Origin of the sequence: Bifidobacterium sp. (assembly GCF_022647885.1) — a bacterium.
Taxonomy (GTDB): Bacteria; Actinomycetota; Actinomycetes; order Actinomycetales; family Bifidobacteriaceae; genus Bombiscardovia.
In genome coordinates this window covers 230687-346029 of sequence record NZ_JALCLM010000001.1, presented here as the reverse complement: position 1 = coordinate 346029, position 115343 = coordinate 230687, and the positions used below count along the sequence as shown (strand labels likewise).

Below are 115343 nucleotides of genomic sequence, written 5' to 3'. Positions count from 1 at the left end.
CAATATCCACGCCTGCTTTAATCGCAAGCTTTGCGGCATCACGCTCATCAGCAGCAACACCGTGCGCAATCATCTCCTTGACAGCTCCGAAATCAGATATAACGACTCCGTCGAAGCCCCATTCTCTGCGCAGAATATCGCGGAACAAATGACGATTCCCTGTCGCTGGCACGCCATCCACTGTGTTGAAGGATGTCATTACCAGTTTTGCGCCTGCGTCAATCGCTTCCTTGTACCCAGGCAGATACATATCTCGCAGCTGGCGTTCGGACATATCGACTGTGTTGTAATCGCGTCCTGCAATAGCAGCACCGTATGCCGCAAAATGCTTCACACATGCGCCAATATGTTCGGTTTCGTGACGCAAATCGTCACCCTGATAGCCATGGACCATCGCTGCAGCAAGTTTTCCGTTGAGATATGGATCTTCACCTGTTGCTTCCATAACGCGACCCCATCGCGGATCACGTACTAAGTCAACCATTGGAGAAAATGTGACGAACAGACCAGAAACAGCGGCCTCATGACCCGAAACCTGAGCCATCGTTTCAGCAGCCTTCTCATCCCACGACGAGGCCAGACCTAAGGGAATGGGGAAAATCGTGCGATAGCCATGAATGATGTCACCCATAAATAGCGTAGGGATATGTAGACGATTTCGTTTCATGTATGCAGTTTGAATCTTCAGGCATTCCTCAGCGCCGCTGACGCCCAATACAGTTCCTGCATTCGCTAAGTCATCGTCGCTCAGACCAAGCTGAGTCATTGGCCCAGTTCGTTCTTCGGCCTTATCTGAGTAAAAGTCGCCTGTAAGTTGAAGCAACTGCCCAACCTTTTCATCGACCGTCATCTGATCGAGCAGGTCTACCAACTGTGTTTGTTCCATGATTTCTCCCTATTGTGCGCAACCCCGCCCGAGAACGTTCTGAGGCAAGGTCACACTGCACTTTCAGATGCTTACTTCAGATCTTCGCTCGGTGAACACCAACACTAATATCAATCACATCAGCGCCTTCTAAGGTTTGAGCACTGACCACTAGCCCTCCTCGACGGTACGGGAGATCATAAGGATTGCCGCTCAACTGTTTACCTTCAACTGACACCACAACCGGTGCATCATCATCGCTGAGGTGATAGCGCAAGGTTCGCTTGGTGCCAAATAGATTAAGCTGTACACTCACACCGTCGTCTTCCAACTTCATAATTGGGTCAATTGACACACTATCGGTATGCAATTGCAAGCCAAATACGTGCTGAACCATCTGACGCAGATAAATTCCCGGGCCTGATGAGTACACACGCCAACCGCCCCGCACGCCGACCGGATCAGTTGCACCAGCCTTCAAACGATTCCACTGCTCCGCAGCTGTGTAACGGTCAGGGAAATCGGCATCTGACGATGCAAAATAGCAGTTCCGCTGTCGTATTTCGCTGGTACTCATCCGCTTAAATTGATTTACAGGACTGATACGCAGCAGCTCTTCAGCCACCGTATCTCTACCAAGCTGAGAAAGTGCTTCAGTGTAGCGAATATGCGCATGCGTATACATCAGACCTATTTCTCGCCCGATATTTGCTGCCTGCTCACCACGTTTGAAGTAGGTGGTAATGCCATCTTGATAGTGGGCCGGCTGATTCATCAGACGCACACCATCAGGGTAATGTAGATGTTCCTCAATCAGCTCTTCGTGGCTGTGTGCACCTTGTGGCGACAGTAAGCCAGCGATAATTGACCGAGTCATCGGAATTAGGCGATAGTTAAGTCCTGTACGCGTATCTTCGGGGTGAATTACTGGCATTGGACCGTCTGCTGTGAATACTACATAGCCCGCAAGCACATCGTCATAAATAAAGTTGCTAGCGAACTGCTGCTTAATGCCTTGAGCCTCAGCGTTGAATTCTTCAGCCAAATCAGCATAGCCAAGCTCACCGAGTAAACGATGCAATGCCGTGGTTGCTTGGAATAGCAAAGCAATAGTCCAGGTTGAAGCCATTTCTTTCTTCATTGACTGCTGTGCTGGTTGCAATGTATCGTCCCAATCACCCTCGCCGTAGCAGAAGAGTTCTGTCCCCGGCACACGATGAGTGCGAATATATTCAAGTGTTTGTTCAAGGTGATCAGCAACGGTGGGTGTGGCACCAGTGTGATTGGCATCATCCCAATAATCTACTGCTTCACTAAGTAGAGCTCGGTCACCACCTGCCTCAAGGTATTCATACACCGCCATAAGAGGCCAAACAGGAATGTCTCCATGAGAATCGTGCTGGAACATTTCTGCATATTCGTCGAACATGAACCACTGCGGCAAGGAGCCATCAGGATTCTGATGTCCGAAGACCTTGAGAATGATGTCATGCGCAATGTCGAAGTGACCAAAAGCTAAAGCCATTTCGAAGGGCCCTTGGCAGACGTCACGCGTGCCCCATGCAGCTCCCGAATACTGTTCAAGACCGTGCGGAGAAAGGAAGTGGACTAGTGCGTTCTGAACAAACCACGGAGCTCCCTCATTCCACTCGTTCAGCCTTCCACCATCATGAATGCTGAAATCGTCCATAAAGCCATTGATATATTCGAACTGTGCACTTAACTCATCAAGCAGCGATGTGTCATCCTGCAACACGGTGTTGGCGCATTCGACAGCTTCAGCGGATGAATCCATACTCGCTGCTACCACCAGTTTGAATTGGCTCGCCTGTTGCTTACTAAAGGTCAACACTGCTGAACCTTCAGATTGTGCAGAGTCCAAACCAAATAAGGGACCGTCACCACTGATTTGTGCATCTTGAGCTGCAAACACATAGCTCAGTTTCGGGCAATGACCTTCAATTGAGGTTCCAGCGGCAGGTGTTAGCTGGATTGCATCGATGTGTTCAGCATTATTGATACTCCGAGTAGTCCAATTCTCAGGGAATTCCACATCTGCGCTCACCATGATATCCAGTGGTTCACTCGACTCGAACTGCAACTTCAGAGCATCACGCTGAGCGCATGCTGTTGTGCTAACGGTTATAGTCTGCTCACCGAAGCGGTACACCCATCGTGATCCGCCTAATTCCATGATGAAGGCTGAGGGAACGCCCAGCATCTGCCACTGATCATTCTTGCGCACTAAGATGCGCATACCCTCAGAACGTAAGAGGTTCAAACTCGTGCGTTGCACAGAGATCAGACGATTCATGTTGGTGTTGCCAAACACGATATGAGAAGCGAAAACCCCTGGGGCATACGACGTTGAAGCGAGAACAGGACGGTCTGGTGTTTGAACACTACCCGCCAGCAAAATCTGCCCGTGTGAACGGCTGACTAGCAGCTCTTTCGCCTTGGAAACCACATGAGTAGCTCTGTCAGCGAAGTATGACAATACATGTCCACGTTCATCTGATTCCTGATCCGTGATTTCGCCGTTACCGAGAGCAAGAAAATCTTCGTCAGTGAGATCATCACCATCGAGTACAGGAGCAATGGCAAGCAGAGAAGGACCGTGTCCATCCTCCGTCCTGGCCTCCCCAGCAGGGGTCAGCTTGATATCTTGCACGTCAGCAATAGAATCCGTGAGGAAGACGTCAAGTCGTGCGAGTGCTCGTTGCGTATATTCTTTACATGCTTCTGGCATCTCACCGCGGAAGTCAGGATCGAAGGCAAAAACTTGCGTCCATTCCAACGACTGCTGCTGGTCCTGTTGCTCATCCTTACGAGGCTGAGAGAGCAAGGCAATCATGCCGAATTCGTATTGATTAGTAAAGCCGTCATTCCACGTTGGATCATCCAACACCTGTGGATGAGCGCCTAAACGAGCCTGCTTACCGAAGAAATCAAATCCGTCAGTGAGATGTGCACGAGCACCTTCTCTGATGGCGCTCACTAGCAATGGCATCTGGGGAGCGCAAGACATGGTTTGGCGAGCTGCCACAACACGTCCAAGTTCAGGAAGCTCAGCCGTTCTGTAAGCAATGTACTGAGAAATATACGGTTCACTGGTAAGCGCTTGGGCTTTGGGAGCTAGAGCTAGATCTTGCTCGGTGACAATATCCCACTCAGTGCCAGTAGACGATGACACAGATTCATTGTCAGGGGTAACGCTAACGTTCCAAGCCCACAGTGCAGACTGCGGATCGATAGACAGGGTAACCACCCATGAAGCGCCTAAATCGGAGCCCTTCCAGACAGCTGCACCCTGTGCTAATCCCCAAGCTGAGTGTGATCTGACACCAATCAGCGGAGCACTAACAATCCCTTCCTGATCATGACGACGCAACCACAAACCGGCGATGCCTGCGTCATGCATACTTGGAGAGTACTGTGAAATTTGAAGTTCACCTGAGCTGATGCTAGTAATGTCGCCGAATTCGGTGAACGCAATACGCACATCTCCGTTCGTGATGGTCAGATCAGATTCCTGCTTCTGCTTCCAATTCGCCCATGTTGGGGTTTGGTTATCAGGAATATTGGAATCCTGAGGGTCAACAGTCATGGTCATATCCTTCGTTATCAGTAATGATGGCGGTCGTCGTATCCCCGACCGCCGAATGTGCGGTGTATTGCCCTTGCCAGACAGCTTCAAACTGTGCTAAAGATGCTGATTCACTTATGGCCGATACCCAAGAGAGTCGCCACATTGATTGGTGTCGAGCAATATCACTTAGCATTTGGCTACGCAGCCACCTACAAGGGCTATTGCTCGTTATCAATCGCTCAGTGCTGTGACCAGAATTCGTCAAGCAGTGCCGCCGTCGGAACGGGGTTTTCACCGTTCGGGCAATGTGCCGCATCAGGGATGATTTCATATCTTGCGCCAATGAGCTTTGCCATGCGATGTTGCCATTCCTGTGGCCAAGCCCAGTTGTCATCTTCTCCATGGAACACCAGTACGGGGAGTTTGGTATCTTTCACCTCGAACGTTGTGTCATGCACGTTAGCGAGCTGGTCTATTGCGCCAAGGAGCTGTTCGGTACTTGTTCGCTCCGAACGCTCCCGTAGAAAGCGCTGTAGCACATCAAGTTTGCTATCCGGCCAATCAGCTTTGTCTGGATTATCCAAGCGCCAGAGATCTACGCCTTTACTGTCCAGAAGCCGTTCGCGCAGGTCAGCCTTTCTGCCTGGCCAACCATGAGGGCCTGAACTCATCAACGTCAGACTCCGGAATGGCTTCGGATTCTTTATTACGCTTGCTTGTGCAACAAGTCCGCCGAAACTGTGCCCCAACAAGTGAATACCATCACAACCTGAAGCCTCAGTAATGATGCCTGCGATTTCTAAAGCATCAGTAGCGGTTTGATCTCTTCCGTAAGCTTGGACTCCCTGCGGAGCCACAGAATCACCTTGACCACGCTGAGAGTATGCCCAAACATCCCAACCAAGCCCTGGTAGAAGAGCAAAGATATCATAAAAATCTTCTTTGCTTCCCGTAAAGCCCGGTATGAACAAAGCTGTGCCTTTGGCTGGAGTCCCTTCTGCAACAGGGGCATGAATAGCCGTTATCGGACCAACTGTGGCGTCAATAACTAGTGCTTGCACATTATCTGGTATTGGAAGGCAGCCAAAAGCTTGTCCTTCGTGAATTTTCGAGTGTTGAGAAGACATGATTTCCTACTTGGTCGTTCCCTCGACAATACGATTCTTATGCTCAGTACCAAGATTAGGAATCGCGTTGAGTAGTTTGATGGTGTATTCGTCCTTTGGATGCTGCAACACATATGCAGTATCGCCACGCTCAACTACCTGCCCTTTGTTGAGGACCATGATCTTGTCAGTAATCAAACGTGCACTCAGCAAGTCGTGCGTGATGTACAGCATGCTGACGTTCAAACGCACTCGAAGATCATCCAGCAAAGCCAGAATTCCGGAACGCAGAGTCATGTCGAGCATGGACACAGGTTCATCAGCCACAAGCACCTTGGGATCGCTAGCAAGCGCACGCGCAATAACCACTCGCTGACGCTGTCCACCAGAAAGCTGATGCGGCAACTTCGAGGTATAGAGCTCAGTAGGTACCAAACCTACTGTTTCGAGGAGCTCAAGCATTCTATTTCTCGCTGCTTTGCCACGAAGCTCTGTGTAGTTGAGAATTGGACGCATCAGGGTGTATTCGACGGTGTGCAGAGGATTTAAGGCCGCATATGGGTCTTGGAATACCATCTGGATATCCGAATGCAACTTGCGAAGATCCCGCTTACTTTTGATTTTATCGATTCGCGTTGAACCGAAGGTAATCTCACCAGTAGTAGGGCGCTCCACGCCGGTAATAGCCCTAGCAATGGTCGATTTGCCTGAACCAGATGCACCGACCAACGCCATTGCCTCACCCGGCTTAAGCGTGAAGGATACATCAGTAAAAGCCTTAACAGGCTTTTCACCGCGGCGTCGACCCTGATACACCTTGCTGGCATTAGAAACCGTAATAGTCAGGTCATTCTTCTGCTGCTCAGTAAGCTGCCCTTCGAATTGCTGCTCTCCACGCTTCTTAAGCCCTGGAACAGAGACTTCAACAGCTCTCGGGTCATCATAATGACTCAACAGCATCTTGGTGTAGTCGGCCTTAGGGTGTTTGAGGATCTCCTCACTGGTCGCATCTTCAACAATGATGCCATCGTGCATTACCATGACGCGCGACGTTGATTCCAACACGATACCAAGGTCATGGCTGATAAGGATTGCTGTGAATCCTTCGCTTTTCTGCAGTGAACGGATAGTTTCCATTACTTCGTGCTGCACTAATACATCTAATGCGGTGGTTGGCTCGTCAAAAACCATAAGTCTTGGCTCAAGAGATAAAGCCAAAGCAATTGACACACGCTGACGCATACCTCCGGAGAGTTCTCCTGGGAATCTATTCAGTGTCTCCTGTGGCAGGCCAACTTTCTGTATTAACTCCTGCGCTCGTGAAGTCCACCGACTCTTTTCCACGTGGTTATGTGCCTGGAAAATATCGTTGAAGTGCTTCTGTATAGTTCGCACCGGATTTAATGCGTTCATGCCAGACTGCAGCACCATCGCGAAACCACCGTGACGTTGTGCTCGCAGTTGTTCAGCACTCATCTCGGTGATATCCACACCATCAAAGAGCACTTTACCTTCACTGATGCGTGCCGGTGGCTTTGAAAGCCTAGTAAGAGCGAAGCCTAGAGTCGACTTTCCTGATCCTGATTCACCGACCAGTCCAACGAACTCTCCTTGTTCCAACTCAAATGAGGCATCCTTCACCGCTTTGAATGGCTCGCTGTCGGGCACATCATAATCGATAGACAGATGCTCAACATTCAGTAAGCTCATCATCAGTTCCCTTCACGAAGACGAGGATTGCTCAAGCGATCCACACCAAAATTAATGAATGCCATAGAGGCAGCAAGTAATGCAATCATCAGACCTGGAGCGAACAGCAGCACCCATTGCCCTGTAAGCAAGGCATTGTTATTTTGTGCCCAGTAGAGCATCGTGCCCCAGCTGACTGTGGTTGAATCACCAAGACCAAGGAATTCCAGACCTGCTTCTGCTAATGCTGAAGCAGTTGCTGATCCAAAGAATCCTGAAATGATCAGTGAGAGCATATTTGGAAATATCTCATGCAGTATCACTCGCATCGAACCTTCGCCACTGAACGTGGCAGCGGTAACGAAATCGCGCGAACGTAGTGACTGCGTCTGCGACCTCAGCACACGCGCTCCCCAAGCCCAACCAGTCAAGACCATAACCATGATGATGACTAGCAGACCGCCGTTCTGCAGATACGCTGCGATAACAATCATCAATGGCAGTGACGGAATAACCAGGAACATGTTGACGATAAATCCGATGAATTCGCCTGCGAATGAACGAATATATCCCCAGCACAGACCTACCAGCACCGCGATAACCGTTGAGAGAAAACCTGCCACCAGTGCAACGAACACTGAGATTCTCGCACCATACATCAGCTGTGACAACACGTCCTCACCAGTTGCTGTGGTACCGAGCCAGTGTTGAGCGTTAGGTTGTATACCTCGATCAAAAATGCTTGCTCGTGGATCGTACGGTGTAAGCATCGGGCCAAAGATTGCCAGAAGCACAAAGAAACAGAACACGATGATACCGAATCGTGCTTTCGGTACTTCCCATATGGTGAGGAAGCTGCGCTTAATTACTGTGAAAGGACTAGTATCCACATCGTCATTTTTTGCGTGAGAATGTTGTTTATTATGTTGTGCCATCATCGTGTCCTTGGATCAAGAATGCCGTAGAGAATGTCCACAATGAAGTTCGCCACGAGCACGCTAGCGGTGACCATGAGGAACAGTGACTGCATTAATGGATAATCCTGATTAGTAACTGCGCGATAGAGCAGCATGCCGATGCCTGGGTAGTTAAATACCGTTTCAACCAGCAACGAGCCACCAACAACGCCTCCGAGAACCAGACCGAAGGATGTGATATTCGGGAGGATAGCATTACGTGCAGCGTATTTGAGCATTACTGTGCGGTTACGTAGACCGTTCGCTTCTGCAAAGGTCACATAGTCTTCTCCTAATGTTCCAACCATGGTCATACGCATGCCGGAAATGTATCCGCCCATAGACGTTATGAGAATGGTGCACGCCGGCATAATGGCGTGATAAATGGCATCGGAGATGAAAGACCAATTGAATCCTGGAACCACTTCAGCTGAATATGCACCGGATGTTGGGAACCAGCCCAGCTGATAGCCGAGGAAGTACAGGAACAATAGTGAAATCCAGAAGTAAGGCAAAGCGGAGAGGAACTGGCTGCCGACAACAGCAACGGTATCTAAAGCTGAACCGCGCTTCCATGCTGCAGCTGCTCCGATAAAGGTTCCCAAGATGAAGGCCAGTATAGTAACCAAGCCGACCAAGGTCAGCGTATAAGGCAAAGCTGTACCAATCAGACTAGATACCGTCTGAGGGAAGTAACTGTATGAAACACCGAAATCAAAATGAATAACGTTGTTGAGATATTGCACGTACTGAGACCACACTGATCCCGATGGGACACCGAGCTGCGCTTCGATTGCAGTTCGCATTTCCGCGGTCACAGGGCCGTTCTGAGCGAGCTTGGCGATTGCGGCATCCGCCGGTGAACCCGGCATCAAACGAGGCAACATGAAGTTGACCGTTATTGCCGCCCACAGCGTCAACAGGAACAAGCCGATTTTTCCTAGGAAGTATCGCACGAAAACGACCTTTCACACTAATACGAATGGGGAGAGCAGGGAAAGAGGGCAGCTGTTATGCCGCCCTCCTTCCCGAGAAACTCGAGATACAGGCGATCACGCCTTCTTGAGATGGGTAAGGATCAACAATGAGCACTGCGCGTATGGAACAGGGAGGGAGTATGGATCGTCCTCACTTGGCCATCCGGTGAACTTGTCACTGTTGAACAGACCCCAGCTGCCGCCGTAGAACATTGCAAGAACAGGAACCTCGTTATACACAACCTTTTGCAGTTGGTTGATGATTTCCTTTTGATCGCTGGTGTTGGTTGTTGCCCTAAACTTCGTCAACAGAGTATCAACGTCGGCGTTCTTGTAGCGCTGGAAGTTGCTGGTGGTCGCCGTTCCTACTGGGAGCGCGTATTCGCTGTTCAGCAGGGTGTTATAAGCCTGGTACACGCTGCCATTGCCACCGAAGCCACCAACAGCTAAGTCGAAGTCACCGTTGTTGAGAGCTTGGTTGTATGCAGCAGGCTGAGGCTGGGTCAACTTCACGCTGATACCGATTGCGCTAAGTTGCTTTTGCACGGTTTGTACGCCGCGGAGCCAATCTGAATATCCGTTGGCGGTGGTGATAGTGAGCTCGACCTGCTTACCTGAAGAGTCGACCAGCTTTCCATCTTGTTGGGTATACCCAGCCTTCTTGAAGTACTCCAAAGCAGTTTTGGTGCTTTGGGTGATCTTGCCCTTGTTAGGAATGTCAGAGCTAACCCAATCATTCTGACCAGGAAGAATCAAACCGTTCTGGCCGGCAGAATCCATATAGCCTTCCTCAGCATTCTTAGCAATCGCATCGCGATCAAGAGCGTAGTTGAGGCCTTGGCGGAAGTTGACATCGTTAAATGGTGCCTTGGTGAGGTTTGGATACAGGGAGATCACGCCAGCTGCAGGGAACCAGTAAGCATTCTTGCTGTTCTTGGAGAGCCAGGTCTTCTTGACATCAGTCATGTAAGCGTAAGCCCAGTCATAACCTTTGCTCACGATATCCATCTGAGTGTTGGATGCTGGCAGCACTAGGGTGGCGGCTGCAACCTTATTGGCCTGCCAATAAGTGGTGCTCTTCGTCATCGTGTACTGGTTTGGATTGAACGTGCCAACCTTGTATGGGCCGGTACCGACTGGATCAGTGTTCGTCCACTTAACAGGATCTTTTACATCCTTCCAGATGTGCTCTGGAACGATGAGCTGCTGGCTGACGATGCTCACTGCAGGTACGTCATCCGTCTTGAACTTAATAGTAATAACATCACCGCTGGCACTGATATCTGACATACGCTGCCAAACACCCAAACTGTCGAGTGCTGCATACTTCTTCATCAAATTGAAGCTAAAGAGCACATCATCAGTGGTGAGAGCCTTGCCGTCCTGCCATTTCACACCGTCACGCAGCGTGTACTGCACTGTTTTGGAATCCACGACTTTGTAACTCTTGGCCAGGAATGGTGACATTTTGCCATCAACAGGGTTCATCACCATGAGTGGCTCATATATGTAGTTGGTTCCAACGCGCTTGTTGGTTGCGAATGGGTTGAAGTTCTTTACGAAGGTCGGAGTTCCGCTATCTCCCCCCAGGAGTAGCTCGGAACTCGAAGCTGATCCACTTGAGCTGTTTGCGGAGCTGTTCCCGCAGGCAGCCACGCCGAACAATGTCGCGGCAGCCACAAGCGCAGCGGAGATCCGCATTGCGATTCTCTTCTTCATCATTGTTGTTCTTTCTGTCCTCGTTGACAAGGATGTATATGCTGGTCCTTCCACATATACCGTCTAGTACTTGTCCCCGCGTACGATGCGTGAACAATCTACCTTGACTTGAAACAACTGTATGCGCTTACATTCAGTTCTGCAAGTTCTGCTTTTTACATTTTCTTACATGCCCAAAACCATTGTTATTTCAACGTTTATGTAGCCTAATTATCTCGACACGCCGAATGATAGCGCTCTCAGTAATTGTATTTTCGCGCTACAGTTAAGGGCATTCGTGAAAGAAATGTATGAAAACAGGTTTTGGAGGGCAACGTGGCCAAGAAACCGACAGTGTATGACGTAGCTGAGCATGCAGGGGTATCCATTGCCACTGTTTCTCGATCGCTACGGAAGCCAGAGAGCGTGCGACAATCAACGCGTGAATCTATAGAAGTGGCGATTCAACAATTAGGTTACGTGCCAAGCGGTAGCGCACGCAGCCTTGCAGCGCGTAGAACGGGAATTATCGGTCTGGTCCTACCAAATGTTGACGCACTTGAAACTTTAGGTGATTTTGAACTAACCAATCATGACACTGCTGAAATCTGTATAGATCGTCCGGTAGCAGGCAGAAGTCACCGTGATTCATTGTATTTCGACCATGTCTTGCGCGGATGCGAATTGGAATCTTGGAGCCAAGGCCTTTCGTTAATGGTCAGCATTGGATTAGGTAGAGGCGAATCTGATGTCAACCGCTTAGTTCATGACATGATCGGCAAGGTGGACGGCTTAATTATTCTCGCTCGTAGCGTGCCAGACCGATTAGTCGAATCCTTATATACTCGTATTCCCTTGGTTATGGTCGCCGATGCGCCCGTCGGCGGCGAAAATAAGTTAGACCTTGTTCGAGTAAGCAATCGTAAAGGGATGAAGACCTTGGTCGAGCACCTCGTCGACGCCCACCATGTCAGCCGATTCATTTATATGGCAGGTCCGGACGATTCGCCAGATAATCATAAGCGTTATGTTGGTTTCCAGGAGGGCCTGGCTGCAAGAGATATCAGCCCTGAGTCAGTCCCTATCTATCGCGGTAAGTTCTCTAGACCAACCGCCAAGAAAATAACCAACGATCTGATTGCACGCGGCGATTTACCGCAAGCATTAGTTTGTGCCAATGATCAGATGGCTCTTGGAGCGCTTGATGCTCTTGCACAAGCAGACTTGCATGTTCCTGAAGACGTTATCGTTACTGGTTTCGATGGCATTGAAGAGTCAGATACCTCGCATCCACGGCTTACTACAGTCAGACAGCCTATGGTCAACCTCGGAAGAGCGGCTGTCAGCACGGTGGTCAAGCGCATTGAGCATCCTGATGATCCGCCGTATTCCACGGAAATGCCTGTCACGGTTCTACTTCGCGAAAGCTGCGAAGGCCCCTTAGAGACAATATAGAGGCCCGTTATTGAACGGTAGTCCGTTTGTGTAGGGATTAATCAAGGAATCAGCAGTTCGCACCCGCCAGATTCCAACGTTTTCAACAAGTGATAGTGGCAGTTTCACCGATAATCCCTACACAAACGGTTATTAGCCATGTAGATAACGCTACTTTCACACAATCATGTGTGTATTTAGCTCTTTTCTCAGCATTTTCCACTCAGGAAGATACATATTCATGTGCCGTTGGAACTCTGGACCATGCCCATGTACGTGCAAATGTGTCAATTCGTGAACAAGCACATACTCCAAGAATTTAGGGTCCAATCTCGCCAGCTCAAGGTTCAAACGAATTCTGCGTGTCGCCGGCGTGCATGAACCCCAACGTGAAGTCATCAGTCTTAAGGAAATTGATGACGGTTCACGCCCAACTATCGGTACCCAATGCTGCAACAATAATGGGAGCTGTTGATTCATGATGCTTTTGGCATGAATAATCGATTCTTGATCCCAAGAGCTTTTACCTTGCGGCACTCCTGAGCTCAAGGCCGCGGAAAGACGGTTACGGCTTCTGTCGATCCACGGTTCACGCGATTCGATAAACTCAAGAATTATTTCATCTTTAACCTTCAACGGTGCAGTTACCTCAATATGACCATCTGGAGGTTTCACTCGCAGGTATAGGTTCTTAACTCTTCCGCGCTTAATATGGATTGTCTCATCGTGCCACTGCAGCAGTGACAACTTCACCTGACTCCGCCTCGTGGATCGAGGACCAGTGGGATGAGTAATGCGGGACATACCGATATTTTCGCGCAAGGACTGGATACCTGTTAGCTCTACAGACAATGACCTCATCAGCATGCGCGCTCTTATCCAACACACGGATTCGAGGCTGACGCACGACACAAATTGACAACTTTATAAAGTGCCACTATTGTGGGCAGTCGTGTGATTTTCAAGTCACGCGTAGTTGGGCCCGTAGCTCAGGTGGTTAGAGCGCATCCCTGATAAGGATGAGGTCGGAGGTTCAAGTCCTCCCGGGCCCACGCGATGTATTCGCAACAGTATTTTGGGGCTATGGCGCAGCTGGTAGCGCATCTGCTTTGCAAGCAGAGGGTCGCCGGTTCGAACCCGGCTAGCTCCACAAACAGGGTTTTCGGCGGTTCGCTGGAAGCCCTTTTCCATGCGGTTCTTCCAGTGTTTTCAACGGTCTATAGACTTTCTTCACAAGATTGCGTTGAGTCAACATCAGTCGGTTTCAGTGACAAATACGGGCATAAAGCGCTACGCTATTGGCATGGCTAGGACTGCTAATATTTGGGAACAATTCGCAAGAAAGCTACAAAACAAAGACCGAAGCAACGACGTTTTACTGCGACATACAGCACAACTTATCTTTTCGTGTTAGCTTAAGCTCGACCATTTTGTATTTATATAATTTTAGCAACTGACTGGAGGTAACCTGATTCGTCTGAAACAACTACTAACTACGAATTCAACAATCTAAACAGCAATCGCCCTTTTGCGGAATCTGTACTAATCTCCGCTTGATAGACAGGTATAGATAACTCTCTTGCACATGCCTCCAGCTGTTCTGTTCTGTCTTTTGGAGTGTTATAGCCAATGTAAAGTGCAGTTGCTGCAAGCGATGCATAGACTTGCTCTTCTTTAGGACAATCTGAACAAGCTATTCGCCACTCTTTTTCATAACTCCATTCTGGCGTTTTGTATGCGACGCTATTTATAAAAGTTAGTAATGCCATTTCGGTTTGGTAGGAATACCATTGTTCTGAACCACCAATAACACTTGAAAACTGTGATAAGTCATACCGTCCGGTGTAGATTACCGGCAGCAGAAAACAGAATGGGCTCCCACCGCAGAAAGCTTTGCTCGACCGATATATGCAGTCGAGTTCAAGATCTTGCGCTGAATATGCGGTCATAAACCCACGCCCATTATCGGCATAATTTGCCCACATTGGACCTAATGATTTCTCCTCAGTCAAGCACGAGCACCTATATGATTCTCGGATGTTTTCATACGATGCCTGAATCTCATTCAAAGTACGATCAATCTCCGCCTGTTTTCGCTTCGACAGATTGGCCATCAGCGTATTCATAGCCAACTCATATTGAGCTCTGTCATCCGGCAATATGTACCGCTTATGGAAATTAATCGTCGTTCTCAGGTCGTCTGGATTGATGGTTCTCCTAAGTCGCGATTGAATTTTATCCTTATCCCAGAAAGGTTGGCAATCAAATGGATCATTAAAGGCCTTAGGCGATGACATGTGCAAGCGCTTTTTTCTTAGATCCTCCAACCTTCTGTTAAAATTTCGGTCATCGTCAGTGCCGCTCATCTTAAAAAGTGTGTCAGGAATTTGAGAATTAGCCGATTCAAAAAGCAGCTGTCTGCATTCCGTCACAGAGACTCCAAGCTCTTTACACATTGAATCACGGTAGATAGCCCGATTCGTCAGCCGACGTAACTTGTCAGCAAATACTTCCGACTTTGACAAAAGTTAGACTCCTACTCGTCTCATAAAAAAATGACTAGAGAACACTATCGCTCCAAAAGTGGATAAGCAATGTCACGATAAGAATTATCGGATGCTTGTAAATTGATACTGTATATTCTCCAACTGTATTCATCGAACCCGGCTAGCTCCACAAACTAGCCCTTAGAAACATGAGTTTCTGGGGGTTTTCTTTTATCACCAACCTGTTCGATTTGACTCTGCAACGAGAACACCCACCCGTCTTACAATCAGCGCTCTGTGGCATTTACATACTTATGCTGTTTTCGTTTGTTATTTCGCTCCACGAGACCTCTTTGAACTCGGGTCACCTCAGCGCTCTGAGAGATCTGCCGCTGTGTGCCTCGGTCCGCTCTCCGCACTAGTATCTCGTACAAGGGGAAGTGGAAGTTTAGGAACACAATCTGGTGAATTATTGGTGGGGCAGAGCTATGGTCAGATAAGGCAATACACGCACTTAACCTAGTACTAATCGTTAGTACTGATAGCTTTTCAACACGGTAGTTCTCAGCCCACAGGATTGAACAAATCAATTGAGTGTGCCACTCGCAACCTGCAATCAACTGGATTACATATTGTGGATTAACAATAGTGAAGCTGTTGATATCAACCCCAGCGTTATTGCTAATCAATGCAATCGCTTGACAATAAGCGATCAGGATTCCCAGATCCATATTCCGTAGCCATTCCAGAGAACCCGTACTACTTACATTCGATGACATCAGTCAGAGAATAGTCCAATTCATATTAATCAACCTACTGACCCCATCGCCTCATGCCTACCGCCTTGTCACTAGCGGCCATGCAGCACTCTATTGCGTGACAGTAACAGTTCATAAAGGAAGGGAATCGCTTTGAGTAAACGTCATACTATTACCTCTAGTTTCATGACGCTGTTCATCTTGCTTCCAGTTATCGCCATATTTTTGTATGAAATCGAGGTGTATACCCCCTAAATATCAATCGCCTCGTTAATCTTAATCATTGCTGGTTTAGCTGCAGGTGCTCTACTCCCTGGCATATTGGCAACGTGGATCACCATCCTGCTCACCGTTATCGGGGGCGGAATCTTATTATTCGGTGAAGTTCCTATCTCGCTACCGTTGAAATTGATTCTGCTGGTTATTTTTCCTATCAGCGCTGGTCTTATGTCACTTGTTCGCTACACCTTAATGAGGCTGGGTTGGATCAGTTTCGATAAACGGGATATTGAAAAATATTCCAAGCACTATGATCAAACAACCAAATTACAAATACGCTACAACGCAGAAAAAATGTACCGAAAGATTGTTCATTTCATCAAGGATGATTATGACCAAACTCTGTGGTTTACCATAACTGCTGTCCACTGGGCACATAGTACCCAATATAAACAATTCCATGCCGCTAACTATGAGCAGACCCTCCGCGAAATTGCCAAAGTACTTAAAGATAATCGTTTGCCCTCTGAATCACTCTATTACCTAGATCACGGAACTTTTTTGATTATCTCCCATCAGCTATCCGAACAGACTGTTGAGCAACGAAACGAGTTCACCAAAACACATTTGGACGAGCTGAGATGCATGGACTCCACCCCACAATTTAAATGGGGAAGTCTCAGGATTGATCGCAGCAATGTAGATGGTCTGTTGACGTTAAAAGATGTAATCAGACATTTGCAGCGCGATATGGAAACCGATTTAGTAGTTGAATATCTGAAGGGTGACAACTCCTGATGGAAACAGTTTTTTGGTGGCTTGCAGTCAGCATTAGTACGTTATTTTTTATCGTCATGCTGATAATTTTCGCGTGTCAGTGGATCATATACTTTCGGGTTGAACGGACCACTTTGCAGCAGCAAATGATTACAGATAACCAGAAACATCAGGGATCGGAGTCACAAATATCATGATCTCAGAAGCTTTCATGATGTTTACCATCGTTACCATCTGGTTATCTCTGATTATGTCTCTGACGACACTAAGCGGGGCTATTCATTTTTGGTTGCGGCAAAGCACGGAGCTGGTTTACATCACGCCTCTACCGTCGTATCCAAAAGTAACTATTGTTGTACCTGCTCATAATGAAGAGATTGTTATTGCTCAAACAGTGCGAGCAATTTTAGATTTGAACTATCCGGCAGAACGTGTAGAGATTTTACTGTTCGCCGATAATTGCTCAGACCAAACAGCTAAAGAAATGCACAGGGTGGTTAAACTACCTCAATACACCAATCGAGATGTGAGAATAATTGAGAGGGTTGGAAGCGGCGGCAAAGCTGGTGTCTTGAATGATGCACTCGCCATCGCTCAAGGTGACTATATCGGTGTGTATGACGCTGATGCAATGCCAGAAAAGAATGCCCTGTATTTCTTAGCGAAAAAAGTGATTGAAAATCCCGAGCAGTATATGGCTGTGTTTGGCAGAAATAAAACTCGTAACGCTCAACAAAATTTCTTAACTAAGTGCATCAATCAAGAAATCGTTGTCACGCAGCGAATTCAACATTGTTCAATGTGGCATCTGTTCAAAATCGGACGTATCCCAGGCACTAATTTCATTATTAATTGTGATTTTGCTAAATCAATCGGTGGGTGGAGCAACGGCGCACTCACAGAAGATACTGATATCTCTTTCAAAATCATGCAAAGCGGGAAATTAATAGCCTTAGCCTATAATTCAGAAGCTTTTCAACAAGAACCCGAACATCTCCATGACTATTACTTTCAACGTTTACGCTGGGCAAAAGGAAATTATCAGGTAGTCATCCAAAACTTCAAATACCTTTTCCAGCCAAGCAACTGGCGTGTCAAACTCGAAGTGATGTATTACTCCGCCACATTTTTCTGGTTCAACGCAGCAATCGTGTTATCAAACATTATATTCCTCACGAATATGTGTTTCCTTATTGCCAGAGTTTTCAACCCTAACCTGCCTATCCCCTTTACCTTTGGCGAAAACAATAACTCGATCATGCAAGTGTTGTTAATGAACTGGTTGTTGATGATTATCTTGTACGTTTTACAGATTTCAGTTGCTATGTCTACGCAATTCGGTCAAGCTACCACCAATCAGATTTGGATAGCTTTGGCATCGTATTTTTCGTATTCGCAACTATTTATCGTGGTATCCATCCACGCGATGCTTTCTGTATGTCTTGATTCCTTGTTGCACCGCAAAGGGAGTGTATGGGTAAAAACGAAGCGTTTCAATAACTAGAGGGAGATGTTTGATGAAACGCGGAAAATACATGTGGGCGTTCACCGCCCTGATCATAATCCTGTATGTTGCTGCTTTACTGGTTATACGTGTTGGAAGTCCTGCTCGCGTTCAGCGAGACACCTACAATCAATGGCGTCAATCTTATGTAATTCAGGAAGACGAACAGCATGCTTTCGTTAATACCAGTAATAACAAGAGCAAAGCTGTAGCCCTTTCAGAGGGCCAGGGCTACGGGATGTATCTCACAGCTATCGCCGGTTCCAAAGGTTGGGCTCAACAGCAGGATTTCGATAATTTATTACGTTATTACCTGGAACATCGTGATTACCTTGGCGAACAACAGACCATTCCAACATATCTCATGCAATGGCGCCAATATAAGGAAGGCCAAACATGGGTAAGCCAAGACAGCAGTGCAACTGATGGCGATCTCTACATCGCTTTCAGTTTGTATCGAGCCAGTAAGGTTTGGCCGAAGCGCTCGTCTTACTACCTAGAGATTGAACGCCAATTAACGGCTGACATATTGTCATATGAATACAACAGCACCACGCATACCTTGACTGTCGGAAACTGGGCGAATCAAGACTCAACATATTATAATCTGATGCGAAGCTCAGATGTGATGCCAGATTTTTTTGAAGCATTTTATGAATCGACTCACGATAAACGTTGGCTGACAGTCAGCAATACCATGCTTGACCGATTAGTAGATTTAAGCAATGCCCATTCAACAGGGCTTATTCCGGATTTTGCTTGGATCACCGATGATGGTGCCAAAGCGGTACAAGGTAAAGCGGTTGCGTCTAAACATGACGGCGACTATTCGTCCAATGCTTGTCGCGTGCCCTTGATGTTGGCAACGAGTGACAATCCTCGTGCAAAGAAGGTAATGAAGAAACTACTACAGTTCTTTAATCAACAGGACTTCATTACTGCCGGTTATTCACTCTCTGGCAAACCGCTCAACGACTATCAATCAAACAGTTTTACCGCGCCGCTAGCTTTCGCCGCTGAGCAACAGCAGCAGCAACATGCTGATCGTCTCTTGAAAAATCGTCAGACAATTCTTACCGAAAAACTTGAAACAAATAACTATTATGATGCCACGCTAACCACCATGGCAGTGATGGGAGAAGTTGATTAAAGTGTTGAAAATTATGGCTATCTTTGGAACCCGACCTGAAGCAATCAAAATGGCTCCAGTTATCAAGGAAATCGAAGCTAATCCAGACACCACCCCTGTAATCGTGGTAACAGGCCAGCATCAGAAAATGCTTCAACAAGTATTAGATATCTTCAGTATTCATCCCGATTACGATATGCAAATAATGGAAAAACAACAAACACTTTCCACAATTACTAGCAAAGTTATTCTCGGTCTGGATGCGATTCTTGACAATGAACAACCAGACTTGGTTTTAGTTCATGGAGATACCACAACCACGATGGCTGCTAGTTTAGGCGCTTTCTATCACCAGATACCTGTAGGTCATGTTGAAGCGGGGCTTCGAACCTGGGATAAATATTCTCCATATCCCGAAGAAATGAACCGCATGTTGACGGATGATGTGGCTGATTTGTATTTTGCACCAACGCCGCTGAGCAAGAACAACTTATTACAAGAACATCATCCTGAATCTCAAATTTTCATCACAGGAAATACTGCAATCGACGCCTTGCGATATACCGTTCATGCTGATTATCACCATGATGTCTTAACACAAATACCACAGGATCATAAGTTCATCTTATTGACTATGCATCGCCGTGAGAATCAAGGACAGCCGATGCGAGACACCTTCGAAGCCATTAAAGATGTAGTCACGCATACACCTAAACTTGATGTCGTTTACCCTGTTCATTTAAGCCCAAACGTACAAACAGTGGCTCATGAAGTCTTCGATGGAGTCAGCGGGATTCACTTAATAGCTCCCTTAGATGTTACTGATTTTCATGGTCTAGCAGCACAAAGCTATTTTATTATGACCGATTCTGGTGGTGTACAAGAAGAGGCCCCCTCACTGAACAAGCCTGTATTAGTGTTGCGTGATTCAACCGAAAGACCTGAAGGTGTCACAGCTGGAACCCTCAAAGTCGTTGGAACGCATACAGATTCGGTGCAACAGGCGATGTTGAGCCTGTTGCATGACCAGAAAGAGTATCAAGCGATGGCCACAGCAGCCAATCCCTATGGTGACGGTCGCGCTGCTGAGCGCATCGTCACCATATGCAAAGACTACTGTTCTCACAAGAATCAGCGCTGAACTGTGGCGGCACTGCTTACTGAGATCATCAGTCTGAATAATCCAAATCGCCTAGTTGGCTGATAAGGCGCATATTCTCACGGTAATCAACAGGGCAAGCGATGATATCCACACCACTGCCGCTACACATGGCTCGTCTCAACACCGGATACAGTTCATCGGCACTAGTAATTTCATGCCCTTTAGCCCCGAAACTAGCAGCGAGCGCAACCACATCAGGATTGTTGAAATCGACATACTCATGTTTGCCTGCGTGAATATCCATCTTCCACTTAATCAAGCCATAAGATTCGTCTACCCACACAAGAACTACCATTCGGCAACCGCAACGTACCGCAGTTTCAATCTCCTGAATATTCATCATGAAACTGCCATCACCCATCACCGCTAATACTGGTTTGGAAGGCTCGGCGATTGAAACACCAACTGCACCAGGTAAGGTCCAGCCCATAGTTGACAAGGAATTATCAATCAGACAGGTATCGGTCTGATAGGTGGGGTACAAACGAGCCATCCACATTTTCAATGCGCCCGTATCAACTAGCGTGGTCCAATCTCTCCTTACAGCACGCCTAGTGTCGTACACCACTCGCTGCGGTTTCATCGGAAATGCTGGATCGTTGGCACATGAAATAGTTTCAGCATGTAGCAATTCTCGTATTTTCGGTTGCTTGGTGTCGAAACTTACCCCTTGCTCCCGTAGTTTGGCAGTCAGTGCACTTAATGTGGCTCCTATATCAGCCCTGATGTTCAACGCCGTGGAATAGTGAGCATCGGAATCCTCAACAAAAGTATTGATGTGAATAATCGTCTTATCGTTGTGAGGATTGATTTTCTTTGGGTCAAACTGCTGTATTGAAAAGCCCAGCGCCAAAATAAGATCAGCTGTATCAAAGGCGAAGTTCTCATAATCATGGTGCATAAAGCCCACTACGCCGAGCGCGTTGGGATGGTCATCTGGGAAAACGCCTTTGCCCTCGAACGTTGTGGCTACAGGCACATTGCACTGTTCAGCCAGCATCAGTAACTGCTTTTCCGCGTGGGAGCGCGAAATACCGTTTCCAGCAAGAATAATCGGGTGTTTGGCATGACGGATTAACTCCACAGCCTCTTCGATAATACTGTTTGTGGGAATGGTATGAAGAGGTCTCGGTAATGACAGTGGATGAGCATCAACATCCACAGCTTTCTCGGCAATATCTTCCGGCAAGATCAAACACGTTGCTCCTGGACGGGAGTGCTGTGCCATAGAAAAGGCCTTGCGAACCATTTCTGGTGAAGAATTCGGATCCATAATCATTGAGGTCCACTGAGTTATCGGCCTAAATAACGATTCCAAATCAACAATCTGATGCGATTCCTTATACAGACGATTCAGCGATCCCTGCGCACATATCGCCACTAAGGGTGTGGTGCTCGCGTTCGCCTGCGCTACTGGCAACATTAAATTGAGCGCTCCTGGCCCAAGTGTTGACAGGCACACCCCTGGCTTTCCTGTCAAATAGGCATACGTTGAGGCCATGAAACCTGCGCCTTGCTCATGCCGCGTGAGTACGAAACGTATACGCCCGTCACGTTCAATGGCTTCCATTAAGGTAATGTTTTCCTCACCTGGAATGCCAAAAATTACTTCCACGCCTTCATTAACGAGACATTCGACGATGAGATCAGCTGCATTCCTTCGACGCTGCGCGACCTCAGAAAGCGCAGGCTCAGCATTCACCTCTGCCCTGGCTTCTGCTGTTTCATCAAGTCCCTTGAGCGTTACTGCTTCCACTGTTCCTCCTGTGGGAATTCCCCTTGGCAACACATCGATTGTCGGTATACAAACTCCATCAACCATGCTGTTACCCATCAATACGTTAAGGCATTCCCCCGCCAAAGATTCACTACTTGACAGACCCCACGAATAACCATGATTAGTGATTGCAATCATTCATTATGTCTATTGCAGACTCGTTTCACAACAAGCATCTACACGATATGAACGTAAATCCTTGTGACTTCTCCCACACCAACAACTGTTGTAATGGTGCCAAACTCAATCACGGTATACATACTGAACGAGTACTTCACTCATTGGTTACAGAATTATCAGCAGCTTTCATGGATTTCTCATCTCTTCATTGAGACAAGACCCTCATACTGCTTTCAGGCCTCGGTTTCCCCTCTCTTTCTCTTCGCCGAGGCCTTCCCCCTTCTCAGGCATTGTTATCGTCAATACGATTTAACCAGTCACGAATGAGTGCCTCAACCAACAGTTGCCGTTCCAAGTGCACATTATGCCCTGCTGCATCAAGCACAGCAAAGCTTGCCCTCGGATAGTGTTCGAGTCGATTCCAAGCATCTTGATAACCGACAATCTGATCCTGTTTGCCAGTGATAAACAAGCTGGGTTGCGTAAAAGCTTCAGGATGCGCATCCTCCGGCTCCTGCTCAAGCGAATACTGTGACGATATGCGATGCAACGCATCTCGATCAGCAACTTCAAGACCTGGCTGTACATAACTCTCGAATGCTGCAGCATGCTTAGCTGTTTGCACCACAGCCATCTGCGCATAATCCTCGCCGTTTTCACCAAGTGAGGATATAAGTTCAGGATCTGAGTGAAGTACCGTCTTTGGCGGCAACGATCGTTTGTCGTGATCGTTTACAAAAACACCCGCCAAGGTTGCCAGCCCAAACACTTGCTCACGCATATCGTGGGCAATACAACGCGCCACCATTCCCCCAAATGAGTTGCCGATAACTGCGAATGACTCTTCCGCTATATGCGTGTGAATCCAAGATTCCACCGCATCAACAACATCCTGAGAACTACTCACATCACCTATCGGACTATGACCATGCCCTGGTAAATCAATGAATATTTGTTTCCACCCACCAAGCTCATCGAGCATCTGGCTCAAAGAAGCAAGAATGCGGTGATCTACACCAAAACCATGGATTAGCAACAATGGTTTGCCGTTGCCACGCTCTTCGACGTATATCATCGCACTCCTCGATTTTTCATTTCCTCAGCACCACTGGCGCGCTCACTTGGAATCCAGCCTATGGTACAGTCGAGATTTTTACAGGTCTAAAATCTCTTTGAGACCATCTTCTAGAGATGTCAGTGGATGACCAAGAACCTCTTCAAAGTCCTTTGATTCAACTACTAAATCGCCAGCCTTGATGAGATGCTGGATGCCAAGGATGCCATTCGCTGCACTTTCGGGTAAGCCTTGGCCCTTCACTGCCTCAATAAAGGCCTGATCGTCAAGGTCGCGAGCTGTTATAGCTTTACTGGAAGCTTGCGATAGCGCTTCTGCAAGTTGTGTATAGGTGTGTGGTTGGCCTGATAGTTCCACAATCGATGGGTTATCTTGCTGGCCTGACAACACACGGGCAGCTGCCTCTCCGTACTCTCTTTTCAAAGCCCATCCGACTGTGGCATCGCCGGCTGAAGAGTCAAGTTCACCACTGTGTAATGCTGCCTTGAGTAATGGAGTCTCATTTTCCAAATACCAGTTATTGCGCAGGAAGGTGTGGTCAATCCCTGAGCGCTCTATGAGTTGTTCGGTAAACTGGTGATCAGTTGAGAGCATATTGTCTACGTTGTTGGCATTGGCAAAGCTGGTGTAAGCAATAAAGGAAACCCCTGCTTCTTTAGCTTCGTTGACCACATTGCTATGCTCTGCCTGCCTGTTGCCTGGCGCACCAGATATAAACAGCAGACGGTCGACACCTGTAAATGCGGCTTTCAAAGATTCCGTGTCTCCGTAATCTCCTACTCGAACCGTGATGCCTTGTTCTTTAAGGGTTGCTGCTTTCTCCTCATTGCGCACTAAAGCGATGATTTCAGAGGTTGGCACTAATTTCTTCAGATATTCAAGTGCATATCCACCCAGGCCACCGGTTGCTCCTGTTACCAAATATGTCATAGTCTTTCCCTTCGTCGCGCGACCATAACCGAAACTCCGCCAACAAGACAAAGATCCGATTTTGCTGTATCTTTTTAATGTACAGCATGAGAATATATAATTCTTGCTGTTAAGTCAAGCTGTGGTGAACACGTGCTGAGATACCTTCAGCATCACGTAAATCATGCGGGCTTGTAGACAGGGCCATGTCAACTTCGTTATAAGGAGCACGGATATGAGATATTCCACGCAATTAAGCGACGCCGTACACATTCTCGCCTATATTGCTGTGTTCTCACAGAGTGATCCGATAACCAGCGATATTCTTGCGGCAAGCATAGAAACAAATCCCACCAACGTGCGCAAAATCATGGGAAAGCTACGTCAACATGGGCTGATTCATACGATTAACGGACAACCAAAGCCAACCCTGAATCGGCCTATTGACGAAATTACTCTATATGACGTATTCACCAGCGTGCAGGGGGACAGCAGACTTATCGAAGTTGATGATCACACCAATCCACGATGCATTATTGGTGCAAATATTCAGCAAGCGCTTGAAAAAGAATACACGCGACTACAGCTGGCAGCAGAAAACGAGATGAAGCATGTCACGCTCGCTGATATTCTGCGCAGCATTTCCACTTCAGCCGTCAAAACAGATCCTGAAAGCGCAGAAATCGTCGCTTCATTCCTCTGACTGGACCGTATCCGAGGATAACTGCAATAAAAGTGGAGCTTTTAACCGGAAATTCTCAGAAAAAACTGCACTTTTATTGCAGTTATCTCATTTGGGGCTGTTTGGCTCGCCGCCAAGAATGCATTGCACCATATCCTCCATGGATTCTTGAGCAGGGCGATAGCTCATACCAAGATCGTGTCTGCTTTTGCTAGCATCAGCACGAAGCACATGCCCTACGTTCCGTTGGACATATCCTCTGTCAAGTCCAATCAACGGTGCTATGGCATACACTAAAGCCTTCGGCAACCCTCTACTCGGCAATGGCAATTGGGCACCAAAACGAGGTCTAAGACTTGTCGCCAAAGACAAGGTATCGGTATCTTCAGATGCAAGTATGTGTCGTCCTGAAGCATTAGGCAGAAATGCTGCCGCGATATGAGCCCTAGCCACATCGCGTACATCGACCACGCTGACGCCGATTTTCGGCAAGCCAAATCTACCTGTGCCACTAATCATCTGTTTGACAATAGTGAAACTGTCACTGCTCGGATATGGATTCAATGCTGGGCCAATAACTAGCGCAGGATTAATGGTTACTAATCTCCACTGCTGCTGAGCTTGTGCGATGTGCCAAGCTTCTCGTTCAGCCAAAGTCTTGGAATAAGAATATGGTTCACGGGTCTTTGAAGAGGTGTCATTCCATTGTGCTTCGGTAATAATGCCATTAGGACGAGATTCCACATCGACTGCATCACTATAAATCGCTGCTACCGAGCTCGTTAGTACCACTCGTCTCACATCACTATGCTGACCTGCGCTGTTGAGCACATTCCTGGTACCTTCCAGAGCTGGTTTCACTAGGTCACGCATCGGATCAGATACATTGCGTATAAAAGGGGAAGCCATATGTAATACCACGGTGCATCCAGCCATGGCTTTCTCATATGAATGTGGGCTAAGCAAATCAGCTGCAAAAAGTTTTAACTGACCTGGCGCATTTTCAGCCAATTTCAATAGGTGCCCAACCTTATGGGCATCATCAGGTTTTCGAACCGCCGCGTGCACAGTAACGCCAGCATCTAATAGGCCTTTAACTACCCAACTAGCAACATAGCCATTAGCTCCGGTCACTAGTACTGGTTCCGAAGTATCAATTGGTAATCCCGATACGTCAATAGACATATCCATCATTGCTGATCCCATGTGCTAATCGTCACACACCTATGTGAAGACCTGAGAATTCGTCCTAAAGCAAACTTCTCGATTCCGATGACAGTTCGATGGCACACACAGGGTTGCGCGCCCACAATATACCTCAGAAGCCTTCTAGATATCGGGTTTCGTCACGAAACAAACTATGGCTACAGCCAAGTTTTTCTAAACACCCACTCATCTCGGCGTGGTCACATCGACAAGCCGTTTAGACTCTTAAGCGTGGGGACCGCCGAACCTGAATTACTGCGTCTTTCGCCATGGACCGCAAGGGGAATGCTACTGATAGCTGCGGCTACATGGGGAGGCGGGTATACCTTTTCAAAAATCGCTCTTGGCACTCTTTCTGTGCAATGGATGATGTCCTGTCGCCTGTGCCTGAGTGTGGTAATCATGGTGGCTTTGCTGTGGCGAAGGATCCGCAGAACTCATGTGCTGCATCTACTCGTTCCTGGCATTCTGCTCGGCATCTCCTACTGGATCGCTTTTATGTTTCAAATGAGAGGCTTAGCGCTCACAGAGCCTGGTCGCAACGCTTTCCTCACAGCCACATATTGCGTATTTGTCCCGTTTTTAGTGTGGATAGCCACCAAACAACGGCCAGCAGCTCGTCATATTCTGGCAGCTCTAATCTGTTTGTTCGGAGTTGGCTTCATCGCTATCCCCAAACTTGGTGAAAGTCTGAGTCTAGGTCAAGGGGACATTCTTACTCTGATTGGTGCAGTACTTTTCGCTATTAACCTCGTTCTTTCGGGGATGTTTGCTAAAAAATTCGACATGCTGATGCTGACATTAATCGAGTTCGCAACGGCTGCTGTGCTGTTCACCCTAGGCGCCTTCATTACTGATCCAATTCCACATATTGCAGATTTCCAGTGGACGACTGTAGGTTCTCTGGCGTATCTCATTATCGGTTCTACCTTGGTAGCTCAGAACTTTCAGAATCTCGCATTTTCAAAGGTTCCCGCAGCACAGGGATCGTTAATACTCTGCACAGAGAGCTTGTTTGGTCTCCTCTTTTCAGTGTTACTGGTCCATGAACGCATCAGCTCTACCAATGTGATTGGTTTCGCACTCATCTTTTTTGCGATTATCCTCTCAGAATTACATAGACCACATAGACATGCGCGCCACAGAGATATCTCTGGTCCGCGTGCCAACGTGCTATAACAGCCGCAATTAGCTCTCACTACTCTCTCAAGCTTCTCCGATTTCTCTGCCAGCAAGTCACCGTATTGTTACGTTAACCAAGCGTAGGGTGGCGAATATGAGCACTGCATCACGGGCAGTCCCCGGTCAGATGAAATCAGCCAATACGGCTGCTGCAGATCAACTCGGCCAAATTCGCTCACTTGCCGATTCTTCACCCACCCAACAGGTGTCAGACCTTATTCGCAAACCTCGTTTGCGCGGAATATTGCATCTGATTGCATTCCCGATCAGCATTGTGGTAGCTATTACTTTGGTGAGTATGGCTCCTGCGGGACAATTAAGAATAGGAGCTCTGGTCTATGCAGTAAGTACTATGCTGCTCTTTGGCAACAGTGCTCTACTCCACGTTGGCCACTGGGGCAAACGGATGAATACCATTCTGTGTCAGATTGATTATGCCAATATATTTGTCATCATCGCTGGCACCAATACAGTATTCCTCTTGACCTTACATACGCCACTCCGCTGGCCTTACTTGGCTATCGTATGGTCAGTGGCATTTCTTGGCTCAGTTTGCCATGCCATATGGCATGAAAATCATGACTGGCTATTTACCACCATATATGTGGTTTTAGGGCTTACTGCAGTGTTATTGATGCCCTTGCTGTGGAATGCTCCCAATCACGGTCACGCTATTACTGTGCTGTTAGCTGTTGGTGGAGCAGCTTATATTGTTGGCGCTTGTTGTTTTGCGATACGCCGTCCAAACCCCTTCCCAGGCTGGTTTGAGTATCACGAAGTATTCCACGCGGGCACCATTATCGGTTATGTCTGCCATGCCGTAGCAGCATTTCTCGCAATCACCTCTGCTGTCCCGGCCTGACACTTCTATTGCTTCTCACTCACGCAGACTCTTGCGTCGACTCAGTACAATCTGAAGAGCAACGATTGCACTAGCAAGCAGCGTTCCCACCCACGGAATAGTAAAGCCTGTTTCTGGGCCATACGAGTCGAGCACCACACCGGTAAGAGCAGAACCAGCCGAGGCACCCAACGACCCCAAAGCACCAAGCCACGAGAGACCCTCAGTTAAATGTTGAGGTGGAACTCCCTCCTGAACGATCATGTTGCATGTCGCAATGGTAGGAGCGATGAATAACCCAGCCACAAACTGCAACAGACCCAATATCACTAGATTGCTTAAGGCCAAACGGAATGACAAGTATCCCAAAGCCAGCAGGAACAACAGGATGCAATAACGTGTCCACAGTGATCTTCTCCAACTCCGTGAACCGTATACTAGTCCGCCTACTAAGGATCCCGAGGCAAATACTGCGACCATGACGCCTACTAGACTGGCTTTGCCTTGCTCCTTCGTGAGAGCAACAATGCTGACGTCATATCCATTAAATGACAGGTTCAATAACATATAGCTGAGCAACACAGCCAGCACTCCTGGGAACACCGGCAGTATCTTCCTGATGAGGGAAGCTAAAGACTGTTTCTGCCCGCTTCTAACAGTGCGCTCATCTCCGCGCCCATTCCCAGGTAGAGGAGCTTCTGCGTATTGTTCGTCATTACCAACATCTGCATTGTGATCAGGAATCAAAGGATCAGACTGCACAGATGTAGCCCTAAGCACACCTGGCTCAGTGGAGGTCTGTCTGAAGAAGGCAAACCCTCCGATGCATAAAGCAACCGTCGGCACGAATAGCTGAGATACTGGATGCACCGAGGTGGCGAGCACCGTTGCAAAGATGGGGCCAATAATGAATATCAGTTCATCCACGGCAGATTCGAAGGCGTATGCGGTGGTCAGTAATTCGCTATGTCCAGAACTACTCAACACAGAAGACCATCGAGTGCGCACCAAAGCTCCGAAGGAGAACTGTGTTGCTCCCATCAAGAAAGCAAGTGCAAATAGCAACCACAATGGAACGGTTAGCAGCACCGCGACAGCGAAAATCAGCATGCTACTGATTGACAACACCAGCGCCACTCTACCCACTGCATGCTGTCCATAACGATCAAACAACCTCGCAAATAGAGGAGTTCCTGCAGCGAGTCCGATGACATTGAGCGCACTAACTATTCCAGAACTTGTCCAATCCCCATATATGCCGTTAATCGCTAGGACTGTGCCTAGGGGGATCATCGATATTGGCAATCGTGCTATGGCCGCAGCAGCGGAAAATGATGCTGTACCAGGAATCTCAAAGATTCTGGCATACAGACTAACAGCCTGCATGGTACTTCTCCCGTTTCTTCCCAAGCTGGAATGTTCCAACCTAAGCCATCGTATTACAACGTAGACATGAGTTGAAGCTGCCGCATGAATATCATTCAGCGACAGCTTCACTGTTGAAGAAGTATTTAGTCCTTGGTGAGTTCGTAAGCCATCTCTGCAAAACATTCAACATAAGCGTCAATCGCAGCATCATCGTGGATAATACTCAACGTCCACTCCTCCTCACGTCCAGGAGTCATATACACGCCCCTGTTCATGTTGAATAACCAGGCAAGATCAGCAAGGTCTTCGCGCTGGTTCTGGCGGTATGTCAGATAATCGACCACTTTGTATTCGGAGAAGGTCACGCATCCCTTTGACCCGATGCCTACGGTGTATCCGGGGAGATTGTATCGACGGATCACCTCATCACAACCCTCAATAATTCTCGTATTGAGATGATCGAGATGTGCATAGGCATCAGGTGTCAACACATCAAGCAGGTTGGCACGGGCCGCGGCTACGCACAAGGGATTGCCATTGTATGTGCCCACCTGGTAGACAGAGTGATCCTCCACAACGCTCATCACCTCCTCTGTGCCTCCTATGGCTCCCATAGGCAGTCCTGCACCGAGGGCTTTGGACATCGTCACCATATCTGGCAGCACGTCGAAACGTTCGCGAGCGCCACCTGCGGCTATGGTCAAACCTGTTTTCACCTCATCGAAAATCAGTACGATGCCATAACGTGCTGTTATTTCACGAACTGCTTCTAGATATCCTGCTTCTGGCAGCACCACACCCAGATTCATCATCGCTGCTTCCATGATGACGCAGGCAGGTAGCCTATTTTCCGCTTGGAGTCGTTGAATTCTGCTTTCCATCGCAGCAGCATCGTTGAAAGGTACCGCCACTGTCATATCCACTGTCGCCTGCGGAACACCAGCTCCATAAGGTATGGAGGCGAGGTTGTCTGCCGGACCGATGTCGTCATAATCTTGGAATCCAATGGACACCATCACCGTGTCGTGATGGCCGTGATAGGAGCCGAATATCTTCATAACTGTGTCGCGCCCTGTATACGCGCGAGCTATGCGAATCGCATCCATCGTTGCTTCGGAACCAGAGTTGGTGTATCGCCATTTTGGTAGTCCCCAACGCCGCGCCAGCTCATCACCTACAACGATTGCGTCTTCTGTGGGAGCCGCAAAATGCGTACCTTTCGGAAAGCGCTCTGCAATGGCCTTGCCAATCAGCGGATGGGCGTGGCCTTGTACCATCGAACCAAAACCGTTGTGGAAATCGTAATATTCAGTGCCGTCCACATCCCAAACCCGTGATCCTGAGCCACCTTCCAGATAAATCGGCCAAGGATCCCTAAGCTGGTAGCTCGATGCCACACCTCCGGAAAGATGATGATGCGCCTGCTCATACATAGCTTTCGATGCGGTTGTATGTGCGTCCAGCTTGATCTCTTCTCTATTGATCAGCTCTTTGATACGTGAGGGATCCAGCGTGACTGGGTGTGCATTAATCGTTGCTGTCGGGAAAGTCGTCGTCATTATTGTTCTCCATAGTGACCGGCCTGCGTCTGTTGGGTTAATCTGCTACTGTCCGGCCTGCGGCAGTAGCAGTCACATCTGGTCAGCTTTTGAAGCTCTCCCAAATCTTGGTGTATTTATTAACAACGTCATTGGAACAGGTCGGTACCACCTCCGCTTTGTCATAATCTGCAGGAGGCACAATCGCCGTATCATTTTTCATTGAATCGTTCAGCAACTCAGCCACGCCGGTGATTCCTGAATTGAAGCCTGTGTAGTTGGAAGCTTCTGCCATATGCTCGGGTTCTAGCATCCAGTTGATAAAAGTTTTCGCCTGATCGACATTCTTGGCCCCCGAGGGTATTACCAGATTGTCTTCAAAGCGCGTGATGCCCTCTTCCGGATACACATACACCATGCTTGACAGATTCTCTTTGACTCGGTGGGCATCGCCATTCCAGATCATGCCCATCGCCTCTTCACCTGCGCTCAAACGATCGACGATATTATCCGAACTGATGACCCCAACCTTGCTTTTGAATTTGGTAAGCAGGTCCTGTACTGCCTGCAATTCTGAAGGATCGCTAGTGCAAGGCTCGGCGCCTATGGACCGTAAGGCTGCGTTAATCACATCGGTCTGATCGGCAAGCAACTGGATTGGACCAGCCGAGGATGGAGGGTTGAAGAAATCCTTCCATGAAGTCGGTGCGTCGGCGGCATCTATCTTGCTCGAGTCATAGGCAAATCCGGTGGTTCCATACATATAAGGAACCGAGTAAGCGTTCTTCTTGTCGTAGTAAGGCTTTCTAAAGCTGCTTTCGATATTCTCATAATTCGGCAATGATGTGGCATCAAAGCCCAGCAAGAGACCTTCGTCCGCAAGCATTTTCACCATGTAGTCGGATGGCACAACCACGTCATACCCTGACCCACCTGTTGCTTGGAGCTTGCCTTGCAATGTTTCGTTAGAGTCAAAGTAGTCGATAGAAAGGGTTATCCCTGTGTCCTCCTTGAATTCTTTGGCGAGTGAATCAGGAAAATAATCGGACCAAGTATATAAATGCACTTCGCCACTGGTAGCTTCGACATACTTTCCTGAAGCTGTTGTGGCGGAAGTGCTATCGACAGCGCCTACTCCTCCTGAGCATGCGACTAGAGACGTCACTAGAGTGATCACTGCTGCCACACCAGCACCTCTTATCAGGGCAGTGCGTAATCGCGTTATACCGGTATTCATCATGCGTCCTCCTTGCGTTGCATCAATGAAGTGCCAACAGCGATGACTACCGCTAACATCAGTAACAGCGTGGCTACAACATTGAGCGAGGGATTTATTCCTTTTCGGATCAGACCGAAGATATAGATCGGCAAAGTTGTGGAGCCCGCCGAGGTGAGAAAGTTCGAAATCATAAAGTCGTCCAAAGAAGTCACAAATGCCATGAGTGCTCCAGAAAGTATTCCGGGCATCAGCAACGGCAGTTGAATCTTCATAATGATGGTGGCGTTGGATGCACCAAGATCAGCAGCTGCCTCAGTAATCGCTGGATCAAGATTCTGCAAACGGGCTCGTAAAGGCATCAGCACAAAGGGGATGCAGAACGTCACATGAGCAAAAACTAGCGGCCAGAAGCCAGGGCTCATGCCCAAGAGCCGTATAAAGGAGAGCGTCGCAACGCCCATCACGATTTCAGGGATCACAATCGGGGCATCCAAGATCAATGACGCTAGTGCATTGCCTGTCCTTGAGAGTTGTTCTGCAGACAAAACGAAAGCGAGAGCAAGCACAGTCGAAAGGAAGGTAGCAATAATCGCGACTTTCAGGGATACCAAGGTGGCGTCAATAATGGCTTCACTGGTAAAGACCTGTGCATACCAGCGCAGTGAGAAACCTTTCCACAGTAAGGCTTGATTACCTCCATTGAAGGAATATGCCACAACAATGAGCATTGGCAGATATAAAAATGCCATTACCATCACACTGATAAATCCAAAACCCGGGAATCGTTTGAGTGGCTCACGTTTGAACCATGGCTTACTAGGTGGCTGACGGGATGGCACTGCAGAAGTATGTTCCGGAAGCGAAGACACAGTGGCCGAGCCGCCGGAAGACACAGTGGCCGGCGTTACCGTCGATGTGAGTGATCTACTATTTTCTGAATCTGCGGCGCCAACAGCATCCGGAGAGCTATTCATGATTAATTCGCTCATATTGAAAGACTCACTTTCTGGCTTGAACGTTTCGCCCATAAGGTCACCAGACCTGCCCCTAGCAATGTCAGCAGCAGCACAATTAGGGACAGTACTGAGCCAAAAGGCCAGTTACGTGCTTCTCCGTATTGCGAGGCAATCAGATTGCCAGGCATCAATACTTTTCCTCCACCGAGTAACACGGGTTGGATATATGATCCAAAGGCCGGAACGAAGAGTAGCGCAATTGCAGAAATTACCCCTCCCCGAACCGATGGCCATAAAATCCTACGAATTACTACGCCTTTAGTCGCACCCAAGTCATAGGCAGCTTCCACCAGACGAAAATCAAAGCCAGCCACGGCTGAATATAAGGGAAGTATGGCGTATGGGAGGAAGGTATAAATCAGGCCGACCGCTGATGCGAATGGAGTGTATAGCAACGTTTGTTTACCGATTCCTATAACTTCGAGCACGCTGTTAACAGAGCCATTCTCATTGAACATCAAAATCCAGGCGTAGGTTCTCACCAATAAATTCGTCCAAAAAGGAATCATGATGAATAGCAACAATGTGCGTTGCGTCTTCTCGCTTTTCATTGCCATCCACACCGCTATCGGAAATGCCAGTGCAATGCAAACCACAGTCGTTACCGTTGCCTGCCATAACCCTGTGCCAAAGACCTGTAGATAACGTGGATCAAAGCTCACTTTGCCAAAAAAATCTTCAGAGAAGAGGAATTGCTTCCACCCTGCGGTAGAGAAAGCAAATACCACGCCTCCACCTTTGGCTGGCTGTGTCATAAAGGAGAATGCAGCGATTACTGCAATTGGACCAAGTGTGAAAATGCCAGCGACGAGCAGTGCTGGGAGAGAAAAGATACCAGATATTCTTCCAGGCTTTGGCACCTGTTTCTTAGCGTTCTTAGCTCGTGATCTGAGGGAGCGGGTTTCTGGCGTAGCCATACGCTAGCCTTCCACTATTCTGGTGTGTTTGGGATCGACGACAATCGATACCGTGGCACCTTCGGAAAAACGTCCATATTGAAGGGCAGGAGGAACGCGCAGAAGAACATGTTCACCTGAAGCAAGCTGAACATGGCACCGGATATCGGTACCCATATAGACTTTTGATGTCAATGTTCCTTGCAATAAGCCCTCTGTTGGTGCCTCCAACCTCATATTTTCAGGGCGTACAGCAACCGTAACCGAGGTACCTATTTGTGCTGATGCGGCGGCTTCTTCACTCAAGGCCAGACGTGCATGATTACTGTCGACCATGCCTTGTTCTGTGATTGTTCCTTCAAAAAAATTAATATCCCCAATAAAGTCAGCAACAAATCGCGTTTTAGGAGCATCATAGATTTCCTGTGCAGTGCCGATTTGTGAGGGCTTTCCATCGCTAAACACTGCGATGCGATCGCCCATCGATAAAGCCTCCTCTTGGTCGTGAGTCACAAATATAAAAGTGATGCCAGTGTGCCGCTGAATCCGTTTGAGCTCATCCTGCATCTCACGCCTGAGCTTGAAGTCCAAAGCGGAAAGCGACTCATCGAGCAGCAGTACCTTAGGACTTTTTGCTAACGCTCGAGCTAGAGCAATGCGTTGCTGTTGGCCACCAGAAAGCTCAGAAGGTCGACTGTTGGCTTTTTGTGACAGATGAACTAGGTCAAGCATCTCGTGAACTCTGTCTGCGATCTCGCGCTTCGGCAGGCCATCCATTTGTAGTCCGAAAGCAATATTCTCTTCAACAGTGAGATGAGGGAAAAGCGCATAGCTCTGGAATACCGTGTTAACCGGCCGGCGGTGAGGAGGCAAAGCATCGAGGCGCTGGTCACCTAGATAAATCTCGCCGCTGTCCAACTCCTCCAGACCTGCCAATGCACGAAGCAATGTAGTCTTTCCACAACCGGAGGGACCTAAGAGGATGAAGAATTCACCTGGTTGTATTTCTATGCTGACCTTATCTATGGCGTGAATGCATTCACCTGAACGTGTAGTGAAGGTCTTATCTGCAGCGTTGATAGTCAATACTTCGGAATTCGGCATAAGCACCACCTATATTGTCTATTTACAAGCATTTTTATCGATTATCTATTTAATTAGTGGTAATAGACTAGATTTGTTTTGATTTCAAGCGTGTAAATGAGATTAATTGAAGGTTTCCATAATGTTTAGAACAATACATAAGACTGTAAATGCCGCAGATACTTGGCCTATCCACACGATTTTCTAATGTTTTCATCTTTCTCAGCGCGTGGAAGTCATGTCGAAGTCCTGAGATTGATACGATATGCGCTATGGAATCACGAGGCGAGCGCCCACAGCTCGATGCAATCAACAGAAAAATCATGATCCAACTTCAAGAAGATGGACGACGTTCTTATGTATCCATCGGTAAAGCAGTTGGTCTTTCCGAAGCTGCAGTTCGCCTTCGTGTACAAAAAATGATTGATGAAGGTTTGATGCAAATTGTCGCCGTCACCAACCCTCTGGAATTGGGATATAAGCGGCAAGCCATGGTCGGCATCACCGTTGATGGGGACATCGAGTATGTAGCAAAGCAGTTGCGCAACATCCGACAAATCGACTACATCGTTATCACTACTGGAAGATACGACATCCTCGCCGAATTATTCAGTGAGGATGACGAGGGCATGCTTGAGATTGTCAATAGACATATCCGCAAAATTGACGGCATTGCTCGCACCGAGCTTTTTACCTATATGCGCTTGGAAATGCAACGCTACGACTGGGGTGTGTGAATAAACCAGCAGGTAATAGATCACATCACACCCAGCACACAGTCGGGTTAAAATGCAGAGTTTTTAGGACTGGTCACCAGCTTCATGTTGACGAATTCCGTGATGCCTAGCGGTCCCATCTCGCGGCCAAAACCTGAATTCTTGACTCCGCCAAATGGAAGCTCCGCAGAATCAGCTCCAGCCTCATTAATGTAGGTCATACCAGCTTCCAAAGCATCTGCCACACGTAGGGCCTGCTCGTAATCAGCACTGAAGATATATGAACCAAGTCCGTAAGGAGTGTCATTGGCAAGTTCCACCGCCTCTTGCTCCGAAGATACTTTGTAGAATTGCGCCACAGGACCGAAGAACTCCTCATAACGCACAGAAGCGCCCTGTGGAATATCCGTGAGTATCGTAGCTTCGAAGTAGGCACCATCGTTCTCGGCGCTGCCAAATTCCAGATGAGCGCCTTCATCGATTGCCTGATGCACCTGTGCGCTCAAATGCTCGGCAGCCTCAACCGAACACATAGGAGCCAAAGTAACCTTTGCCGCGGCGTCTTTGAACTTGCTAAGGAACTCGTCATATAAAGAATCAACAATAATAAAGCGCTTGGCTCCATTACATACCTGGCCAACATTCTCAAACCTGCCGACAACTGCAGCCTCGATAACATCGTCAAGATTGTCTGTGCTTAATACGATGAAAGGGTCGTTTCCTCCAAGCTCGCAAACGACTTTCTTGAGATTGGCACCCGCTTCCTGAGCTATCTTCACCCCCGCGCGCTCCGAACCAGTCAATGACACACCTCGCACCCGAGGATCGGCGATAATCGTGTTGACTTGTTCAAAGCTGGCGAAGAGATTCGTATAAGCTCCGGCGGGGAAACCGGCCTCTAGGAATATCTCGCCCATTACTTTCGCCGATTTGGGGCACATCGAAGCATGCTTTAACAAGATGGTATTACCCAACATTAAGTTTGGTGCAGCGAACCGTGCAACTTGATAATACGGATAGTTCCAAGGCATTATGCCCATCAAGACACCAATGGGCATCTTACGCAACATCGCCGAACCTTCAGCCTCACGATCGATATGCTCATCATCAAGAAATTCGACACCATGCTTGGCGTAATACTGGTAAATAGCACTGGCAAACTCCACCTCAGCACGAGATTCCTCCATGCTCTTTCCCATTTCATGATTGATTATGGTGGCCAATTCCTCTTGACGATCCATATAAATATCTGCGACATTCGCTAGCAAATCTGCTCGTTCAACTTTTGAGGTATTTCGACCCCATGTCACATAGCTGCGCGCAGCCGCATCAAGCGCTTCACTGATTTCTTGATCTGTACAAGATGCGAAGGTCTCTTCAACGGTATTGGTTGCGGGATTAGTAACTGCATATTGAGACATCAGAGATCTCCTCGGTTAGATACATTTCAGGCTATTGAACTGAATATCGTATAGAAATTAGTACTTTGCTTCGAAAATCGTATGTATGGTGATGTTATCCGTTGGTTATCACCAAAATGTTACACTTCTATTGCTGAAAATCATATATCGCATCTGTCACATCTGTTCCGCCCGCGCATACCGGCAAGCGAACCATAATTCTGCAACTGTGCCCGGGTCTTGCAAGTCCAAAGCTAGCAATCTAGCGATTTGGTTCATGTACTTGCTCATGGTATGCCTGTGGATTTCGAGTGTCCTGGCAGCTTCTTCCATTTTTCCATGCGCCTCAATCCAGGCTTGTAACACCTCGATTGCTCCTACACTCAATGTATCTGATTCGCTCATTGACTCACGATTGGCATGTGGTCCTGTCGACAGGTTGAACCTTACATTTCTCAACGGAGCAAGTTTGAGATCTGCGAAGGCCCGCAATAATGAGGGTTCAAGCAGATTCTCCAACGCCCCAGCACCACTACCTTGCCCATACTGCAAAGTTGCAGTTCCTGTCGTCTTTGCCTCCGCAGCAGCTTGATAAGCCTCGTGCCTAGCTCGTGCCATATCCACCCATGTCGAGCCGGATGAAATACCCATCACTACGCTGCCGTCTTTACTGAGCTGATTTACCCACTCTGTGGCATTTGATTGAGAAACGATAACCCACAGATCATCCTCAACCATGCCAAAAACGACGGGATTGAGATTTTTAACCAAGGACTTGCGAAAAGGTTCAACAAGTCGTTGTGCTGCTTCTAATGCACTCATATCGCCAACCAAGCGCATCGCACACAAGGGCTCAGCAGGCATGCCATCCCACAGATCATGGGCATACGAACGCACCGACTTCGCCCGCCCTTCCAAACACCTACGCACCATCGAAGCTCTCAAGCGTGAAAGTACTCTGTTCGCATCTGTTGAACGGCTGATAGCCAAAGAGAGAAGCGATACCGCAGCTGCAACAGGGGTATGATCCAAAGAACCTGTAGAACCTTTTCTACCTGCTACTAGATAACCCAGAGTGTCCCCCGCTGGTGACGTGACATGAAATACCGCAACATCGTATCCTTTGACGTTAATGAATTTTGCCTCACCTAGCACACTGAAGGTCAGTGCATCTCCCAGAGCATTAATCTGTACAGGCAGAAAACGATGAGAAGACTCAATCACCGTTCCTGCGGGATTAATCAGCGCAACCCAGCCACCGATAATCTCAGCAAGTTTAGAAACAATGGAACTCACCGGATATAAGGTATGTATGGAACGCATCAATTGTCGTTGATCATTGTATGATCGTGCGAAACCACGTTGTCTTTCGTCAGTAAGTTTTCTCGAAACCTCTTTAGTTATGGCTATAAAAGGGGTGGGCGCAGGCACTCTGAACAATGGCAAGCCATAGTGTGAGCACTGCTCCACAAGCCACTCGGGTATGCTCTGATGTCTCACTCCAACGCCGAAACCAATACCTCTAACCCCTGCTGTAACCAGTCGTCTGGCATACTGTCGCTGATCTTCATTCGCGGCATCATCGGACATAGCCAAACCGGTCAACAGTATTAACTCGCCACCTTCAAGATAAGGTGTTGGGTCAGCTAATTCTGTGGAATGTACCCAAGAAATTGGTGCATCTACGGATTCAGGGTGGCCCGGGACAACCACGTCAAGATGAAGATCCGAGCGACTCAGTAGACCTCGTAATGAAATTGTCATAATGCTCTCTAGCCTCAAATCGCTCAGGTTACATAGCTGATTACATACTTTATATACGACTCGGATAAATATTACGTCTATTTTATCCATTATGGCCATATACCGAGCATCGCGCTACTTCTAGGTTAAAAGCAATACTCCACATCGAACTGTAGCGAGCGATGTGCAACGCTTCATCAAAAGGCTCAATATGACAGACACACGTAGCTTGACCATTGCATTAGCCCAGTATGCACAGCTACAGCTCTCTAACCCGCATGCTTTCGAGCAGTTCGCGCAAACAGTGAGAACCATCTGCACAAGCTCCGACGAAAACGGTAATTCACCAGAACTTGTTGCCTTCCCAGAAATGCATCTATTCGGCACCGGAACTGCCGACGAAGATGAGGCCAATCGAGCACAACTCGAGGCTGCTGTCGATTTCCCGCAGTCAGATGGTGGTGAAACAGCCCTCCCAGCACAATCCCTATTGGCAAAGTGTGCCCAGTTAGCCAAAGAACTACAAATCTGGCTCATCCCAGGAACCTTCTGCGAGCGCAATCCCAGAGGCGGTATTTACAACACTGCAGCGGTGTTCTCCCCTTCGGGCACACTCTGCGGAAGCTACCGCAAAATCTGCCCTTGGCGCCCTTACGAGCATTACACACCTGGAAATTCCTTCACCGTAATCGACATCCCAGGCAAAGGACGCCTAGGGCTCACGATCTGCTATGACGCCTGGTTCCCTGAAATAGCACGACAGGTGGCTTGGATGGGTGCTGATTTCATCGTCAATCTGGTTCGCACCACAACTCCGGATCGTCGCCAGGAACTCGTGCTTGCGCGTGCCACAGCTATCACCAATCAAGTTTTCGTAGCCAGTGTGAACGCCGCAGCACCCCAAGGCGTCGGTCAATCACTGCTCGTTGACCCTGAGGGGGAGATTCTGCATAGCAGCAACAGCAGCGACGAAGAACTCCTCATCAACACCATCAACCTAGATGAGGTCAGCCGAGTACGGCGCATTGGCACAGCAGGGAGCAACAGACTTTGGGAGCAGTTCAGACCTGATGATCCCGAAATACCGCTGCCTCTATATGAAGGGCATATCAAGCCTCTGCGCTGGCACCCTCAACAATCATCATCCATCACCTACCCACCCGCAGTAGAGAAAGGAGCATCGAGATGACCACAGAAGTAGCCTCAACCGATGCACATATCGTTACATCAGAGCACACGGCAGAACCCAAACTGAAACGTACCATGGGTCTACGCTCCGTCATGATGTTCGGGTTAGCGTACATGACACCAATCATCGTCCTCGGCACTTTCGGAGTCATCGCCGAACTCTCTCATGGCGCCACAGCGATGTCATACACAGTCGCACTCGTTGCCATGCTATTCACCGCGGGCAGCTACGGCCGCATGTCCGTGCTCTATCCTCAATCCGGTTCTGCATACACATATATCGGTAAATCAATCAATCCCAAACTAGGCTTTCTGGTCGGATGGGCTGTGTTACTCGATTACTTGTTCCTACCCATGGTCGTGTGGCTCATTGGCGCGTCGTATCTCAATGCCGAATTCCCCGGAGTGCCTATCTGGATATGGATCTTAGGATTCATCATTATCACTACCGCACTCAATATCTTTGGTCTTAATGTTGCAGATAAAGTTAATTTCGCTCTGATGAGCTTCCAGGCATTGGTAATTGGCATCTTCGTCATACTCTCCTTACGCACAGTCATCACAGGCGGTGGCGTAGCTTCAGCATTCAGCACGCAACCTTTCTTCGGTTCAGGTTCAGGTGTTTCTGGAGTGGTCGCAGGTGCAGCCATAGCAGCGTATTCATTTCTTGGATTTGACGCCGTCACCACACTCTCTGAGGAGACGAAGGACCCGCGCAAAACGATGCCGAAAGCTATCATGCTGGTCGCGGCCGTGGGCGGTCTAATCTTCATCATCGTTGCTTACACCACACAACTGGTTCATCCAGGTGGCGTGTTTGACAATACTTCCTCAGCAGCTTTCGAAATTGCTGGAGAGATTGGCGGCAACCTTTTCACCGCAATCTTCATCGCAGGACTCTGCTTCGGCCAGTTCACATCAGGCATTGCCACACAGGCAAGCGCCTCACGTCTGCTTTATGTGATGGGTCGCGACGGCGTATTGCCCAAGAAGATTTTCGGACGCCTCAGTGCCAAATTCAATACTCCAGTACTCAGTATCTTGCTGGTTGGCATCGTTGGTTTAATTTCGATGTTCCTTGACGTTGCTACCTCAACATCTTTCGTCAATTTCGGAGCCTTCACCGCATTTACCTTGGTCAATGTCAGCGTTATCGCTTCATACCTCAAAGCCAAGCCAGAAACCAGAAACACCTTGATGCGTGGAGGTTGGTTGCGTAACATCGCGTTCCCGATTCTCGGAGCTCTCTTCTGCGCCTATCTGCTCATCAATCTCGATAAGCAGGCACTAATTCTCGGTCTCTCCTGGCTTGCTATCGGCATAGTTATCCTCGCCGTACTTACCAAAGGCTTCAAACACAATCCCCCTGAATATGAAGCTGACTGAGAAGCATCTCACCTCTAGAGGTGTGGAGCAAAACCATTCAGCATCAGTCAGTAACTGTTGTGAAAGGAAAACAATGAATATCACAGTATTAGGTACCGGCATCATGGGAAGCGGTATTGCAACCGTGGCCGCATCCAAGGGATTTTCGGTAACCGCGTGGAATCGCACAATTGAACGAGCACAAGCCTTAGAAGGTGATGCTATACGTGCCGAATCCAATCTCGCTGCTGCTGTGTCACAGGCTGATGTCATCGCCATTGTGGTGTTCGATGCCAACAGCGTCCTTGACGTGCTCAAGAATTCATATGAGCACGCACCAGCCGATGCTATCTGGGTTCAAATGTCAACTATTGGTACCTCAGGCTCTCAACAGGTGCGCGAATTCGCCGAGGCGCACAATCTACGTCTCATTGAAACGATGATGATGGGTAGCAAGGATCAGGCAAATTCTTCGCAACTCATTTTAATCGGTGGCGGGGATGAGACTGTATTCAAGGAAGCTGCGCCATTCCTGGAAGCCATTTCGAAGAAGCTTGTCCATTGCGGGGCTCAAGTAGGCGATGGTACCGCGGTCAAGCTGGCCTGCAATCTTTGGTTGGGTTGCATTACCGCTGCTGCCTGCCAATCTGTCAAGGTACTGGAACGTCAACACGTCAACCCACAACTCTTCCTCGACGTGATAGCCGGCGGAACCTCGGATTCTCCTTACGCGCATATCAAAGGCGGCAAGGCTATCGCCAACGACTACAGCCCACAGTTCGAAGTCTCAGCATTGGAGAAGGACCTTGGACTCATGAAATCCGTGATGGATTCGGTGGGCTTCCGCAGCGATCTGCTCTCTCTGGTTATGGATCTCTATGCTCAATCGGACAGCAACGGCCACACCCACGACGACATCAGCGCAGTGGCGACCTCATTCGAATAGGACGATATACCACTGCTCCCCCCTACCCCTTATCAATCGTCTCAAATAAACCAACATCAATACAGAAAGAAAGAACCACAATCATGTCAACAGCAGTTCTTGTTCCAGCGTCAGAAGTTCCTCAACAGGCTCGCAGACTCCGTACCGCAATTCCAGGTCCCAAATCGCAGGCACTCACCGCCAGACATCATCAATATGTAAGCGCGGGCGTAGGAGCTCATATGCCCATCTTCGCCGAAAGTGCCTCCGGTTCGACTATCACCGATGTTGACGGCAACCGATTCATTGATTTAGCTGCAGGCATCGCCGTCACTGGGGTTGGCAACGCTGCTCCAGAGGTTGTTGAAGCTGTACAACAGGCCGTTGCCAAGCTGACTCACACAAACTTCGCAACTACCCCATATGAGAGCTACATTGATGTCTGTGAGAAGCTGGCTGAGCACACACCAGGTGATTTCCCCAAGAAAAGCGTGCTGCTCAATTCAGGAGCCGAAGCAGTAGAGAATGCGGTGAAAATCGCCCGCAAATATACTGGTCGCTCCGCAGTGATTGTGATGGAAAATGCATTCCACGGAAGAACTAATCTCACCATGGCAATGACCACCAAATCCTCCCCTTACAAGCAGGGATTCGGTGCTTTCGCGCCCGATATCTATCCCGTTCCATACTCATACCCACTGCGCGATGCCTTTGGCGCAGACGGTGTAGCCGCTGCAAAAGCGAGTATTGAAAAAATTGAATTGCTCGTCGGCCACGATAATGTAGCGGCAATCATCGCCGAGCCGTTGCAAGGCGAGGGTGGATTCGTCGTTCCGGCCGAAGGCTTCCTCAAAACGCTTTCGGACTGGGCACACGAGCATGGAGTCCTCTATATATCTGATGAAATTCAATCCGGCTTCTGCCGTACCGGCGAGTGGTTCGCATCGGATCATTTTGGCGTAGTTCCTGATCTGATAACCACTGCTAAGGCTTTGGGCGGCGGCATGCCTATCTCAGCTGTTACAGGACGCGCTGAAATCATGGACAGCGTTCAACCAGGAGGCATCGGCGGCACTTACGGCGGGAACCCTGTCTCTTGCGCAGCAGCTCTTGCAGCTGTCTCAATGATGGAGAACAAAGACCTTAATGCACGTTCAAGGCATATTGCGTCGTTAGTTGAGTCATCGTTACAACCTCTTGTTGAAGAGTTGGATACGGTTGCTGAGGTACGTGGTCTGGGTGCTATGCAAGCCATTGAATTCGTCAAGCACGGCAGTATGGAAGCTAACAAGGCACTTGTCGGCAACATCGTCAAGAAAGCCATGCAAGCGGGATTAATCATCCTGACCTGCGGCATTAACGGCAATGTCATTAGACTTCTGCCGCCACTAGTTATTAGCGATGAAGAACTCAACGAGGCTTTGGACGTACTCAAAGCCATAATTGTGGAGGAAAGTGCCCGTTAACTAAGCAAGTAATCATTTGTGTAGGGATTTTTCGAGAGATCAGAAGTATCTAAAAATGGCTTTGGCGTTATTGCAACGATTTGCACCATCACCAAACGCTGTTACTAAAAAAATCCCTACACAAACGCTGCTCATCCAATAATCAGATCAAATCGTAGACCATTTGGCGTTTCACCAGCCAAAATATCAGCAGTATTAAGGCTAATCCGAATGAAAGCCATGGAATTCCCCAAGGACCGAGCAGCACTGCAAGCGTAACAGTGCGTCCAGTATAAAATGCTGCACGTCTTGTTCCAGTACGCGCCTTACCTTCCACTGTCATATGAGTGAATCGGCCACCTAGAGTTTGTCCGTTGCTTAGTACCGGAAGCACTAGCTCAAATATAAGAAATGCCAAGGCAATAATGCTGAGCACCATCATCCGTAGGCCCTGTGAAGTAACCGTCAATCCCGCAAATCCATAAGTTCCATTGAGTTCATATGTTCCTGCTTTGACCACCAAAACAACAAATCCTAAACCAAGGGTGAAGGCTACACCGTAGATGCACACGACATCAATTGCTAAAGCCACCAGACGATGAATAAATCCAGGCTGAGTTACCACAACATCTGAGGCTGTTGAACGCACAGGAATCCATTTGGCAAATGCCAAAGCAATAAGAAAACCGATAACACCGCCCAAGGTGTTCCACAGTAAATCATCCACATCAAATAACCGATATGAGCAGGGGAAAAATCCAAATACTCCCGTAAGCTGCGCTGTTTCAATCAGCAAAGAACAGACAAAGCTCATCGGCAATACTACGATGAATTTCCAACGAAATACTCGTGACATGATGAAGCCCAACGGGACGAAAAATACTATGTTCATCACAATCTGGAGTATCGCAGACAGCCCACCTGAAGACACATCCTTCACGAATTCCAAGGGATTAATCTGTGCACGAAGATGATGGCTTGCACAGAATGCCGCTGGATTGTCGGGCATGGGCCACAGGGTAAAACAGACCAGAGCCAGAAGATACAACACCACCAAATATGCTGAAAATGCCGAAGTGAAATGTAAAGCATGATATCGGTGATAAATTACCGCAAGAATCGGTACAGTCAACAACAGCGAAGCAAAAGGCCACACAGCGACAGCAGTAATGAATGAAACGCTAAAGTATCCGAGAAATCCGAGCATATCTTCAGGCTATTCCGGCCGCCGAATGACTAACATCGTCCTGCGGGATTACATTGCACAAAGTCTTGTTATCTGTATTTGCCTCAGCCACACTTAGCGCTTGAAGGGCTTCAGCAAGACTCGATGCAGGGAATTGCTCATGCCAGGCATTCTGGGCAGCCCATTGAGTAACCATCTGGAAGTACTGTCTTCTTGGTGTCGGATATGACATCGTCAAATCATGAATTCCATGATGAATCTTCGCAATAGTCACTAAATTCCCCAGTTTTAGAGCTGCCTCACGTATTGCTATTACATCCAGCACGGAATCGCTTTCTCGCATGCGTTCATCCCAAGTTAACTGCAACATCGAACGATCCGACGTACTTACCAGCACTGGTACTTGGATATCAAGTCCGCTAGATATTTCTGACTGAGCTCGATATATCGCCTCTAACCATGCTGCCCGAGGAATAAACTGCTGCTCATTCGAAAAAGGATAAGCATCGTATGCCCATTGCCCCCCATACTTCTTGAGTATCGTTTTTTGATAAAATCCAGGATCGGGTATGGGCAATGCACTGTGACTACCGCGTAGCAATAGACCTTTGAGCACGGGTGTCGAAATGATGCGCAGCATACGATTACCTTGTAATTCAAGCCACGGTGAATTTAAAGCAACTGCGGAAATATGCGAAGGGTGCTCTTCATTCATCCATAGGGATGCAATCAGACCTCCCTGCGAATGGCCGACAAGCATGATGCGCACCTCATCGCCAAGATCTTGCACTATCTGATTGCGCAAGGCATTCAATTCAGCACGATAGTCATGCATATCCTCGATGTAACCAGAGATGTCTCCTGTTGTAAGACTTCGACCATATCTGCGAAGATCAACTGCATAGAATTTGACACCTAAACTCTCCCAGTATTCTGAGACGTGTCGCCTATAAAAGTAATCATTCCAGCCATGAATGTACATAATCGCTTTAGGCTGTGACGGCTTGCGTGAACTATGAAAACTTGCACTTATTCGTGCGGCCAAATATCTCGGATTCCATACTCTGTTTGCCGTTTCTATAGTGGAGTGTACAAGGGGTGCTTTGCGTATAAGAGTCGCTACAGCGTCACCCTCACTATCTGTCCCTAGCTTCACTGTTCGTCGCTGATACCCTGCTATTACGTTGTCATCATGCCACTGCTCATCCATGTACTCTGAGATATCTGATGGATGTCCATCATCAACATGGATGTCGTTCATGACTGCGCCCTCTCTTGTCTGACTAGGTCTTGGAATCACTCTATTACCAGCAATACTATGCAAACAGCGCAGGCCGCCTCAATTGGCAACCTGCGCTGTTGTGGTGATAAAGGGAGTTTAATCGTCACCCAAAGTTACGTGGACACCGCCTACAAGCGAGCTCACGATGTTGTACAGGAAGGCGACAATAGTTGCCAGCACCACAACCAGTACAACCTCAAAGATCGAGAATATGGTTACAGCACTCAATACCGTGCTGAGACTTAATACACTGCTCAGGTCAAAACCACCTGCATCAAGACCAGTCTTGGAAATAAGCTGAGTCACATTATCGAATAGACCGATGGAGTTCAAAAGTAACCAAATCAAGGCAATAGCAACAATTTGAATAATTGCTCCTGCAATGGCCAAGAGGAATGACACCTTAGTTATTGACCAAGGATCAACCCTCGTCAAGGACAAACGCATGCGCCTCGCCCTAGGAACTGAAGGCTTCTTAGAGTCTGACGTTGCTGCAGGCTTAGCCAATCCCAATGGGAGTGCAGCGCCAGCTTCGGCGGCATGCACACCCGCCTTATCATTACCAATCACCGGTTTCGATGAGAAGGAACGAGCTGTACGTCCCGACTGCTCCTGATGCTCATCGTTCCCATCGTGTGAGTCGATCGGTTCACCTATATTCTGGCTCATCGCTTCTCCTTGTTCGATTTGCCTGACGCCTGTTGCGAGGCTATCAGCCTAACCTGACCTGTTGTACTATTCAGCTGGCTTTTCCACAATCTCAGCAGATTCACTCGAAATCTGCGAATCTACAGCCTGCTCATCGCCTGCTTCAACATCATCTTCGTCCTCTTCATTGCGCGCAATGGAAAGAATCTCATCGCCCTTATCTGGCTTAGCAAGAGTGACACCTTGTGTGGTTCGACCAGTGCGCTTCACTTCATTCACGTTGGAGCGAATAACTTTCCCTGATTTCATAATGGCGAGAATTTGGTCTTCTTCATTCACCACCACTGCACCAACCAAAGAACCGCGTCCTTCAACCAGTTGAATCGCTTTCACACCGAAACCATTACGTCCCTGCAGGCGATACTCCCCCAAAGCTGTACGTTTGGCGTAGCCCTCATTTGTCACTACCAACAGGTCCTCATCCGAATCTTCAGGAACCACGTCCATACTCAGTAATGAGTCATGCTCACGGAAGCGCATTCCCTGCACTCCGGCGGTTTGACGACCCATCGGACGTAATGTGTTGTCCTCAGCTGGGAATTTCACACTCATACCAAGATGTGAGACCAAGATAATATCGTCTCCGGCATTGCACAAAGCAGCACCAACTAATTCGTCCTGCAATCCTTCTTCTGAATCCTCGATGTCCATGAGTCTCACTGCAATAAGACCACCCTGGCGTGGTGAATCATATTCGCTGAGGCGTGTTTTTTTAACCTTGCCGCTTCGTGTAGCAAGCACCAAATACTGAGCCTCGTCATAATCATGAATAGACAAGACTTGCTGAATCTTCTCATCTGGTCCGAATTGCAAAAGGTTAGCAACATGCTGTCCTTTAGAATCACGAGAACCTTCAGGAATTTCATAGGCTTTGATTCTGTATACACGCCCTCTGTTGGTGAAGAACAACAGCCAGTTATGTGTGCTGGTCAGGAAGAAGTGATCGACAACATCATCCTCGCGAAGCTTGGCACCCTTAATGCCTTTCCCTCCACGGTGTTGAGCACGATACTCATCAGCCTTGGTGCGCTTGATGAAACCGGAGTGAGTAACTGTCACCACAACATTTTCTTGAGCGATCAAATCCTCAACATTCATTTCACCTGAATAAGGAAGAATCTTGGTACGACGTTCATCACTATATTTGTTGACAATCTCGTCAAGTTCATCACCGACGATTTTTCGTTGACGCTCTGGCTTAGCAAGTATGTCATCGTAGTCAGCAATGCGTCGCATCAATTCTTCATGCTCATCAATGATTTTTTGACGTTCTAGAGCAGCAAGACGGCGAAGCTGCATAGCCAAAATGGCATCAGCCTGTACATTATCAACGTCAAGCAGATCCATCAGACCAGTTCGTGCAGTTTCAACATCGCGCGATCCACGAATCAATGAAATAACTTGGTCGATCATATCTAGGGCCTTCAAATAGCCCTGCAGAATATGGTCGCGCTCCTCTGCTTCACGCTTGAGATACTTGGTTCTACGCTCGACCACATCTAGCTCATGAGCAACCCAGTGACGAATAAATGCATCGATAGATAAGGTGCGTGGCACTCCGTCGACCAAAGCAAGCATATTAGCGCCAAAGGTCTGCTGTAATTGTGAATGCTTGTACAGGTTGTTTAGCACAACCTTAGGTACTGCATCACGCTTGAGCACCAACACCAAACGTTGGCCAGTACGACCTGATGTTTCATCACGCATATCGGCAATACCTTGGATCTTGCCGTCACGCACTCCTTCACGTATGGAGGAGGCAAGACGATCGGGATTCACCTGATATGGAAGCTCTGTAACCACCAGGCACATACGTCCCTTGATTTCCTCAGTATTTACTACAGCGCGCATCGTTATCAAACCACGACCTGTTCGATACGCCTGTTCGATACCCTTGTGACCAAGGATTGTTGCACCTGTCGGGAAATCTGGCCCTTTAATAATTGCGATGAGTTGTTCGAGTAATTCCTCGCGCGAAGCTTCGGGATGATCTAAAGCCCAGTGCACACCTTCAGCAACCTCACGCATATTGTGTGGTGGAATACTAGTAGCCATACCCACTGCGATACCTGCGGAACCGTTGACCAGCAGATTAGGGAATCGTGACGGTAAAACAGTCGGCTCCTGAGTTTTTCCATCATAATTCGGCGCAAAGTCAACAGTGTCCTTGTCGATATCGCGCACCATTTCCATGGCCAAAGGCGCCATGCGACATTCCGTATAACGCATTGCTGCTGCTGGATCGTCACCAGGAGATCCGAAATTGCCCTGTCCGTCGACCAACATGTATCGCATGGACCAAGACTGAGCCATACGCACTAAGGTGTCATAAATAGCGGAATCACCATGAGGATGGTATTTACCCATTACATCCCCGACCACACGGGAGCACTTGTTATAGCCTCGGTCTGGTCGGTATCCCCCGTCATACATCGCATAGATTACACGGCGATGCACGGGCTTCATACCATCTCGAACATCCGGCAAAGCGCGTTCGACAATAACCGAAAGCGCATAGGCCAGATACGATTCACGCATCTCCTGCTGCAGATCCATGGCCTGAATTCTTTCTCCACTAATCAGGCCATAATCCGTGTTATCGAGTTCCTGAGGGCTTAACGGTTCAAGCGCTCCATGTGATTCACTTGCTTGTCCCTCTTCGGGATTCTGTGAATGAGTATCGTCTGCCACTGTCGTTCCTTAACTTCCATCGTTTCTTTGTCTCTCACACAAGCATTCGTATTAGCGAATGTTGCTGTTGGCAGCGCCGCTCAGGCGTCGATGAAACGCGCGTCATGCGCGTTGCGTTGGATGAACAGACGGCGTGGCTCTACGTCATCGCCCATCAGCATCGTAAAGGTCTCGTCTGCCTGTGCCGCGTCCTCTATATGTATCTTCTTAAGTATGCGGTGCTCAGGATCCATTGTGGTCTCCCACAATTCTTGGTAACTCATCTCTCCAAGACCCTTGTAGCGTTGAATGCCCTCACCCTTAGGGAGTTGACGTCCCGACGCTTTGCCTTGTTCAAGGACTCTGTCGCGCTCTGCATCTGTATACACGAAGTCATGCGAACCTTTAGTCCACTTCAATCGATACAGCGGTGGCATAGCAACATACACATATCCTGCAGTGACCATAGGTCTCATATAGCGGAAGAATAAGGTCAAGTTGAGTGTGGCAATATGAGCACCATCAACATCAGCATCTGCCATGATGATGACTTTGTGATACCGAACCTTATCGAGATTGAAGTCCTCACCATAGCCTCCACCAATGGCGGTGATTAGCGATTCAATGGTGTCTGACTTCATCATACGATCGATACTGGCACGCTCGGTGTTGAGAATTTTTCCACGCAAAGGCAGGATCGCCTGTGTTAGGGGGTCACGCCCCTGGATGGCCGAGCCACCTGCCGAATCACCCTCGACTATAAAGAGTTCTGATTCTCGTGGATCATTAGATTGGCAATCTTTGAGCTTATCTGGCATACCAGCTGTCTCAAAAATCGACTTCCTGCGAGTATTTTCACGTGCTTTCTTAGCTGCTATACGTGCCCTTGACGCTTCGATCGACTTCTGGATAATCATCTTCGCATCAGAGGGATGCGAGTCAAACCAATCCTTGAGCTTATCGTTCATAACACGCTGAACGAATGTTTTCGCTTCCGAGTTGCCAAGCTTTGTTTTAGTCTGACCCTCGAACTGAGGATTGGTGAGTTTCACAGAAACCACAGCAGTCAAACCTTCACGCACATCATCTCCGGAAAGGTTTTCATCCTTTTCCTTGAGAATGTTTTTATCTCTTGCATATCGGTTAACCATTGACGTCAGTGCTGCGCGGAACCCTTCTTCATGGGTTCCACCTTCGGTTGTCGAAATCGTGTTGGCGAAAGTATGCACGGATTCTGAATAAGCTGCAGTCCATTGCATAGCTATTTCTGCTGAAATACCGAGACTAATATCTTCTGATTCAATATCGATAACATCAGGTTCAACAGGAGTAGATTTGCGCGACTTGACCAAATATGCAACATAGTCTTTAATACCGTTGGCATACTGATAAGTCACTGTCTGGTGAAGCTCTTCCGCTACATTTTCACCATCGCCTGTAACTTCATCCCCTGCTATATCAACACGGCGTAGATCAGTCAGAGAAATCTTTAGACCCTTGTTTAAGAAAGCCATCTGCTGAAAACGGCTACGCAAGGTTTCAAAATCATATTTCGTGGTTTCAAATATCGCAGGGTCGGCCCAGAAAGTAACCGAAGTGCCTGTATGCTCCTCAGGACCCATAGGTGCGCCTTGCTTTAACGGCGCTGTAGCATGCTGATCAACAAAGGTTTGTGTCCAGTGATAATCCTGCCTGCGTACTTCAATATCAACCTTGGTCGATAAGGCATTCACCACTGAAATACCTACACCGTGAAGTCCACCAGAAACTGCATAACCGCCTCCACCGAATTTACCACCAGCGTGTAGCTTGGTCATCACCACTTCCACGCCGCTGACTCCCTCGCCTGGCACGTCATCAACGGGAATACCTCGACCATCATCCACAACGCGAATTGCATTGTCTGCCATAATGGTCACTTCAATGTGACTTGCATAACCAGCCAGTGCTTCATCTACTGAATTGTCAACAATTTCATAGACCAAATGATGTAAGCCGCGAGGCCCTGTGGAGCCGATATACATACCAGGTCGAATGCGCACTGCCTCAAGACCTTCAAGAACCCTGAGATCACTAGCATCATAGTGCTCAGGTGATAATGAATCATCTAACTGCGCATTGTCTATTTCAGTGCTGTCTACAGCGTCACTGTCTACAGCAGTATCATCACCATCGCTGATAGTATTAACACCTTCATTTTCTTCGGTACCGCTAATATCTTCGGCATGTATGGACGAATCTGAACTGAGTTCTGCCACAGATGTTCCTTCCTGCGCCTTGGACGTTATCTTCAACATTCCAATGGCGGTCAATACACTCTAAAAAGCAAAAAATGAGCCCTTCTAGGCTCCGAACCCTATACTGGTAGGTTACCAGTGGATAGGGACTATAACGGCATTAGAAGTCCTTAACGCGGCCTCCTCGACCCTGAGAGCTGAAACGTGATTTCTGGAAGCTTTGAGAGTGTGGGCCTGTCACCACGATTTTCTCAACAGGTAAATCTCCGAGCTTTTGAGTTATGGCCTTCGTGATTTGAGGTACTAAATATGTCAATTGAGTAGCCCAGACCGTCGATTCGCTTCGAATAGTCAGCACACCTTGCTCATATCCAAGCACATACGAATGCTGTGCTATTGCTGGTCCCACAATATCGTCCCAGTGATTTCTCAGCTGCGCAATTTTCAGATGAGGAGTCCAATCATCACGCTGAACAATTCCACTCACAACACCCGCTAAAGAATGTGGATCCCGTCCTGGCTTGCCAAAGTTATACCAGGCTTGTTCAGATCGTTCGCGGATAAGACGCAACGATAAGGAACGCTTGGTAAAGCGTTCAAAGGTTCGAGCTGATAATTTCCTGACATCAAGGTGTAATTGAAGGTCTATTGGTATTTTCATCGTTACAGATCGCGTTCCGTCTGAGAATCCACCGCATCATAAACATCCTGGTGATGCTGCATATCTACCAGGTGCTGCACATCAATAACATGAATACTAGTATCCCCCACATGCTGTTGCATATGATTTGAATCAGATATAGCTCGGTCTTGCAGTGTACCTTCCGTAGATACACCAGAAATAGCCGTCATAAACTGTGGAATATCACTTTTTGCTGCAACTGTTACTAACACTTGCTCCTGTTGTGAAGCAAAATTAAGAATCTGCGATCTTCTGGACTCGTCCAACTGGGCAAAAACATCGTCAAGAATTACTACTGGCGTAACCCCTAATCGTTGTTGTAGGAGCTTGAATTGGGCTATTTTCAGAGCCAGAGCCAAAGTCCACATTTCACCATTTGACGCGTATTCTTTAGCATTCATTCCATTGAGTTCAAAGACAAGATCGTCACGATGAGGTCCAATAAGATTCTGACCTCTTGACATCTCCCCAACATATAGACGTTGATAATGTTCGCTAATGGCTCTTTGTGGTTCCTGATCATCAAGAACTTCAGCAAATGAAGGCTGATACCGTAAATGAGCCTGATTATTTTCACCCGCTAATGCACAGTATGCTTTGGTGAATTCTTCGTGTAACGCTGCAATTAGCTGTTGACGTGCTCGGGTTAATTGCACTCCGACTTCAATAAACTGCCCCGTCCAAATTTCCAAACCACTGAGCGCAGCAGATTGTTGAGACAAATCAGGACGTTGAGAAAGTTGTTTAAGAAGGGCTACACGTTGCTTAGCAATATGGCGTGATCGCTGTAAGAGTTCAGCGTAGGACGGATCAAGCTGACTACTAGTCTGATCGATAAATGATCTTCTTTGGCTAGGTTCCGAAGAGACCAAACGCTCGTCTTCTGGCGCGAAAACCACGCAATTCAGCTTACCAATGATGTCCTTGGCATATACAGAAGAACCTGAATCAATTCTTCCTCTGTTTGCACCGCGGAGTGCAACAGTAAGTTCAAGAGTTTGAGAAACATTTGAATGATGGACATTCGCACGAATCGTTGCTGAGCTATCACCGACATGCACAAGTGGAGCTGACGAGGAAACACGATGGCTGGAACCGGTAGCGAGTACTTCTACCGCCTCAACCAGATTAGTTTTCCCTAAGCCATTACTACCTTGCAGTATGTTGACGCCTGGCTCTAGATCAACTACACAGCTTTCCCAGGAGCGATAGTGATCCAAAACCAGACGCGAGATATACACAATATGTTCCCCAAACGAGTTAAATCCCCAGCGAGCAGTGTTTCTCAGTCAGCGTGGTACTACTCAGGCAGAGAAACGCATCGGGACGAGCAGATAGCGGTAATCGAGTGATTCATCAGAATCCGCTTCCTGTTGTCCATTGAATTCGACAGCCTTTACAGCAGTTGTCATTTTCATTCTGACAAATGGCTCGGTGATTGCACTTAAGCCCTCTATCAAATAGGCGGGATTAAAAGCAACGGTAATATCTTCACCGTCCATGTCAATATCGAGTGTTTCGGTAGCCTGTGATTCGTCAGCTGCACCTGCGGAGAGCGTCAGTTCTTGACCGGAAAATACCATGCGAATTGGGGCGTTACGCTCTGCAACGAGTGAAACGCGCTTAATAGCGTCAATAAGCGCCTGTTTGGTAATAACAGCATGTATTGGGTATTCGTCAGAGAACAGTCTATCTACAGACGGAAATTCTCCATCAATAAGTTGTGATGTAGAAACGCGTCCGGCATTCTCAAAACCAAGTAGCGTTGGAGTTTCAGGTGCAAAATCAATAATCACATTTTGATGTTCGTCTACAGAACGAGCAGTATCGCGTAATAAGGAGCCACGAACGAGTGTAACCGTTGAAACATCAGGATTCTGCGGTGTCCAGCTAAAGCTTGCTCGCGATAATCTAAAACGATCTGTTGCAGTCATAATGACACGAGAACCGGAGAATTCAATTTTTACACCGGTCAAAACAGGGCGATTTTCTTCACGTGAAACTGCAACAGTTGACTGTGCTATTGCCTGAGCGAAGGTTTGAGCATCGACCTGGCCGAGGGCGGCAGGAATAACAGGCAAATCTGGATAATCTGCTTCTGGCATGAGTTGCAGCGAGAATGTTGATTTACCTGAAGTAATCGTCATTTTCGCATCATCAGTTGAAAGATAGGTTTTTTCCGAAGGAAGTGATTTCGTGATATCAGCTAAAAGTTTGCCCAACACGAGAGCTGATCCTGCTTCATCGATGCCTGCTTCAATGTGATGACGAGCTGAAACTTCATAGTCGAATGCAGAAAGTTGCAGGGTTCCATCAACAGCTTCAAGGCGGATTCCTGAGAGTATTGGGGTAGCAGGTCGAGCTGGAATAACACGAGTTACCCAAGCTACTGCGTCGGCAAGTGCCGTGGAATTTATTTCAACTTTCATGTTGCGCTTTCTTCGTCGTTAATGCTGGAACCATTCTAGCGAAATACTCTCAGCGTAAAGACAATTCCGCGTTCTGCTGTTATGAATTTGGTGAATTGATGTAAGTGGGTAAGTAATCATATTCATAAGGCCTGTGGATAGTGTGGATAACTGTTCTCAGCCGTATGGGGACAACCTTAATGAACAATCCCCACCTGTGGATAAGTTGATTCAATGTTGTGGAAAACAACCCGACTTATCCACAGAAGTCGAAAAGTTATTAATTTATCCACATTTTTAAGCGAGAAATTCACTGGTAGTCCACCAGTAATCCACCGTATTTGGTGAGTTATTCGCCGACTTTACCCACATCTGTGAATAAGACGGTGGATAACTTTCTCGCTGCTTATCCACATACGGGCGTGTTGCACCGCGTTATTCGCCGTTATGCTGCTTTAACCTGACAGTCAATTCCATGACATAGTTATAAATTTCTCGCCGCTCCTGCATTTCCCCTGAAATTCTTGTATATGCATGCATCACTGTGGTGTGATCACGCCCACCAAAGACCTCGCCAATATCGACCAAAGACATACTGGTCATTTCCCTGGCCAAGTACATCGCTGTTTGCCGTGCTAAAGCGATATTTTTCGTTCTTGTACGACCAACAATGTCGTCGAAAGTCAAATGAAAATACTTAGCGACTTGAGTGATAATATCCGTCGGGCGAATTTCAACATCACTCGTAAAGAAATCTTGCAAAGTCTGCTCTGCCAATGCGCACGTAACTTGCTGATCATTGAGACTGGCCACAGCTGTGACTCGCGTTAATGCACCTTCGAGCTCTCGTATATTTTCAGTGAATCGTTCAGCAATGAGGTCTAGTACATCATTGGGAATTTTGACGCCGTTCATCGATGCCATCATTCGTAAAATGGCAACTCGTGTTTCTCTGTCTGGTGGTTTTACATCCACGGTGAGACCAGAGTCAAACCGCGAAATCAAGCGCTGCTCAAAACCTTTAAGATTCTTAGGTGCCACATCAGAAGCAATGACGATACGTTTATTAGCATCGTGAAGAGCATTAAATGTGTGGAAGAACTGATCCAAAGTGGCTTCTTTACCGCCAAGGAACTGAATATCATCAATTAACAACACATCTACGGCTCTATATCGCCGATTAAATTCTGCAATTTGGCCGGTTCCTTGGGTTGAATTTTGCAGAGCATCGATGAACTCATTGGTAAATTCCTCAGAGTTCACATATCTAACTTTCAAAGAAGAGTCTTTAACCAACGCATAATTACCAATGGCGTTGAGCAGATGAGTTTTTCCAAGTCCTGAACTGCCATAAATACACAGAGGATTGAAATCGCGCCCAGAACCTTCGGCAACGGCCAGTGCCACAGTACGCGCAAAGCGATTCGAGTCACCTGGAACGAACTTATCGAATGTGGCATTCCTGTTGAGATGAGTTTCTGGATCTCTGTCAACTTTTTGCTGCACCATTTGGAACTGCGGAATGTTAAATCCCTGGGTTTGTGGTGAAGCAGAAGGAGTAGCAGTAAACGATGATTTTGGCTTACTCTCTTCGTAAGGCATTTCAATCGGTAGGGGCTGAGGATATGCCTCATGTGACAAATCAGCTACCGTGGGAGCCGATTGCTCTGCAAGCTTGCGGGGTGAAGAGATAATAGGAATATTCGTAGATGATGAAGGTACCGGTTCCGAAAGTGTTGGCGTGTTTGGCTCTGTAGGTGGAAGGATCTTCACTGCAGGGAACATATCTGCGCCGGTGACCATTTTTAGTGCTTGCAACAGTGGGTTGTTGAGATTACTTTGAATAGCTTCTTGCGTTGCGGTGTTGCTGACGCATAACACGATCGTGGTTCCAAATACGGCTTCGGGAGCGATATCTTCGAGCCAGCCCTTGTCTCTGGGTGTCAGTGAACTGCTACTTTTCAAAAGTTGCAGCACAGAATCCCATATTCTCGCAGCCTCAGCTGTGGCGTCGAGCGGATTCTCTGACATGTTGGTGTTCCCCTTTTTCCCTCACTGCTGTGCAAGCAATAACAGTAGGATATGTTTACACCGTATCCGTTAAGTTATCCACAGCATCGCGTGTTGAAATTACTCAAATGTGAATAACATGGGTGTTATTTGTGGATAACTTAATCATGTGTATGTGGCTATTTACTAGGCTTTTCGAGCCTATGAGACTCGGCTCTTTCACATAACATACGCATTTCAGCTTGTTTTCGTTTTGACGGAAACACTCCCGATGTGTACCGTAGTATAGCCTGACTCATCTTGAGCCGTGATTTTGCATGGAAAAACCCGGGAGCATTTATTATGAAGAGAACATTCCAGCCGAACAACCGTCGTCGTCACATGAAGCACGGATTCCGTATTCGTATGCGTACACGCACAGGTCGTGCTTTGATCAACCGTCGTCGTAACAAGGGCCGTAAGTCGCTTTCAGCCTGATTTACGATTTCGACACAGCACCGCGTGGAACGGCTCAGAAGCCATAGTGATTTCGTGGCCGTCTTGAAGCATAGAAACAAAGTCACCAGCAGGGACCTTGTGGTGCACTACTATGCCTATTTGAAGAATGACGAGCAACACGCATCCAGAGATTCTGTACGAAGGCTGGGTTTGGCGGTTTCAAAAAACGTTGGTAACGCGGTGGTCAGGAACCGTGTGAAAAGACGTTTCCGCCAATTGGCTGTACAGCATGAGGATCAGCTTCCGGCACGATGTGACATCGTTATGCGTGCTAAGCCAAGAGCTAGTAAGGCATCGTTTGCTGATTTGCAGCAGCAAGTTGCTCGCCTCTTTACCGAGATAGGTAATCGCGTGCAAGAGCAGACCACAAGGCGTGATATGCAAGATCATCAGCCGCAGGGGTATGCACAGTGAGCCAAATCATCAGAAATGGAGTCCTGCGCGCTATTCGTTGGTATCGCAGAGCAGTATCTCCGTTATTCCCCCCACGTTGTAAATACTTGCCTACGTGTTCTCAATATGCACTGGTCGCCGTTTCACGCTTTGGCGCTGTAAGAGGACTTTCGCTGGCTTTATTGCGAATACTTCGTTGCCGACCATGGAGCGATGGAGGCATCGATGATGTGCCTCAGCTATTTTCACTTTTTTACCGTTTCAAATGGTCTAAAGCCCATGAAGAGCCAAGGCTTACGCCTTTGGCACCAGAAAAGGAGATGGCCTGACGATGGTCACAGATACGTTTACCTTTGACACAGGCATTTTCGGATTCTTCTACAAGATTCTCAGACCTGTAGAATGGCTTGTCACCTACGTCATGGTGTGGTGCCACAAATTTCTTACACTCATTGGCTTTCCCAGTGGCCCAGGGATAGCTTGGGCAATTTCAGTGGTAATGCTGGTTATTCTTGTCCGTTTATGCATATTGCCGCTCTTTATTAAGCAGATGAGGTCAATGCGTAGGCTTCAAGCTTTGCAGCCTCAACTGAAAAAGATTCAGAACAAATACAAGGGTAAGAAAGATCAAGCCAGCAAGGAAGCTGCCAGCCGTGAAACTATGAAGCTGTATCAGGATAACCATGCTAATCCTGCAGGTTCATGTCTCCCAATGCTTATTCAAAGCCCTGTCTTTATGACAATGTTTTATGTTCTTTCAGCAGTACCATTTATTGCCAAGGGTAAGCGTGAACCATTGGGCGCATTTACCAAAAGCGTTGCTATGGAATTTGAGCAAACCGAGATATTCGGCGTGCACATCTCGAACAACCTCACCAACACCGAAGGTCCAGGGCGAATCGTCATTATTGTGTTTATTGCCCTGATGTGTTTGACCATGTTCTACTCTCAGTTCCATAACACGCGTAAAAATACACCAAGAGCATCTATGGAAGGTACGCAGTACCGGATGCAGAAGATGATGGCATACATTTTCCCTGTTATGTATATATTCTCTGGTGTTGCTTTCCCCTTCGCTGTGTTGATTTATTGGTTGACCAATAACACTTGGAATCTTGGTCAAACTATGTGGCAGGTCTGGAATATGCCAACCCCAGGTTCCCCTGCAGCAGAGGAAAAAGAGATACGTGACCATACGCGAGAGAATGAACGTCGTTCTAAGAGTGGGCAGATGTCTCTAGAAGATGAGGCTCTAGTTAAGGCCAAGGAAGCGCAGGAGGAGAAGGCGCAAGCTGGAACTCATCAGCGTTATCAGCCAAGCAAGAAGAAAAGTAAGAAGAAGGGCAAGTAAGAAGTTCTGATTGCTGCTAACAAGTGTATGCAATGCGAGCCAGCAGCATATCATGTGAATAGCTCTACAGATGCTAGCTTTCAGGTGATGTATTAAGACTCGCAGTGATATTCTCGTACTGTTGCTTTTCAATCGTTGAGCGTTGTGACGTGACAGTGGTGTCGGTGGTGATTCCTGGTGATGACTGTACTGACGTGTTGCGAGAGCAATCAGGTTTAGACTTAAGTCCACTACCCGTGTAAGGAGCGAAAATGTCGCAAGAAGAACCACGATCGGTTGAACAACTCAATGAAGAGGCCGATATTGCTGCAGACTATTTGGAAGCTTTGCTTGATGTTGCCGATTATGAAGGTGATATTGAATTAGGCATACGAAATAATCGCCCAGTAGTGCAGATCGTAGCGGATGACGACCATGATATTACCAAGCTTATTGGTAGCAATGGTGAGGTAGTTGATGCTTTACAACAGTTGACACGGCTTGCTGTGCAACAAAAGACTGGTGAACGTTCGCACTTGATTCTTGATGTAGATGGCTTCTTGAAAAAAAAGAGGCAGCGTCTTACGGATCTTGCGCTCGATGCGATTGATGAAGTTAGGGAAACAGGGGAATCAGTGGATTTGAAACCCATGAATTCTTTTGAACGTAAAGTGGTTCATGATGTTGTGCGAGAAGAAGGTTGCAAATCGCGTTCGCATGGAGAAGAACCAAAACGATACGTCACGGTGTATATGAAGGCTGGAAGTGCGGAGACACTATTGGATGATTCAGACGTAGTAGATGATGAGGGAATTGCAGCTGAATAGGCCTTATACCTACAACCGTGGTGCATATATTTACAAGAGATGAACAGCATTTAGCGCACAATTGTGACATTTGCGAAGCATATGCCAGTTACACCAATGGATTTTTCAAGTTTTGCTTCACAGAGTAACGGTATTATTTCGATCGTGCACGCGATTACATTCTTCTCCGATATTAAGGGGTTCGATTCTTGACTGTTTCGACAGAGCAGCTACAGGCTGACGATGATGATGTTAGTGGGATTACTAGTCACATAGTGGATGAATTAGAAGACAGTAAACTTCCCCAACAAATCTTGGGAAGTGCCTATGAACCTTTGCAGCTCTTCCATCAGAAACTCATGAGAGAGGGTGAAGCGAGAGGAATAATAGGACCTAGAGATACGCCCATTCTGTGGGAGCGGCATATCTTGAATTCAGCTGCTGTGATTCCTTTTATTGTAGATTCACTCGACAAACAACGGCATTCTCATGGTATAGCAGATTTAGGTTCAGGCGGAGGCTTCCCAGGTATTGTTATAGCCGCTTGCCTTCCTGATGTGCCTGTGACATTGATTGAACCTATGGAACGTCGAATCCAGTGGCTCAACGAAGTAGTTGAGTTGATGCAACTTAAGAATGTGAGTTTATTGCGCGCAAGAGCGGAGGATCTCACTGGGCCACAACAAGGACTATTGCATCAATCGTCTGCTCACGCTTCAAAGCAACAATCCGTTTCTGGTGCTATATCCATGAATCAGACCGATAAGAAAAACTTTACATTTAGTGTGGTTACTTGTAGAGCTGTGGCGCCGATGAGAAAATTGGCCCCTCTTGCTTTGCCGTTATTGCTTCCAGGCGGTCAGCTCATTGCACTAAAAGGCAGAACGGCATCTATTGAACTTGAAAAAGCGCAATCTGCGATTAAGAAAGCGAAAGGAATCCACGCACAGGTTTGTGAAGCTGCAGTTGGAACAGGTCTTGAAGACACGCATGTGGTGATTGTTAGTAAGCGGTAGCTGCAGTGTTTCACGTGAAACACTTAACATGAATGTTTCACGTGAAACATTGTGAGTAGCAAATAGCTACAGCGGTGCTGTTGTTTTTAGGGAATATTGAGACCCAACATTCGGTGTAATGATGAACGTAATTCCAATACACTTATACACATTTTTTAAGAGATATACACATACTATGACGATCGAGTTGTGGATTCATATCTAGATGTTGAAATCTCCAAAAACATTGAAATCTCTCGTGTTTAGGTGCCCTTGAATGTGGCACGTCCTCGATATGTACATAGGAGTTATCCACCGTTATCCACATTCTGTGGTGTTATGTAGCGAAGCATTTTTTACACGCATAATTGATGGATTTCATAGAAGTTTGTATATATCCACTGTCTTGAAGGCATACGGGGTAAAGTCTAGAGTAGTGTGTTTTGGGGTCAATCAGTGATAAGGAGAGGTCTATGGAGTCGGCATCAGACGTATTGAAGAGGATCTTCGGTACATCTCAGCAAAGTTCCATGGGAGCGGAAATTGCCGACCTGACACAGAGGTACAAACGCCTAGAGGCAATTACATTTCCGAAGCCATCAAGTACACGAATTATTGCTGTAGCAAATCAAAAGGGCGGCGTTGGCAAGACAACCACTACAGTGAACCTAGCATCAGCTATGGCTAGCAAAGGGCTGAAAGTATTAGTCATAGATATGGATCCGCAGGGCAATGCCTCAACCGCGTTAGGCGCGCGTCATGGTTCGCAAGACTATTCTATATACGATGTCATCGAATCTCGACATGCCTTGTCGGAGGTGTTTCAGCAATGTCCTGATTTTCAGTCCTTAACTGTTGTACCTGCATCAATAGATCTCAGCGGTGCAGAACTAGAGCTTTCGGATGTTCAGGAACGTCATGCAGTGCTCAGGAAGATATTGAATAGCTATGTTATAGAGCACCCCACCCAATTTGACTATATATATATTGACTGCCCACCAAGTCTGGGTTTACTGGTGCTGAATGCGCTTTGTGCAGCTAAAGAGGTATTAATACCTATTCAAGCGGAATATTATGCGCTTGAAGGTTTGGGACAATTGCTGCACACTATTTCATTAGTACAACATAGCTTTAATAGAACTTTGTCAGTATCAACGATGCTGGTTACGATGTTTGACAAACGTACTTTGCTGAGTCGTGAGGTGTTCGACGAAATTCAAAAGCATTATCCGAAGATTGTATTGAATGCCACTATTCCACGAGCTGTTAAAATCTCGGAAGCTCCTAGTTTTGGTCAAAGCATTATCTCATATGATCCCAAAGGTGCTGGCTCGGTAGCATACCTCGAAGCTGCATTAGAAATCGCTCAGAGGTCTGTGCAAGTCGATGAAGAGAACATCCGACGGCAGCATGCTTCGGATGAGCCACAAGCTAACAATGGCGATAGTGACACTAGACAAGAGGGGACAGTTCAATAACCATGGCATCACGTTCGCGACTTGGGAAGGGCCTTGGTGCTCTATTCCCAGATATTCCAACTGAAAATTCATTAGATGACCAGGACGTCTCGGAATCAGAGCTGGAGCATGAATTACAGATACCGAAGTCTCAGCCAATGGAACAAGCAGCATTTGCTGAGTCAGAAAAAGATGTTTCACGTGAAACATCGAGTAAACGCATGAAATCACGGAAACCAGCAACAGGTGTTGCATCTCAGGCATCGAATACAGCAATAGACAAGACCGTAAATAAGAAACGCACACACGATAAAAGAAGAAGTGTACCCGGGATTGATGAGCTAGCGAGACCTTCCGATGTTTTTTTCGGTGTTTCACGTGAAACACCGGCAATAGAAGTGGCTATCACAGAAGACGATACGGTTAACAAAGAAGCTAAGCCAAAGTCCGATTCAAATAATCATCTCGAGGACAACGACGAGCAAGTGACGCAGCACGCCGGTAGTGAGTCCGAGGACTTACAACCTGTTGCTGGGGGATATCTACGTGAACTCAACATTGATGATATCGATGCAAATTCGCAGCAACCCAGAACGATTTTTGATGAAGAGGAACTTCTGGAACTATCGCATTCGATAACAGAAGTAGGGGTGTTGCAACCTATCGTTGTCCGACAACGTACAGGTGATAGCAAGCATCCGCCATACGAAATCATTATGGGAGAAAGGCGTTGGCGGGCTTCGCAGCTTGCTGGGCTAACAACTATTCCTGCGATTGTGAAAACTACAGCTGATGACGACATGTTACGCGATGCGTTGTTGGAAAATCTCCACCGTGTCGCTCTAAATCCATTAGAAGAAGCTGCAGCATACCAACAGATGATTGACGAATTTGGTTTAACACAAGCTCAGTTGTCGCATTCAGTATCGAAGTCACGCCCACAGATTGCCAACATGCTTCGTTTGTTGCAACTGCCGGGGAATGTTCAAAAAAAGGTTGCTTCTGGCGTGCTTTCTGCTGGTCATGCTCGCGCATTGTTAGGGTTGCAATCCGCTGAGGAAATGGACGTCTTAGCTAACAGGATTATTTCTGAAGGTCTTTCAGTTCGTTCGACAGAAGAAATAGTGGCATTAAAAACTCGCGGTACTGCAGCCAGTAAAGTGACTACAAGAAGCAAAAGAAATAATCTGTGGAGTGACTCACCGATTATGCACAATTTGGAAAATCATTTCGAAACGGCGATCAACATCAAAGGCAATGAAAAACATGGAAAGATTGAAATAACGTTCTCATCACCTGAGGACATGTCACGTATTGTTGACTTGATGCTTGGTAAGGGCGATAACACAACCTCAGGCAAGGATGATTGGATTTAACAATCAAGCAGTGCCGACAGCACACTTAATCGCGTCCTTCAAACATCAACTTCTTCGTTGCAATTCTGACAGATAGTGATGATATATCCGTTGCATAAAGCCGGACTTGACCCTAAATGCTCTCTTGTATAGGGTCAAGCCGGTACATCATATGCTCGGTACTGCGGTTGATGCAGTACTTATTGGATTGAACGTATTCAGATAATGCTGTGCGTCAAGGGCTGCGCGGCAACCAGAACCTGCTGCTGAAATTGCTTGCCTGTATACACGGTCAACAGCATCGCCAGCTGCGAAAACGCCTTCTACTGAAGTATTAGTCGCTTCTGGGGTAGTCAGTATATATCCGTCAGCATCGAGATCAATAACGTCCTTAATGAATCCCGTCTGAGGTGTGTATCCGATCGCAACAAAAATACCCTGCGCTTCGATGGTTGAAGATTCACCAGTTACCGTATCTTTGAGCTCTACGGTAGTTGCCCCACTGTCAGTGCCTGTAATAGATGTAACCACGGTGTTGAGTTTGAAGGAAATATTGGGATTCGCTATTGCTCGATCGACCATGATTTTGGATGCGCGGAAAGCGTCCCTGCGGTGTATCACGGTTACTGAAGACCCATATCGTGAAAGGAAATCGGCCTCCTCCATAGCTGAATCTCCTCCGCCGACGACCACAATAGGACGATCTTTGAAGAAAAAACCATCACAAGTAGCGCAGTAAGAAACGCCGCGTCCGGAGTATTCCTGCTCGCCGGGCACGCCGAGTTTACGATATTCAGATCCGGTAGTAATAATGACTGTTTTGGCTCTGTACTGGGTTCCTGAATCTGTGGTGACAAGTTTAATCGGGCTAGAAAAGTCTACCGAGGTTACATCATCATATTCAATTTCAGCACCAAACTTCTCTGCTTGCACGCGCATATTTTCCATCAGATCGGGTCCCAAAATGCCTTCGGGGAAACCGGGGAAGTTTTCCACCTCTGTGGTATTGACTAACTGTCCTCCAGGGGTGAGTGCACCTGCGATGACCAGAGGTTTATGGCCAGCTCTTCCGAGGTATATAGCGGCAGTGTATCCAGCTGGTCCCGAACCAATGACGATTGCGTCATGAACATCTTGAGTCATGAACTCACCATATCCAACTGCGGTGACTTCGGAGTGGGTTATGCAGTCAGCAATATTTGCAATAGTTCAATACTACGAGGGCACAACAAAGCTTGTTACGCCCTCTTCTGAAAGATCGTTGTACACACAATCCTTAGCGTCTAATTAATTCCGCTGCCCCGTTTCGCGATGCTGTGACAGCACTGATTGCACGAGAGAAGAATACAAGCTTGACAGTTTGCATCCTGCCGCCGTGGCAGATTGTGGTAACAACGAGGTATCCGTCATCCCCGGCGTGACATTTGACTCTAGGAATTGAGGCTGCCCTTTGCGGTCAACAATAAAATCTGTGCGAGAAATGTCTCTCAGACCGAGTGCTCGATGAGCGGTTAATGCTGCTTGCTTGACCGCCTGAAGGGTGTCAGAGTCAAGCCGAGCCGGAACATAGAACTCAGTCGGACCAGGAGTATATCGAGCTTCATAATCATATATTCCACTAGGTGTCTCAATTTCAAGAGGCGGTAGAATCGTGGATTCACCATCAATATCTAGAACAGAAACTGATACCTCAGTCCCCTCAACAGCTTGCTCAACCAATGCGACGCTGCCATATGCAAAGCAGCTGACCATAGCCTGCGGTAGCTGATCTGCTGAAGTAACCATGGAACAACCCAATGCGGATCCACCCATGGTGGGTTTAACGAAGAGTGGCAATCCCAATGCGTTTACGAGAAGATCGATGACTTTACCAGCTCCCAGTTCTCTAAACATAGATTCAGGAAGCGTAACAGAATGTGGAGTGGTAAGACCTGCTTTTCTAACTACATTTTTAGCAATAGGTTTGCTCCAGGCAGTCCTTGAGGCCTTTGCGCGTGATCCTATGTACGGAAGGCCCGTCATTTCAAGAACATCGCGAATTGAACCATCTTCACCGTTTGCACCGTGGAGTAGGGGCCATACCAAGTCTGGACGAGTCGCTGTTGACGATAGGTAGTCTAGGAGGTCGCTGTCCATATCGTGTATGGCAACCTTCCAACCAGCATCCTCCAAGAAACCTTCCACACGATGACCAGAGCTCAAAGAAATGTCACGTTCATGACTGAGACCACCACAAATAACCAAAATAGTAGTGTCTTCAGTCCTTGGAATATCTGAACGATGTGTGCTTGTCGTTTGAGCAGGCTTGTGAACTCCGGCCTCGGTATCAGTATGTGCTTTGGACTGTGCCTTAGCGCCATTGCGTTGGTCTGCCATGATTGCGGCCTCTCCTCGTTTCTGCTTTGTTGTCATTGTGTTGTCCTCGATGCACAGACGTCTCTACTTACTTGGCTGCCGGCCCGGGATGCTCGACGTCTCGAGGATCAGGATCTGCTTTACCACTGGTACCGAAGAGTTCAGCTGTTTCACGCTCTGCATCAATAACCGTAGAAAGTCTCCTGATGCCCTCGTGGATGCGTTCTGGAGTCGGGTAGCAGAAGGACAGACGCATATGGTCGGTACCTTCTCCATTATTGTAGAATGCCGTACCTGCTACATAAGCGACTTTGGCAGTAATTGCCCGAGGCAACATTGCTCGTGAATTCAGACCTTCCGGTATCTGTAACCAGATGTAGAAGCCCCCTTCTGGCTTGTGCCAAGAACAATAGGGCAGATATTCACGTAATGCTGCATCCATCGTGTCGCATCGTTCTTTGTACATTCCGCGATAATCATTAATCTGCGATTTCCAATCAAAGTTATCGAGGTAAGTAGTAACGGTCATTTGGCTCATATTTGATGGGCAAAGAATGGCTGATTCGTTGGCTAGGACCAGCTTATGACGTATGCCTGGAGGCGCTACCATCCATGCCACACGCATACCAGGGGCTATGATCTTGGAAAAGCTGCTGAGGTACACTACATTTTCTGAATCCATAGAACGAAGTGCTGGATAAGTTTTACCTTTAAAACTCAATAAACCGTAAGGGTTATCTTCCACGATCAGTACGTGATATCGCTGGGCGATTTCCAGTATCTTGGGGCGTCGTTCTTCACTCATAGTCGCACCAGCAGGATTATGAAAATTGGGCACAGTGTATAGGAATTTGACTTGCTTGCCGAGTTTGCGTTGCTCCACAATGGCCTGCTCGAAAGCCTCTGGAATCAATCCGTCGTTGTCGAGCAGCACATTCACCACATCAACTTGGAAGGATTGAAATACTCCTAGAGCACCCACATAGTTAGGTGCCTCGGCGAGAATCACATCTCCTGGATTACACATGATTCGAGTAATGAGATCAAGACCAGATTGAGAGCCATTGACGATAACCACGTCGTCGGGTTGCACATCGGTGATGTTTTCTAGTTCCATAATCTGCAGCACATCTTCGCGCAGATGAGGATCTCCCTGGGCGGAGCCATACTGCCAAGCAACATCACCTTTGTCGACAATCATTTTGGCGATTAACTGTGATAGCTCTCCAAAGGGCATGCGTTCTAGGTATGGCATCCCACCAGCGAGTGAGACCACTTCAGGACGATTTGCGACTGCAAAAAGTGCTCGGATCTCCGAAGCTCGCATGGACTCGGCGCGACTTGCGTAGCTGCCGAACCAGGGGTCGTTCTTGATGACCTTGGATGCGGTATTCGGATTTTCCGACATAATCATTGCCTTTCTGCAGAGAAATACAGATTTGGGTGCTGTGCCGTAATCAATATGGTTGAGCACATTACGGCACACTGTATTACAAAGTTGGCTCGGAAAGTAGGACAAATCCCAAGGTGTCACGACTTCGGTACACTTTGGGGCTGAACTTTCACTGTTGTTGCTTACTAGCTACTGATTGAAGACCAGTAGCTAGTAAAGCTAAACCGATTAGTAAACCTGAACCGAATTGAAGTAGAGTCCTCCAGAAGGCGTGGTGTCTAATGGGACCCAAATCACCAAATCCTGAGTAGACACCGGTGAACTGAACTTGACCGTAGTAGTTCCGCTGGCATCAAATGAGAACTGTGCAACTGGTGTGCCCTGATTAGGGGAACTAGCTGTAGAGTTCGCATACACTTGACCCTGCCCACCAGATTGGCGAATAGAAATCACCAATCTACTGACTGATTGTGGTTGAGTCAGATGCACATACCAACCTCGCCCAGATAGACCAGCAGGCTGACTGAGGTAGGTCTGAGTACCTGTGGCGTAGGGTGTGGTGTTTTCTGTGGCTGTCGGTGTTGGTGATGGACTAGGAACAGCCTTGGCTTGCTTGTCATCGTGTGTGACTGTAACCGTACTGCTCTTAGTCGCAGATGCCGAGGATGAAGCTTTTGTGCTGCTGCTAGCAGCGCTGTCTGATGCACTGGCGCTATCCGTGCTTCTGAATGGGACATTGGTCATTTCTGGCCACGTGCTCTTGTTGGTTTCAGTGTCTGAAGAACCGACGGTGGCGTCCAATAGACCGTTCACGGCCCACGTCAATGCACCGACAATAAGCACTATGCCAACGAGTATCGCTAAGGTTCGACCCGAGAATATACCAAAAAGTTTGCTTTCCTTGTTCCCGCTCTCTTTGTCGCTAGTGTCGTTGGTGTCGAAACCATACTCATTATTTGAATCCGGTTTTGGTGAGCGAGGTTTCGGAGTAAAACTCGGCGGCAGAGGTTGCATCGTAGCAGTCATCTCTTGGTTGAGAGCATCTTGCTGTTCTTCAACTTCCTTAATTTTCGCTGCTTGAGCGTGGATGGTCTCAATCGGGATTGACGCTGTGGTTGCGGGGATTTCTCCAGTATCGGTCGGAAGTGTCTCACCGCTCAACGGCTTTGCAGCTCGTAGGTGACTTACATCGAGAGCGCTGGTAGCCTGCTCAGGATAATCGCTCCCGATGGGCTTGATGTATGGGAAATCTTCAAAGGCAGCGAAGAGATCCCCATTCGTGGAATCTGGACGTACCATCTGAACTTCGTCACTTTCAGGGAACAACAACTGGTTGGTTGCCCACTGTGGTTCGGCAGCATTATTCGATTGAGCTTTGGTAGCTGTCCCGAATGAACTTGGAATATCTCTAAGCGCATGACTGTCTGTTGTCCTGATAATGACCTTTTCAACCGAACATGCTCCGTCGTGATCGGGCCATACGATGTCTCGATCGGATAGCTCCTCAGGAGGCGTCCACGTCCCTAGCAAAGCCTCTAGCTCGCCGAGTGTCCGCAGCGGTACTGAAGGAGAGCCATCTGCTCGAGATAGACCGAGGCCGCGTGAACAGATAATGCGGAATTCATCAGGAGTATCGTGCGGAAGAGTCTGCTCTGCGAAGGTCATGCCTTTAACATCAGGAGTTCGTGTCAGCATTGCATACAGAACCGCAGACAGCTGTTTGGTAACCATCTCTTCGGTGATAACGTGACGAGTGCTGGCTCCAAGTGGATCGATGAGCATCGCGCTAATGGGTGCATCGGCTACTTTCACGCCTGATTTGGATAGTCGAATGGTATCGGTGCAGATTGTAGGGTTAACAAGATCTGAGCGTTTGAGAGCTAATAGAGCTTCAGCGATTTCCCCAACAATGGTTCTCATCGCTTCGTTACTGAGTGTGCCTACCTTGGCACCTGCAAGATAATCAGATAGGGAAAGGCCTGCATCCATTGCAGTAATGATTAGTGCAACCCCTTCTGACTCACTGAAGTGATACACAGGGGTGAAATGTTGGTTTCGTGACAGAGCCAAGCCGGAAGCATAGGTACTGCATTGTGTTGATACAGCACCGTCAGTGACAAAAAAGAGTTGGCAATCGCGGGCCAAAACAGCATCATGTGCACGCCAAGCTTGCAATCCTGGCTCGTTGCGTAATGACGCAAGCAGAGCATAGCGATCAATGATGGTGTCTCCGAGTTGCGGTGTCATGCTGTGTTTACTACTTTCGCTATGAGAAGTCTCAACAGTCTGGTTGTCGAGGCTTTGTCTCGTTGACATTCTACCTGTTTCGCCACTCGCAACGGTAGCCTGTTCAGGTGTTTTCACATGGTTCGCTACTAGATTATCTGAGAGTTCAGGCGTATCGAGAACTGGATCTGCACGACGTCGCGAGAAGCCTTTGAGTACCCGCTCGAATTGTTTGCTAACTCCTTGGAAAGCATTGAGTAATTCTTCTGTTTTCATCAGGTACAAGAGGCCGAAGTAAACCACGCCAACAACTATGCACAGCAAGATGCAGATAGATATGGATTGGAACCAGCTCATATGTTCATGACCCGACTGCAGTGAGGCTCCAACGAAACGAGATATGGGCTTTGACAGCAATAATCCGACGAGAATTGAGGCTATCGCTGAAATAAGAATTTTGACATATGTGGTTCCTATTCTCCGCCCATCAACTGATCCTCCGAGTTGTTTGCGAAGCATCCAGATCAGGAATGGGAAGGAGATCACATTACCGAGAGTCATCGAGAGTCCCACCCAACCGGTCCATTGAGCAGGGGGAAGCAATTTTGTGGCCATTAGGACGATACCTACTTGCAAGATATTCGTCATAGCAGCGAAGATAAATGGGTGCAGCCCATCTTCAAGAGCATAAAATGTGCGCTGAACGAGCAGGAATGCCCCAGATATCACCAACCCGTATGACAGCCCAACAAGAGGTTGCGATATCAGCACTGCTTCGTGGATGTTTACTGAAGGCAGTAATGCTCTGGTAATTGGAACAGGCATCACAATCATTGCAACTGAAAAGAATGCCATGAGTAAGCCCACATTGCGTAATGCCTGACTTAGATCGAGACGTGCCTGGTCAACGTGATGCTCAGCAATCGCTTTAGACAGTTTGGGGAACATTGCTGTGGTAACTGAAACGGCAATAAGTGAATAGGGCAGTATGTACAGGGCGAAGGCATTCTGATATGAGCCATTTCCGGCTATGCCGAAAGGGTCATTTCCAGCGAGCGGTGCGCCGTTCGTAATTCGTGCATTGATGACGTTGGCAAGCTGATTGACCACTACGACGCCAAGACTCCACGCTGCTACGGGTCCCATCGAGCGTAGGCCTATTCCTCGTATTCCCCAACGCCAACGAAAACGGAAACCACTGCGGAAGAGTGGGAAAAACAGAATTACTGCTTGGAATGCAACTCCGACGGTCCAAGTGCCAGCTGTTAACGCTATGGTCAACGGTGTCCAGAACTGCATAGGTTGGCGTTGGGCGTTGCCAAACAGCACGATGAACAGGATGAAACCCGCACAACTGATAACATTGGCGCCTACAGAACTCCAAGCGTATGTACCGAATTTGCCTTTAGCTGCGAGTATCTGGCCAAGAATGGTGTACAAGCCATAGAAAAATATCTGCGGCATGCACCACAACGTGAAAGCATTAACAAGTCCCCGTTGCTCTCCGGTCCATCGGGCATCAAGGTAGATTGAGGTGAGTACCGAGGTGCCAAGCATCAAGATGAACGTAATTAGCAGCAGTAATACAACACTAGAAGTTATGAGTTTATTGAGATGATCCTCAGCATGCTTGGATTTTAGAGTACGTACAATTTGCGGTACTAAGACAGCGTTGAAGACGCCACCTGAAATCAGAGTGAACATTACCTGCGGAATCATCGCACCAGTTTGGTAGGCGTTGATAGCAGTGCCTGTAGTCCCCAGTGCTGCAGCAAGCAAAATGGTGCGTATCTGTCCGGTGACACGCGATGCTGCAGTGCCGGAGGCCATGATTACAGAGTTACGTCCGACAGAGTTCATTCGTCAGCATCCTTCTTACGATTAAATTGTCGCCACAGTCCTAACGCGCCAAAGAGTATACCGACACCCAGCAGGATTAAACCACTTTTGTCGCTTAATTGCAGACTGCTGGTGATACGTGTCGATTGCGTTGAGCCAAATTCCTGTCCATTGCGATCTAACAGCACAATCTGCGTTGTGGCTTCTCCTGATGTAGCAACACGGATGGTGAAAGTGACTTGAACTTCTGAGTTTGCAGGAACAGTAGCTTCAGTGATTCGTGATGTGGCAATGATGGTGGAATCCGTTTGCGAGCTGACGCGAACCTGCACAGGGTATGGGTGGTCGTTGCTGATGGTCACCGGCATGCTGGCGGTTTCACTGATCACCGATATTGATTCAGAAGGCGTGATGCTTACACCGTCTAATAACTGATCCGCCAGGGTAGATGATGCCTGAACAAAACGATGTTGCAAACCTGTGCCACTGAAGGTATGTAACGCTAATAATGTCTGTATGGATTTAAGTTGTTCTAGCCAAACAGTGGCGTCACTGTTCTTCTGGTTAGCTGAAGTCGATGCATCACCTCGGGCGAGTGCTTGTGTATCTGAGGTTTGTGAGGAGTCGGATTCATCGCTACTGCTGGTTTTCTTTTGAACGAGAATGGCTGAACCGAAGCGAACAATATCGTTCTGATTACTGGCAAGAGTGCTTAAATACTCATCAATGAGTGCAAGTTTTCGTGATGAAATTCCTGAAGTACTTGGTATGGATTCAGCTGCAGTAGACCCATCTTGGTAGCTGTCTGCGGTATCAAGTGTTTGGAGGTCAGTGAGTTTAATCCAAGAAGCATGTTCCATTGCCGTCATCAAGGCATCAGCATCTTGAAGGTTCTGACTGCTTTCAGAGAAGGTCACCATAAGCACCCTATTCGCATAGGGCTGCTCCATTTGGTATAGGGCGCTTTGAGCCATAAAGCGTGCAAGGCGGCCGGCATCGGTATTTTCTCCATCAGTGTCAGAAGAAGTGGCTTTGCCCTGAGCCAGTCGGCTGAGTTCACGCTGAGCGGCAAGTACGGTAATATCACCATTCTTTGTGGTGATAACGTATTTTCCAGTATGCGCGACCGAAGAATTGTTAGCTTCGTAGTCGCTATCAGCAATCACCGTCGAATACCCAGCTTGTTTGGCGCTTTCTAATGCGGACAAGGTCCACGCCCCCTGCCCCTGCCATGCATAGAACTGTGCGGTTGCTTGTGTATCACCGGTCGCTGATCGTAAAGAGTTCAGTCCTGCTGCGGTATCCCACTGTTTGGTAGTGATACCTGCTTTGCTGTACGAATCTGCGTTGCCCTGTGAATATGCTGTGATATCGAAATCAGACGGTTGCATCACTGCTGTGGTTTGTGGGGGTATCGCGAAGCTGGAAAGATAATTTGGGTCTGCTATGGTTTGCAGCTGAGGATGTTTATTCAGCAAGGCTAGTTGTTGCTGTTGCCGCTCGGTTGCCTGCTTATTCAGGGTGAGTATCGAGTTAGAGCTTACTGAATTCCGCTGAGTATCGGCGGCGGGTGACGCTGTTGATTGGGCGCTTTCATTGCCACTTTTGGTAACTAGATCTACGAGGGTATCGTGGTCAACATTCCACGATTGCGCAGTTAAAGGGAGCACCGCAGTAATCGACAGTGCTGGTGTTTGTGCAGTGGAAAGACCATCGGTTGAGCGTGTGAGGAAGGAATGCACTTGCGTCGGGCGGCCTTTGCCTGTGGAAAAGGACACTAACAGTGGTTTAGGGCCCCAACTGTTCATCACTTTGAGTTCTGTGCTGTCTGCTGTGAGATGTATCGAGATGGTAGTTGATGCGCCTGGTTCAAGAGCTGATACTTCACTGGTGTTGAGTGTATTAGGCGTAGGAATATGAGTATTACCTTCTGACCAGCCTTGCATATCGACGCGCGAAGTGAACGGGTACAAGGCGTTGGTTGAGGTAATTAGCGTGCCACTGCTCACAGTATTCTCAGTGTTATTGGTGATCGAAATTGTTGCGTCAAAACCCGAAGTATCTGTGACCACGGCGGTTGTGGAGAGTAGACACAAACTGAGACTGTCATCATTACACGAGTTGCTGGCATCGTCTGCAGATTGTTCAGCAGCGAAGGCCTGATTGGTATGAGGAGCAAAGAACATAGCGACTGCCAGAAGCAGTATGATAATACGACAAATCGAACGCTGAGTAGGCATGCGCCGAACAGCGTTGTTAAGGGTGGAGTAATGCCCCGGTCTGTGTTCACCAATCATGTTTGCTTCTTGTGTTTCCTTGCGTAGAGCCATGCTATCTTGCGTTCATTAGGATAGCTGAGAACACTGTCTAAGTCGTCAAAATTAACCCATATGGCGTCTTCTGCTTCATGATCAGGGTCACCTTCGACGCTTAAAGTCCCTCCGATTTGCTTTAACACAAAGTGATGGACAAGCTTATGAACTCGTTGAGATGTACCGGTGAACCAATAATCAATAGTGGCAATTGAATCAACAACTTCACCAAGTATTCCAGTCTCTTCGTGAACCTCTCGAACTGCTGTCTCCTCTGGGGTTTCGCCTTTTTCAATATGACCTTTGGGCAGACACCATTCCAAGTGTCCCGAACGAGAATGGCGCGCGATTATCGCTACACGTCCTGCTTGGTCAAATATGAGTCCGCCTGCTGAATATTCTCTGACTACTGGTAAATCTTGAGCATCTAATGATGCAAAGGTTGAAGGGCGAGCCTTAACTCTTTTGGTGGGCATCATTGCAGGGGTCGGTTTAGAATCCTTCTCATCTTGTGTAATGAGATACTCATCTGGCGAGGATTGCGTGGTGAAGCGTAGCGACTCCTCGTCGCCCTCTGCGTAGACATGGTTATCCGCATCGGCGGACGCATGAGCAAGCATGCGCGCGAAGTCTGCGGGCGTAATCATGTCTCCACTTTACGTAAGTTATTGTGCAGGTGGGGTAACGGTATGCTTGTAGGCGCATGTGAGGATTCCTTGAAAGGGTGTACGTGGATTTCGAAGTCTGGCCTGAAGCCATTGAATTAGGACGCCTGTTTGCTCAAAAACAGTATGAGCTCTCTCTCGTAGGCGGACCAGTGCGTGATTTATTGCTGCACCGGCCTTCGCACGATTTAGATTTTTGTACCTCGGCGCGTCCCGAAGAGTTTGAACCGATTCTCAGAAGTTGGGGCCAGGGATTTTGGGATATGGGAAGAAAGTTCGGCACTTTGGGTGCTCTGCGGCGCAGAGCTGATGGTACTGAAGTCAAAGTTGAAATTACTACCTACCGTAGTGATACATATGACCCAGAATCACGCAAACCTGATGTGGATTACGGATCTAGCTTAGAGGGCGATCTCTCGAGGCGTGATTTCACAGTGAATGCTATGGCCTTACGCGTCCCGGAACTCGAATTTGTTGACCCGTTCTCAGGGGCTGCTGATCTTGCTAAAGGAGTGTTACGTACTCCGGTGGATCCCCGTCAATCCTTCGCGGATGACCCTCTGCGCATGATGCGTGCGGTACGTTTTGTCGCACAGCTTGGTTTTACTATTACGCCGGATACGGCCATGGCGATTACAGAAATGACAGATCGCATGTCTATCGTTTCAGCTGAACGAGTCCGTGATGAGTTGGTGAAACTACTGTTGTGCGAACACCCTCGTGAAGGCGTGGAGGCTCTGGTCGACTCTGGTATAGCAGGTGTGGTGTTTCCTGAAATTCCTGCCCTACAGTTGGAAATTGATGAGCATCATCGCCATAAAGATGTTTTTGAACACTCTTTGATGGTGCTGGATCGAGCAATTGCACTTGAAACAGGGCCCGATGGTGCGGTGCCTGCACCAGATATCACTCTGAGACTAGCGGCCTTGATACACGATATTGGAAAGCCTAAAACACGAAGATTTGAGCCTGGCGGAAAGGTGAGTTTTCACCATCACGATATTGTTGGTGCGAAGATTGCTCGAAAACGACTCAAGGCGCTTCGATTTGATCATAAATTCATAGAAGATGTTAGCGATTTAGTAGCCCTACACTTACGCTTCCATGGATACGTTGACGAACCGTGGACTGATGCTGCTGTACGTAGATATGTCAAAGATGCAGGGCACCTTTATGAACGCTTGAACCGCTTGACTAGAGCGGATGCAACTACCCAGAATAAACATAAGGCTATGCTGTTTGCGCAGGCAATGGATGAGATGGAAAGCCGCGTCAAAGAGCTTCAGCAAAGAGAAGATCTCGATGCAATTCGTCCGGATTTGAATGGTTCCCAAATTATGGAGATTCTAGACATTGAAGCCGGTCCTGAGGTCGGGAGGGCTTATAAACATATGCTCGAGTACCGTCTTGATAATGGACCAGTCGATGAGGCGCAGGCTCGCACCGAATTGTTGAGATGGTGGTCAGAGCAGTAACAGCGATTATGTTTCGCAATAGCTAAAACTGAAGCGGTGCACTCTCTTGGGGAGTGCACCGCTTCGATAACAATTCTTATGGGCCGCTGAATAACGGGGATACTGTGGAGTTCTGTTTAGCTCTGCACAGGCGACATCTTCATTTGAATCGTGTGTGAATCGTGTCAGCTTACTGCATCGTGCTGTGGGGCTTTTGGAAGGTCCTTCATCGTGTTGGCGTCTGACACGCAGCCTTCGATAGAAGTGATGGCTTTACCGGCAGCAACGATTGACTTCTCGGAATTGAGATTATTGAATGTTGACCCAATCACTACATCGACTAACTGATCGCTGCGATCGTCCATTCTCATAATGGCATCATTAAATTGAGCCGCTACGGTATACGCTTTGGCAATATTGTTTTTACCAAAGAGAATTTCAGTGCGCTGTACTTCGACCTTGCTGGGGTAATCGCCGCTGCCAGTCATGCTGAAGCCTCGATTACTCAGTGCTTCCATTACTGCTGTACCTAGACCTGATTTGTCTGTTCCGTTCAGCACGCGAACTGCCACATTTGGATGGTTAGCGAAAGTGGAATTGGCAGGAGCACAGGGTACTTCAACTCCGTAGTTTGGTTGCTGCGCCGCAGTTTTTTGTGACGTTTTACCTAATGCGCCAAGGATAAATAGGGCACTGAGAACCGTGGCCACCACCAAAACCGCCACAGCTATAGTGAAAACCAGTTTCTGGCGCCTTCGAACAAATTGTTTTCGTGCCTCGCGTTCGTCGAACGGCTCAGGAATCGTCATACTCTAACCCTTCCGCAATCTTTCTGCATACACCTTATCCTCACTTGCTGACGCAAGCCTGTGCAACGGTCAACTACTCGACCTGCGGTCGTGCAGGACTCGTAGCAGGAAGAATCCAATCCGTTGCTTGTGCTGCAAGCCATGCATTTCGAACAGCTTGCGACGCTCCTGCCTTATTGACACATGCGATTACTGAGGGGCCAGACCCTGAAATAAATGCGTGCGTGGCACCTGCAGCCAACGCAAGGTCAATAGCTTGGCGCGAACGTGGATGCAGCGCCAAAGCTGCCTGCTGCAAGTCATTGATGTCATCTGGATTCGCACCCAAATGATCAAATGCTTTATATACCTCGACAGTAGGCAACCGTTGTTGGTAAGCACCAATCAGTGTCTCACCAAGCAGGCCGCTTGCACGCGCATGTTGAGCCACCTCCGACGATTCCTCCACCATTGAGAGCTTTTCACCGTAGCCGTTGCCATATGCCAGCCCACCGTGCAGGCAGAAGGGCATATCTGCGCCGAGTTCTGCTGCTATAGCTTCCAAGTCGCTGATGGACGCATTAAGCCCCCACAGTGTGCGTAAACCTAGTAGTACGCCCGCTGCATCTGTTGAGCCGCCACCAAGACCTGCGCCCACTGGGATGCGCTTAGTTATCGTGATGCAGACGTCAGGTGGTTTGTGATACCTGCGAGCCAGACTGAGTAAAGCGCGAACGGCATGGTTATCTGCTGCATCATAGTCTGGTAATCCGAGGTCGCCTAGGTGCTCGCCGACTAGTTTCAAGGAAAATCCACTACCTGAAGGGCTGCGACTGAGCTGGACGGTGTCAACAAGGCTAAGTCCACAATATAAGGTGCTCAGAGAATGTCGGTTGCCTGCCATATTTCGTGCAGTGCTAACCCTGAGACTCAGATTTGTTTTTGCTGGACAACGTACCACCACAAGGTCATCAGCTCGAGGTTGTGGTGGTACGTTGCGGATGTTGGCGTTCACGCGCGGCTCTGTTGCATGGCGTCGTTCAATCGCACAAATTCGGCGATACTTAGCGTTTCACCTCTTCTGGTGGGATCGATATCGGCAAGTATGTAAGCCTGATCGTCGAGATACTGCTTCAGAGCCGCATGCAAAGTTTTACGACGTTGCTGAAATGCGGCATCTACTAGAGTAAAAACTGAGTTTCTTTCAGTTTCAAGAAAATTCGAATTGCTGTCACGCGTGAATGCCACCAAAGCGGAATCAACATTAGGTGCGGGCCAAAACACGTTTCTTCCGATGGTTCCGGCTCGTTTAGCATTCCCATACCAAGCGATTTTGGCACTAGGAGTTCCATATATTTTATTGCCAGGGGAAGCTACCAATCGATCTGCGACTTCCTTTTGGACCATAACTAGGAAGTTCCTGAGATGGCCAAATCGTTGTAACAAGGTCAACAATATTGGTGTGGCAACATTGTATGGAAGATTCGCAACAAGGGTGAAATCCTTAGTACCATACTCTACCGGTAAATCCGAGGGCTGAAGCGTGAGAGCATCCTGATTAACAATTTGCAGATGTGCGCTTGCTCCCGAGTTGTAGTCATGTACTGTCTGTGGAAGACGGCTGGCCAAGGCTGGATCAATTTCCACTGCCGTAAGCATCGCGCCAACTTCTAAAATTCCTAAAGTCAGAGAGCCGAGACCTGGCCCAACTTCCAAAACGAGGTCATTACTATCTATGCCAGATTCTCGGACAATTCGGCGGACAGTTCCTGGATCGATGACGAAATTTTGCCCGAGTTTTTTTGTCGGGCTAATTCCAGCTTCAGAAGCGATTCTTCGAATATCAGCAGCACCGAGCAACGACGCTTGAGGCTGCGCGGTCTGAACCGATGAATGCTGAGACATTGTTCCTTCATCTGGCGTGCTGAGAAATGTGTTGTGGGTCATTGGCTCTCTATCAGTACCATTTGTGTATTAGCCAATAGGCCTTGGCTTGAGTAGGACTGCCGTAACGGCTGGCAATATATCCTAATCCCCAATCGATTTGTACAGCCCCATCGTCCTTCCAACCGGTCCCCATTTTTGAACCAGGATTGGCTTGTGGAATGCCGTAAGCCGGCGATGAAGGGTTTGCCGCGCTCCAACTCCAACTGGACTCCTTATTCCACACCCAGACTAAATCCGTCCATTGAGAGCCTGTCCAGCCGCGTTGAGCCGCCGCACCGGCAGCGTAGGCTTGCGCCTGTGCCACTGTTGGATGCCACAAACGTCCTGAAGAAGATGAACCGCTCGAGGATCCGCTGGACGAGCTTGACGATGATCCACTCGTTGCAGTAGGAGTGCTGGAAGAAGTTTTTGTCGCGGTTGGCGTTGGCGTAGATGTGGTTTTGCTTGGGCTTGGAGTGCTGGTGCTTTTGGAAGGACTTGGCGTTGCTGATGTCGACGATGCGCTAGGAGTTGAGCTTGCGCTGCTTTGTGATGGAGTATCGGAGCTCTTGCTTGGCGTTGACGAAGCAGATGCAGACGCACTCTCATCACTGTCACCTGTATCAGAAGAGGTGTCAGAAGAACTTGAGGATGGGGTACTTGTCTCGGTTGGCCCAACTGCAATAACTGTATCTAGAGGCACGCTCAGTGTTTCGGATTTTATGAGAGTGGAACTTTCGGCGACACCGTCAACAAAAGTTGTATTGTAAGTTTCTTTATCTTCACCGTCTTTGCCTGTTTGTCGAATTACTGTTTCCCCAGGTGACAGTGAATTATCAACAACAGTTTGTGTCCCGTGGGCCGTGGTCTTAGTACTGGTCGTTTGTCGCTGCGTTACGCGCTGGACCCTGAGCACAGTATTTCCGTTGTCTGTTTCAATGCTGACACGGTCCTGTTTGCCCAGCACAATACCTTTCGAATCGAGGATAGAGGCAGCGGGAAGTTTCCCATTCGGTGCTATAGATGTTTTCCCATCTGCAATAACTGTTACTGGTCCCGATCGGTTAATCACCATGCCACCGGTGAGTTGGTTATAGACGTTTTTAATATCCACAGTAACTTTGGTGGCGTTGTGCTCATTTTCTTCGAAGAATCCCAATAGCTGCTCGGCACTGGTGGCTATTGTCCAGAATGGCACCTCGGTGCCGTCAATGTTAATGGTGGTTTGGTACGCGCTTCGAACGGTGACGACTGAATGGTCTCTCAGCATTTCACCAGATGAGGAATCGACGAAATCGTGGCTTTTGACTTTTGTTCCCTGTTGCTCCAAGAGTCGATCGACACTCATAGCATAGGTCTGAACGGTCGTAGTCTTGCCGTTGATGGTCAATGCGACTGTTTTCCTAGCGGCAATACCAAAATATAGCAATGAAGACAACGTCACGATAATGGAGCAAGCCATTACTCTGATACGCCGTCGTGTCACAAAACGATCAGGTGTCCAGCGTTTGGCCATACTCGCTCCCCTCGTAGGCAAATATATGTCCCGACTGTTGCGATTGTAACTGTTTACGCTGCATTTCGGGGAATCATGCATCTAGAAGAGAAGAAATTTCCACATTTACCATGCTCATCGTGACAGCAAAGTAATAATCTTTAAGAAAGAAGAGGGGGCGGGAATGAAGGGGATTCTCCCGCCCCCAAGAGATAAACCAGACAGGTTGGGGGAAGTCTGGCTTATCTTATTTACGGAAGCCGTTGTTGGGGGAAGGGCTTCCGTGCGCTTACTCATGTAACAATTAGTACAATCCCAACAACAATCATCATACTACACTACATGTATAAAATAGTACATCTTGTTTCACTTGCCTATTCTCCGCAATATGGAATATTGCATACATTGGAAATTCTGCAATACCGAGTACTCCGGTGACCCGGTAACAATGGTGATAAGTAAGAACACAACAGCGAAGAGCCTCCTGTCAGAGTCGAACTGACGACCTGCCGCTTACAAGGCGGCTGCTCTGGCCAGCTGAGCTAAGGAGGCCTGCCACGTCTGCAGCAAGTTCACACTTGCCGGAACGGACAAGTGATAAGCATAGCAGTACCCATTGAATGACTTCGACCCGGCCGACCTTTTCCTGTAAACAGTAGGGTCGACCGGGTCGAATTGAGGCTTCGTAGGGTCTTGAAATTGATGAGTGTTAACTCAAGGAGACCGGTTTTCCTGATGCTCCGATTGATGGTAGAACGCTTGCCTGTCCAACATCAGAAGAGGAAATCCCCAGCGCCTTAATCAGTGCAGATGCCGTATCGAGACCCGAGGAACTGACGGAATTCATATCCCAATAGTTGCTGTTAATTCGCACAGTTGGCGTGGTCATCTGGCCTTTATTGCTTCCGGAGACGTTCCAAAGCTCTTGGCGTAATGGAGAATATGCGGAAACTTTCGAAATCCACGTTTTGTATGTGCCGTCTGTGGATTTTTCTGCCACAGTTTCGCTGACGCCTGCTTTGATAGCAACTTGCTGGATCTGTTTGTCACTGACAGCTTTGTAGCTGGACTCACTTGGCTGGAAGTCTTCGGCAAACATATCGGCAATGAAATCGAGTAGATGATCGGGGTCATTCTGAGCAATGTATGCTGCTGCGCTAGCCGCACGAGTGGAGTATTCATCAGTCGAAAGACTGTCTAGGAAGGCATTGGGATACACCACGAGATTTATTTGCCCTGCAGCAACGAGCTTCTGCAAAGTAGGATCAACCGACCTGTTGAATGAACCGCAGCCAGGGCACAGGAAGTCCATATACTCCTCAACTGTTGGTACATTGGCTACTTTTTTGTTGAGGCCATTCTTAGAAATCAAAAAACCGCCTTTAGCATTTGCATCGGCAGGTTTGGTCTCAACCGACTGCACTGCCTGATAAGCCTTTTCTGTATCTGCTGTGCTGACGGGTCTGGTGGCTCGCCAAATGGCAAAGCCGGCGACTGAAACCAACGCCACGACAACAACAACGACGATGATGCCGATTAGAGTTTGCTGTTTTCGCTCTTTGGCAAGCTTGGCCTCCTTGGCCTGCTGCTCTGCAAGTTGAGCGGCTTTGCGCTGTTCGCGCACCGACCGTTTGTTGCTTTCCTGCTGGCTCGGGCGTTTATTCACGTTCTGAGACATTGCGGTCCTTTCGAAGAATCCGGCATAAGTGTACTGTACTCACATCTTGGTTTCCATAGAGCAACTGCGTTCAAAAGCTATAAAAATGGGGAATAACTATGATTCAAGAAGAGGAATTGGAGTCCAGTCTATGGACTGTTTACTTGCAGCCACTGCAATAGCAGCAACTATGACGATAGCCCAGATCACTATCGCCACGATGATTCGTTGTCGATAAGAGTTCGCGTTATTTTCGCTTTCGGCATCGAAGACCCCTTGGTATCGGGCCAATAATCTGCCGGCTCCTATTCTTGGCGTTTGTGATCTTGGCCCCAGTGCTGCAACCAACCATGCAGCACAAATCGACAGAGCAAGCGTAATGCCTGAACCGGCAAGAGGAGTTCCTCCGATAAGTGGTATATGAACGCTGATTCCAAGTGCATTAAACGCCCCAGTGATATTTGGCATATCCCAAAGAACAGCTACACAAGTAGCAATCACCACAACAATCGCCAGTGATAACAACGCCCTCGGGATTACTTGCAGCAAGCTTTTAAGAAGATACCAAGGAGAGGCGGTGAGACTGAGGGCTCCGTCTGAGCGCTTGTACTGGCCGCCGCGTCTCGCCTGCCGGTTGAGGCGAGCCTCGGTAATCAATCCTTGCGTAAAGAAGTACCACAATATGAGATTTGACAGCATTATGGCCACGGTGGGCAGCGCCAAAGCAACTGCAGCGAGAATTACTCCGAAACCAAGGATTACCAGATTGCCACGCATACGGTAAAGACCCAACACTTCGTCAAGAGAACGAGGTTCTTGAAACTCGGATTCGAACGGTTGTGGGTCTGCAGAATAGCTTGCAGGTCTGAAATCTTGTGGGTATTGCTCGCTTGTGTCAAGCGGAGGTATTGCTATTTCGGTAGCTGCTTCGATCTCGTCATCAACTTCGCCAGCGCCATCAACATTTTGAGGATTATTTGAACCAACATTGCTTAGGATGGTTGTCTGGTTGAGCGCATCCTCTGATGGTTGGGGCATGGTTGTGGTCAGGGGTGGAAAAATCTCAGTATTGCTTTCGTTGCCTTCATCATTCCTTGTGCTACTCGGCATGTGAGTTTCCCACAAACGGCGAGGGTTTTGTGCTGGGTCTCTTCCAGTAGTGTCTAGAGGCGTGGTATTGCCGGTGAGAGCAGGCAGCGTTTCATCGGCGTATGAACCTTTTCCAAAAGGGCGCATCACCTCTGTCTGCTCTGGGTTTTCACCCTGTGTGCCGCTGGAACCAGTGGTTGGAGCAGTTGCTGATGCCAAGGACGTAGCCTGATTGTGAACGCTGTCATCACTTTTCCATAATTCAGGAATCATGGCATCGAGGGTGATAGCTCTCAGAAGATCATCAGGGGAGCAACGGTCCTGACGTTTTGGCGCCAAAGCTTTGCGAAAAGCTGAGAGCGTGCCAGCAGGTAAGCCACTGAGATCAGCATTTCCTGACGCAGCTCGTTCTAGCACAGCCATCATCGGTTTCACTCCAAAAATAGCTTTGCCGGTTGCAGCAAAACCCAGTACTGCGGCGGTACTCCACCAGTCCGCAGTTGCGTCAGACTCTTCACCGTCGATTATTTCGGGTGCTATAAAGCCTGGAGTGCCCATAACTAAACCAGTACGAGTGACGTGACTTTCTCCCGTACCCATAGCAATGCCGAAATCGACTAGAACAGGACCTCGCTCGGAAATCATGACATTCGAGGGTTTAATGTCTCGATGGACTATTCCTGCGGCATGGACTGCGCGTACAGCATCCATCAGTTTGCGTGAGAGACGCTCCAAATCATCACCGATGTATTTGCCATTAGTTGCGACATCATCACTTAATGTTCTTCCATTGATAAGCTCAGTAACGATAAAGGCCAAAGCATCGTCGAGTTCCATATCCACAATGTTGCATACGCCTGGGTGGTTGATTTTTCGCAATGCTAAGGCTTCTCTGCGTAGGCGCTCGCGGGCATCAACTCCTTCGCGATCATGTGACGATGAAAGACTCTCATCCTGGTTTTCATTCGTTTGGTCATTCAAAGAATCGCGCAGAATCTTCATTGCATATTCTTGACCACCATCGTCTTGAACTCGCCAAACAGAGCCCATGGCACCGCCGCCGAGTCGCGCGACGAGAGTGTAACCCCCAAGCTGTTGACCGGGAGTCAGATTCAATACACTCAAATCGCTCATGGAATCTATTGTGCTCCTTATTATCTCTGAGGAGCCTGAATAATAGGAATAATTTCTACTGTTTCACGCTTGCTCTTCCTCGTTCTGATAGAAATCGGGTGCTGCGCAGAGCTTTGACGGTGCTTAATGAGCTCTGGTTGCGTAAACGTTTGATGTTCCTGATTCCAGTACTTTGTACCCGCCGCGCCGATACAATATTCGTGGTGTATAGTGAGTTTTGGCTCAAAGGAGAGTTTTCTTCGGCGAACCACCAATAACCAAAATGTCGTTGCGCGGAATCTTCATGGTTGCGGAAACCGTTTCAGCGGCAGAACAGTGAAACCCTTCACTACGGATCGTTCGGCACGTACCTGCCGATGAAAGGATGAACAACATGGCTGAAGTGGTATTCGAGCATGTTACACGTATCTACCCAGGCAACGATAAGCCTTCTGTAGATGATCTCAACATGGAAATCAAAGATGGAGAGTTCCTGGTTCTCGTCGGTCCTTCAGGTTGCGGAAAGTCAACAACTCTGCGCATGCTTGCAGGTCTTGAAGAGGTCAATAAGGGTCGTATCCTCATCGGTGGCAAAGATGTCACCACGATGCAGCCCAAGGACCGCGACATCGCAATGGTCTTCCAGAACTACGCTCTGTATCCACATATGACGGTTGCTGACAATATGGGCTTCGCGCTCAAGATTGCCGGTACTCCGAAGGATGAAATTCGTAAGCGCGTTGAGAAGGCGGCTGAGATCCTGGATCTCACCGAGTATCTCGACCGTAAGCCGAAGGCTCTTTCGGGTGGTCAGCGTCAGCGCGTTGCAATGGGACGCGCAATCGTTCGTGAGCCGAAGGTATTCCTCATGGATGAGCCGCTTTCCAACTTGGATGCAAAGCTTCGTGTGCAGACACGTACGCAGATTGCTGCTCTGCAGCGTCAGCTGGGTGTCACCACACTGTACGTAACGCACGATCAGACCGAGGCTCTGACGATGGGCGATCGTATCGCCGTCATCAAGCTGGGTCTGCTGCAGCAGGTTGGCCGTCCAACCGAGCTGTATGATCGTCCAGCAAATGTATTCGTTGCAGGATTCATTGGTTCACCTTCGATGAATTTGAACATTCACCCCGTGGTCAATGGTCAGGCAAGAATCGGCGACGACACCATCAGCTTGCCAGCTGAAGCAGTGAATAAGTTGACTGCTGAAGATAATGGCAAGATTGTTCTCGGCTTCCGTCCAGAGGATGCCTCACTGGCAACCGCTGCAGATGCTGATGCTTTCTCGCTGAAGGTAATCAACGTCGAGGATCTTGGATCAGATGGCTACATCTATGGTCACATCCTTACGGATAACAGCGTTGCGGAGGAATCCACAATGATGTCCGACCAGAACAAGATGACCACCGTGCGTGTGTCTCCTCGCGAATTGCCTGCTGTGGGCGATACCGTGAAGATTCACATTGATCCAGCTAAGATGCACCTCTTCGCACCTTCAAGCGAACTGCGTCTAAACTAGTACCAATTAAGAGATTGTGGAGATCTCTGAACTGTTGGGGGCTGAAGCGTTCTCTTCTCTCTACGCTGTCAGCCGTGAACCCCCGCATATGCGGGGGTTCTTTGTATGTTTAGTGTGCAGTATGGCGAGGCTCTTTATGCCAACTCTGCGGTGAAGTGCGAAAGCAAAGAAATATCACGAAAAATCAAGGAATGATACCGGTGACCACTGAGCAGGATAAGTTTAGTTCTATGGATGAAACGAAACTGTCACAAATGGATCCTCGCGCTTTGCAGGCTACGTCCGTAAAGGCAAGAGATGAGGAAAGTACTGCAACGCCGCAGGCCTTGCGCATTACTGCTGCAAGCTCCAATCCTGCCATGTTCACCCTTCCTTGGCATAAACCACTGGTTCAGTGGCCCGCAGAATTGTTGGCCAACTTGCCTAGAGGTATTTCTAGGCATGTGGTGAGGTTCGTTCATGTTGGTGATGAAGTCTATGCAATGAAGGAAATCACACAATCTGTAGCGGAACGAGAGTACGAGTTACTGCGTCGTCTACAGAAGCTTGAGTTACCAACGGTCTCTCCTGTCGCTGTTGTTACAGGTCGCCGAACGCCAGAGGGTGAGCCGTTGGAGGCCATTCTGGTGACCCGACATTTGAAGTTCTCACTACCGTATCGTGCACTGTTCGCACGGAATTTGCGACCAGATACTGCAGAGCGATTGATTGACGCACTTGCAGTATTGATGGTTCGTTTGCATTTGATGGGTTTTTACTGGGGTGATGTTTCGCTGTCGAACGTGTTATTCCTCAGAGATGCTGATTCCTTTGCAGCTTTCTTGGTCGATGCTGAAACTGGTGATTTGCATGCGAATCTTACTAATGGGCAGCGTGAATACGATATCGATCTTGCAAGGACGAATATCATCGGTGAATTGATGGATTTGAATTCAGGAAATTTGCTGCCTGCAGAGGTTGATGAGGTTGAGGTCGGTAATAAGCTCGCCGAGCGTTACCACTCATTGTGGAGTGCCCTCACCGATGTTGACAGTTTTAGCCCCAACGAGATGTGGAAGATTGAGCAACGCGTGAACAAGCTGAATGAGCTTGGTTTCGACGTAGATGAGCTCGAAATGAAAACCGATACAGACGGAAACCGTGTATTAGTTCGCCCAAGAGTTGTAGATGCAGGCTATGCATCCAGGAAACTGTTAAGACTTACAGGGCTCGATGTGCAAGAGAATCAGGCTCGTCGACTGCTGAATGATCTTGATGCTTACCGTGCGTCAACATGGCGGCAAGGCGAAGAGTTGGAAATTGTGGCAACTGACTGGATGCGTGAAATGTTTGAGCCCACAGTTCGTATGATTCCACAGGAGTATCGTTCACAAATCCAACCTGCGCAGTTCTTCCATGAAATACTGACTCATCGCTGGTACCTTGCAGAAAAAGCAGGACATGATATTCCAATGGCGGAGGCAGTAGAAAGCTATATCCAGAAAGTCTTGCCACAGTACAAGCTCGATGATCAAGCTATGAAGGACATCAATGCCGAAGCGGATTCAGGGGTAGTAGACGACGACGCTACCTACTACAACCCCGAAGACGACCCCGATGCGGCTGTATGGTCGAGCTGATTGACCGCCGCAGCGCGGTGGTCAATCAGCTCGACCCGAACGTGGTTCTCGAGCGTTCGGGTGATGTGTTCGGGGCCGCTAGGCCTTCCGTTGTTGCAGGACCGGAGGGGAGCTGGCGTTGTTGGGTGTTGTTGTCGCCGCATCGCGGTGGTCAATCAGCTCGAGCTGAACGTGGTTCTCGAGCGTTCCGGCGTTGGATTACCAACAGAGCAGGAGGAATGATGTCATTAACCACTACAGAACGACAGGCGACTCGAGCTGAGTTCAAAAGAAATTTTGAGTTACTAGGTCTTAAATCCCATGATGTAGCAACGGTGCTAGGGGTTGATGATGCCCGTATCGAAGGGATTATGAGTTTGCGCCGACTCCGCCATCTTGAAGACGCATGGATATTGCGCGATTTCCTACTCGATTGTGCACATCAGGCTGGTGTGGAGCTCTCGCCGTTTACGGCACTGCGTGGTAATCCCGAAGAATATTATTTCCTTGATACTGAAAGAATTCATGCCCAGCTGTTGGATTAAGAACCAGCCGCTCTGTCGTACTCGCTGGCTGTCCCTCAGCGAGTACCACGGAGCGGCACAACTGCAATGGCCGCTGTCAGTTCTGCATCTCGTGGGCGTGTTTGCCGAAATACATGAGTTCCCACAACGCCGGTTCTTGCATGCTGCGCACGCTCCTTTTTCTCATTCATACACATTTCGGACGTTCTTGAACGCTATTTAGAGCAGCCGTGCTGAGTGTTTACGAGATTGATGATGCTCCCCTATGCCCAGTCTTGCGAGGGGTTGATTAGGAGCATTCACCTCAAGAATCCTCAACGAGTTCGTTGTGAGCATATGCTATTGACTCACATTTTTTTAGTTGCTTCACTATTGATAGTTGAAAATGTAAAACAGCGACGCGTGGGAGCTGAGAGAGAGCTATGTCAGTGAACAACTCGAAGGGCAACGTTACCGTCGAAGCTGCAACGCTGGGTACGGTGCAAGACCTATCGCGAAACGATGATGAGGTTGTTGACCATGCACACACCCCTGTGGAGGCATGTCCGTCCTTTCTGAGGGCTATGGCCATAGTCGGGAAACGTTGGAACGGGCTGATTATCCAAGCTATGGCAAAAGGTTGCACATCCTTTACTGAGATTTCGACCTTTGCTGAAAAGCTCAGCGATGCATCCTTGGCTCGTCGGCTTAAAGAGCTCGAAGAAGATGGATTGATCATTCGCTCTGTGTTGGATGAGCGTCCAGTAAAGGTCCGCTACAGCCTTACAGAAGCGGGTGCCGCGCTTGCTCCTGTGCTGGATATGCTCACCAGCTGGGGCGAACAGTATGCTGTTGCGCCCAAAGAAGGATAAAGCCCTCCCACCAAGTAACAGATAGATGGTGGAACATCAGAATTTGATATGCGCTCGCGGAATATCGGGCTGCCGTATACACAAGAAAGAAGAACTATGGCCATGGAAATAGGTGCGCTCACTTTTGGTGAGGTGACTACAGATCCTCGTACGGGGAAGACTCCTTCAGCACGCGTTCGTTTGCATGACACAATAGAGCAGATCACATTGGCTGATGAGGTGGGGCTGGATGTCTTCGGAGTGGGCGAGCACCATCGCAGTGACTTTGTCGCATCGGCTCCATCCATGATTCTGGCAGCCGCAGCTTCCGTTACACGGAATATCAAGTTGGCCAGCGCGGTGACAGTGCTGTCTAGTGATGATCCTGTCCGTGTGTATGAGCAGTATGCAACATTGGATTTACTGTCTGACGGACGTGCCGAAATTATGGCTGGTAGAGGATCCTATACCGAGTCGTTCCCGCTCTTCGGCTATGACCTGCAGGATTACAGCGAGCTCTTTGATGAGAAGTTAGATCTCCTATTGCGCATACGAGATCACAATCCTGTGAATTGGTCAGGAAAGTTCCGTGCTGCGCTCAACAATGCTGACATATCTCCAAGGGCTCAGTCGGGGCTTCCCATTTGGCAGGCAGTTGGTGGCACGCCAGCATCAGCGGTGCATGCAGGACACCTTGGTCTGCCAATGATGATCGCCTTTTTGGCAGGGCCAATCGGCGCACATGTGCATATGGTGGATTATTATCGCAGCGCTGCCGCCCAATCGGGTGCTGTGCCCGAGTCGTTGCGTGTGGGTGCTAGCGTTCATGGATTCGTCGGCCCAAGCAGTCAATCGGCGCGAGATACCATGTTCCCTTACTTCTCCAAGGGAATGAAGGAAAACAATCACCAGCGAGGCGTGGGTTTTGAGATTCCTAGACAAGCTTTCGATGCGCAAGCTACGCCTGGAGGAATGCCTGTTGTCGGTAGTCCTCAAGAGGTTATTGACAAGATAATGACATACAGGGAGCTGTATGGAATCGACAGAATCATGATGCAGATGGGATTTGGTGGTGTTCCGCAGAAAGAGCATCTCCAGGCCATTGAGCTGCTGGGGACACAGGTAGCTCCTGTGCTTCGCAAAGAGATCAAAGTGGATACAAGAATCGAGGAGGAACGATGAATTTGTCATCTGCAGCTTCATCACACGCAGTTTCACCTCATACGCTTTCCCCGCTCAAGGTCGTCGTGCTAGAGGCAAGTCCGAATGCAGAGTCAAAAACGGCGTCTTTAGCTGATATCGCCGTATCCATTATTAAGGAACGGTATTTAATATCGCTGAGCACAGTGAACGTCTACGCTATCGGAAGCGGTCTGACCTCGGCGATTATGCGTTCAGATGTCGATCGAAAAGCCGAGGAGGCCTTGCAAACTGTCGAAAGGGCTGACCTGCTTCTCGTGGCAGTCCCTGTTTATCGGGGTTCCTATCCGGGTATGTTCAAACATTTCATGGATTTGGTGGATCAGTACGCCTTAGCGAAAACACCTGTAATGCTTATGGCTACAGGAGGAGGCGAGCGGCATAGACCATGCATTGCGCCCGTTGTTCAGCTTTTTCCATGCCTTTGTAGCACCCGTGGGAGTGTATGCGAGTTCGGCTGACTTCGATAAAACAGTTCTGCTCAATCCCAGCATCTATAGCAGGATTCAACTGGCTGTTGACGACTTATCAGTGCTGTTGAACAGCTATGAGACGACACCCGACTCAGTGCTTGCATCTAGAAACAGCGACGGTCATCCCCTCATCGCATAAGCGCAGATAGCTCGAAAGTGTGCGTTTAGGCACGTGATACGCCGGAAAACGGCGGCTTCACGTGCCTAAACGCACACTTTCGAAAGAACGGTTACGAATCGTGAACTACAGTGCAGCAGCTGCCTTTCGGCGTGCATTAGCAACAGCGTAAAGGCTGATACCCGCGGCCACTGAAGCGTTCAGTGACTCCACCATATTGGTAATAGGTATTCCAGAAATGGCATCGCAGTTTTCACGTACCAAACGGCTTAAACCGCTGCCTTCAGAACCGAGTACGACAACAAGAGGATCTTTCTCGAAGCCAGTTTCACCAACTGTTGAGTCTCCGCCACCATCTAGCCCAACAACGTAGTACCCATTTTCCTTGAGGCCTTGAAGCGCTTTGGTGAGGTTGACCACGCGTGCTACTGGCATATGAGCTGCAGCACCTGCTGAAACCTTCCACGCAGTTGATGTAACAGAAGCACTGCGCCGTTCGGGCAATATCACGCCAGAGGCACCGAAAGCTGCAGCGGAACGAATAACTGCACCTAAATTCTGTGGGTCTGTGACGCCGTCAAGTGCAATGAACAATGGCTGAGCAGCGATACGTGCTGCCGGTGAAGCCCCTTCCATTGCTCGGGCTCGCTTAGCAGCTTGATCTAGCAAGGTCTGCACAGATGAATATTGGTAGGGCTGTACTTTGAGCACAACGCCTTGATGATTACCAGAGCGAGCGATACGATCCATCTCTAGACGGTCAGCCTCAAGGAGATGGAGCCCTGCAGTACCGGCTAGTTTGACGATTTCGCGTGTGCGATCATCATGCTCGATGCGAGTAGCTAGATACAGCTGAACTGATGGAACGCCAACTCTCAGCGCCTCCAAAACAGCGTTGCGACCAATAACGAGATCATCGGAGTCGGATGCAAACTTAGCTACGCGTCGCCTAGCTGCCAGTCGTGGGTCCGAAGCCTGACGTCGCTCGGCAGATTTCTTCGCTTTGTATGCCTTGTGATATACGCGATCCTCCGCCTTCGGAGTAGGACCTTTGCCGCGGAGCTTGCTACGGTGTTTACCGCCCGAACCTTTTGTCGGGCCTTTCTTCATTGCCATATAACCCATTCTCTCATTGATGGCGGATAGTTGCGAGTAATGCCTGAGCAGCTACGCACAACGAAACATATAAACCAATGCTGAAGCTGAGCAAATGGTCACAGTGATGTTACTCAACCTCAGCAATTTTCCCTGCGCTAAGAGGCCATGTCAGTTTCTTGCTGTGTGTAATAATAGACATGCTAAGGACCGATGCAAAAGCGTCGGCCACACAACCGCGCAGTCTGGGCAATTGCGGTATTACCGCGTCAGGCTGAATACTCCGCGGCTGACCTAGGAGTTACGAGAATGACTGGATCTTCCAGTAATCACGTTGTCCAACCTTCATCCAGCTTGCCTTTTGACGGCGATCCTTCTTTGCTTGAATCTGAGCAGGTTGCCAAAGCATTGGAAGTTGATGTTGCAACAGGTTTGAGCAGCGATGAAGCAAAACGTCGTCTTGAGAAGTTTGGGCCGAATGAGTTGGCAAGCGCTCCACCAATACCGAAGTGGAAAAAGTTCCTTGAACAATTCAAGGACCCTCTGGTGTATTTGCTTCTTGCAGCTACTTTGATTTCATTAGTCGCTTGGTTCATTGAACGCTCTCATGCGCAGGCAGGTGCCGAAGGCGCAGAAGCTTTGCCATTCGATTCCATTGTAATCGTGCTGATTCTTGTGCTAAATGCAGTTCTGGGATACCTCCAAGAGGTTAAAGCAGAAAAAGCCGTTGATGCACTCGCTCAGATGACTGCCCCGCAAACTTCAGTATTGCGTGACGGTAGAGTGACTCGAATCAACACCAGCGATGTTGTTCCTGGAGACATAGTTGTGCTTGGTGAGGGCGATACAGTGTCTGCTGATGGTCGTCTTGTGGCATCAGCAAGCTTGCGTATAGCTGAAGCTTCTCTTACAGGAGAGTCAGTTCCTGTTGGCAAACGCCCAGACAAACTCGACAGTGCCAAGGCCCTAGGCGACCGTACCAACATGGTCTTTAACGGAACTTCCGTTACTCAGGGTACTGGTCGCGTGATTGTATCTGGTACAGGCATGAATACTCAGGTTGGCAAGATTGCCGACATGCTTTCGCAAACCGAAGATGACACCACTCCACTTCAAAAAGAAATGGCCCATGTGTCTAAGGTTCTGGGCATTGCAGTATGCATTATTGCTGTACTTGTGCTGGTGGCGCTCGCTGTTATGGAAGGTTTCCACAGCACTCAAGATGTAATTGATTCACTGTTGCTGGCAGTTTCTTTGGCTGTTGCTGCGGTACCAGAAGGTTTGGCGGCCATTCTTACAGTGGTACTTGCGCTAGGTGTGCAGCGCATGGCCCAACATCATGCCATTGTGAAGAAGTTGAGCTCTGTGGAGACACTCGGTTCAGCATCGGTGATTTGTTCCGACAAAACAGGCACGCTCACACGTAACGAGATGACCGTAGAGCGGGTGCTGACTCCGAGCGGACAGGTTGAAATCACTGGAACAGGGTATGCGCCTGTGGGTCAAATTACTGGGATTAATGGTAGCGATTTGTCTAGCGGTGATCCTGCTCGATCCGAAGCTGTGCTCACCCTTGCAGTCGGTTCACTGGCTAATGATGGTGAGTTGCGCAAATCGGATTCCGGTGACAAATGGGAGATTGTTGGCGACCCAACCGAGGTTTCCTTGGTGGTGGCTGCAAGAAAAATTCGAGCAAATCAGGCTTATGAGAATTTCCAGCGCGTGGCTGAGATTCCATTTACTTCAGAACGTAAGCGCATGTCGATTATTGCGGAGGACCGTTCTGATGCACGTAAACTGAGCGTCTTTGCCAAAGGTGCTCCCGACGTGCTGCTCAGCTATTGCTCCCGCATCAGCGTCAACGGTCAGGTGCGGCCATTGACCGAAGGTGACCGACAGACGATTCTGCAAAGTGTTGAGAATCTTTCATCGCAGGCATATCGAACCCTTGGGCAGGCATACCGACCACTGAATACACCATCGCTTGCAGAAGTTCCTGGAGTTGAAACTAATGCGGCCGGACGCGTCCGTGATATTGCTGACCAGAGTGAAGTAATCGAAAAGGATTTGATCTGGACCGGTATGGTCGGCATCATTGATCCGCCGCGTACTGAAGTTCGGGATTCGGTTATTGAAGCACATCGTGCTGGTATTCGTACGGTGATGATTACTGGTGATCACCCGCTGACTGCAGCACGAATCGCCAGTGACTTGGGCATCATCAAGGCTGGTGGCGAGGCTCGCACTGGTGAAGAACTCGATGCGATGAGTCAAGAAGAATTCGACAAAACCACTAGCGAGATTTCGGTTTACGCTCGTGTTGCTCCTGAACATAAGCTCAAAATTGTTGATTCGCTTCAACGTCAGCAAAATATTGTTGCTATGACTGGCGACGGCGTCAATGACGCTCCTGCAGTTAAAACCTCTGATATTGGTGTTGCGATGGGTATCACTGGTACTGAGGTTACAAAGGAATCCGCAAAAATGATTCTTGCGGATGATAACTTCTCAACAATTGTGGCAGCGGTGCGCGAAGGTCGCGTGATTTTCGACAATATCCGTAAGTTCCTGAGGTATCTGTTGAGCTCGAATGTTGGTGAGGTCTTCACTGTGTTCGGCGGTGTGATGCTTGCAGGTTTCTTGGGTATTACTCAGCCGGAATCTCAAGGTGTGACCTTGCCGTTGCTAGCCACACAGTTGTTGTGGATTAACTTGCTTACCGATGCAGCTCCGGCTTTGGCGATGGGCGTTGATCCTCAGACCGACGATGTGATGGGTCGTAGCCCGCGCAAACTTACCGACAGAGTGATTGATAAATCCATGTGGGGTGACATTGTCTTCATCGGTGTCATCATGGCCGTGGTGACTCTGATTGGTATGGATATGCATCTTAATGGTGGACTGTTCACGGATCGTTCCGTTGCTGCTTTGGGACATGAAGAGCAAATGGTCGAGGCGCGCACAATGGGCTTCACCATCTTGGTGTTCGCTCAGCTCTTTAACGCTGTTGCTTCGCGCTCTGCTTTGCAATCTGCATTCGTCGGACTCTTCAGCAACAAGTGGCTTTGGGGCGCAATCGGTATTTCCATTGGCTTGCAGGTTCTGGTCATTTACGTGCCATTCCTAAATACTGCTTTTGGTACCACACCATTAAGCGCTGTGGCATGGTTTGAGTGCATTGGGCTTGCTGCCTTCGTATTGGTGGCATCGGAATTGCGCAAGATAGTGCTTCGAGCTATCGAAAAACGTCGCGTATAACGTGAAAATGACGCTGTAGCGTATGCAAGATTCATTTGTGTAGGGATTTATTAGTAAACCCGAAGAAATGACACGGGGAGATTGTTGGAATATCAACAATCTCCCCGTTTTTTTGTAATAAGAATTCTTATAAATCCCTACACAATCGCAATGCAGTAGTCCTATTCTGCATTTTCCGAGACATCTGCTCGGTAGAAGTTCACAAAAGAGCGTGAAGGTGTTGGACCACGCTGGCCTTGATAGTGCGAGCCCGTGCCATTTGAGCCGTAGGGGTGCTCTGCAGGAGACGACAATTCGAAGAAGCACATCTGACCGATTTTCATGCCTGGCCAGAGTTTTACCGGTAACGTGCTCACATTAGAGAGTTCCAAAGTGATATGTCCTTCAAAGCCTGGGTCGATGAAACCTGCTGTGGAGTGTGTAAGTATCCCCAAGCGGCCGAGTGAGCTTTTCCCTTCAAGCCGTGCAGCGATGGAACCATCAAGCTTGACATACTCCCAAGTTGATCCGAGCACAAATTCGCCAGGATGCAAGATCCACGGTTCGCCAGGGGCAACCTCGAATTGTTCGGTAAGAGCACCTTGATCTTCTGCAGGGTCAACATAAGTGTATTCGTGGTTGTTGAATAGACGGAAGAAACGATCCAGTCGGACATCAACGCTAGCTGGCTGAACCATTTCCGGGGTCCAAGGGGTTAAGGATATTCCACCCTGGGTCTGTGCGGCAATGATGTCGCGGTCACTCAACAGCATGATTCACTCCTCTTGTATTCTTTGTATGAAGCCAGTCTAGCTGTTCGTATGATAATCGGATTGCGGTAACGTATTCAGACCTATTACGACTGTTGAGACTGCTGGCCGAAAGCCTTGAGCGAGTAGCCGCTCTGCTCTCTACCGTATGGGTATTTCCAAAAAGTAAGCACAAAACAACTTTTATTACCCTAATAGTGTTTTCTTGGAGTATCTTGATAAAAGGTGGAGAGTGGGAGGAATTGTGTATAGGCGCACGCTGGAAGAAAACCTAGCCTCTGAAGAGCGGAATATCTCTTCAGTGAGTGGCAACGCCATAGAAGAGGCGCCAACAATCCGCATGCCTAAAAGTCCACCACATGAGCCTCTCATCGGTGCTAAAACGAGGCACAAACGAACGATGATGTTCAGTAATTCAGTTTTCACAGATTCTTTCTCAGCTTCTAAAACCAAACATTTCCTCAATAGAACACCAGTTTGGCGGTATTGGTTCGTTTCAGCTCTAGTAGCCACTGATCTTGTTGCTATGTTGTTGTCGCTAACAATTTGCTTGGGTATCAGGCCCAACGCATTCAACGCTCTTGAGGACTCTATGCCACTCGGAGCTTATTTAGCCTTGCAGTGCGGCCTTTGGCTGTTGTGCCTACTTTTCGCAGGAACATATCAGCGACATATTGTTTCTGAAGGTTATGACCTATATACCAGGATTTTCAATGCCACATTCTTCGCTGTGGTATTAGCAAGTTGCTTGGTGTATATGTTGCAGTTGGATTTACCTCGTACCGCAATCATCGCTGCGTCATTATTGGCTGGTGTTATCGAATGCGTGTCGCGATGGTTGATGCGCCGGTCTTTACACTGGAAGCGACGAAAGGGGCGTTGCAGGTATTCGACAGTCCTTCTTGGATCATCAGCAGGCATTAACCGTACTTTACACACCTTGAAGTCCACCACCGGACTAGGTTATGAGGCTATTGCAGTGTGCCCTATCGCAATTGAAACTCAAGGTGAGCAAGAAGACATCATTCTCACAGACTTCTGCCCAGACCCAGATATTCCAGGGGCTGCGGAAATCAAGGTGCTACCTTTCAATGCAAATCTGCCTAGAACAATCATGAGAATGGGGGCTCAGACACTCCTAGTGACTGATGTGTTGAAGCGTGAATCGGTGACCTTGCATGCTCTTTCGCTAGCGGTAGAGTCATTGGGCATCGAGCTTGCAGTGTCAGTTTCTGTAGCAGATTTGAGCGGACATAAGCTCTACCTACGTGATTCGTCTCAACAGCAAGTACTTACTGCAAGCCTCCCGCAATATTCCATAGCGACAAGGGTTGTCAAACGCATTATCGATATAGTGGGATCGTCAATTGCACTATTGTTCAGCATCCCTTTGGTAATGCTTCCCGTAGCTTTGGCCATTAAACATGAGGATCATGGCCCTGTTGTGTACAAGCAAGAGCGAATAGGCCAGAATGGCGTACCGTTCAACTGCTATAAATTCAGATCTATGGTGTTGGATGCTGACAAACTTGATGCCAAACTGGCTGAAGAGAATGGTCAGGATTATGGCGCATTGTTCAAAGTCAAAGATGACCCTCGTGTGACCAAAGTTGGTCGGGTCATCAGAAAATTCTCTCTGGATGAATTCCCGCAGTTTTTCAATGTGCTCAAGGGTGATATGTCATTAGTGGGTCCTCGTCCACAAAGAGATTACGAAGTTGATCAATACAGCACGCTGTATTCGACACGACTGTTGGTTAAACCTGGTATCACAGGACCTTGGCAGATTTCGGGGCGTTCTGATCTCAGTAGAGAAGAGTCGGAGCGTTTAGATGTCAATTACATCGAAAATTGGTCGCTTACTGGGGACTTCGCAATTTTGATGAAAACAGTGCTAGCAGTTGTTCGCGCAGTCGGTTCTTACTGAGAACAGTCTTCTTTCGCGCTTTCCACGCATCTGACAGACTCATTCACCTGAGCTGTGTAGTTGGCAACGGTATAGAACTGTGTCAATGATGTTGGTTCACGTACGCATTGAGATTGCTCAGTCCTTTGTGGCTTCTAGCGTTGCTAGTAGTGCTTTGTGATCGCTTCCTGCAATTTCTACGGTTTCCATATCGCCTACTACTACGCCTTTGTCGTGCACAATGTGGTCGATTTCAATCACTGCTGGAATCTTAGAGTTGGCGGGGTACGTCATGTGGAATCCTTCGCCAGCTTGCTGCGACGAGTCTACGAAACGGCTACCGAGTAGAGACCGAAAACTGGAATGATCCCAAGTGGAGTTGTAATCACCCATCAGCACGTAGGTGTGGTCGTAATTCTTGAGTGAACTGATGGAGTCCAGCCCTGAACTCCAAACACTTTGCTTACCTCTGGTAGGCGAGTTAGGGTGAACTGATCCAAAACGCACGGTCGTAGTGCCCAAGGTGATAGAAGCCGCAGGAATGCTGGATGCCTCAACAGTTATAAGATTTGGATTCTTGCTGCTCATCGATGCAGCGCTCCATAGACCGTTGACGCCACCGTTATCTCCGTGTTTCGTACTAGCAATTACAGAGTGTGGAAGCACAGTATATATGCCAGCCGCAGTGAGTCTTTGGATGAAACCTTGGCTCATCTCTTGTAAAGCGAGAACTTCCACATGTTGCTCTTTGACTGTTTGGACGATTTCGTTGACATTTGCTAGACCCGTGCGAGTGTTGAGGGTCATGATTCGAGCATATTTATCTGTGGTATTCAGCGTTGAATTTGCGACGGCTGTTTCGGCCTGCGCTGAGATTGTAGTGGTTGGTTTGATGAATCCAAAGTGCCAAAATAGTTGTAAGGCTAGGCATAGAATGCTCACTACGGCGAGCACACGACGATGCCAGAGAAGTGCGAGGAGTAGCGCGGCAAGGGATACGAATGCTATCCATGGCACGAATGACACCGCTAGTGGAATAATACCGATGCTGGCGAGGTCGCTGGGCACTTCTCGCATCGCCATAACCACGATGGAAGCGGCAGTAATAAGCCAAAGGATGAAGCTAAGAAAACCGTGTTGAGGTTGACGACGCGGTTTTGCTGGTCGCGCTGTTTCTGCTTGTACAGCCGCTTGTTTCCCAACGTTTGTGGGTTGATCCTCCTGACGAATAGGTATGGGTTGGGTATCGCCGTCATGTGTTGGCAGCGTATATCCCATATAATCCTCCGATGATTGCTGAAGCTCGGTATGCAAGCGTTATTGGACACCGAGCCTAGCGCAGGGAGAATAAAGAAGCTTGAGAGTTGCAATTATCTACAAAGAGTACGCACAGTAACCATGCTCTCGTAGTATCAGTCGCTTTCAAAGCAGTATTGAAGATTCGGGAATGCTTTTCTCAGCTCTGTGACCTGTTTCTTCACCGCATCAACGGGCTTTCGTTGCTCAAGCACATCGACGATTAGATCTGCAATGACGGACATCTCTTCGGAACCCATTCCAAAGCGCGTAACCTCGGTGGTCCCAATTCGTAGGCCGCTTGGACGATCCCAATCTTCAGGTTGATCCCCAGGAATGAGGTTTTTGTTGGTGATGATATTTGCTTGTTCAAGTGTTCTTGCCACATCAAGACCGTTACCGTATTTGCTTACATCAAGTATTACCTGATGTGTGCGAGTGAACCCGCGATCTTCACCGAGCACAGTAATTCCACGATCGTGAAGCGCTTGCGCGAGCGATTGTGCGTTTGAGACAATCCCTGCCATATATTCTTTGCCAAAAGCGAGGAACTCCGCCGCAGCTGCTGCCAGTGCAGCAACTCTGTTGACTTGGTGGGTGGCGGCAATTGTCGGGAAAATAGTGTCTGCAATTGGGGCAGTCAGTTCCGGATCATTCCAAACGATGATCCCACTTTGCGGTCCGCTAAAGGTTTTTCCTGCTGAACCAGTCATGACCACTGCACCTTCACGCAGGGGATCCTGAAATTGACCGCCTCCAATCAATCCCAGCTGATGTGCGCCATCAAAAAATACCTTCCCGCCCCAGGGAGCGATGATGTCACTAATTTGTTTGATCGGGAAGGGGAACAGTGTCATGGAAGCGCCTAAGGCCACAAGGCTTGGTTTTTCGCGTTGTGCAATGTTCTTGAATTGGTCCAAATCAACTTCTAAAGACACGGGGTCTAGAGGAATATCAACAATGTTGAGGCCACGAATGCCTGCAGGTCCATTAACTCTGTTTGCTGAATGCCCGCCGGTTGGCTGCGGTATTGACATTATCGTATCGCCAGGTTTAGTGAGCGCCGTGTATACCGTGAGGTTGCCGAGCATTGAAGCGATGAGTCGATGGTCTGCATAATTGGTATTAAATACTTTTTTGAGCAATTCGACACATAGAGACTCGACTTCATCGATATATCGTGTGCCCACGAACCAGCGTTGGACTGCGCCTATGTGTCCTTCCGCGGCTCGTGTGCCGATTTCGCTAGAGAGTAGTGACCGGACTACAGGGCTTGTCGGGGCTTCGGGTGCCAGAAGATTGAGGCATTCCTCTCCACGCCATATCGCATTGCGTTTGACTGCATTGACTACTTCTTGCTGCACTAAGCGTAGTGATGGGGAGGAGTCAATAATGTCTCGTGCAGTTGCGAGCACGTTTCTGTCGTGGACCTCAAATTGTTCGTTAGCGTTGTTGGGATTAGACATCAGTGATTCTCCTTGCTCAGTGGCAGTAGATATATCAATATGTTGTATGCAATATATTGCATATCACTTGTTACTGCGATATTTCCAAGCTGTAACTGAGGACATTCTCCGTAGGAGAAGACCGGAGTGACACTGCCAAAAGAGCATGTATGGGGCTGGGCAGATAGAATATGAGGCATGCCTATCCCTGTGCTCTCATCTGCTGACGCTATTACGCCAAGAAAGCTCTTGCGCGATGAAGCATATGATCGTATAAGCTCCGCGATTGTACGTGGCGAATTCAAACCAGGTGAGAAACTTACAGACACGGTGATAGCGCAGTGGCTTGGCATTTCTCGCACTCCAGTCAGAGAAGCTTTGGCTAGGCTTGAGCGATCTGGTTTAGTACGTACTGTCCCTGGTCGTATTACTATCGTTTCCAGCATTGATCCGAAGACCACGAATCATGCCGTACTCGTTGCTGAGGCATTACATACTTTGGCAGTTCGAGAAGCTGCCATACATATCACCGATGAAGATGTGCAACAGATGCTGTTGGCGAATAAGCAATTACAGCTAGCTCTTGAACAATCCGATGCTGGGCAGGCAATAGAGGCCGACGATGCCTTCCACCAGGTTGCTATACATCGAGTTGACAACCCAACCCTGGTGAATGCCCTTGAGCAGGTTATGCCCTTGCTGCGGCGAGCTGAATATTTTCATTTTGATTCATTGTTGACACCAGATTCAGTGGAGCAGCATGCCAAAATTGTTGCTGCGCTGAAAGATCACGATGCTCAACGAGCAGCCGAGGCTTCTCGCGAAAATTGGTTAACACTTTCTGAGTGATTCGTATCCTCGAAATATTGACTAGTATGTGTCAAACAGTCTTGGTTGACCAGAGTTCTATATAGCTCATCAACTTATGCCATAGCCTTGAACTACCAACTGCCTCCATGCTCTGGTTGTACTTAGATGGTGGCGAAAGTGAGTTTCAACCCAAGGGCTTTTGCCACATTGATGATTGTGGTGAATGATGGGTTGCCGTCCTCATCGAGGCTTTTGTACAGAGATTGGCGTCCCATGCCGCTCTCGCGTGCAATTTGACTCATGCCTTTGGCCTTGGCGATGTCGCCTAGCGCTGCTTGTATGAGGGTCGGATCTCCATCGTCGATAGCTGCGTTGAGGTATGCGGCGATTGCTTCTTCGCTGTCGAGGTGTTCGCTGACATCCCATGTTCGCGTTTTCATCGTGTTCTCCATTCTTTGGCTAGTCGTTGTGCCGCCCGTATGTCTTTGTTTTGTGTGGATTTGTCTCCACCGGCCAGAAGGACGAGTAGTGTCGAATGTTCGATTGTGACGTAGACGCGATATCCGGGGCCTTGGTGGAAACGAATCTCGCTCACTGAACCGCCTACAGCTTTCACATCGCCCAACAATCGTCCGTGTAGCTGGATCTTTCGGATAGTGACATCAATGCTTGCTTTGGCTCTTAAATCGCGCAGACTGTCGAACCAGTGTGAGTACGTGTCAGTTTCGATGATATCCACATTTAGATTGTCTCCTATAGGAGACAATTCGTCAAGCGGGTTCATTGTTCATCTAGTGCACTCGACGGTTCTAGCTTCTTGCCGCACTTAAAGTATGCAGATATCTCGGTAACTACCTATGAGTGTTACATGCCTGTGCGGTTGGTGATGATGAATCTGACTTCGCTGTGCTCCGGTGGATGAAGTGCAATGCCGAATGCGATAGTCGAGCCGAAGGTATCAAACACCGTTGAATCCATGGCTAACAAAGCTGTCCCTTCGGCAATATCAAAGTGCCGAGCGACATCAGCGCCGGCTTTTTCAACTCTGACAACCACTTCATTTCGAGAGAGCTCAATCGCATAGGACTTTTCGATAAACTCGTAAAGTGAGCCCCGAGAAAAATCATGTTCAAGAACTGCAGCGAATCTCTGTGCTGGAAGATAGGTGAAGACGTGTTGTTGTAAAGCACCATTCACATATCTCAGGCGCTCTAATTCGATGATTTCAGCATCTTCAGCTATATCGAGCTTTGCAGCAATGTGCGGGTCGGTGATGATTCTATTGTGTAATACCTTGGTATATACCTCTCGTCCAAGATCGGATTGTTGCCGAAAAAATCCACGTATATGTTCGCTCAGCACTTCTCCGGTTGAGGGATCGTCCTTAGTTTTGAATGTTCCGCTACCTTGTTTGCGTACCAGGGCACCGTCGCGAATGAGATCTTCTACTGCCCGGCGTACCGTGATGCGGCTGACATTGTATTGTGTGCATAGTTCTGACTCGGTTGGTAGCTGTTCGCCTGTTTGCATTGCTTTGAGTCGTAGTCGCAGATGATCTCTGACGGTGATGTATTTTGGAATGCCGATATTCGTCTCCATCGGTCACTCCTTTCGGTTGACGGATCTGAGGTGATGATTACTTTCCGCTACTTGGATATGGTGCAGGCCACCCTCGACTGAGGTTATCTCGATGTTCAGAAGAGAGCGGCCTGTAGTGCCTACCTATTTATTACTTACTTACTTACTGACTTACTTGGTTGTTCGCTTACGGTTTTGCGCCGTCCCATGAGGAATGAAACAAGATAAACGAGAATCACCGATATAACCAATCCTGCAATAATGGCGATTTGCCCACCACCACGGTTGAGATATCCGAGGAATACGCCGGCAACGCCGAAATCTGCGTCAGAATAGGTTGCATTTTCTTGGCCGACACTGCCAAGTACGGGTAGCAGTAGCAGCGGTAGGAAGGTGATAGCAAGACCGTTGACAAAGGATCCCAGTATTGCTCCGCGTCGTCCTCCGGCACCATTGCCAATAACGCCTGTGGCGCCGCCGGTCATGAAGTGGGCAACGATTCCAGGAATGATGATGGTGGTGCCTGCCACGGCCATAATCGTCATGCCTACAATGCCTCCGACGAAGCTAGAGAGGAATCCTATCATTACCGCATTGGGTGCGAATGTAAAGGTCACAGGAACGTCAAGAGCTGGCTTAGCGTCTTTGACCAAATGCTCGCTGATGCCCTTGAACGCAGGAATGATTTCGCCTAGCACCACGCGCACGCCGGCGAGAATAATGAATACACCGGCTGAGAAGGTTGCGGCTTGGATAACTGAGAACACGATGAAGTTCTCACCGCTACTCAGTTTGGATTCGATGTATGTTGGTCCGGCGAAAAGTGCAACGATGATGTAGATAATGCCCATCGAGAGCGCAACGATAACAGTGGTATCACGCAAGAATCCGAGGCCAGAGGGGAAGTGAATATCCTCTGTTGACTTCGATGGGTGTTTCTTGCTCCTGGTGAGCCTGGCTACCAGACCGCCGAGTGCAATACCAGCTCCACCCGTGTGCCCTAATGCAACATCATCGGTTCCGGTGACGTCCTTCATGAAGGGCTGCACGATTGCAGGCGATAGAGTCACTATGAGACCTTGCGCAATAGATCCCCAAAGAAGTACTCCCCACGTTGGGAAGCCTGCAGCAACAAATATGACTGTGATCATAGTGGCCATATAAAAGGCTACGTGCCCTGAGAGGTATACATATTTGAAGCGTGTAGTTGCTGACAGCAACACGTTGATAACCATGCCAAGGAAGAAGATCAATGCAGCAATAGAACCATATTGGACTAGCACTGTGCCCACGATGGCTTCATTGTTTGGCACTACTCCTTGAACGTGGAAAGCTTCTTGGAACATATCTCCAAAAGGCGTAAGCGCTCCACTAACTACTCCTGCTCCAGCGGCGAGTACTAGGAATCCAACGAATGTGCGGATAGTTCCTTTCATAATGTCGGTGAGCGGCTTACGTTGCACGCTCAGACCGATGAGAGATATTAGGGCGACGATTACTGCCGGCTGACGAAAAATGTCGAGAAGTACCTTAAGTACGCCGTTCATTGCTTCTGCTCCTTTTCTGGCACGGCGATGCCGTGGCGCTCCAATGCCGCAGAGACCTTCTGCGTTATTTCATTCATATCGATGAGGCTATTGAGTACAATCACATCGCCTAGGCCAGAGGCTGCTTCTGCAATGTCTCGTCCCACGACGATGACATCAGCATCACCTTGAGAAACGGAGCCAAGATCGCTGTGATCGGTTTCAACACCTTGCACGCCAAGTTGTTTTAACGCCTTCTCAACATTGAGCTGCGTAATGAAGCTTGAACCCAAGCCCGTGCTGCAAACAGATAAAAATTTCATGAGACACTCTCTTCCTTGGTGAAAACACACCGTAATTCTTCTTCAGTGCTGACTGATTCAATCTGCTGGCGCCACTGTGCATCACTCAACAGCGAAGCGAGCTCTTTCATAAGCTCAAGATGGCGCTCGCTACTTTCTGCCGCAAGACAGAACAGTGTAGAAATGGGATGCTCTGGTGAATCTGCCAGCAGGAACGGTTGAGCTAAGTGCAATACAGAAAGTGAGGTTTTCACAACTCCCATTTCTGGACGAGCATGAGCCAGTGCAATCTGATATCCAAGATCGATGTAGGTGCCCCCAGGAGAGACGATTGCTTTTTTGATCGCATCGACGTATTCAGTGCGAATGCTCCCGAGGGATACCAAGGGTTGTGTTACGCGATCAACTGCCTCTTCCCAGCCAGACACACTCGGTGAGTAGAGAATCGTGCCGGTTCCGAAATACTGACTAAGCACCGTAGCTCCTTTGCAACGAAGGGATGACACATGAGACGCTCAGCACTGAGTTACCCTGCCATCGATCTGTGTTCTTGCACGCCTTCTTTGGCGAAACAAGTGGTTCAGCACTAAGAAATCTGACGAGTATTGCGGTAAGGAATCTCGGCGTTGAACTGTTAAACCATTATAACATCATAATGTCATAACGTTATAATGAATTTTGCGGCGGAGTTTCTGTCGTATATTCACGTTTGGTATTTAGTGGACTACATCAACGCAGCCATGGATGAAGGAGGCGCATACCTCGTATCGACAGCTCTGGGAAATGTCGCTAAGGTGCGCAGGCGCATCAGCCAGACATAACAAGACACCGACATCAGTAGAACCCAAGCAATGCGTACTTTCATAATGTTTGCAGAATAGGGAATTTGTGGTTTGCAAAACAGGGAATTATTGAATTGATCGATAGTATTTGTATGTGAAATATTATTCTCGAAGTGTCGACCAGCAAATCTCAGATGCCTTAGCCGTTATGGGTGGCCTGCGCTAGTTGGGCAAGGAGGGGCGAAGGTTTCCGTTTTTAGTCGCGGTTACGTTGACAATCTTATTCACATCGAATTGCAAGGGCCTGAGAAAAAAATTTATGACCCAATACGGGTTGAAAGAACCATTCAATCTCTTGCACGCAACATCGCGGGAGAAGCTACAAATGCTCGCGTTCTTGCCGAGGTGAATAGCGATGTACGTAGTGTGGATGAGAAAACGCTGCGTGCCGATCTCGATTCCTTGCAGCGAGTGTTCGTGTACGAGCCACTTCCAGCATGGAGTGTAGATGTGCGTTCTCGATCTCGGTTGCGCAAGAAGGGGAAAATTCACTTTGCTGATCCTTCAATAGCCTTGGCGAGTCTCAAGATTGGCGCTGAGCGTTTGATGATGCAGCCACAATACTTCGGTTTTGTTTTTGAGTCGATGGTGGTGCGCGATGTGCGTTCGCTAAGCTCACGAGACGGTGGAGAAGTATTCCACTATCGAGATGATGCAGGACTTGAGATTGATGTAGCTATCGATTATCCAGATACGTGGGCGGGTATAGAAGTAAAGCTGGACAGCTCACAGATACCCGAGGCTGAAGAACATTTGCTGAGGTTGAAGAATCATAAGGTCGATACGGCGAAGGTTGGGGATCCGGCGTTTCTGGCAATCGTCACCGCGACCGAATACGCCTATAACGCTGCCTTCTGGTGTGCACGTTATCCCCTTGGGGTGCCTCGGGAGGTAGCGAATCCGATATTCTAGGGCAGTCAGTTGTCGGCAATGGCAAGGTGCTGCCAAGCATCGGTTCCGATGGTGCGATTGCCGCTAGCGAGTGAATGCTGCCGAGTTCCATAATGCACTTACGGGGAGAACCCAAAGGTTGTCGGCCCATCTCATAATTTTCGATCCTGTGTATACGAGATAGCCACGCAGGAAACGCGAGTCCTTCGCCAATTCCGCTAAGCCCTTGAAATCATCTCGTTTGATGGTGGATGATGATTTCACTTCAACGCCCACGAGTTGTTGCCTTCTTGCTATTACGAGGTCAACCTCTTTGGGGTGATTGCCAGGTTCGCGCCAGTAGAAGCAGTCGGGGTGTGTTTGTGACCACTGGATTGCTGGAACGATTTGGTTAATGACGAAAGACTCCAGAAGATTGCCATAGGCAACAGGGGACATCAGAGGATCCGTGCCTTTGGAAAGCATCGTCTGTACGCTTAATGATGTGTCAATCGGATGGATTTTCGAGCGCGTGAAGCTTTGTCGGTTGGGTGCGGTTCTGATATTAGGTAATGCGTGGATCAGGAATCGACGAATGAAAATGCTGATATAGCGATCCACGGTCCTGCGGTCCAAGGCAAGGGAATCTCCCATTGCGCTGGCATTCAGAATGCCGCCGGGCATGCACAACAGTTTGCTGAGAATACTTCCCGCAATAACTGCATCAAGCTTCTCATCGGGCAGAATGGTGTCGCCTAACACTGTTTGGATATCATCAGCGATAAGACGCTCACGTTCCCACTCCTCATATTGGGGATACTGGCCGGAGTATTCAGGGAATCCTCCAGCAGCCATAAGATCATAGAGTTCCGCTCGTGGCGTCTCTTGCTCGAAATTCGTATTTGGCTCCGCACTCCAGAGGTCATCCACGATGCTTCCTGGAATGTGATGAAACTCCCCCTGTGTCAAAGGACTCATAGTAAAACGCTGTGCACGACGGGCCAGCGGATCCTGCCCGTCTAAGCCACTTCTGCTGATAATCGCGCTTCCTGTAAGAAGGAATTGAATACCTTGTGAGGCTATCTTGTCTACGGTTTCTTTGATTTCAAGAGGAAGCGATGGAATACGCTGGGCTTCATCAATGATGACCGGAAGGTTCAGGCTTTTGAGCCAGGCGCTGAGATCGTGCTGAGCAAGTTCGAAGGTATTCATATCTGCGAGTGTTTCGTAGGAGAAACCAGCCGGTACGAGCTGACTCTCGGCCATGAGCGTTTTCCCAACTGCTCTTGCGCCTTCAAGAATTACTACCTTGCGTTTGGCATTGAGCAATACATCCGCAATCGGTCGATGAATATATGTGTTCATAGAACAAGCATACATCGAATGTATAAAAAATCGTACAAGTAATGTATAAAAAATAATACATTGGGTGTACAAAAAATCGCTTTATAGACAGAAATGCGAAAGGTTTGTTTCAGTGCAGCAAATGGGCCGTCTAGGAATCATTTGGGTTGTTCGTACTTCAGGATTGAGTATGTGTAAAGCGTGATATATGAAATAGATATCGGGGATGCTTTGGAGATATTACACCCTGATATTTTCACGCAATTTTGACTGTGAGTGGCGGGATTTGAATCAGGTAACCTGCTTCAAAGGTTTGCTAGTAAATTCTTGCTTTCGTAAAGGCGTAGAGGCTTTGGAATTCTGCTCCGAAGACGGGTCCGTATTCGGTAGATGGGTCAGAGGTGAAATGGAAAGAGTTAAGACTAGCTACGGTGGTTGTTCCTATGCCGACCCATGCGCCGCCTGAGCAACCTCCGCCTGCAGGGTTGTTGTCCATCTTTACGGTTCCAACAGTTGAACTGTTGCGCGCATTATTGCTGCTGTCTGAAAGGTCAGGAATGGCATTTCTTGTTATGTTGCCATCGCTGGTTTGCATGACTTCTCCATCGTCATAAGCCACAGGATATCCGAATTGAGTAACCCTAGCGAATGGCATATTCAGTGCATAAGGCAGGGGAGTAATCGGAGAAGGCTTATTGGTAACGAAGAACGCGAAATCCCATTGCCACTCTTTAGTGACTGTCCAATCCTCACGGCATGTCAGAGTATTGGCTGTATATTCCTCGGCTGAAGTTCCATATCGATAAGCTCGTTCGAATAGAACATTCTCAGACCATACTCCAGTATCTCTGTTCCTGATGCAATGTGCTGCGGTGAGCGCGATGCGGGTGTCGTCGCAGAATTCTGCTGAAGCGACTTTATCTTGCCCTGAGCTGGTAAAAAACAGCTTTCCGCCAGTGCTGAATGGTTGGGCAGATATGTTGGCAGGAGCAATCTTAAGCGGTTGCGGCTGTTCTCCTGCACTGTCGATAACGATTTCTTCGGCTGGCTGTGCTGCTGCTTTGCGTTCGGGAGTCCAGTAGTTTCGAACCTTCTCGGCTTCACTGTCGGCAAGGGTGATACTGACATTTCCGGATTCGCTGTAAGTTTTGCTCATGATGGTGCCGATCTAGACTTGTTTGAGTGAGTTAAATAGGGTGGTGCCATCACATTGATAAGTGATCGTGTCACCGGGCTGTTCGTTAAAGGTGAATGAGGCAGTCTTGTCTCTTCCTGCCACCACAAAGCAAGTAAAAGTTACCGCAGCACCATCTGGAAAATGTGCTTGGTCTTTCATATCGATGGTACGTTCTCCATATACCAGCACATCGTGGTAACCGGACTCCTCGTATGTTCCCGTTCCAGCATTGCCGTCCTGTGTGCCACTCCAGGAAAGTTTCGTCCGTGCGACGTATGATCCACGATTCTTGAGTTTGATATAGCGGTATCCCATAGTGAGTTCCTCGTTTTACTATCGAAAGTATCTATACAAAATGTATAGATTATATATATTACATAAATATACAATATATATAAAATACGACATTCTATGTTTTCTATGTGTGGAAAGGGATTGTTTTCAGGCATCTCATCTGAATATGTGAGGCGCAGCGTTTATGTATGAAGCTAAAGAAGTATGTCTGACTCCCTCTACGATTGTTTGCGGTTACAGAGGGTTTGGTTCAGGGGTGACAGGGATCGTGAATTCATCAGTTTCGTGATAGAGAGAGTATACTGGCGGGTTAAAAACACTTCTTGCCATAGCAAAAATGATCTCGTATTCACAAGATCTGCAATATTCGGGTGCCTGGTTGGTTGGACTACGTATTCCTCAAGTCGCACAAATATACTCGTGGGAGTCCGGAGGGGTCGCCCATGCTACAAATATTGTAAACTGCCGCTTTTGGCGGAACAGCGCAGGATGTGCCCGCGCAGATGGTTTCAGTTGTTCTGGTGACTTCTTAGTTTTTATTCTATAAAGGTATGTTAGAACAACAGGCTACAGATCTTGTCCTTGTTGAGATCGGTTCCTTGCAAAGGATAGTATTAGCTATGCATGCAGTGGTGCTTGTTTGATATGAAAATAGTTTTTCTCGTTAGATAGGATTCACAACGGTTAGGAGAATGAAGACCTGATGGAAATTAACAACTTATATAATTTTAGAAATACAATAAGACATTTTCTTGATATAGATAATCTTATATTGCCTAGTGATTTTACTAGTAAGACAGTAGAAGATACATGTTGGACTAAGCCATTTAAATTTCGTGTACAAAAAGAAGACAATTCTTATAGGACTTTGAAAATCCCGAACATATTGTCATTTCGAGTGGCAGAAAATCGTTTACATACCTATGATAATTTCTATTCTCTCCCTGAAATGGACGAACACAAAAGACTGTCCGCAGATCTCACAATAGGCGACTTCTCAATCGGTGAGTTTGATCGGCAGCTTGAAGATGATTTCAATAAACTTTGTATCTACGATTGTTTGGTTAAGCTTGATATACATGAATTTTATGGAAGATTGTATACGCATTATCTAGATTTTCATGAAAATGATTCAGATCGATATATTACGAATCTGAATTTTGGTGCTACGAATGGCCTAATTATGGGAAACTACTTATCTTTGTATTTTGCTGAACAGCACCTTGTAAAAATTAGCAAGAGGATTTCTCAAAAGTTACAGGATGCGCAGATAAGATGCGAGTTCTCATATTTTTCGGATGATTTTTACTTCTTTTGTAATTCAGACGATATCTCTATGATTGAAGAAATTTTTAGATTAGTTCTCGACGAATTTGATTTAGAGGCGAATGACAATAAAACTCAAATTTGGGATTATGAAACATTTAATTCAGATAATGTAATAGCAAGGTATTGGAAACGAATTGTTGCTGGGTGTAACAGGAACTATAACGATAAGAAAAATGACAATAAGCTTGTATTCATCAATCAGTTGGTGTACCGATCATCTCTTCTTGCGGAACTAAAGAAAAAGAGGATATTGATAACTAATTTTTTTAAAACGAAATATTTTCGAACGCTGGAATTATCAAAATTTAATGTTAAAGACTATGATTATCATCAGCTCTGCTTCATTTTTAGGACATCCCCTGAGGCGATGCTCTACTCGATTGATAGATTTAAAGATATGTCTGGCTTTGAAATGGGGAGGCTTAAAGAGTTTTTTCAATTACGATATGCGCAGGTATTAAAAGATCAATTTCAAGATGCACAACTGTACTACTTCTATGCTATTTCAATTGCGGAGTTTAGAGATATTGCACAGGACAATGAGAAGTCGGTCTTATACTCTGAGAATCAAGTGTTAATATCACTTTACCTTGAAAACAATCTGTTTTCGGATACTAGTGTTGAAACGCTTAAAGGTTTTCAGTCAGAGGATAAATGGTTTCAGAACTACCACTTGATTCTTAATACATCAGATTTATATCAGAATCTCGAGGAGAATATTGAGAAGTACCTCATTCCCGAAGTTGTGAAAGGAAGGTCCACACCTTGCCAGTGTGCGCGTGCAGCGTTTTACCTTGAATTTTACAAGCGAAACTTATCTGAAAGAAAATCGCTGGTTCGAAGCGTGGAGGATATTCAGACAACTGTAGATAAATATCTCGAAGAACGATTCAAAATTGAAGAACGGCTATTCGAAGAGAGCAAGAAAACAGGTATCAAGGGACTCTAATCCTCAATCGTTTTCAACACGAGGTGAAGAATTTCTGTGGTTAATACCATTTGCCTTCCTGGCTATGATTTAACGCGGACAGGGGTCATAGGTATTGACGCCGCTGCCGTTGTAGCGAGGGCTGTGTAAATATCTTAGTGTTACTTCGTGTGGAAACACATATACAAGATGCACAAGAGGATGCATTAGATTTTGCGAAGTTTGAGTTTTGCACAGCTTTTTCTTCCGTTATATATCGGTGGATATCTATATTCCTTCGACTAGGTGTATATGGCGTCAGGTGAGTGGAGATGTTTCGCATAATTGACGGCGAAAAACGTTGAAGCTGAATATAGGTTGAAAGGGGACATCTATTATTTGGAGAACCTCAATAGAGAATTTATGTATTAAGGTCGAAAAGTGCTCGCGTCCACAAGTAAACTCAATGAATTATGGATATCTGAATCTGTTGGATAAAGTACTTCCTGTATGGCTTGCAATACTCGTGTGGTCTAGGGAGAGAAATGTCAGGTGTAAGCGAAATCAAACCGCAGAATTTGCACAAACAAATTTCAGTAGTGGTTGCAACGCATAAAGCTTATCGCATGCCGTCTGACCCTATGTACGTGCCTATTCACGTAGGTACAGAACTTCACCCCGATGTTCTTCCTGAGATGTTGGGGGATAATACAGGTGACAATATCTCTGATCGAAATGCTTTTTACTCGGAACTTACAGGCTTGTATTGGCTCTGGAAGAATGAGCAGTCTGAGTATAAGGGGCTTACGCATTATCGTAGGCATTTTGCCACTTCCAGCATTTCACGGATATTCAAAAAGGATAGGTTCGACCGAATAGTCGGTCAATCAGAAGTGATGGAGTTGCTCGGTGACCACGATATTATTGTGGCTCGGAAACGGAACTATTACATCGAATCGGTCTATTCACATTATGCGCATACCTTTCACGCAGAACAGTTCGATGTGTGCCGTGAGGTATTGAGTGACATGAGACCAGCATATTTGCCAGCTTGGGATCACCTCATGGAATCGAAAAGTGCGCACATCTTCAACATGTTCATCATGAGTGGTTCGAAATTCGATGAATACTGTGAATACATGTTCCCCGTGTTATTTGAGCTTGAGCGCAGGCTCGATCCCAGCAAATATGATCCATTTAATGCGAGATATATCGGTCGTGTGAGTGAACGCTTGCTTGATCCCTGGTTAGAGACGAATGGATACAGCTATAGTGAATTGCCTGTTTTGAATACTGAACCAGTGAACTGGGTTAACAAGGGGAGCTCGTTTTTGTTAGCTAAGCTTGGTTTGAAGAAGTATGGGAAGAGCTTCTGATGGGGTTTCAGACATACCTTTATAAGAATGAGTGAGCTTGCTATTGAGCTGTCAGATATTCGGCACCTTGAACGGTTGCTTCTACTGTTGCGATTTTAGTAAGGCTTTGTTGACTAATTTCATAGTTGATGTGGTTCATGCTCTAATCGCTACTAAATCCGGAGGTTAATGCTGACTGCAATCGTTAATTAGTGAAAACGCTGTTCAATAAATTACATCCCTCCAGCAACGCAAAACACAACAAATTTCACAAGAAGAGAGAGACCACTTGTATAGACGCGAGAATAACCTTAGCTAGGTGTTGTTTGTCGAATGGGCAATTGAACTGTAAATGAGGAAAGATGACAAATGTCGGGAAACCAGCATGGGAGTATCAGCGTTTTTCCCAGAACTCACAGAAGATTCTTTTTACTGTTTCTAACTTACAAATAGGTGGAATACAGCGGGTTACCAGTGTGATTGCAGGATCGCTATACAACGAAGGGCTTAACGTTACCCTCCTCAATACAAGTTTTAGAGAATCAAAATATGAAACATTGTGCCCTGTTATCAACAGTGCATTGACTCCTGTTACTTTTGTCGAACGATCTTTTCGTCACTTGGTGGAGAAAATCATCCCAAATTTGCTCAATCCGTTTTGTGTCTCGAAACTGTATAAAGTTCTTAAAACAAACAGTTATGACACAGTGATATTGAATCCGGAATTTTTGTTTGCTACAGCACATATCAAAAAACGATTTCCTCATTTGCGTGTATTGCTATGGATGCACAACAATTTTGATATTTATATGAACAAATACTTTGTGGATCAGCAAACAGAACTTTGCGAAAACGTTAATGCGGCTGACGGTGTCATTTGCCTTGAAGAATATACACTGCAGCGTTGGAGTCAGTACAATCAGAACTGTTATTTAGTCCATAATCCTTTGACGATCCAACCATCTACACAGTCTGCTAATTTGGATTCGAAAACTATTGCGTTTGCAGGCAGGCTTGAAATTGAGCAAAAAGGGTTAGACTATTTGATCGCTGTTGCAAAGAGCCTACCCGATGGCTGGAAGATAGCAGTCGCTGGAAGTGGAAACGATGCTAAAGAATTCACTGAGCTGGTACGTGTAAACGACTTGAGTGGGAAAATCATACTAAAAGGTGCCTTATTCGGATCTGATTTACTCAGACATTATTTGAATTCCAGCATTTTCATATTGCCAAGTCGTTGGGAAGGTTTCTCATTGGTATCGGTTGAGGCAATGAGTCTCGGTTTACCTGTTGTTGCATTTGACACTCCAGCTCTTCGCGAGGTAACAGAAAATGGCCAATTTGGGTTATTGGCTAAGTCAGGGAATGTGCAATCACTAGTGGAGCAGATCTCAAAATTGACGGTGAGCCGGGAGTTGAGAGAGAAATACGCCAGATTGGGGATTTCGCGTTCTGCCTTTTTCTCCGTATCAGCAATAACAGCAGTATGGGAACGGCTATTAATGCCTCTCCAAGAGTCGAGAACTAATGAATCCTAAAAAAAAGATGAACGATTTTCCTGGAAAGTCTAAAAGAACAGAAATTAATTTCCGTAAAGCAGCGATTCTGCAATTCGCATCTAGATATGCAAACGTTATCCTCCAGCTAGTTCTAACCGCTATTCTTGCACGCTTATTGACGCCCAACGAATATGGGGTAATGGCTGGCGTGGCTATCTTTACAAATTTGTTTGGAATTTTAGGTGATATGGGATTAGGCCCGGCAATAATCCAGTATAAGCAGTTAACAAAAAGTGATTACGGGGGACTATTTGTTTTTTCGATTATACTCGGAATAGTTCTATCCGTTGTTTTCGTAGCACTCGGATTTCCGATTTCTCAGTTTTTTAATGAACCAAGTTATGTTTCCTTGTGTGCTTGGTCAGCGGTTTCGATTTTGTTTGGCACTATGAATATGGTTCCTAACGGAATTTTGTTGAAGAAAAAAAGATTCGACATTATCGGTATCAGGCTAATCATTACAACTGTTATTGGTGGAATAGTTGCGATAATATTGGCCGTAATGGGTGCAGGAACGATGGCATTGGTTTGGAATATAAACATCGTTTCAATAAGTATATTCATCTGGAATGTGGTGAGTATTAAGGATGAAATTAATTTAACCGATATTGTAATAATTAAGCCGCTCAAATTAGTCGCTAAATATTCGGTGTATCAGGCAGGCTTTGGCATCGTCAATTACTTCTCGAGAAACCTTGATCACCTAATCATCGGAAAAGTTTTCGGTTCAGTGGCCCTTGGTTTGTACGATAAATCATATAAGCTCACTAGCTATCCGATTCAATTTATCCCCGGCGTTTTGGGATCTATACTTCAACCGTATCTGGCTAAATATGAAAATGATCGAGAAAAGATCTATCAGGTACAGATGAAGCTGATTTTTCTGCTATCGTCCTTAGGTGTTGTAATTTCTTTTGCTTTCATCCTTTGTGGTAAAGAAATTATTTACTTTTTCTACGGCAGTCAATGGTTATCGAGTGTTCCATTGTTTGTAATCCTCTGCGCAAGCATCACTTTCCAGATGGTTAATAACATTACAGGAGGAATTCTGCAGAGTGCAGGTA

The 115343-nt window shown here is 47.8% G+C and carries 89 protein-coding genes, 3 tRNA genes and 2 pseudogenes (2 of these 94 running past the window's edge); 38 read left to right on the top strand and 56 right to left on the bottom strand.

The features are described 5' to 3' along the window. From bglX to LKI20_RS01395, 7 genes are all read right to left on the bottom strand, one after another. Positions 1-886, bottom strand: partial view of a beta-glucosidase BglX gene (gene bglX / locus LKI20_RS01425; RefSeq protein ID WP_291768863.1) — the 5' portion only. It extends 1268 nt beyond the left edge of the window; the window shows 886 of its 2154 coding nt (coding positions 1-886); it begins with the start codon at positions 884-886; the stop codon falls past the left edge of the window. 76 nt (positions 887-962) lie between these two features. Further along, entirely contained in the window at positions 963-4472 is a 3510-nt protein-coding gene (locus LKI20_RS01420; RefSeq protein WP_291768859.1) for a GH36-type glycosyl hydrolase domain-containing protein, read from the bottom strand. A gap of 221 nt (positions 4473-4693) precedes the next feature. Beyond that, positions 4694-5581, bottom strand: a complete 888-nt coding sequence (locus LKI20_RS01415; RefSeq protein ID WP_291768856.1) for an alpha/beta fold hydrolase — start codon at positions 5579-5581, stop codon at positions 4694-4696. A 6-nt stretch (positions 5582-5587) separates the two neighbouring features. Next, positions 5588-7273 (bottom strand): ABC transporter ATP-binding protein, encoded by a 1686-nt coding sequence (locus tag LKI20_RS01410; RefSeq protein WP_291768853.1) that lies wholly within the window; start codon positions 7271-7273, stop codon positions 5588-5590. Then, complete coding sequence (locus tag LKI20_RS01405; protein WP_291768850.1) at positions 7273-8187, bottom strand: ABC transporter permease; 915 nt, start codon at positions 8185-8187, stop codon at positions 7273-7275. Before LKI20_RS01405 ends, LKI20_RS01410 begins: the two co-directional genes overlap by 1 nt. After that, positions 8184-9161, bottom strand: a complete 978-nt coding sequence (locus LKI20_RS01400; RefSeq protein ID WP_291768845.1) for an ABC transporter permease — start codon at positions 9159-9161, stop codon at positions 8184-8186. Before LKI20_RS01400 ends, LKI20_RS01405 begins: the two co-directional genes overlap by 4 nt. Before the next feature lie 96 nt (positions 9162-9257). Further along, positions 9258-10904: an ABC transporter substrate-binding protein gene (locus LKI20_RS01395; RefSeq protein WP_291768842.1), complete on the bottom strand. Its 1647-nt coding sequence runs from the start codon at positions 10902-10904 to the stop codon at positions 9258-9260. Between the two features lie 312 nt (positions 10905-11216). Here LKI20_RS01395 and LKI20_RS01390 point away from each other — a divergent pair, with 312 nt between their 5' ends. Beyond that, on the top strand, positions 11217-12335 hold the full coding sequence (locus tag LKI20_RS01390; RefSeq protein WP_291768840.1) for a LacI family DNA-binding transcriptional regulator: 1119 nt from the start codon (positions 11217-11219) through the stop codon (positions 12333-12335). Between the two features lie 156 nt (positions 12336-12491). Here LKI20_RS01390 and LKI20_RS01385 read toward each other — a convergent pair whose 3' ends face one another. Then, a complete protein-coding gene (locus LKI20_RS01385) occupies positions 12492-13181 on the bottom strand; it encodes a M48 family metallopeptidase (protein WP_291768837.1) in 690 nt (229 codons plus the stop codon). 111 nt (positions 13182-13292) lie between these two features. Between LKI20_RS01385 and LKI20_RS01380 the strand changes: the two genes are divergently transcribed. Both LKI20_RS01380 and LKI20_RS01375 read left to right on the top strand, forming a co-directional pair. Beyond that, positions 13293-13366, top strand: a tRNA-Ile gene (locus tag LKI20_RS01380). A 25-nt stretch (positions 13367-13391) separates the two neighbouring features. After that, positions 13392-13464: transfer RNA gene (locus tag LKI20_RS01375), tRNA-Ala, on the top strand. Positions 13465-13807: 343 nt separating this feature from the next. On the opposite strand, the gene LKI20_RS01370 is transcribed toward LKI20_RS01375, so the two are convergent. Beyond that, positions 13808-14839, bottom strand: coding sequence for a DUF2971 domain-containing protein (locus LKI20_RS01370; protein ID WP_291768835.1), 1032 nt, complete (start codon positions 14837-14839; stop codon positions 13808-13810). Positions 14840-15879: 1040 nt separating this feature from the next. Here LKI20_RS01370 and LKI20_RS01365 point away from each other — a divergent pair. The 4 genes from LKI20_RS01365 (at position 15880) to wecB (ending at position 20328) form a co-directional block, all read left to right on the top strand. Beyond that, the gene (locus LKI20_RS01365) at positions 15880-16575 is read left to right on the top strand and encodes a hypothetical protein (protein ID WP_291768832.1); all 696 of its coding nucleotides are present in this window, start codon (positions 15880-15882) and stop codon (positions 16573-16575) included. A 190-nt stretch (positions 16576-16765) separates the two neighbouring features. Then, the gene (locus LKI20_RS01360) at positions 16766-18058 is read left to right on the top strand and encodes a glycosyltransferase family 2 protein (RefSeq protein ID WP_291768829.1); all 1293 of its coding nucleotides are present in this window, start codon (positions 16766-16768) and stop codon (positions 18056-18058) included. Between the two features lie 13 nt (positions 18059-18071). Then, entirely contained in the window at positions 18072-19208 is a 1137-nt protein-coding gene (locus tag LKI20_RS01355; protein ID WP_291768826.1) for a glycosyl hydrolase family 8, read from the top strand. Positions 19209-19221: 13 nt separating this feature from the next. Further along, positions 19222-20328 (top strand): non-hydrolyzing UDP-N-acetylglucosamine 2-epimerase, encoded by a 1107-nt coding sequence (gene wecB, locus LKI20_RS01350; protein ID WP_291768823.1) that lies wholly within the window; start codon positions 19222-19224, stop codon positions 20326-20328. 28 nt (positions 20329-20356) lie between these two features. On the opposite strand, the gene LKI20_RS01345 is transcribed toward wecB, so the two are convergent. The 3 genes from LKI20_RS01345 to LKI20_RS01335 form a co-directional block, all read right to left on the bottom strand. Further along, on the bottom strand, positions 20357-22264 hold the full coding sequence (locus tag LKI20_RS01345; RefSeq protein ID WP_291768820.1) for an acetolactate synthase large subunit: 1908 nt from the start codon (positions 22262-22264) through the stop codon (positions 20357-20359). A gap of 265 nt (positions 22265-22529) precedes the next feature. Continuing rightward, positions 22530-23321 carry an alpha/beta fold hydrolase gene (locus tag LKI20_RS01340; RefSeq protein WP_291768815.1) on the bottom strand — a complete coding sequence of 264 codons (792 nt, stop codon included), beginning with the start codon at positions 23319-23321 and terminating at the stop codon, positions 22530-22532. A 78-nt stretch (positions 23322-23399) separates the two neighbouring features. After that, a complete protein-coding gene (locus LKI20_RS01335) occupies positions 23400-24251 on the bottom strand; it encodes an SDR family oxidoreductase (protein ID WP_291768812.1) in 852 nt (283 codons plus the stop codon). A 214-nt stretch (positions 24252-24465) separates the two neighbouring features. Here LKI20_RS01335 and LKI20_RS01330 point away from each other — a divergent pair, with 214 nt between their 5' ends. Continuing rightward, positions 24466-24933, top strand: a complete 468-nt coding sequence (locus tag LKI20_RS01330; protein ID WP_291768809.1) for an Rrf2 family transcriptional regulator — start codon at positions 24466-24468, stop codon at positions 24931-24933. Positions 24934-25020: 87 nt separating this feature from the next. Here LKI20_RS01330 and LKI20_RS01325 read toward each other — a convergent pair whose 3' ends face one another. Next, positions 25021-26106: an NAD-dependent epimerase/dehydratase family protein gene (locus tag LKI20_RS01325; protein WP_291768805.1), complete on the bottom strand. Its 1086-nt coding sequence runs from the start codon at positions 26104-26106 to the stop codon at positions 25021-25023. A gap of 297 nt (positions 26107-26403) precedes the next feature. On the opposite strand from LKI20_RS01325, the gene LKI20_RS01320 reads away from it, so the two are divergent. Together LKI20_RS01320 and trhA are read left to right on the top strand one after the other, a co-directional pair. After that, positions 26404-27297 carry a DMT family transporter gene (locus tag LKI20_RS01320; protein ID WP_291768802.1) on the top strand — a complete coding sequence of 298 codons (894 nt, stop codon included), beginning with the start codon at positions 26404-26406 and terminating at the stop codon, positions 27295-27297. Positions 27298-27394: 97 nt separating this feature from the next. Beyond that, positions 27395-28162 carry a PAQR family membrane homeostasis protein TrhA gene (gene trhA / locus LKI20_RS01315; RefSeq protein WP_291768799.1) on the top strand — a complete coding sequence of 256 codons (768 nt, stop codon included), beginning with the start codon at positions 27395-27397 and terminating at the stop codon, positions 28160-28162. Between the two features lie 15 nt (positions 28163-28177). On the opposite strand, the gene LKI20_RS01310 is transcribed toward trhA, so the two are convergent. The 6 genes from LKI20_RS01310 to LKI20_RS01285 all read right to left on the bottom strand — a co-directional run bounded on the left by LKI20_RS01310 (position 28178) and on the right by LKI20_RS01285 (position 35282). Further along, the gene (locus LKI20_RS01310) at positions 28178-29527 is read right to left on the bottom strand and encodes an MFS transporter (protein ID WP_291768796.1); all 1350 of its coding nucleotides are present in this window, start codon (positions 29525-29527) and stop codon (positions 28178-28180) included. Positions 29528-29652: 125 nt separating this feature from the next. After that, the gene (locus tag LKI20_RS01305) at positions 29653-31068 is read right to left on the bottom strand and encodes an aspartate aminotransferase family protein (RefSeq protein WP_291768794.1); all 1416 of its coding nucleotides are present in this window, start codon (positions 31066-31068) and stop codon (positions 29653-29655) included. An 82-nt stretch (positions 31069-31150) separates the two neighbouring features. After that, a complete protein-coding gene (locus LKI20_RS01300) occupies positions 31151-32287 on the bottom strand; it encodes an ABC transporter substrate-binding protein (RefSeq protein ID WP_291768791.1) in 1137 nt (378 codons plus the stop codon). Further along, on the bottom strand, positions 32284-33294 hold the full coding sequence (locus LKI20_RS01295; RefSeq protein ID WP_291768788.1) for an ABC transporter permease: 1011 nt from the start codon (positions 33292-33294) through the stop codon (positions 32284-32286). The genes LKI20_RS01300 and LKI20_RS01295 overlap by 4 nt, the downstream gene beginning before the upstream one ends. Further along, positions 33252-34199, bottom strand: a complete 948-nt coding sequence (locus tag LKI20_RS01290) for an ABC transporter permease (RefSeq protein WP_291768785.1) — start codon at positions 34197-34199, stop codon at positions 33252-33254. Before LKI20_RS01290 ends, LKI20_RS01295 begins: the two co-directional genes overlap by 43 nt. Before the next feature lie 3 nt (positions 34200-34202). Further along, a complete protein-coding gene (locus LKI20_RS01285; protein ID WP_291768781.1) occupies positions 34203-35282 on the bottom strand; it encodes an ABC transporter ATP-binding protein in 1080 nt (359 codons plus the stop codon). Between the two features lie 251 nt (positions 35283-35533). Here LKI20_RS01285 and LKI20_RS01280 point away from each other — a divergent pair, with 251 nt between their 5' ends. Next, positions 35534-35998, top strand: a complete 465-nt coding sequence (locus LKI20_RS01280; RefSeq protein ID WP_291768778.1) for an Lrp/AsnC family transcriptional regulator — start codon at positions 35534-35536, stop codon at positions 35996-35998. 47 nt (positions 35999-36045) lie between these two features. On the opposite strand, the gene LKI20_RS01275 is transcribed toward LKI20_RS01280, so the two are convergent. Beyond that, the gene (locus LKI20_RS01275; protein ID WP_291768775.1) at positions 36046-37398 is read right to left on the bottom strand and encodes an NAD-dependent succinate-semialdehyde dehydrogenase; all 1353 of its coding nucleotides are present in this window, start codon (positions 37396-37398) and stop codon (positions 36046-36048) included. A 156-nt stretch (positions 37399-37554) separates the two neighbouring features. Beyond that, on the bottom strand, positions 37555-39141 hold the full coding sequence (locus LKI20_RS01270) for a PucR family transcriptional regulator (RefSeq protein WP_291768772.1): 1587 nt from the start codon (positions 39139-39141) through the stop codon (positions 37555-37557). Between the two features lie 190 nt (positions 39142-39331). Between LKI20_RS01270 and LKI20_RS01265 the strand changes: the two genes are divergently transcribed. From LKI20_RS01265 to gabT, 4 genes are all read left to right on the top strand, one after another. Beyond that, a complete protein-coding gene (locus tag LKI20_RS01265; protein WP_291768769.1) occupies positions 39332-40309 on the top strand; it encodes a carbon-nitrogen hydrolase family protein in 978 nt (325 codons plus the stop codon). Further along, positions 40306-41694 (top strand): APC family permease, encoded by a 1389-nt coding sequence (locus LKI20_RS01260; RefSeq protein WP_291768766.1) that lies wholly within the window; start codon positions 40306-40308, stop codon positions 41692-41694. Before LKI20_RS01265 ends, LKI20_RS01260 begins: the two co-directional genes overlap by 4 nt. Positions 41695-41767: 73 nt before the next feature. Further along, positions 41768-42619: an NAD(P)-dependent oxidoreductase gene (locus tag LKI20_RS01255; RefSeq protein ID WP_291768764.1), complete on the top strand. Its 852-nt coding sequence runs from the start codon at positions 41768-41770 to the stop codon at positions 42617-42619. 83 nt (positions 42620-42702) lie between these two features. After that, positions 42703-44064, top strand: coding sequence for a 4-aminobutyrate--2-oxoglutarate transaminase (gene gabT / locus LKI20_RS01250; RefSeq protein ID WP_291768761.1), 1362 nt, complete (start codon positions 42703-42705; stop codon positions 44062-44064). 142 nt (positions 44065-44206) lie between these two features. On the opposite strand, the gene LKI20_RS01245 is transcribed toward gabT, so the two are convergent. The 9 genes and pseudogenes from LKI20_RS01245 to dnaA form a co-directional block, all read right to left on the bottom strand. Further along, entirely contained in the window at positions 44207-45250 is a 1044-nt protein-coding gene (locus LKI20_RS01245; RefSeq protein ID WP_291768759.1) for a VanZ family protein, read from the bottom strand. A gap of 4 nt (positions 45251-45254) precedes the next feature. Next, positions 45255-46490 carry an alpha/beta hydrolase gene (locus tag LKI20_RS01240; protein ID WP_291768756.1) on the bottom strand — a complete coding sequence of 412 codons (1236 nt, stop codon included), beginning with the start codon at positions 46488-46490 and terminating at the stop codon, positions 45255-45257. Between the two features lie 117 nt (positions 46491-46607). Next, on the bottom strand, positions 46608-47180 hold the full coding sequence (locus tag LKI20_RS01235) for a DUF3566 domain-containing protein (RefSeq protein ID WP_291768753.1): 573 nt from the start codon (positions 47178-47180) through the stop codon (positions 46608-46610). 66 nt (positions 47181-47246) lie between these two features. Continuing rightward, a complete protein-coding gene (gyrA, locus tag LKI20_RS01230) occupies positions 47247-49910 on the bottom strand; it encodes a DNA gyrase subunit A (protein ID WP_291768748.1) in 2664 nt (887 codons plus the stop codon). Between the two features lie 80 nt (positions 49911-49990). Further along, positions 49991-52006: pseudogene (gene gyrB, locus LKI20_RS01225) on the bottom strand (DNA topoisomerase (ATP-hydrolyzing) subunit B); the annotation flags it as partial. 280 nt (positions 52007-52286) lie between these two features. Then, a complete protein-coding gene (locus tag LKI20_RS01220) occupies positions 52287-52787 on the bottom strand; it encodes a DUF721 domain-containing protein (protein WP_291768745.1) in 501 nt (166 codons plus the stop codon). 2 nt (positions 52788-52789) lie between these two features. Next, the gene (gene recF / locus LKI20_RS01215; protein ID WP_291768743.1) at positions 52790-54049 is read right to left on the bottom strand and encodes a DNA replication/repair protein RecF; all 1260 of its coding nucleotides are present in this window, start codon (positions 54047-54049) and stop codon (positions 52790-52792) included. Positions 54050-54112: 63 nt separating this feature from the next. Further along, on the bottom strand, positions 54113-55237 hold the full coding sequence (gene dnaN / locus LKI20_RS01210; RefSeq protein ID WP_291768741.1) for a DNA polymerase III subunit beta: 1125 nt from the start codon (positions 55235-55237) through the stop codon (positions 54113-54115). 414 nt (positions 55238-55651) lie between these two features. After that, entirely contained in the window at positions 55652-57247 is a 1596-nt protein-coding gene (gene dnaA, locus LKI20_RS01205) for a chromosomal replication initiator protein DnaA (protein ID WP_291768738.1), read from the bottom strand. Between the two features lie 321 nt (positions 57248-57568). Between dnaA and rpmH the strand changes: the two genes are divergently transcribed. From rpmH to LKI20_RS01165, 8 genes are all read left to right on the top strand, one after another. After that, a complete protein-coding gene (gene rpmH, locus LKI20_RS01200; RefSeq protein ID WP_291768736.1) occupies positions 57569-57703 on the top strand; it encodes a 50S ribosomal protein L34 in 135 nt (44 codons plus the stop codon). A 24-nt stretch (positions 57704-57727) separates the two neighbouring features. Further along, positions 57728-58138, top strand: a complete 411-nt coding sequence (gene rnpA / locus LKI20_RS01195) for a ribonuclease P protein component (protein WP_291768733.1) — start codon at positions 57728-57730, stop codon at positions 58136-58138. Beyond that, positions 58135-58446 carry a membrane protein insertion efficiency factor YidD gene (yidD, locus tag LKI20_RS01190; RefSeq protein ID WP_291768730.1) on the top strand — a complete coding sequence of 104 codons (312 nt, stop codon included), beginning with the start codon at positions 58135-58137 and terminating at the stop codon, positions 58444-58446. The genes rnpA and yidD overlap by 4 nt, the downstream gene beginning before the upstream one ends. A gap of 2 nt (positions 58447-58448) precedes the next feature. Next, positions 58449-59468, top strand: a complete 1020-nt coding sequence (gene yidC, locus LKI20_RS01185) for a membrane protein insertase YidC (RefSeq protein WP_291768728.1) — start codon at positions 58449-58451, stop codon at positions 59466-59468. Positions 59469-59719: 251 nt separating this feature from the next. Then, complete coding sequence (locus LKI20_RS01180; RefSeq protein WP_291768725.1) at positions 59720-60274, top strand: protein jag; 555 nt, start codon at positions 59720-59722, stop codon at positions 60272-60274. Between the two features lie 188 nt (positions 60275-60462). Continuing rightward, positions 60463-61269 carry a 16S rRNA (guanine(527)-N(7))-methyltransferase RsmG gene (gene rsmG, locus LKI20_RS01175; RefSeq protein ID WP_434734896.1) on the top strand — a complete coding sequence of 269 codons (807 nt, stop codon included), beginning with the start codon at positions 60463-60465 and terminating at the stop codon, positions 61267-61269. A 452-nt stretch (positions 61270-61721) separates the two neighbouring features. Then, the gene (locus LKI20_RS01170) at positions 61722-62726 is read left to right on the top strand and encodes a ParA family protein (RefSeq protein WP_291768722.1); all 1005 of its coding nucleotides are present in this window, start codon (positions 61722-61724) and stop codon (positions 62724-62726) included. A 2-nt stretch (positions 62727-62728) separates the two neighbouring features. Continuing rightward, the gene (locus tag LKI20_RS01165) at positions 62729-64081 is read left to right on the top strand and encodes a ParB/RepB/Spo0J family partition protein (RefSeq protein ID WP_291768719.1); all 1353 of its coding nucleotides are present in this window, start codon (positions 62729-62731) and stop codon (positions 64079-64081) included. Between the two features lie 147 nt (positions 64082-64228). Here the strand turns inward: LKI20_RS01165 and trxB are convergent, their stop codons facing one another. The 6 genes from trxB to LKI20_RS01135 all read right to left on the bottom strand — a co-directional run bounded on the left by trxB (position 64229) and on the right by LKI20_RS01135 (position 74832). Further along, positions 64229-65203: a thioredoxin-disulfide reductase gene (gene trxB, locus LKI20_RS01160; RefSeq protein ID WP_291768716.1), complete on the bottom strand. Its 975-nt coding sequence runs from the start codon at positions 65201-65203 to the stop codon at positions 64229-64231. A gap of 144 nt (positions 65204-65347) precedes the next feature. Next, positions 65348-66472 carry a D-alanine--D-alanine ligase family protein gene (locus tag LKI20_RS01155; RefSeq protein ID WP_291768713.1) on the bottom strand — a complete coding sequence of 375 codons (1125 nt, stop codon included), beginning with the start codon at positions 66470-66472 and terminating at the stop codon, positions 65348-65350. 31 nt (positions 66473-66503) lie between these two features. Further along, on the bottom strand, positions 66504-67823 hold the full coding sequence (locus tag LKI20_RS01150; RefSeq protein ID WP_291768710.1) for a PLP-dependent aminotransferase family protein: 1320 nt from the start codon (positions 67821-67823) through the stop codon (positions 66504-66506). A gap of 213 nt (positions 67824-68036) precedes the next feature. After that, positions 68037-71894, bottom strand: coding sequence for a murein biosynthesis integral membrane protein MurJ (locus LKI20_RS01145; RefSeq protein WP_291768708.1), 3858 nt, complete (start codon positions 71892-71894; stop codon positions 68037-68039). After that, positions 71891-74170, bottom strand: a complete 2280-nt coding sequence (locus LKI20_RS01140) for a DUF6049 family protein (RefSeq protein ID WP_291768706.1) — start codon at positions 74168-74170, stop codon at positions 71891-71893. The genes LKI20_RS01145 and LKI20_RS01140 overlap by 4 nt, the downstream gene beginning before the upstream one ends. Next, on the bottom strand, positions 74167-74832 hold the full coding sequence (locus LKI20_RS01135; RefSeq protein ID WP_291768701.1) for an NUDIX hydrolase: 666 nt from the start codon (positions 74830-74832) through the stop codon (positions 74167-74169). Before LKI20_RS01135 ends, LKI20_RS01140 begins: the two co-directional genes overlap by 4 nt. A gap of 83 nt (positions 74833-74915) precedes the next feature. On the opposite strand from LKI20_RS01135, the gene LKI20_RS01130 reads away from it, so the two are divergent. Continuing rightward, positions 74916-76325, top strand: coding sequence for a CCA tRNA nucleotidyltransferase (locus LKI20_RS01130; RefSeq protein ID WP_291768698.1), 1410 nt, complete (start codon positions 74916-74918; stop codon positions 76323-76325). A gap of 164 nt (positions 76326-76489) precedes the next feature. On the opposite strand, the gene LKI20_RS01125 is transcribed toward LKI20_RS01130, so the two are convergent. The 7 genes from LKI20_RS01125 to LKI20_RS01095 all read right to left on the bottom strand — a co-directional run bounded on the left by LKI20_RS01125 (position 76490) and on the right by LKI20_RS01095 (position 84402). Then, complete coding sequence (locus LKI20_RS01125; RefSeq protein ID WP_291768695.1) at positions 76490-77113, bottom strand: LytR C-terminal domain-containing protein; 624 nt, start codon at positions 77111-77113, stop codon at positions 76490-76492. Positions 77114-77186: 73 nt separating this feature from the next. Next, on the bottom strand, positions 77187-78107 hold the full coding sequence (locus tag LKI20_RS01120) for a 4-(cytidine 5'-diphospho)-2-C-methyl-D-erythritol kinase (protein ID WP_291768691.1): 921 nt from the start codon (positions 78105-78107) through the stop codon (positions 77187-77189). After that, positions 78104-78997, bottom strand: coding sequence for a 16S rRNA (adenine(1518)-N(6)/adenine(1519)-N(6))-dimethyltransferase RsmA (rsmA, locus tag LKI20_RS01115; protein ID WP_291773288.1), 894 nt, complete (start codon positions 78995-78997; stop codon positions 78104-78106). The genes LKI20_RS01120 and rsmA overlap by 4 nt, the downstream gene beginning before the upstream one ends. 52 nt (positions 78998-79049) lie before the next feature. After that, positions 79050-80534 (bottom strand): ubiquitin-like domain-containing protein, encoded by a 1485-nt coding sequence (locus tag LKI20_RS01110; protein ID WP_291768686.1) that lies wholly within the window; start codon positions 80532-80534, stop codon positions 79050-79052. Between the two features lie 457 nt (positions 80535-80991). Further along, positions 80992-81065: transfer RNA gene (locus LKI20_RS01105), tRNA-Thr, on the bottom strand. A 157-nt stretch (positions 81066-81222) separates the two neighbouring features. Further along, a complete protein-coding gene (locus tag LKI20_RS01100; protein ID WP_291768683.1) occupies positions 81223-82191 on the bottom strand; it encodes a DsbA family protein in 969 nt (322 codons plus the stop codon). Between the two features lie 96 nt (positions 82192-82287). Further along, the gene (locus tag LKI20_RS01095) at positions 82288-84402 is read right to left on the bottom strand and encodes a protein kinase domain-containing protein (protein ID WP_434734929.1); all 2115 of its coding nucleotides are present in this window, start codon (positions 84400-84402) and stop codon (positions 82288-82290) included. 364 nt (positions 84403-84766) lie between these two features. On the opposite strand from LKI20_RS01095, the gene LKI20_RS01090 reads away from it, so the two are divergent. From LKI20_RS01090 to LKI20_RS01065, 6 genes are all read left to right on the top strand, one after another. Then, entirely contained in the window at positions 84767-85894 is a 1128-nt protein-coding gene (locus LKI20_RS01090; protein ID WP_291768677.1) for an ABC transporter ATP-binding protein, read from the top strand. A 254-nt stretch (positions 85895-86148) separates the two neighbouring features. Next, positions 86149-87513: a DUF4032 domain-containing protein gene (locus tag LKI20_RS01085; protein ID WP_434734928.1), complete on the top strand. Its 1365-nt coding sequence runs from the start codon at positions 86149-86151 to the stop codon at positions 87511-87513. After that, a complete protein-coding gene (locus LKI20_RS01080) occupies positions 87501-88037 on the top strand; it encodes a DUF2316 family protein (protein WP_291768673.1) in 537 nt (178 codons plus the stop codon). Before LKI20_RS01085 ends, LKI20_RS01080 begins: the two co-directional genes overlap by 13 nt. A 401-nt stretch (positions 88038-88438) precedes the next feature. Further along, the gene (locus LKI20_RS01075) at positions 88439-88867 is read left to right on the top strand and encodes a winged helix-turn-helix transcriptional regulator (protein ID WP_291768670.1); all 429 of its coding nucleotides are present in this window, start codon (positions 88439-88441) and stop codon (positions 88865-88867) included. Between the two features lie 96 nt (positions 88868-88963). Next, positions 88964-90028, top strand: a complete 1065-nt coding sequence (locus LKI20_RS01070) for an LLM class flavin-dependent oxidoreductase (RefSeq protein WP_291768667.1) — start codon at positions 88964-88966, stop codon at positions 90026-90028. Continuing rightward, the gene (locus LKI20_RS01065) at positions 90025-90507 is read left to right on the top strand and encodes an NAD(P)H-dependent oxidoreductase (RefSeq protein ID WP_291768664.1); all 483 of its coding nucleotides are present in this window, start codon (positions 90025-90027) and stop codon (positions 90505-90507) included. Before LKI20_RS01070 ends, LKI20_RS01065 begins: the two co-directional genes overlap by 4 nt. Before the next feature lie 256 nt (positions 90508-90763). Here the strand turns inward: LKI20_RS01065 and rlmB are convergent, their stop codons facing one another. Further along, entirely contained in the window at positions 90764-91753 is a 990-nt protein-coding gene (gene rlmB, locus LKI20_RS01060; RefSeq protein ID WP_291768661.1) for a 23S rRNA (guanosine(2251)-2'-O)-methyltransferase RlmB, read from the bottom strand. 339 nt (positions 91754-92092) lie between these two features. On the opposite strand from rlmB, the pseudogene LKI20_RS01055 reads away from it, so the two are divergent. Next, positions 92093-94990, top strand: a pseudogene (locus tag LKI20_RS01055) (cation-translocating P-type ATPase); the annotation flags it as partial. Positions 94991-95151: 161 nt separating this feature from the next. Here LKI20_RS01055 and dcd read toward each other — a convergent pair. Next, positions 95152-95742: a dCTP deaminase gene (gene dcd / locus LKI20_RS01050; protein WP_291768658.1), complete on the bottom strand. Its 591-nt coding sequence runs from the start codon at positions 95740-95742 to the stop codon at positions 95152-95154. A gap of 241 nt (positions 95743-95983) precedes the next feature. Between dcd and LKI20_RS01045 the strand changes: the two genes are divergently transcribed. After that, positions 95984-97666, top strand: coding sequence for a sugar transferase (locus LKI20_RS01045; protein ID WP_291768655.1), 1683 nt, complete (start codon positions 95984-95986; stop codon positions 97664-97666). Positions 97667-97783: 117 nt separating this feature from the next. Here the strand turns inward: LKI20_RS01045 and LKI20_RS01040 are convergent, their stop codons facing one another. Continuing rightward, positions 97784-98923, bottom strand: coding sequence for an endonuclease/exonuclease/phosphatase family protein (locus LKI20_RS01040; protein WP_291768653.1), 1140 nt, complete (start codon positions 98921-98923; stop codon positions 97784-97786). 134 nt (positions 98924-99057) lie between these two features. Further along, entirely contained in the window at positions 99058-100407 is a 1350-nt protein-coding gene (gene glyA, locus LKI20_RS01035; RefSeq protein WP_291768651.1) for a serine hydroxymethyltransferase, read from the bottom strand. A 177-nt stretch (positions 100408-100584) separates the two neighbouring features. Between glyA and LKI20_RS01030 the strand changes: the two genes are divergently transcribed. Continuing rightward, entirely contained in the window at positions 100585-101235 is a 651-nt protein-coding gene (locus LKI20_RS01030; protein ID WP_291768648.1) for a GntR family transcriptional regulator, read from the top strand. Positions 101236-101357: 122 nt separating this feature from the next. On the opposite strand, the gene LKI20_RS01025 is transcribed toward LKI20_RS01030, so the two are convergent. From LKI20_RS01025 to LKI20_RS01000, 6 genes are all read right to left on the bottom strand, one after another. Beyond that, complete coding sequence (locus tag LKI20_RS01025; protein ID WP_291768645.1) at positions 101358-101636, bottom strand: addiction module antidote protein; 279 nt, start codon at positions 101634-101636, stop codon at positions 101358-101360. Continuing rightward, positions 101633-101935, bottom strand: a complete 303-nt coding sequence (locus tag LKI20_RS01020; RefSeq protein ID WP_291768642.1) for a type II toxin-antitoxin system RelE/ParE family toxin — start codon at positions 101933-101935, stop codon at positions 101633-101635. Before LKI20_RS01020 ends, LKI20_RS01025 begins: the two co-directional genes overlap by 4 nt. 125 nt (positions 101936-102060) lie before the next feature. Then, positions 102061-102795, bottom strand: a complete 735-nt coding sequence (locus tag LKI20_RS01015; protein ID WP_291768639.1) for a GntR family transcriptional regulator — start codon at positions 102793-102795, stop codon at positions 102061-102063. 134 nt (positions 102796-102929) lie between these two features. Further along, positions 102930-104321 carry a PTS ascorbate transporter subunit IIC gene (locus LKI20_RS01010; RefSeq protein WP_291768637.1) on the bottom strand — a complete coding sequence of 464 codons (1392 nt, stop codon included), beginning with the start codon at positions 104319-104321 and terminating at the stop codon, positions 102930-102932. Beyond that, positions 104318-104623, bottom strand: a complete 306-nt coding sequence (locus tag LKI20_RS01005) for a PTS sugar transporter subunit IIB (protein WP_291768635.1) — start codon at positions 104621-104623, stop codon at positions 104318-104320. Before LKI20_RS01005 ends, LKI20_RS01010 begins: the two co-directional genes overlap by 4 nt. Continuing rightward, entirely contained in the window at positions 104620-105078 is a 459-nt protein-coding gene (locus tag LKI20_RS01000) for a PTS sugar transporter subunit IIA (protein ID WP_291768633.1), read from the bottom strand. The genes LKI20_RS01005 and LKI20_RS01000 overlap by 4 nt, the downstream gene beginning before the upstream one ends. Positions 105079-105678: 600 nt before the next feature. On the opposite strand from LKI20_RS01000, the gene LKI20_RS00995 reads away from it, so the two are divergent. Further along, positions 105679-106356: a DUF4143 domain-containing protein gene (locus tag LKI20_RS00995; protein ID WP_291768632.1), complete on the top strand. Its 678-nt coding sequence runs from the start codon at positions 105679-105681 to the stop codon at positions 106354-106356. A 63-nt stretch (positions 106357-106419) separates the two neighbouring features. On the opposite strand, the gene LKI20_RS00990 is transcribed toward LKI20_RS00995, so the two are convergent. The 3 genes from LKI20_RS00990 to LKI20_RS00980 form a co-directional block, all read right to left on the bottom strand. After that, on the bottom strand, positions 106420-107679 hold the full coding sequence (locus LKI20_RS00990; RefSeq protein ID WP_291768629.1) for an ATP-binding protein: 1260 nt from the start codon (positions 107677-107679) through the stop codon (positions 106420-106422). A gap of 295 nt (positions 107680-107974) precedes the next feature. Then, on the bottom strand, positions 107975-108814 hold the full coding sequence (locus tag LKI20_RS00985) for a trypsin-like serine peptidase (protein ID WP_291768627.1): 840 nt from the start codon (positions 108812-108814) through the stop codon (positions 107975-107977). 12 nt (positions 108815-108826) lie between these two features. Then, the gene (locus LKI20_RS00980; protein WP_291768625.1) at positions 108827-109150 is read right to left on the bottom strand and encodes a hypothetical protein; all 324 of its coding nucleotides are present in this window, start codon (positions 109148-109150) and stop codon (positions 108827-108829) included. 682 nt (positions 109151-109832) lie between these two features. Between LKI20_RS00980 and LKI20_RS00975 the strand changes: the two genes are divergently transcribed. The 4 genes from LKI20_RS00975 to LKI20_RS00960 form a co-directional block, all read left to right on the top strand. After that, positions 109833-111407, top strand: a complete 1575-nt coding sequence (locus LKI20_RS00975; RefSeq protein WP_291768623.1) for a hypothetical protein — start codon at positions 109833-109835, stop codon at positions 111405-111407. Between the two features lie 503 nt (positions 111408-111910). Then, positions 111911-112741 (top strand): DUF4422 domain-containing protein, encoded by an 831-nt coding sequence (locus LKI20_RS00970; protein ID WP_291768621.1) that lies wholly within the window; start codon positions 111911-111913, stop codon positions 112739-112741. Between the two features lie 341 nt (positions 112742-113082). Beyond that, positions 113083-114258, top strand: a complete 1176-nt coding sequence (locus tag LKI20_RS00965; RefSeq protein ID WP_291768619.1) for a glycosyltransferase — start codon at positions 113083-113085, stop codon at positions 114256-114258. A gap of 7 nt (positions 114259-114265) precedes the next feature. Further along, a protein-coding gene (locus LKI20_RS00960) for a lipopolysaccharide biosynthesis protein (protein WP_291768616.1) crosses the window boundary here: on the top strand, positions 114266-115343 show its 5' portion. It continues 398 nt past the right edge of the window; only the first 1078 of its 1476 coding nucleotides appear in the window; it begins with the start codon at positions 114266-114268; its stop codon lies beyond the right edge, outside the window.

Bases quoted from the DNA above. Each gene is read 5' to 3' on its own strand.
- LKI20_RS01420 (WP_291768859.1), bottom strand. From the start codon at position 4,472: ATGACTGTTGACCCTCAGGATTCCAATATTCCTGATAACCAAACCCCA.
- LKI20_RS01415 (WP_291768856.1), bottom strand. From the start codon at position 5,581: ATGTCTTCTCAACACTCGAAAATTCACGAAGGACAAGCTTTTGGCTGC.
- LKI20_RS01410 (WP_291768853.1), bottom strand. From the start codon at position 7,273: ATGATGAGCTTACTGAATGTTGAGCATCTGTCTATCGATTATGATGTG.
- LKI20_RS01405 (WP_291768850.1), bottom strand. From the start codon at position 8,187: ATGATGGCACAACATAATAAACAACATTCTCACGCAAAAAATGACGAT.
- LKI20_RS01395 (WP_291768842.1), bottom strand. From the start codon at position 10,904: ATGATGAAGAAGAGAATCGCAATGCGGATCTCCGCTGCGCTTGTGGCT.
- LKI20_RS01385 (WP_291768837.1), bottom strand. From the start codon at position 13,181: ATGCTGATGAGGTCATTGTCTGTAGAGCTAACAGGTATCCAGTCCTTG.
- LKI20_RS01360 (WP_291768829.1), top strand. From the start codon at position 16,766: ATGATGTTTACCATCGTTACCATCTGGTTATCTCTGATTATGTCTCTG.
- LKI20_RS01355 (WP_291768826.1), top strand. From the start codon at position 18,072: ATGAAACGCGGAAAATACATGTGGGCGTTCACCGCCCTGATCATAATC.
- wecB (WP_291768823.1), top strand. From the start codon at position 19,222: ATGGCTATCTTTGGAACCCGACCTGAAGCAATCAAAATGGCTCCAGTT.
- LKI20_RS01345 (WP_291768820.1), bottom strand. From the start codon at position 22,264: ATGATTGCAATCACTAATCATGGTTATTCGTGGGGTCTGTCAAGTAGT.
- LKI20_RS01340 (WP_291768815.1), bottom strand. From the start codon at position 23,321: ATGATATACGTCGAAGAGCGTGGCAACGGCAAACCATTGTTGCTAATC.
- LKI20_RS01335 (WP_291768812.1), bottom strand. From the start codon at position 24,251: ATGACATATTTGGTAACAGGAGCAACCGGTGGCCTGGGTGGATATGCA.
- LKI20_RS01330 (WP_291768809.1), top strand. From the start codon at position 24,466: ATGAGATATTCCACGCAATTAAGCGACGCCGTACACATTCTCGCCTAT.
- LKI20_RS01325 (WP_291768805.1), bottom strand. From the start codon at position 26,106: ATGATGGATATGTCTATTGACGTATCGGGATTACCAATTGATACTTCG.
- LKI20_RS01320 (WP_291768802.1), top strand. From the start codon at position 26,404: ATGCTACTGATAGCTGCGGCTACATGGGGAGGCGGGTATACCTTTTCA.
- trhA (WP_291768799.1), top strand. From the start codon at position 27,395: ATGAGCACTGCATCACGGGCAGTCCCCGGTCAGATGAAATCAGCCAAT.
- LKI20_RS01310 (WP_291768796.1), bottom strand. From the start codon at position 29,527: ATGCAGGCTGTTAGTCTGTATGCCAGAATCTTTGAGATTCCTGGTACA.
- LKI20_RS01305 (WP_291768794.1), bottom strand. From the start codon at position 31,068: ATGACGACGACTTTCCCGACAGCAACGATTAATGCACACCCAGTCACG.
- LKI20_RS01300 (WP_291768791.1), bottom strand. From the start codon at position 32,287: ATGATGAATACCGGTATAACGCGATTACGCACTGCCCTGATAAGAGGT.
- LKI20_RS01295 (WP_291768788.1), bottom strand. From the start codon at position 33,294: ATGGGCGAAACGTTCAAGCCAGAAAGTGAGTCTTTCAATATGAGCGAA.
- LKI20_RS01290 (WP_291768785.1), bottom strand. From the start codon at position 34,199: ATGGCTACGCCAGAAACCCGCTCCCTCAGATCACGAGCTAAGAACGCT.
- LKI20_RS01285 (WP_291768781.1), bottom strand. From the start codon at position 35,282: ATGCCGAATTCCGAAGTATTGACTATCAACGCTGCAGATAAGACCTTC.
- LKI20_RS01280 (WP_291768778.1), top strand. From the start codon at position 35,534: ATGGAATCACGAGGCGAGCGCCCACAGCTCGATGCAATCAACAGAAAA.
- LKI20_RS01275 (WP_291768775.1), bottom strand. From the start codon at position 37,398: ATGTCTCAATATGCAGTTACTAATCCCGCAACCAATACCGTTGAAGAG.
- LKI20_RS01270 (WP_291768772.1), bottom strand. From the start codon at position 39,141: ATGACAATTTCATTACGAGGTCTACTGAGTCGCTCGGATCTTCATCTT.
- LKI20_RS01265 (WP_291768769.1), top strand. From the start codon at position 39,332: ATGACAGACACACGTAGCTTGACCATTGCATTAGCCCAGTATGCACAG.
- LKI20_RS01260 (WP_291768766.1), top strand. From the start codon at position 40,306: ATGACCACAGAAGTAGCCTCAACCGATGCACATATCGTTACATCAGAG.
- LKI20_RS01255 (WP_291768764.1), top strand. From the start codon at position 41,768: ATGAATATCACAGTATTAGGTACCGGCATCATGGGAAGCGGTATTGCA.
- gabT (WP_291768761.1), top strand. From the start codon at position 42,703: ATGTCAACAGCAGTTCTTGTTCCAGCGTCAGAAGTTCCTCAACAGGCT.
- LKI20_RS01245 (WP_291768759.1), bottom strand. From the start codon at position 45,250: ATGCTCGGATTTCTCGGATACTTTAGCGTTTCATTCATTACTGCTGTC.
- LKI20_RS01240 (WP_291768756.1), bottom strand. From the start codon at position 46,490: ATGAACGACATCCATGTTGATGATGGACATCCATCAGATATCTCAGAG.
- LKI20_RS01235 (WP_291768753.1), bottom strand. From the start codon at position 47,180: ATGAGCCAGAATATAGGTGAACCGATCGACTCACACGATGGGAACGAT.
- LKI20_RS01220 (WP_291768745.1), bottom strand. From the start codon at position 52,787: ATGAAAATACCAATAGACCTTCAATTACACCTTGATGTCAGGAAATTA.
- dnaN (WP_291768741.1), bottom strand. From the start codon at position 55,237: ATGAAAGTTGAAATAAATTCCACGGCACTTGCCGACGCAGTAGCTTGG.
- dnaA (WP_291768738.1), bottom strand. From the start codon at position 57,247: ATGTCAGAGAATCCGCTCGACGCCACAGCTGAGGCTGCGAGAATATGG.
- rpmH (WP_291768736.1), top strand. From the start codon at position 57,569: ATGAAGAGAACATTCCAGCCGAACAACCGTCGTCGTCACATGAAGCAC.
- yidC (WP_291768728.1), top strand. From the start codon at position 58,449: ATGGTCACAGATACGTTTACCTTTGACACAGGCATTTTCGGATTCTTC.
- LKI20_RS01180 (WP_291768725.1), top strand. From the start codon at position 59,720: ATGTCGCAAGAAGAACCACGATCGGTTGAACAACTCAATGAAGAGGCC.
- LKI20_RS01170 (WP_291768722.1), top strand. From the start codon at position 61,722: ATGGAGTCGGCATCAGACGTATTGAAGAGGATCTTCGGTACATCTCAG.
- LKI20_RS01165 (WP_291768719.1), top strand. From the start codon at position 62,729: ATGGCATCACGTTCGCGACTTGGGAAGGGCCTTGGTGCTCTATTCCCA.
- trxB (WP_291768716.1), bottom strand. From the start codon at position 65,203: ATGACTCAAGATGTTCATGACGCAATCGTCATTGGTTCGGGACCAGCT.
- LKI20_RS01155 (WP_291768713.1), bottom strand. From the start codon at position 66,472: ATGACAACAAAGCAGAAACGAGGAGAGGCCGCAATCATGGCAGACCAA.
- LKI20_RS01150 (WP_291768710.1), bottom strand. From the start codon at position 67,823: ATGTCGGAAAATCCGAATACCGCATCCAAGGTCATCAAGAACGACCCC.
- LKI20_RS01145 (WP_291768708.1), bottom strand. From the start codon at position 71,894: ATGAACTCTGTCGGACGTAACTCTGTAATCATGGCCTCCGGCACTGCA.
- LKI20_RS01140 (WP_291768706.1), bottom strand. From the start codon at position 74,170: ATGATTGGTGAACACAGACCGGGGCATTACTCCACCCTTAACAACGCT.
- LKI20_RS01135 (WP_291768701.1), bottom strand. From the start codon at position 74,832: ATGATTACGCCCGCAGACTTCGCGCGCATGCTTGCTCATGCGTCCGCC.
- LKI20_RS01125 (WP_291768695.1), bottom strand. From the start codon at position 77,113: ATGACGATTCCTGAGCCGTTCGACGAACGCGAGGCACGAAAACAATTT.
- rsmA (WP_291773288.1), bottom strand. From the start codon at position 78,997: ATGTCTCAGCATTCATCGGTTCAGACCGCGCAGCCTCAAGCGTCGTTG.
- LKI20_RS01110 (WP_291768686.1), bottom strand. From the start codon at position 80,534: ATGGCCAAACGCTGGACACCTGATCGTTTTGTGACACGACGGCGTATC.
- LKI20_RS01100 (WP_291768683.1), bottom strand. From the start codon at position 82,191: ATGTCTCAGAACGTGAATAAACGCCCGAGCCAGCAGGAAAGCAACAAA.
- LKI20_RS01090 (WP_291768677.1), top strand. From the start codon at position 84,767: ATGGCTGAAGTGGTATTCGAGCATGTTACACGTATCTACCCAGGCAAC.
- LKI20_RS01085 (WP_434734928.1), top strand. From the start codon at position 86,149: ATGGATCCTCGCGCTTTGCAGGCTACGTCCGTAAAGGCAAGAGATGAG.
- LKI20_RS01080 (WP_291768673.1), top strand. From the start codon at position 87,501: ATGGTCGAGCTGATTGACCGCCGCAGCGCGGTGGTCAATCAGCTCGAC.
- LKI20_RS01075 (WP_291768670.1), top strand. From the start codon at position 88,439: ATGTCAGTGAACAACTCGAAGGGCAACGTTACCGTCGAAGCTGCAACG.
- LKI20_RS01070 (WP_291768667.1), top strand. From the start codon at position 88,964: ATGGCCATGGAAATAGGTGCGCTCACTTTTGGTGAGGTGACTACAGAT.
- LKI20_RS01065 (WP_291768664.1), top strand. From the start codon at position 90,025: ATGAATTTGTCATCTGCAGCTTCATCACACGCAGTTTCACCTCATACG.
- rlmB (WP_291768661.1), bottom strand. From the start codon at position 91,753: ATGGCAATGAAGAAAGGCCCGACAAAAGGTTCGGGCGGTAAACACCGT.
- dcd (WP_291768658.1), bottom strand. From the start codon at position 95,742: ATGCTGTTGAGTGACCGCGACATCATTGCCGCACAGACCCAGGGTGGA.
- LKI20_RS01040 (WP_291768653.1), bottom strand. From the start codon at position 98,923: ATGGGATATACGCTGCCAACACATGACGGCGATACCCAACCCATACCT.
- glyA (WP_291768651.1), bottom strand. From the start codon at position 100,407: ATGTCTAATCCCAACAACGCTAACGAACAATTTGAGGTCCACGACAGA.
- LKI20_RS01030 (WP_291768648.1), top strand. From the start codon at position 100,585: ATGCCTATCCCTGTGCTCTCATCTGCTGACGCTATTACGCCAAGAAAG.
- LKI20_RS01025 (WP_291768645.1), bottom strand. From the start codon at position 101,636: ATGAAAACGCGAACATGGGATGTCAGCGAACACCTCGACAGCGAAGAA.
- LKI20_RS01015 (WP_291768639.1), bottom strand. From the start codon at position 102,795: ATGGAGACGAATATCGGCATTCCAAAATACATCACCGTCAGAGATCAT.
- LKI20_RS01010 (WP_291768637.1), bottom strand. From the start codon at position 104,321: ATGAACGGCGTACTTAAGGTACTTCTCGACATTTTTCGTCAGCCGGCA.
- LKI20_RS01005 (WP_291768635.1), bottom strand. From the start codon at position 104,623: ATGAAATTTTTATCTGTTTGCAGCACGGGCTTGGGTTCAAGCTTCATT.
- LKI20_RS00990 (WP_291768629.1), bottom strand. From the start codon at position 107,679: ATGAACACATATATTCATCGACCGATTGCGGATGTATTGCTCAATGCC.
- LKI20_RS00985 (WP_291768627.1), bottom strand. From the start codon at position 108,814: ATGAGCAAAACTTACAGCGAATCCGGAAATGTCAGTATCACCCTTGCC.
- LKI20_RS00980 (WP_291768625.1), bottom strand. From the start codon at position 109,150: ATGGGATACCGCTATATCAAACTCAAGAATCGTGGATCATACGTCGCA.
- LKI20_RS00975 (WP_291768623.1), top strand. From the start codon at position 109,833: ATGGAAATTAACAACTTATATAATTTTAGAAATACAATAAGACATTTT.
- LKI20_RS00970 (WP_291768621.1), top strand. From the start codon at position 111,911: ATGTCAGGTGTAAGCGAAATCAAACCGCAGAATTTGCACAAACAAATT.
- LKI20_RS00965 (WP_291768619.1), top strand. From the start codon at position 113,083: ATGACAAATGTCGGGAAACCAGCATGGGAGTATCAGCGTTTTTCCCAG.